Raw genomic sequence first — 112,969 nt, 5'->3', positions numbered from 1 at the left:
GCAGCCATCCCGATCCGCTTTCCCGCGCCAACAACGCGCTGCCCGAGGCCTTCACCGTCTCGGCCTCGCTGATCGAGCAGGAATTCGAGGCCGTCGCGACCATCCTGGCGCATTCGCTTGCCGCCGCCGAATGGGCCGCCGGCCATCACCGCGAGGCGGTGCGCATCGTCGCTTCCGAGCAGCGCGTCGCCGAGGAGACCGTCGAGGTCGCCTATGGCGACCAGCTCACCGGCCGGCTCGACATCGACCTGTCGCCGTTCCGCCGCACCGCCCTGGCGCGGCGCAAGGATTTCCTGCTGCGGCACGGCTTCATCAAGGCCGATTTCGATCTCGACGGCTGGATCGATCCGCGTCCGCTCGAGCGTGCGCACGAGATCGTCGCCGCCTGGCGGGCGGACGGGCTGGAGCCGGGCGAACTGCCCGAGCCGCCCTTCGTCGCCGCTTCTGAGACCCGCGAACGGGTGCATCTCGCATGAACCAGCATGTTTCTCCGCCGGCAGAGGCCGGTATCGACGCCTTCGACGCCGGCACGGTGCTGCCGCCCGCATCCGTCGATGCGGAGGCACCCGTCCGTTTCGCGCGCGCCTTCGGCGCCCATCTGGCCCGGCAGGCCACGTCGCGCGAGCGCGCCGGCGTGCGGCCAACCGAGGAAGTGGCGATCCTGAAGTCGAGCGGGCTCGTCAACCTGCTGATTCCGGAACGCTTCGGCGGCCTCGGCGCGACCCTGCCGACCGCGCTGCAGGTGCTGGTCGAGCTCTCCCGCGGCGATGCCTCGATCGGCGCGCTGCTCTGCTACCACTATACGAATTCGGGCGTCGGCCGCCTGTTCGACATCGATGGCGACGCCGAGGCGCTGGAGCGCCGCTCGGCCGCCGGGCGCTGGTTCTGGGGCAATGTCAGCCAGCCCGGCTCGCGCGGCCTGAAGGCGCGTCCGGATGGCGACGGATTCCGGCTGAACGGCGTCAAGCACTGGAGCACCGGTCCGTCGCTCGCCGATGTCACCACCGTGCTCTCGCATCGCGATGACGTCGCCGAGCTGCTCTATGCCTATATCCCGGCCGATCGGCAGGGCCTGCGCTACGAGCAGGACTGGGACCATCTGGGCCTTCGCCGCGCCGAGACCGTCACCATGGGTTTCGACGACGTCGAGGTTCGGCCGGAGGAGGTCTTCCGCTCGAGCTACGGCCCGGTGACCTCGTTCCCGCCGCTCTATGTGGCGATCGGCGAACTCTACTTCGCCAGCGTCTATCTCGGATCGACCTTTGGCGCGCTTGACGCGGCCTCGGCCTATGCACGCGAAAACGGCCGGCCCGCGCCGGGCTCGGGCGTCGAGCGGCTGACCAAGGATCCCTATGTCCTGCACCAGTTCGGCTCGTTCTGGACCGATGCCGAGGCGGGCGCCGCTTTCCTGCGCCAGGTCGCGCAGGAGGTCCAGGACGGCTTCGATCGTCGCCGCACCATCACCGCGCCGGAGCGGGCCGCGCTTGGTGTCCGCGCCAGTGCCGTTCGCGCCTTCCTGACCAAGATCGGCCTGGAAGTGACGCCGCGCGTCTACGAGCTGACGGGCGCCCGCGCCTCGCACAATGATTTCGGCTTCGACCGCTTCTGGCGCGACATCCGCATCCACACCCTGCACGACAGCCAGCACTACAAGCTGCGCGCGATCGGCGACTTCGCGCTGAACGGCGAAGCGCACGAGCCGCCGTCCTTCGCCTGATTGCCCGGATCCCCTGCGATGACCATCCAATCCCCCATCAAGATCGCGGCGCGCCCCCTGGTGCCGCCGCGCAATGACGATCACCTGCGGGCGCGCTCGCTGTTCGACCGGCCGCATTCGCCGCTGGAGGCGAAGTGGCTCGCCGTGGCGCGCGAGGTCTCGGCCGAATTCACCGCTGCCGCCGTCGAGGGCTACAAGACGCGCCGCCGCCCGACGGCGGAGATCGAGCGGCTGAAATCCTCCGGCCTCTCGACGCTGCTGATCCCGGAAGAGCAGGGCGGCGGCGGCGGCGACTGGCGCCTGGTCGTCGAGGTGATCCGCGAGATCGCCGCCGGCAACGGCTCGCTCGGCGTGCTGCTCACGCACCATTATTTCGGCATCGAGGGACTCGGTTCGCTGCCCGAGCCGGCGCGCAGCCGCGCCTATGCCGAGGCCGTCACGACCAAGCCGTTTCGCGGCGTGATCGCCAACCCGCGCGATCCCGAGATCGTGGCGACGCCGATCGGCGGCGGCAAGTTCGCGCTGAACGGCCGCAAGAGCTTCTGCACCGGCGCCGCCTTCGCCGACATCATCGGCGCGCAGGTGCGCCGGGCCGATACGCGGCAATATGTGCTGGCGGTGCTGCGTCCGCCGCTCGAAGGCCTCGTCCATCAGGGTGACTGGGACAGCATCGGCCTGCCGCAGGGCGACAGCGGCTCGTTCACGCTCGACAACGTCATCGTCGACGAGAGCGACCTGCTCGCCTTCGGCCCGGCGCCCGAGGGTGACGAGACGCCCGAACCGAGCCTCGGCCCGCTTGGCGTGCCTTCCGGCAATCTCGCCTTTTCGAACGTCTATCTCGGCACCGCCGTCGGGGCGCTCCGCGCCGCGCGCAGCTACATCCAGAACGAAACCCGGCCCTGGATCCTGTCGCCGGCCGACCGGGCCGCCGACGATCCGCTTGTTGTCAACGCCTTTGGCGATCTGTGGCTGCAGCTTGAATCCGCGCTTGCCGTGGCGAACCATGCCGCCGAGCGGGTGCAGGCCGCCAAGAACCTGCCGCCCGAAGCGCTGACCGAGGAATTGCTCGGCGAGCTCCGGGTCGTGGTGGCGGCGCTCAAGGTGGCGGCGACCCGCGCCAGCGTCGACATCAGCTCGAAGATTTTCGAGCTGATGGGCGCGCGCGCGGCCGCCAACAAGTATGGCTTCGACCGCTTCTGGCGCGATGCCCGCACCTACACGCTGCACAGCCCGGTCTTCTACAAGGTCCGTGAGCTCGGCGAATGGGGGCTCAACGGCGCCTATCCGCCCGCGACCTTCTACACCTGAGGGGAGGCGGGCCATGAACAGGCATCAGAGCTTCGACCGTCTGCCCGGCTCCTATGACGCGGCCGAGCGACGTGCGCTCGCCGCCGAATATCGCGGCAGCTTCCTGCCGACGCGGCGGTCGCCCGTCCTGGACGATCCGGCGGAGGCGGTGCAGGTCGCCCGCCAGTTCGCCGCCGAGATCACTGAGACCTCGGCCGATCGCGAGATCGAGCCGATCCCGCCTTTGGTCGAGCTGGAGCGCGCCTCGACGCTCGGCCTGACGAGCCTGTTCGTGCCGCGCTCGCATGGCGGGCCGGAGGCCGGCTACTGGACGCTCGCCCAGGTGATCCGCACCGTCGCCGAGGCCAATCCGAGCGTCGCGCAGATCCTGATCGCGCAGTATTCGCTCGGCGACGTCATCACCGACCAGGGCACGGTCGCGCAGAAGGACCACTTCCTGCCGCTGATCGTTGCGGGCGCCCGCATCGCCAACGCGCTGACCGAGGCGCGGACGAAATCGGCGGCCGATTTCACCACGCGGCTGTCGCGCCGACCCGAGGGCGGCTGGCGGCTCGATGGCGAGAAATTCTATACGACCGGCTCCTATGTCGCGCATTTCTTCCCGGTGCTCGCCACCGACGAGGATGGTGCCGTCGTGTTCGCCTTGGTGGCGCGCGACGCGGTTGGCCTCACCATTCTCGACGACTGGCGCGGCGTCGGCCAGCGCGCGACGGTGAGCGGCACCGCCCGCTTCGACGGCGTGCCGGTCGAGGACATCGCCGTCATCCGGCCGGACGGGCCGTCGCTGCCGCATAGCGGCAATACCTTCGCGCAGCTGCTGCACGCGGCCGTCGATGTCGGCATCGCCGAGGGCGCGCTCGCCGCCGCCGCCGATTTCCTGACGCAGAAGGCGCGCGCCTGGCCGGAGGCAGGCGTCGAGCGTGCCTCGCAGGAGCCGCACACCATCCGCACCTTCGGCGAGCTGAAGGTGCTCGCGCTCGCCGCCGACGCGCTGGTCGAGCGGGCGGCCGGAATTCTCGACCGGCTGCGCCGCACGCCGCGCGATGCGGGGCTGCAGACCGAGGCGGTGCTCGCCGTCGCCGCGGCGCGCGCGGCGGCCGACCATGCCGCGCTCACCGTCTCGAACGAGATCTTCGCGCTCGGCGGTGCCCGCGCCTCGCTCGAGGCCTGGAACCTCGACCGCTTCTGGCGCAACGCCCGCACCCACACCGTCCACGATCCGATCCGCTGGCGCCACCACGCTATCGGCGACTTCCACCTGAACGGCGCCGTGCCGCCGGACAATGCCCGTAGCGCGCGCCGCGGTTCGTGACCGGCGCGAGAGCAGGAGGTTTCATGGCTAAGGAAATCAGGCCGGGCAGAGCGGTCGACACGATCTGGTACACGCGCTGCCCCGTTCCGACCGCGTTCAGCCTGGCGATCCAGTCGGGCGCGCTCGAGCGAGAATTCGCCGCCGACGGCATCCGCATCGCCTCGCTGCAGCAGGTGGCCGATCGCAGCGTGCTGCAATCGCACTTCAATCACAGCCTGGAGGACTCGTTCCGCTATGGCGGCAACATCCCGCCGATCTGGGCGCGCTCGGAAGGCGCCGACACCAAGCTGATCGGGCTGGCGCTGATCGACGCGCCGCATGTGGTCCTGACGCTGCCGGAATCGGGCATCCGCACGGTCGCCGATCTCAAGGGCAAGCGGCTCTCGGTGCCGCGCCGCGTCAACGATCAGATCGATTTCTGGCGCGCCGGCGCGATCCGCACCTATGAGGTGGCGCTGGCGAGCGAGGGGCTGAGCCTCGACGATGTCGAGCTCGTCGACGTGCCGATCGCCCAGGGCTATATCGACCCGAATGGCGGCTCCGCGCTGACCGGCTCGATCTTCGCCTCGGCGCGGGGCAGGGGACCGCTCTCGGGCGACCTGTTCGCGCTGGTGGAAGGCCGCGTCGACGCGATCTTCACCGAAAGCTCGTTCGCGATCCACCTCCGCCGCTTCCTCGGCGCGCATGTCGTCTACGACGTCCACAGCCACCCCGATCCGCGCGTCCGGCACAACAATGCCATACCGCAGGCCTTCACCGTCAGCGCGGCGCTGGTGCGCGACCGGCCCGATCTGGTGGCGCGCGTCGTCGCGCAGGCGATCCTGGCGGCGGAACGGGCGCGACGCGAGCGCCAGCACGTCATCCACGTCACGGCGCTCGAGGCCAACGTGCCCGAGGAGGTCGCCGACGCCACCTATCCGCTGCTCGAACAGCAGCTGGCGACGTCGCTCTCGCCCGAGCTTCGCGACCTGATCCATCTGCGCAAGCAGTTCCTGCTGAGCCACGGCTTCATCCGCACGGATTTCGATCTCGACGACTGGATCGATCCGCAGCCGCTCCGCGATGCGCATGCCCTTCTGGCCGAGCGCGGCCTCCTGCGCTCCGCCGCCTGACCCCTCCCTCCAGCACCACGGATTTCCGCATCATGTCCGCGACCCTGCCTCGGTCTCCTTCCACCCGCGCCCGGCTGCTGCGGCTCGCCGCCGCGATCGTCGCGCCCGCGCTGCTGCTCGGCGCCGCTTCCGTGGCGCTCGCCGATGACGCCGCCACGGCCAGGGCGGCCGCTGAGGCGGCGAAGATCGTCGAGGCGCATCGCGGCACGCCCGAGTTCTGGGCGCCTCCGGCCTTCGATTCCACGCCGGCGCGCGGCAAGACGGTCTGGTGGATCTCCGACTACAAGACCAACATCCTGAAGCAATGGGCGCTGCAGGGCGAGACGGCCGCCGCCGAGGCGGGGCTGAAGTTCCACCTCTATGACGGCGGCGGCTCGGTGCCCGAGCAGGTGCGCGGCTTCGAGCTGGCGATCGCGGCCAAGGCCGATGCGATCGTCCTCGGCACCGGCTATCCGGCCGTCGCCTTCACCGCGCAGGTGGCGCAGGCGAAGGCCGCCGGCATCCCGGTCTTCTCGATCAACAGCCATCCGCTCGGCCCGGACGCACCGCCCCGCGTCGACGGCCACGTCGCCGACATCTCCTATGACTATCCGGCTGCCGGCCGGTTGCTTGCCGACTGGTTCGTCGCCGATTCCGGCGGCAAGGGCCACGTGCTCCTGGTCGACATCACCGGCCTGCCGAGCGCCGGCTGGACGCTGGACGGGTTTCGGGCGGAGACGAAGCGCCTCGGCGTTCCCGTCACCATCTCGGAGGCGGCGACCAGCCTCGGCCCGTCGGTGCAGACCGACCTCGCCAATCTGGCCGGCACGTCGCTGCTGCGCGATCCGTCGATTGGCTACATCATCCCGCCCTTCGACGATTTCGCGCTGTTCATCCAGACCGGCCTTTCGCAGGCCGGCGCTTCCGGCGCCAAGGTGAAGACGGCTGGCTTCAATGCCGTGCTGACCCAGGTCGGCAACCTGAAGCGCGGCGGCACGCAACTCGCCATCGATCTCGGCGGGCCGAACCAGTGGTTCTCCTACGCCGTCATCGACAATGTCCTGCGCGTGCTGTCCGGCCAGCCGGCGATCCACGACTACCGGATCGGCTACAAGGTCTTCGATCACGAGAACACGCAGTCGATCGATGCCACCAGGGAGGTCGCGACCGACTGGTATGGCGTCGATTATGGCGCGCGGTTCAAAGAGCTCTGGGGCGCGAAGTGACCGCCGCCGGGCTTGCCGTCGACCACGGCGCGGGCGGGACGCCGGCGCTGCGCCTCGCCGGGGCGACCATGGCCTTCGGCGGGGTGACGGTGCTGCGCGATGCGGCGATCGGCATCGGGCGCGGCGAGATCCGCGCCCTCGTCGGCAAGAACGGCTCCGGCAAGTCGACGCTGATCAAGATCCTGTCCGGCTATCACCGCCCGCAGCCGGGCGCCGTGCTGGAGATCGCCGGCCGGAGCTACGAGTTTCCGATCCGGCCGGAGCGGCTTCGCGCCGCCGGCCTTTCCTTCATCCACCAGGATCTCGGCCTCGTTCCCGAGGCGAGCGTGCTCGACAATGTGCTGGTCGGCCGCTTCGCCGGCGGACGGGTGGCGCCGATCGGCTGGCGCGGCGAGCGCGAGCGGGTGCGCCGGGTGCTGGCGCGCTTCGAGCTCGACGTGCCGCTCGACCGGCCGGTGCGGCTCCTGTCGCCGGTCGAGCGTGCCTTCGTCGCGATCGCGCGCGGCTTCATCGACGCCGAGGCGCAGGGCGGCGTGCTCGTGCTCGACGAGCCGACGGCGTTCCTGCCGCAGGAGGATGTCGGCCGCCTGTTCCAGGCGATCCGCGGCCTCGCCGCCTCCGGCCAGGCGATCCTCTATGTCAGCCACCGGCTCGACGAGATCCTCGACCTGACCCACACCGTCACCGTGCTGCGCGACGGCAACATCGTGCATGACGACGTCACGGCCAACCTCACCGAGGACCAACTCGTCCGCCACATCCTCGGCGAGGACGTACGCACCTTCTATCCGGCGCTCGCCGCAGCGAAGGCGGAACCGGCGCTCGCCGTCGACGGCCTTTCCGGCCGTGGCGTCGCGGACGTCTCGTTCGCGTTGAAGAAGGGCGAGATCCTCGGCGTCTCGGGCCTGGCCGGCGCGGGCTGGGAGACGCTGCCCTATCTGCTTTCCGGCGCCACGCCGGCCCGCGCCGGCACGATCCGCACCGAGGCGGGCCGCACGGACGCCGCCGCCCTGCGGCCGGATCGCGCCCGCCGGCTCGGCATCGCGCTCTTGCCGGCCGACCGCCAGAAGGCGAGCGGCGCGCAGGCGCTGTCGCTGCGCGAAAACGCCAGCCTGCCGGTGCTCGGCCGCTATTTCCGTCGTGGGCTGATGCGGCGGGGCGCCGAGCGCGCCGCGACCGCCGAACTGCTGCGCAACTTCCAGGTCCGCCCCGCCATTCCCGAGGCGCCGCTCCGGACGCTTTCCGGCGGCAACCAGCAGAAGCTGCTGCTCGGCAAATGGATCCAGACCAAGCCCGGCGTGCTCGTGCTGCACGAGCCGACGCAGGGCGTCGATGTCGGCTCCAAGCAGGACATCTTCCGGAAGATCGAGGAGATCGCCGCCTCCGGCGTCGCGGTAATCCTCGCCAGCGCGGAGAGCGAGGACCTGGCGCGGCTCTGCCATCGCGTGCTCGTGCTCCGACGCGGCGCGGTCGCCGGGATCCTGGAGGGCGACCAGCTCTCCGAAACCGCCATCAACGATCTGAGTTTCCGCGGCCACGGCGCAGGCGGGGCAGCTGGAGGTACGCAATGACCGACGATACCATCGCCATCGGCCGCCCCACCGGCGGCACCTTCGCCTTCGCGCGCGGCCTGCTCGATTTCGAGCGCTACGGCCTCGTCTATGTCTGGCTGCTGCTGATCCTCGCATTCAGCCTGTTCGTGCCCTCTTTCTTCCGCCTCTCGACCTTCCAGATCATCCTCGGCTCGCAGGCGACGCAGATCATCGTCACCCTCGCCGTGGTGGTGGCGCTGCTCGGCGGCGAGTTCGATCTCTCGGTCGCGAATGTCGTGGCGGTGGCCGGCACGGCGACCGTGACGCTCAACACCGATTTCGGCTGGCCGATCGGCATCACGCTCGTCGCCGTGCTGGCGGCCGCCATCGCCTTCGGCGCGCTGAACGCCTTCGTCTCGGTGGCGGTCGGGGTGCCGTCGATCATCACGACGCTCGGCTCCGGCACGCTGCTGATGGGCCTTTCGACCGGCTGGGCCGGCTCGGCGCCGCGCGGCGGCGTCGATGGCGGCTTCGTCGCGCTCGCCTCCGCGCCGATCTTCGGCCTGCCGCTGTCGATCTACACGACCTTCGCGATCGGCATCGCGCTCTACTATGTGCTCGAGCACACGCCGCTCGGCCGCGCCTTCGTCTTCGCCGGGCAGAACGCCGAGGTCGCGCGCCTCGCCGGCATTCGCGTCGACCGGCTTCGCGCCGCGTCGCTGGTCTGGTCGGCGGTGTTCTCGGCGCTGGCCGGCATCCTGCTGGTCGGCATCACGGGCGCCTCGGTGCCGGCCGTGGCCAGCGGCTACCTGCTGCCGGCCTTCGCCGGCGCCTTCCTCGGCAGCACCGTGATCCGGCCGGGCCGCTTCAACGTGCCGGGTGTCTTCGTCGCGATCTATTTCCTCGTCACCGGCGTCACCGGCCTGCAGCTGCTCGGCTATACTGGCTGGGTCAACGACGTCTTCTACGGCGCCTCGCTGGTGATCGCCGTGCTGCTGACCCAGATCGTGGCGCGCCGGCGGCGCAACCGGGCATTGGCCGGCGGCTGATCCGACGCCGAAACGGATCCTTGCCAGGGCGCTTCGTCGTTTCGCGCGAAACGGGAAGCGCCCTGCCGCGTTTCAGAACGGGGCGTTCCGGTCCGGCACGACGATTTTTCAGCAGTCGTCCGTAGTCGTTCGCGCCCGGTTCGCTGGAAAACTATGTCCCGGTCCCGCGATCATTTGGTAATTCTTCCGTTACATCGGCTGTTCTTGATAAATTCTCATAGGATCGTGTCAATTAACAAAATTGACCTCAATCCGGATCTCTCGTCTATTGGCGCGGCTCAACGATCGGGGCGAGATCCCGTCCTTGGGGCCGATCGTCCAGCCGGGGCCCGCCGGCGACCACGGCGCCGGGTAGTTCCTTTGGGAACGCTCGCCGCTTTTTCCGTTCGACAGGGATGACCCATGCGCCTGCCGCCCAATCTCGACATGGATGTGCTGCGCAGCTTCGTGCTCGGCATCCAGCTGAACAGCTTCGCCCAGGCGGCGCAGCGCATCGGCCGGTCGCAATCGGCGGTCAGCCTGCAGATGCGCAAGCTGGAACAGCAGGCGAATTGCGAGGTCTTCCGCAAGAATGGCCGCGGCCTGCAGCTGACCGAGGTCGGCGAGACGCTGTTCCGCTATGCCCAGCGCATCCTCGAGCTCAATGACGAGGCGATCAGCGCCGTCGATCGCTCCGACATGTCCGGCCGGATCTCGATCGGCATGCCGCCCGATTTCGCCGAGACCTGGCTGCCCGGCGTGCTCGGCCGCTTCGCCCGCGTGCATCCGAACGTGCTGGTCGAGGCGCGGGTCGATCGCGGCGCGACGCTGCTGGAGGATCTCGGCGCCGGCCAGATCGACCTCGTCCTGCTCTGGGGCGACACCCAGGCTGAACCCAACCGGCCGGGGCGCAGCCTCGCCGAATTTCCGATCGTCTGGGTGGGGCCGGAAGGTTTTGATCCCGACGCGGCCGATCCGCTGCCGCTGGTGATGATGGGCGCGCCCTGCATGTTCCGCTCGGCCGGCATGTCGGCGCTCGACGCCGCCGGCCGGCCATGGCGCCTGGCCTTCACCAGCACCAGCCTCTCCGGCCTCTGGGGCGCGGTGACCGCCGGTCTCGGCGTCACCATCCGCACGCCGGAGGGCATCCCGCCGCATCTGAAGATTCTGCGCCATCCGTCGCTGCCCGATCTCGGCCGCACCCGCCTCCGGATCCACACCACGGCGAGCCCGTCGCCGCCGGTCAAGCGCTTCACCTCGATCCTGGAGGAATACATGTCGATCCACTTCGCCAAGACCAATCTGCTGCCGCGCCTCGCCGCCGTCGGTTGAAAGGCTGCCGGGCTTCGCCGCGCCGGCCTTGCATTGGACCCGCTGCCGCGCTGCACTGCGCGCACCCGCCGCCGCCGAGACCCGGCACCGAACTTCAGGGAGACCCAAGCCATGTCCGAACCCTTCCGCCAGCCTCGCCCGGGATCCGGCGCATGACCGGGCAGGCGGTCTTGGATCCCGGCACGTTCTGGAAGGTGCTCGGCGAGCGCGCCATCGGCATGACGCTGGTGACGACGACAAGCAGCGAGGGGCCGATCGGCTTCATCGGCCTTTCGGCGGCGCATGTCTCGGCCTCGCCGCCGACCCTGCTCGTCTCGCTCGACCACAAGACCGCCGCGCGTGCGCCCATTTTGGAGCGCCGCCATTTCGCGGTTCACTACCTTGCCCGTGAGCATCAGCCGCTGGCCGAGCTTTTTGCCGACCGGCAGAGCGACCGGGCGGCCCGCTTCGCTTCGCCGGACTGGGCCACGCTCGGCACCGGCGCCCCCGTGCTGAAGACCGCGCTCGGCGTCTTCGATTGCGCCGTGACGGATGTGGTCGAGCGCGAGAACACGACGGTCGTCTTCGGCCGGGTCGTCGACTGGCTCACCCGTGGGAACGGCGATCCGCTGATCTATTTTCGCGGCAAGTACCTGGCGTGATCGGTTACCTGGCGTGATCGGCCACCGGCCGTCGGGCACGCCACGCGGCCGCCGCTATCCATTTCCCGCTTGCGGGACCCTGTTCGAAAGGACCCACCATGAGTCGCGACAGCCACGGTCACACGCATGACCACGACACCCATCCCGATCACGCCCATGGCTCCGGGCGCTGGAAGCATGACGGCGTGCGCGTGATCAAGGGCGACAAGCTCGACGCCAACACCGCCCAGACGCCCGGCATGCTGCGGCAGGCGGCGATCAACCAGGCCCGCGTCGGCGCGCAGAAGATCTGGGCCGGTACGGTGCGCATCGAGCCGAACGCCAAGACCGGCGTTCACCATCACGGCGAGCTCGAAAGCGTGATCTATGTCGTCAGCGGCCGGGCGCGCATGCGCTGGGGGGACCGGCTCGAATATGTCGCCGAAGCGGAGGCGGGCGATTTCATCTTCGTGCCGCCCTTCGTCCCGCACCAGGAAATCAACGCCGACCCGACCGAGCCATTGCAATGCGTGCTGGTGCGCTCGGACAATGAGGCGGTGGTGGTGAACATCGATACGGTCGACCCGGTCGAGAAGCCCGAGGCGGTCTACTGGGTCGACCCGATCCACAAGCACCCGTAGCCGGCGCGCCGATGCGGGCGGTGGAGGCTCTCGCGATAGAGCACGGACCCTAGCCAGCCACCGGGTCGCGCCTTAGGTTTCCCCTCAACGTCATCCGTCGAGAGGAACGACCCATGGAAATCAGACGATCCGGCTCCCAGCCCTCCGGCAAGGGGCCGGCGGATTGGTTCACGGGCAGCGTCAGGGTCGACCCGCTGTTCAACGGCTTCGATCCGGCGCGCGTGCAGGGGGCGCATGTCACCTTCGAGCCCGGGGCGCGGACCGTCTGGCACACGCATCCGCTGGGGCAGACCCTGATCGTCACCTCGGGGCGCGGCCTGGCCCAGCGCCTCGGCGGTCCGGTCGAGACCATCCTGCCGGGCGACGTCGTCTGGTTTCCGCCCGGCGAAAAGCACTGGCACGGCGCGGCGGCGACCACCGGAATGACGCATATCGCCATCCAGGAGGTGCTCGACGGCAAGGTCGTCGACTGGATGGAGCCGGTCACCGACACGCAATACGGCGGCTGAACGCTCTTTCGCCCAAGAGGAACGCCATGACCCAGAACATCGCCAACAAGGTCGTCGTGATCACCGGCGCCAGCAGCGGCCTCGGCGAGGCCGCTGCCCGCCAGCTTGCCAGCCATGGCGCCAAGCTCATGCTCGGCGCGCGCCGTGTCGACCGGATGCGGGCGCTCGCCGGCGAACTTGGCATCGGTGAGAAGGCCGCATTGGAAACCGACGTCACCGACCGCGATCAGGTCAAGCGCCTGGTCGATCATGCGGTGGCGGTGCATGGCCGGATCGACGTCATCATCAACAACGCCGGCCTGATGCCGAGCTCGCTGCTGGAGCGGCTGAAGATCGACGAATGGGACCGGATGATCGACGTCAACATCAAGGGCGTGCTCTACGGCATCGCGGCGGCGCTGCCCTACATGCAGGCGCAGAAGAGCGGCCACGTCATCAACGTGGCGTCGGTCGCCGGCCACAAGGTCGGGCCGGGCGGCGCCGTCTATTCCGCCACCAAGCATGCCGTGCGGGTGATTTCGGAGGGGCTACGCCAGGAAGTGAAGCCCTACAACATCCGCACGACGATCATCTCGCCCGGCGCGGTGGCGACCGAGCTGACCCATACCATCACTGATCCACAGGTGAAGGCGGGGATGGACAAGACCTACGAGCTGGCGATCCCCGCCGATTCTTTCGGTCGGGCGGTCCTGTTCGCGATGAGCCAGCCCGACGACGTCGACATCAACGAGATCCTGTTCCGCCCGACGGCGCAGGTCTACTAGCACCACCAGTGCAGGTTCGGGCGAGGTTCCGTCTCGCCCGAACCTGTCCGAACGACTCAGCCGACCAGCTTGCGCACCCAGGCGGAGACCTCGTCTCCGCTGCTCATGTCCGCCTGCACCAGCCCGTCGATCAGGAAGGTCGGCGAGACGTGAATGCCGTTCTGGCGGCCATATTTGCAGTGCCACTTCACCTCGCGGTCGAGGTCGGGAATGGCGAAGGCAGCCTTGAGGGGCACGCCGCTATAGGCTTCCATCCGCTCCAGGATCTGGTTCGGCGTTGTGTCGAGGTTCGGGCCGCCGCAATGATGGTCGAACTCGAACTCCTCGCGATGCGCGCCGACGGCGGCCATGACCTTCTTCGCCGTCTCCTTGCCGCCCGCAAGCGTCGACGCCGCGACGATGGCGCGGGTGATCACGCCGGAATAGAGGTGCCAGGGCTGCGACTGCAGGCGGATCTTGATGGTGATGCGGTCGGCGCCGGCCTGCTCCAGCAGCGCGTCGAGCTTGCCGAAGGCCCGCATCGAATAGGGACAGGTCGGCTCGAGGAAGACCTCCAGCACGCGCGGGCCCGTGCCCCAGGTCAGCGGATCCGCCTGCCAAGTATTGCCAGTCATGCGACGTCTTTCCCTGCTCGAGATAAAGTCATGCAGCCTTGGTTATCCGCCCGGGCAGGGTGCGGTCAATCGGCGGCGACGGAGGACGTTCGCCACCGGACGAAGGGGGGCGCGCCTCAATGGCCGCCGGAGAACACCAGCGTTTTGAAGGGCAGCACCAGGGCCTGGATCCGCAGCACGATGGCGTGGACCACGCCGACCGTGTCGACGACATGCAGCGCGATCGATTCGAACGTGCCGACGTCCTTCTCGGCCAGCCGGTCGTGATTGTCGGTATAGGCGTTGACGAGGCAGGTGCTGCCCGGCGGAATGCCCTCGAAGCCGCTCTCGTAAAGGGGTTCGAGATAGGCGGTGATCGTCCCCGGCTGCGCGACCTGCTGGACGTCGATCAACTGGTCGGATGCCCGGATCTGGCCCGAGGCGATCAGGCCCTGGACGTTCGACACCACCATCGGAATGATCTTCAGCGGATTGGTGACGCAGGAGGCTTCCGCCAGCATGCCGCGGCGGATGACCTGGGCCTCCAGCTGGTTGAAGCCGGCGATCAGCCCCCATTGGCCGGCCTCCGACGGGATGAGGACGCCGGCGGGGCGCATCAGCGGGTTGACGATGTCGCCCTTGCGAAGGGTGAACTGCTCCAGCCGGCCGTCGACGCCGGCCCGGACTGTCGTCTTGTCGAGATCGACCTGGGCTTCGGCGGCCTGGGCCCTGGCGCTCTCCTGCTGCGCCGGCAGGACCGAGGCGATCTGCGTCTCGGTCGTCTGCTTGCTGGCGACCGCCGCGGCCACCGCGGCCTGGCGACCATTGGCGATGTTCTGCAGCCGCTCCACTTCGCGGGGCGCCACCGAGGGAGAGCCGCGCGACAGCAGTGTCGTCTTCGTCTCCAGTTCGTCGAGGGCCTGCTGATAGGCGCTCTGCGCTTCCTGGATCTGCGCGTCCTGGACCACCAGCTGGGATTTGGCCAGCGTGATCGCCGCGTCGACCTCGGCGAGCCGGCGTTGCGCCGTCTCCAGCGCCGCCGTCTGCTTGGTGCTGTCGAGCAGGAAGATCGGCTCGCCTGCCTTGACGGTGTCCTGGACCGAGACCAGCACCTTTTCCACCCGGCCCGATCCTTCGGGCAGGATCGGGACCGTCCGATAGAACGAGATGGCGTTGGTCGCCGAGGGGTGGAAGTAGAGGATCATCGTGAACAGGGCGATGGTCAGGAAGACGCAGGCCGTGATGCCGTATCGAAGCTCGAACCAGATCGAATAGAGTGTGATCTCCCGGCCGAGCCGCTTGCCCTGGACGAAGCGGCGAAAGAGATAGTCGGGAAGGATCGTGACCAGCGAGCAGAGAAGCAGCTCGATCATGTTTCGCGTCCCTTGTCCGGACCTGCGTTCCCGTCCGTTTCGATCGCCGCTGCCGCGGGGGCTTCCGGTTCTCTGGCCGGGGGCGGCGGTTCCGGCGCCGGACTGGCCGCGACCGCGCCGGCGGCGGGAGGCGGCGGCGCGTCGGGCGGGGCATTCCTGCGGCGCCAGCCGGCGATGTGGGAGAGCGAATTCGCCATGCCGGCGAATGGCGTGTACAGGTCCGGGATCGGAATCAGCGCCAGCAGCAGGGCTGCCACCCAGAACGTCGTGTTGTGGGTAAACAGCCCGAGCAGGGCCAGCACCGCCACCACCTCGAACTGGAGCTTCCCGGCATTGCCATGCGCGATGTGCTCCGGCAGCGCGTGCAGCCGGAAATAGAGGGTGCCGAGGGCGAACAGCAGCACGACCAGGAAGATCGCGCAGCCGATCAGGAAATAGTCCGGCTGGCCGGGCTCGGTGATGAATATCGGCAGGATATGCGGTGCGGCCGGGTGAGTCGGGAACGAAGACATGCATGCCTCCCAGTCCGAATCTCGATCGGACGATGTGACCCTTGCGCAGCGCACCGAAATATGGCCGGCGGTTGCCGGGCCGCAGGTTCGGGGCCGTCCGAAAGCCAATCCTTATCCAATTTCGCGGCGCTCTCAAGAGAGACCGCTATCGAAACTTCCGTAACGTCGCCGGGAGGTCCCTTCGGGGCCGGGGGCGGGCGCGCTGCCTCGGGCGAGCGCAATTTCCGCTTGTGGGGCTGACAGCGGCGCGCGGCGCGGTTAAGGGTCGCTGCGACGGGTCCCGGCGCCGCGCTCGGCCGCGCCGCCGTATTTCATCATGAGGGTTTCGATGACGACTGATGCGCTGTTCGGCGGACGATCCTTTGCCGCGTTCCTGTTCGACATGGACGGGACGTTGCTGACCTCGATCGAGGCGGCCGAGCGCGTCTGGTCGGACTGGGCGCGCCGGCAGGGGCTCGACGTCGAGGCCTTCCTGCCAACGCTGCATGGCAAGCGCGCCATCGACACGGTGCGCCAGCTTGGTCTGCCCGGGATCGATGTCGAGGCGGAAGCCGAGGCGATCCTGCAGGCCGAGATCGACGACGTCGACGGCGTGCGCGAGATAGGCGGCGCGGCGGGCTTCCTCTCGGCGCTGCCGCCGGATCGCTGGGCCGTCGTCACCTCGGCGCCGCGCCTGCTCGCCCTCCGCCGGCTGGAGGCGGCCGGGCTGACGCCGCCGGCCGTGTTCGTGACGGCAGACGACGTGACGATCGGCAAGCCCGAACCGGATTGCTACCTGCTCGCCGCCAGCCGGCTCGGCGTCGCGGCGTCGGATTGCCTGGTGTTCGAGGACGCGCCGGCCGGCATCGAGGCGGGCGAGCGGGCCGGGGCCAGCGTGCTGGTCATCCAGGCGACGCATACGGCGCCGGCGGCGACGGTTCATCCGGGCGTTGGCAGCTATGACGGCCTGCGGGTCGCGACCGACACCGAAGGTCGGCTGATCCTGGAGCGCGAGGCCGGCTAGGGTCCGCGGGTGCGCGGCCGCTCCGGCGCGGCCCTCACATGTTCTGCATCTGCTCCATCATCTGGGCCGGCATCAGGTTGTGGTTGAGGTTCGCCATGATCCAGAGCGAACCGGCCAGCACCAGGAAGACGATCAGCACGCCGAAGGCCAGCGCCAGCACGTTGTTGGTGCTGTCCGGCGAGGTCGTGATGTGCAGGAAGAAGACGAGGTGGACGCCCATCTGGGCGATCGCCAGCACGACGAGGCCCATGGCGATGCCGGGTCCCCAGAGCAGGTCGGATTTGGCGACGTAGAAGGAGATGGCGGTCAGGAGCACGGCGAGGATAAAGCCGACGAGATAGCCGCGCACGCCGCTCGCGATCGTTTCCGAGATCTGTTCCTCGCCGGGGGCGACGTCGTGCTGGTCGGGATGTGCGGTCATGACGTCGTTCCGATCAGGTAGACCACTGTGAACAGCGCGACCCAGATGATGTCGAGGGCGTGCCAGAACAGGCTGAAGCACATCAGCCGGCGCAGGATGCGGGGATGGAAGCCCTTGACCGCCACCTGCGCCATCATCGTGCCGAGCCAGAGCAGGCCCGAGAAGACATGCAGGCCATGCAGCCCGACGAGGGCGAAGAAGGCGGAGAGGAAGGCGCTGCGCGCCGGACCGGCGCCCTCGGCGATCATCAGCGCGAATTCCTGCACCTCGAGGACGAGGAAGACGAAGCCGAGCAGGCCGGTGGCGAGCAGGCCGATCTGGGTCCAGAGATGGTTGCGGACCTGGCTGGCGATCATGGCGAGGCCGCAGGCGAAGCTCGAGGTCAGCAGCGCCGCCGTCTCGATCGCCACGCGCGTCAGCCCGAACAGCTCGCGTCCCGTCGGGCCGCCGGCCGTCGCGTCGACCAGTACCGCGTAGGTCGCGAAGAAGGCCGAGAACATGACGATGTCGCTGAGCAGGAAGATCCAGAAGCCATAGGCGACGACGACGCGTTTCGAGGCCGGGCCGCCCTCGCCATGCCCGGTGGCGTCGTCGCCAGGGTGGCCGTGACCATGGCCGTGACCATGGCCGTGGCCGGGAGCGTGGGGGTGATGTCCGACCCGGTAGGGGTCCGTGCCGGGGCTGACCGCGACGTCGCTCATGCCGGTTGCCTCAGGGTTGCGAGCGCTTCCTCGCGCTGGCGCCGCCGCTCGCGGTCGAGGCGTGCCACTTCCTCGGCCGGGATCTCGTATTCGTCGACATCGCGCCAGGCGAAGACGACGAAAGTGGCGAAGGCGCCGACCAGGCCGAGCAGCACCATCCACCAGATGTGCCAGATCAGCGCGAAGCCCATGATCGTCGTGAAGAAGGCGGTGACGACGCCGGTCGGCGAGTTGCGCGGCATCTCGATCGCCTCGTAATCCGGCTCCTGCACCAGGCGCTGTTCGGCCAGCGCCCGCTGCTTGATGCCCCAATAGGGCTCCTCGTCCTCGACATTCGGCAGCACGGCGAAATTGAAGGCTGGCGGCGGCGAGGTGGTGGCCCATTCCAGCGAGCGGCCGTCCCACGGATCGCCGAACACGTCGCGCAGCCGGTTGCGATCGCGGATGCTGACAAAGAGCTGCGCCGCCTGGGCGACGATGCCGGCGAGGATGAACAGCGCGCCGACGGCGGCGAGCAGCAGCCAGGGCCGCCATTCCGGCACGTCGTAATGCTGCATGCGCCGTGTCATGCCGAGCAGGCCGACGACATAGAGCGGCATGAAGGCGAGGTAGAAGCCGACGATCCAGAGCCAGAAGGCGAGCTTGCCGAGCTTCTCGTCGAGGGTGAAGCCGAAGGCCTTGGGGAACCAGTAGGTATAGCCGGCGAAGGCGCCGAACAGCACGCCGCCGATGATCACGTTGTGGAAGTGGGCGACGAGGAACAGGCTGTTGTGGACGAGGAAATCGGCCGGCGGCACCGCCATCAGCACACCGGTCATGCCGCCGATGACGAAGGTCACCATGAAGCCGACCGTCCACAGCACCGGCGAGGTGAAGCGGACGCGGCCGCCATACATGGTGAAGAGCCAGTTGAACACCTTCACCCCGGTCGGCACGGCGATGATCATCGTGGCGATGCCGAACACTGCGTTGACGTTGGCGCCGGCGCCCATGGTGAAGAAGTGATGCAGCCAGACGAGGAAGGAGAGGACGCAGATCGACATCGTCGCCAGCACCATCGAGCGGTAGCCGAACAAAGGCTTGCTGGAGAAGGTCGAGATCACTTCCGAGAAGATGCCGAAGACCGGCAGGACGAGGATGTAGACTTCCGGATGGCCCCAGATCCAGATCAGGTTTACATACATCATCATGTTGCCGCCGGCTTCATTGGTGAAGAAGTGGAAGCCGAGGTAGCGGTCGAGCGCCAGCATCGCGAGCGTGGCGGTCAGCACGGGAAAGGCGGCGACGATCAGCAGGTTGGAGGCGAGCGAGGTCCAGCAGAACATCGGCATGCGCAGATAGCTCATGCCGGGCGCGCGCATCTTCAGGATGGTCGTGACCAGGTTTATGCCGGTCATCAGCGTGCCGGCGCCGGATATCTGCAGCGCCCAGATGTAGTAGTCGACGCCGACGCCGGGCGAATAGTGCAGCTCCGACAGCGGCGGATAGGCGAGCCAGCCGGCTTGCGAGAATTCGCCGACGACGAGCGAGACGTTGATCAGCAGCATGCCCGAGGCGGCGAGCCAGAAGCTGACGGAGTTCAGCGTCGGGAAGGCGACGTCGCGCACGCCGAGCTGCAGCGGGATGACGACGTTCATCAGCCCGATGACGAACGGCATAGCCACGAAAAAGATCATGATCGTGCCGTGGGCGGAGAAGATTTGGTTGTAGTGCTCGGGCGGCAGGTAGCCCTGCGACTGGAACGCCACGGCCTGCTGCGTCCGCATCATCAGCGCGTCGACGAAGCCGCGCAGCAGCATCACCATCGCCATCAGCGTGTACATGACGCCGATCCGCTTGTGATCGACGGAGGTGATCCATTCGCGCCAGAGATAGGGCACATGGCCCTTGGCCACGACCCAGACGAGCACGGCGAACGCCACCACGATCACCAGGGCGGAGGCGAGCAGCGGGATCGGCTGGTCGAAGGGGATCGCGGCCCAGGTGAGCTTGCCGAGCATCCTATCCCTCCTGCTTCGACGATAGGGACGCCGGCATCATGGAGTGCGGCGCTTCGGCATCCGGCATTCCCGGCGTGGCGGGCATTTCGACTTTTGGCGCTTCGGCGCCGGCGGGCGCGGCGTGCATCGGACCGGTGGCGGGTCCGGGGCCCGGGGGGAGCTTCTGCGTCAGGATCGACCGGAAAAGCTCCGGCGAACCGAGCTTGTAGATCGTCGGCGGCACGTTCTGGGTCGGATGCGACAGCGCGATATAGGCCGCGTCGTCGAGCACCTCGGTCGATTGCTGCGCCGTCTGCGTCCAGCTCGCGAAATCCGCCGCCGGGATGGCGCGGACAGTGAAGTTCATGCCGGAAAAGCCGTTGCCGCTATAGTTGGACGACAGGCCGTGGAACTCGCCGGGCTCATTCGCCAGCAGGTTCAGGTTCGTCCGCATGCCGTTCATCGTGTAGATCATGCCGCCGAGCTGCGGCACGAAGAACGCGTTCATCACCGAGGACGAGGTCAGCTCGAAGTGCACCGGCGTCGCGGCCGGGATGACCAGCTGGTTGATCGTGGCGATGTTCTGCTCGGGGTAGATGAACAGCCATTTCCAGTCGAGCGAGACGACCTGCACCTCGAGCGGCTTGACGTCGGCGACCAGCGGCTTCGGCGGGTCGAGGTCATGCGAGCCGATCCAGGCGATGCCGCCGAGCAGCACGATGACGAGGATTGGAATGGCCCAGACGATCAGCTCGACCTGGCCGGAATAGACGAACTCCGGCTGGTATTTCGCCCGCGTGTTGGAGGCGCGGAACCACCAGGCTACGCCCAGCGTGACGAGGATGGTCGGGATGACGATCGTCAGCATGATCGCCACCGAATTGACCAGGATCAGCTTCTCGGCATGGCCGACCGGCCCCTTCGGGTTCAACACGCCGATGCAGCCGCTCAGGGTCAACGCGACACCCGCCAGGGCAACCCATCTGAGGCCGGCGTTTCGGCGTCGCATCCACTCCGTCATTCAAGCGCTCCCGTGCTGTTGCGTGCGTGGGATCGGTCCGGAAGGCAGACAAACGGCATCTGGCTCGGCGCTGACGGGGCGCTGGCATGAGGCCACATAGGGGGCGGCCTTCGACCGGCAAGGGAGATGCGCCGCGTGTCGCAGGGCGCATCGCTTGGGTCCGCCGCGTTTTCTTGGCGCGAGGCGCTTCCCACCCGGCTCGAAAACGCTCTACGCTTCGCAGCGTCGGGCGCGGCGGCGGGGGGAGACTGCCGGCGCGCCGGGCGAGGCGGCGACAATCGGGATCTCGGGCGGACGCTTCGGCGCAGGCCGGAGCGGAAGGCCGCCGGAACCGATCGGAGGAACGGAATGCCGGACTACATCATCGTCGGCGGCGGCTCCGCCGGCTGCGTCATGGCCGCCCGGTTGAGCGAGGATGCCGATGTCTCGGTGCTGCTCATCGAGGCCGGTCCGCGCGATACCGACCGCTACATCCATATGCCCGTCGGCTTCTTCAAGATTTCCGCCGGTCCGCTTTCCTGGGGCTACGAGACGGAACCCGGCCGCGCCATCGACGGCCGCACCATCCCCTATCCGCAGGGGCGTGTGCTCGGCGGCGGCAGCTCGATCAACGCGCAGGTCTTCACCCGGGGCTGTCCGGAGGATTATGACGCCTGGGCCGAGGAGGAGGGCTGCGACGGCTGGTCGTTCCGCGAGGTGCTGCCGCTGTTCCGCCGCTCCGAGGACAACGACACCTTCGCCGGTCCCTTCCATGGCCATGGCGGCCCGCTCGGCGCCAGCAGCGGCCATCCGCATCCGCTGACCCGCGTCTTCGTGCAGGCGGCACAGGAAGCGGGCCTGCCGTTCAATCCGGATTTCAACGGCGATCACCAGGCCGGCACCGGCTTCTACCAGACGACGACGCGAAACGGCCGGCGCTGCAGCACGGCGGTCGGCTATCTGAAGCCGGCGCTCGGCCGGCCCAACCTCGCCGTGCGCACCGACGTGCTGGTGCGGCGGATCGTGGTCGAGGCGGGCCGCGCCGTCGGCGTCGAGATCGCCACCGACGGCCGCAGCGAGATCCTGCGCGCCGAGCGCGAGGTGATCGTCGCCTCCGGCGCGATCGGCTCGCCCAAGCTCTTGATGCTCTCCGGCATCGGTCCGGCGGCGCATCTCGCCGGGCATGGCATCGCGGTCGTGCACGACCTGCCGGGCGTCGGGCAGAACCTGCAGGACCACACCAATATCGACATCGTCTACCAGCTGAACGGGCCGCACAGCTTCGACAAGTACAAGAAGCCGCACTGGAAGCTGATGGCGGGGCTCGAATATCTCGTGCTCGGCAAGGGACCGGTGGCGTCGAACATCGTCGAGGGCGGCGCGTTCTGGTGGGGCGACAAGGCGGAGAAGACGCCGGACCTGCAGTTCCATTTCCTGCCCGGCGCCGGCGTCGAGAAGGGCGTCGGCTCGGTGCCGGGCGGCAATGGCTGCACGCTGAATTCCTACCACCTGCGGCCGCGCTCGCGCGGTTCGGTGACGCTGCGCTCGGCCGACCCGGCCGCCGCGCCGCGCATCGACACCAACGCCTTCGCCGATCCCTACGACCTCGACCGCGCCGTCGACGGCGTGAAGATCAGCCAGGAGATCATGGCGCAGGAGGCGTTCCGGCCGTTCATCGCGGCCGAGCATATTCCCGGCAAGGGCGTGCGCAGCCTCGCCGAATACCAGGCCTTCGCCCGATCGGCGGCGCGCACCGCCTATCACCCGGTTGGCACCTGCCGGATGGGGCACGGCGAGGACGCCGTCGTCGATCCGCAACTGCGCGTGCGCGGCATCGAGGGGCTGCGCGTCTGCGACAGCTCGATCATGCCGCGCCTCGTCTCCTCCAACACCAACGCGCCGACGGTGATGATCGGCGAGAAGGCGTCCGACCTGATCCGGGGCAACCGCACCGGCGCAAGGCAGGCCGCGCCGGGCGAGGCGGTGGGGGCGTAGGGCGGGGGGCGGCGCAACGCCTGAGTTCGGGGCTACCCCCGCGTGCCTAGCTCGCCGTCATCCCGGCCCCCGAGCCGGGATCCATGCGGCCGGGTTGTCGGTCGCGCTAGGCTGCCGATGGCGCGGCTGCGAGGATCCCTGCTTCCGCAGGGATGACGACGGAGGACAGCGAGACAGGGCCGGGGAACACGCCGAGGAGGGCGCGCCTCCGTCAGCGCCGCGTCGTCGCCCGCTCGGCGAGGCGGACCGGCACCGTGGTGGTGACGCCGTCGGCGGGGTCGGTGCCGCTGTCGGTCATGCGATCATGCAGGATGGCGATCGCGGCGGCGACCATGGCCTGGTGGTCGTGCACCACGGTCGTCAGATCGAACGAGCCCCAAGTGGCGGCCGGCACGTCGTCATAGCCGGCGACCAGCACGTCGTCCGGCACGCGCCATCCCGCCCGCCGCAGCGCGTCGAGCGCGCCGAAGGCCATCATGTCGTTGGCGCAGAACAGCGCGTCCGGCACCAAGCGCTGCCCGGTCATCGCCTGGGTGGCGGCGAAGCCGCCCTCATAGGCATAGTCACCGCGCGCGGTCTGCACCTCGTCGAAGCCGTGCGTCGCGAGGCGCTCGCGAAAGCCGCGCAGGCGTTCGTCGCTCGCATAGTCGCCGCGCATGCCGCCGATGAATCCGAACGAACGGGCGCCGCGCAGGACGAAGAGATCGGCGACCAGCGCGCCGCCGCCGGCATTGTCGGAGCAGACCGAGGAGACCCACTGGTTCCGCGCCGGCGTGTTGAAGGAAACCGTCGGGATGCGGATGCGCGCGAAGGCCTCCGCCGCCTCCCGCGTGACGACGGGCAGCGCGCTGACGATGGCGTCGACGCGATAGCTGGCGAGGCGCGGCAGGACGCCGTCGAGCGCGTTGCCGCCGCCGACGCTGAACAGCAGCACCTGGTGGCCGGTCTCCTGCAGCGCCTTCGAGAAGGCGTCGACCGCGACCGCGTAGAAGGAGTTCGCGCTGTCGCTGATGACGATGGCGACGAGGTCGGAGCGATGCTTGCGCAGCATGCGCGGCAGGAAGTTCGGGCTGTAGCCGAGCTGCTTCGCCGCCTCGAACACCTTGCGGCTGGTCTCTTCCGAGACGCTGGTGCCCTTGTTGAAGGCACGCGAGACCGCCGATTGCGAGACGCCGGCAAGGCGCGCCACATCCGTCGACGACGGGTACTTTCTCGGCGATTTCATGGTTGCAACCACAGTCGGAAATGACGGGCACCTGCGTAGCGCCCGTCAGCGCGTCGTTCAACGGAAACCGGGTTTCCGTATCGATGAATTCAGATCGTCTTCAGCATGCCGCCATCGACGAAATAGGTGGAGCCGACCGAATAGCTCGCCCGGTCGGAGCAGAGGAAGACGAAGAAGTCGGCGACCTCCTCCGGCGAGGCGAAACGGCCGATCGGCGCGTTCTCGCGCGCCAGGCCGTCGAGATAGCCCTTCCAGTCGCCGCCCTTGTCGGCGGTCAGTTGCGTCGCCGTCTTGATCCAGTCCGGCGTCAGCACGAAGCCCGGATTGACGGCGTTGACGCGGACGTTGTCCTTGATGAACTCGGTCGACATCGTCTTCGAGGCCATGATCAGCGCCGCCTTGGTGACGTTGTAGATCGGCTCGTACCAGAGCGGCTGGGTGGCGCAGATCGAGGCGTTGTTCAGGATGACGCCGCCGCCGCGCCGCTTCATCGAGGGCACCAGCCCGCGCGCCAGGCGGATCGCCGCCATCACATGCAGGTCCCAGTAGAACTGCCACTTGTCGTCCGGCGCATCCATGATGGTCTCGTTGCTGCCGGTGCCGGCATTGTTGACCAGGATGTCGGCGCCGCCGAAGGCTTCCTCGGTAGCCGCCAGCAGGCGGTCGCAGCCGACCGCCGTGGCGACGTCGCAATCGACCGCGAGGACCTGGACCGGGTGCGCGCCGAGGATCTCGTCGCGCGCGGCGGCGAGGCGGCCCGCGTCCCGCGCCGCGATGACGACATGCGCGCCTTCCGCGGCAAACCCCTTGGCGACCGCCAGGCCGATGCCGATGCTGCCGCCGGTGATAACGGCGACCTTGTCGCGCAGTCCGAGATCCATGCTTTTGCTCCTTTTTGTTGGCCGATGGATGCGGGTGGAACCTATTTGACGATCGGGATCTTCGACCGGTCGATGGTGATGGCGACGGCCGCCACCAGCACGACGCCGAAGACGATGTTCTGGGCAAAGATGTTGACGCCGAGGAACGTCATGCCGATCCGCACGACCGAAATGATCAGAGCGCCGACGAGCGTGCGCCAGATGCTGCCGACGCCGCCGGTGATCGCCGTGCCGCCGACGACGACGGCGGCGATCGAAGGCAGCAGCAGTTCGCTCGCCAGCGTCGGTGAGCCGCTGGCGAGGCGGCCGACGAGGACGATGCCGGCCAGGGCCGCGCAGGCGCCCGACAGCACGAAGGCGATCACCTTCTGGCGGTCGACCTTGACGCCCGAGGCATAGGCGGCTGGTTCGCCGGCGCCGATCGCCGCGCTGTAGCGGCCGAAGCGGGTGCGGCTCTGCAGGACATGCGCGATGACGAGGACGACGAGGCCGATGACGACGACGTTCGGCACGCCGAACAGCGTGCCGGTGATCCAGCCGAGATAGCCGCGCTCGCTTTCGCCGAGCGTGATCGAACGCTCCTTCGAGATGACGAGCGCCGCGCTGTAGAGCACGCCGCCCATGGCGAGCGTGGCGATGAAGGAGGGAATGCGCAGCTTCACATGGGCGATGCCGGAGAGCAGCCCCGCCAGGATGCCGAGACCGAAGGCGAGGGCGAAGGCGCCATAGCCGAAGCGGGCGAGCGTCAGCGCCACGACGACGCTCGAAAGCGACGCCATCGACTGGATCGACAGGTCGATGCCGCCGAGCATGATGACGAAGGTGACGCCGGTCGCCAGGATGAACAGCACCGCCGTGTCGCTGGCGAGCTGCAGCAGCGTGCTCGGATCGAGGAAGGCTGGCTGGAAGGCGCCGACCAGGATGACGAGGATGACGAGCGTGGCGAGCGGCAGCCATTGCCTCAGCCCGTCGGAGCGGAAGGTGTCGAGGATGCTGTTCATCGTCAAACCATGTGTCCGATGAGATCGACCTGCTGCGGCTTGTGGCCGGGTTCGGCGCCGACACGGTGGGTGATGGCGCCGTCGCGCATCACCAGCACCGTGTGGCTCAATCCGATCGTCTCCTCCAAAGTGTCCGAGGTCAGGATGACGGCGACGCCTTCGGCGGTAACGGCCCGGATCAATTCGTAAACCTCCTCCTTGGCGCCGACGTCGAGGCCGCGCGTCGGGTGGTCGAGGATGAGGATGCGCGCTCTGGCGTTCAGCCACTTCGCCAGTACGACCTTCTGCTGGTTGCCGCCGGAGAGGTTGAGGCAGAGCGTGTGGATGCCGGGCGTGCGGATCCTCAGCTTCTGCACCCACTCCTGCGCCAGCCGCTTTTCCTCGCGCGTGTCGATCAGGCCGTTCTTCGTCAGCGTGCCGAGGTCGCCGAGCGTGATGTTGGCGGCGACGGGCAGGAACAGCACCAGCCCCTCGACCCGGCGCTCGCGCGGGATGTAGCCGATGCCGATATCGACGGCCTCGGCCGGCGTGCGCAGCTTCACCTCGCGGCCGGCGGCGAGCAGCCGGCCGGCGTCGTGCGGCGCGAAGCCGGCGAGGGTACGGGTCAGTTCCTCGCGGCCGGAGCCGATGACGCCGGCGATGCCGAGGATCTCGCCGGCATGCAGCTTGAAGCTGACATCGCGATAGGCGCCCTGGTGGCCGAGCCTGTCGAGCTCCAGCACGATTTCGTCGCGATAGGGCTTCTGCAGCGGCTCGCGATAATATTCGGCCTGCAGGCTGCGGCCCACCATCCAGTGGTGCAACTGCGTGACGTCGGCCTCCGCGGCCGCGAGTTCGGCGACGACGGCGCCGTCCTTCATCACATAGATGCGGTCGGAGAGCTCCAGCACCTCGTCGAGCCGGTGCGAGACGAAGATGAACGAAGCGCGGGCCCGCAGCGCGCGGACGCGGGCGAACAGGATGTCGATCTCGGCCCGCTCCAGCACCGAGGTCGGCTCGTCGAGCAGGATGACGAGATGGCCGGGCGCGTTCTCCTCCAGCGTCAGCGCCTTGGCGAGCTCGACCATCTGCCGCGCCGCGAAATCGAGATCCTCCGCCCGCGTGCGCGGGTCGGCGTCGATCTGCACCTTGGCGAGCTGGCGCGAAGCGGCGGCGTAGAGCGCGCGCCAGTCGACGATGCCGAAGCGGGTGAACTGCGCCTCGTTGCCGAGATAGATGTTCTCGCCGACGGTCAGGTTGGTGAGCAGGGACTGCTCCTGGAACACCATGCCGATGCCCTGGCGCATGGCGTCCGAGGCGCTGACGAAGCGGGTCTTCTGGCCATTCAGGCGGATCTCGCCCGAATCCGGCTGGTAGACGCCGCTGAGGATCTTCATCAGCGTCGACTTGCCGGCGCCGTTCTCGCCGACCAGGCCGACGACCTCGCCCGGACGGATCTCGATCGAGACGTCCTTCAGCGCATGGACGCCGGGAAAGCGCTTGTCGACATGGTGGAGGGCAAGCGCCGGCGGCGTGTCGGAGCCGGGCGGGGCGGGGCGGATGATCGGCGCGCTCATTTGACGATCCGCATGCGCTTGCGGTCGATCGAAAGCGCGACCGCCGCGATGATCATCAGGCCCTGCACGCCGATCTGCACGCTGGGCGGCACGCCCATGAGCACCATGCCGTTCGACAGCACGACAACGATCAGCACGCCGACCAGCGTCTGCAACACGCTGCCCTGGCCGCCGGAGAGGGCCGTACCGCCGACGACGACGGCGGTGACGGTGGTGAACAGGCGGCCATTGCCGATCTGGGCGTTGCCGAGGCCGAGCTGGGCCGCCGCCAGCACGCCGCCGACGGCGTAGAACACGCCGGCGAGCGTGAAGGTCAGGATGCGGACGCGGCCGACCGGGATGCCGGAAAGCGCCGCCAGGTCCTCGCCGCCGCCGAGCGCGTAGATGTAGCGGCCGAGGCGGGTGTGGTTCTGGATCACCAGCGCGACCAGCAGGCAGAACAGCGCCAGCCAGACGCCCCAGGGAAAGCCGAGGAAGCGCTCGATGGCGAGGCTGCGGATCATCGGGTCGTTGATGCGGATCGCCATGCCGCCGAGCAGCGCGTTGGCGGCGCCGACGCCGACGAACCACATTCCCAGCGTCACCATGAAGGAGGGGATCTTCAGGCGGACATGGATGACGCCGTTGGCGAAGCCGACGCCGGCGCCGACGAGAAGCACGATGAGGATGCCGAAAACGCCGAAGGCGTTCGCGTTGGCGCCGTTCAGCACCAGCATCGACAGGATGACGGCGGAGAGCGTCAGTCCGCCCTCGACCGACAGGTCGATCGAGCCCATCAGGATGATGAAGGTGGCGCCGAGGCCGAGCACCAGCGGGATCATCGCCGCCTGGCTGATGCGGACCATGTTGCCGAAGGTCATGAAATTGGGATTGATCGCGGTGATCAGGCCGCAGAGCAGCACCAGCACGATCAGCGGCGCCCAGGCGGCGATGCGCCAGCGGCGGCGCGGCGCGGGCTGGCTGGCGGAGATGGAAGCATCGATGGTCATCGGCAGCAACGCCTCATGCGAAATCAAGCGGGAGCGCGGGCGCCGCGAACGCCGGGGTTCGCGGAGGACGCCGCGCCAGGTCGCCGGCTCCGTTACGCAGGAGCCGGCGATGGGCGCGCGGAGGTCGTCAGGCGGCGCGCCCGCCCCGGGAGGTCAGTCGTAGGCGATCTGGCCCGTCACCCGGCCCCAGATATCGGACCAGTCCATCTTGGGCTCGGAGGCGATGTTCTCGTCGTAATAGGCCTTGGCGTTGTCGGCGGTGATGATGACGCCCTTGCCGTAGAACTCGCGATGGTCCTTCGGCTCCTTGGCCGGGTCGAAGACGCCGGTCTTGGCGGCGTAGCCGATGGCCAGGCCCATGCCGCCCTGCCAGTAGGGGTCCCAGGCGACGGTTCCGGCGAGTTCGCCCTTCTGGATCGCCTCGACGGCGAGCTGGATGCCGTCGATGCCGGTCACCGGCACCTTGCCGGCGCGGCCATCGGCGCGCAGCGCCTCGACGGCGGCGAGCGCCATGTCGTCATTCGCCGCCCAGATGCCGCCGATCTGGTCGCCGAACTGGGTGAGCCAGGCATTGGTCTTCTCGAGCGCCTCGGTCGCCGACCAGTTGGCGACCTGGTAGTCGAGCAGCTTGATGTCCGGATTGGCGGCGAGCGCCTCCATCAGGCCCTTCTTGCGCTCGATCGCAGGGATGTTCGATTCGATGCCGCCGAGAGCGACGATGCCGCCCTTGCCACCCATCTGCTTGATCAGCGTCTCGGCCATCGCCTTGCCGTAGGGCACGCCGCTGAACGAGATGTGGGCGACATAGTTGGGATCGAAATCCCAGGGATGCAGGTCGGCCGGCTTGTTCCACTGCGTCACGACATAGGCGCCGGCGGCCTTGGCCGCCTCGACGATCGGGCGGGCGTCCGGGCTGTCGTTCGGGTCGACATTGATCACGGCGTTGCCGCCCGTCTTGGCCAGGATCGCCTTGATGTCGGCGATGCCCTTCTCGCTGTTGCCCTCGGTAACGAGGGTGACGTAGTCGGCCCCGACCGACTTGGCGAAGGCGGCGCCGCCCTTGTTCCAGGTCGCATGATAGGGGTTCGAAAGCGACCGGATCGAGTTGACGACGGTCGGCTTGTCGGCAGCGAAGGCCGGCCGCGTGAGGATGGCCGGGAACACGCCCGCCATGCCGATCAGGCCTGCGCCCTTGAGGATGTCGCGCCGCTTGATGCCTGGCGCGCCGGAGATGAGCTTATGGACCATGAACCACTCCTCCCTTGATGGAGCGCCCTGGCCGCCGGGGCTCCGTTTTTGTCGTCTCCGGCTGTCCGTCTTCCCTCGTCTTGATGATTCCGCCCGCCGGCGAATAGGCGTTGGCGCGCCTGTCCTCCGGCTCCAAAACCCGGCGGCTGTCTCTCGGACTTTCCGCAACGACCCGTTATGTTTTGTGGCCTTGCATAGCTATGCACGCGATGCCGGGACTGTCAATCGGCCGGCGAGCGCCGCGCGCCCCCGGGAGGCGGCGGCGGTTGCGACGCGGCGCCTCCTTCAGGGATGGCAGCCCCGACATCGTGCCACGGCGATAGAGAACCGGCTTCCCGGCGTGTCTTCGTAGTAAAACTATAAATCTGGCTAGCGATTGGTTCCGAAGCGGCCCGAAACCGCCCGGGAACCGTTGGTGCAGGGGGCGGGACCTCCTCGCCGAACATGCTGAAAAACCGATGCAATGCAAAGATTTGGCTGATCAGACCCAGGGCGTCTCACCGCTTCCACAACTCGCTCGGCCAGTGGCCTTGTGCTTGCGTAGTAATGCTATATTCTGACCGAATGTTCGGCTCCGATGGAGCTTTGTCGCGACGGGTTTTGGCTTGGGCGGGCCGTTCGCCGGGCCGCAGGGACGGATGCAATGATCTCGGAATTGAGTGGAAAGCTGTTCATCGGCGGTCGCTGGAATGCAGGCGCCGGTGCGCGCATCGCCGTGACGAATCCGGCGACCGGCGAGGTCATCGGCGAGATCGCCGCGTCGACCGCGGACGAGATCAATAAGGCCGTCGCGGCGGCGCGGGCCGCGTTCCGCGGCTGGGCCGATTTGCCGGCCAAGGCGCGCTCCGCCGCGCTGCACCGGCTGGGTGATGTGATCGCCGCCGATGCCGACCGCATGGCGCGGATCATGACGATGGAGCAGGGCAAGCCGCTCAACGAGGCGCGCGGCGAAATCCTGAAGCTGGCCGAGGCCTGTCATTTCTATGCCGAGGAGGCGGTGCGCGTGCATGGCGAGATCGTGCCGGGAGACACCACCGATCACCACAGCCTCGTCCTCCGCGAGCCGATCGGCGTCGTCGGCGCGATCACGCCGTGGAACTATCCGGCAGAGCTGGTCGGCTGGAAGCTGTGCGCGTCGCTCGCCGCCGGCTGCACCATCGTCATCAAGCCGGCCGATCTGACGCCGTTCACGGCGCTGGCGATCGCAGAGAAGGTCGAGGAAGCCAAGATCCCGGCCGGCGTCGTCAATGTCGTCACCGGGCCGGGTTCGGTCGTCGGCCAGGCGCTGGTCGAACATCCCGGCGTCGACAAGATCGCCTTCACCGGATCGAGCGGCGTCGGCCTGCGGATCCAGCAGTCGGCCACAACCGTCAAGCGCATGTCGCTGGAACTCGGCGGCAATTGCCCGATGATCGTGACCGAATCCGCCGATCTCGACGCGGCGGTGAAGGGCGCGGTGCGGCGTTCGTTCCGCAACATGGGCCAGATCTGCATCGCGATTAACCGCGTCTATGTCGCCCGCCCGATCTACGAGGCGTTCCTCGCCAAGGTAAGGGTGGCGGCGGAGAAGCTGACCATCGGCAACGGCCTCGACAGGCCGGACGCCGATCTCGGCGCCATGGCCTCGGCCGAGCCACTCGCCAAGACGAAGGACCATCTCGCCGATGCGCTCGCCAGGGGCGCGCGGCTGGTGACCGGCGGCGCGGCGCCGGAAGGCGATGAATTCGCGCGCGGCCACTTCTTCCGCCCGACCGTGGTCGCCGACTGCACGCACGACATGAAGGTGATGAGCGAGGAGACGTTCGGGCCGCTGCTCGGCGTCGCCCCCTATGACGGCCTCGACGAGGCGATCGCCCGCGCCAACGACACGCCCTACGGGCTTGCCTCCTATGTCTACGCCAAGGGCATGGACGAGGTGCGCTACCTGACCACCCGGCTCGACTATGGCAATGTCGCCGTCAACAATGTCGATGCCGGCGTGATGAACGCGCCCTATGGCGGCCGCAAGCAGAGCGGCGTCGGCTATGAGCACGGCCGCGAGGGCATGCTCGAATATTTCAACTTCAAGCACGTCCGCATCCGCCATGACGAGCCCGAGGGGCGATAGGCGATGACGACGGCGCTTCTCGGCATCGATATCGGCACGTCCGGCTGCAAGGCGCTCCTGATCGACGCCGACGGCTCGGTGCTGGCCAGTTCGACGGCGACCTACGGCTTGTCGCAGCCGCGTCCCGGCTGGACCGAGCAGGATCCGGCGCTCTGGATCGAGGGCGCGCGGCAGTCGGTCGCCAGCGTGCTGGTGGAAAGGGGCGACGTCGAGATCGCCGCTATCGGCCTTTCCGGCCAGATGCACGGCCTGACACCACTCGACGAGGCGCATCGCGTGCTGCGGCCGGCGCTGCTCTGGAACGACCAGCGCAACGGCGCCGAATGCGACGAGATCACGGAGAAGGCGGGCGGCCTCGAGGCGCTGCTCGGTTTCACCAACAACCGCATGCTGGTCGGCTATACCGGCGGCAAGATCCTCTGGATGCGCCATCATGAGCCGGAGCTTTATGCGAAGCTCCGCCATGTCGTGAACCCGAAGGACTATCTGCGTTTCGTGCTGACCGGCGAGCTCGCCACCGAGGTATCGGATGCTTCCGGCACCGGCCTGTTCGACGTCCGCAGGCGGGCCTGGTCCGCGCCGCTGCTCGACCGGCTCGACATCGACCCGGCGCTGCTGCCGGCCTGCCATGAATCGCAGGTGGTCACCGGGCGGGTGAACCAGTCGGGCGCGGCGCTGTTCGGCCTGCCGGAAGGCATTCCCGTGGTCGGCGGTGGCGGCGACAGCGTCATCCAGACGCTCGGTTCCGGCGTGATGATGCCGGGCGAGCTGCAGACGACCATCGGCACGGCCGGCATCGTCGCCAGCGCGCTCGAAGCGCCGGAGGACAACCCCGACGGCCGGCTGCAGGTGTTCTGCAATGTCGCGCCGGATAGCTGGCACTGCATGGGCGTCTCGCTCAATGCCGGCGGCGCGATGTCGTGGTTCCGCGATGCGATGGGTTCGCTCGGGCAGGGGGCGGAAAAGCCCTCCTTCGACGAGATCGTTGCGCGGGCGGCGGCGAGCCCCGCCGGCGCGAAGGGCCTGTTCTTCCTGCCCTATCTCTATGGTGAGCGCTGCCCGCATCCGGACCCGATCGCGCGCGGTGCCTTTGTCGGCCTGACCGCCCGGCATGATGGCGGCGACATGGCGCGCAGTGTCATGGAGGGCGTCACCCATGCGCTCCGAGACATTCATGGCCTGATGCAGCGGATCGGCATGCAGCATAGCGTCATCAAGGCGTCGGGCGGCGGCGCCCGCTCGGCGCTGTGGCGGCAGATGCAGGCCGACCTGTTCGACTGCGAGGTGGTCACCACCGAGGGCGCGGCCGAGGGGGGCGCGTTCGGCGCGGCGCTGGTCGCCGGCGTCGGCACCGGCATCTGGCCCGACGCGAAGACGGCGACGGCGCTCTGCCGGCCGCTGACGCGCCAGCTTCCCGACCGCGAAACCGGCGACACGCTGCGCCGGGCCTTCGCCATCTTCGAAGGCCTCTATCCGGCATTGTCGCAGAGCTTCGCGGCGATCGCCGAGGCGAGGCTCGACGCGTGACTGAGAGACTGACATGACCAAGCCGCTCGCCACCTACGGGGCGCTTATCTTCGACCTCGACGGCACGCTGATCGACAGCGCGCCGGACATCGCCGCGGCGGTCAACGCCTATCTGCGCTCGCGCGGCTGGCCGGAGCAGGAGACGGAATTCGTCGAGCGCTTCATCGGCAATGGCCCGCGCCGGCTGCTGCTCGACATGCTCACCGAGCTCGGCCTGCCGAGCGACGACGCGACCATCCGCGCCGCGCACGCCGCCTATCTCGCCCATTACGGCGAGGCGCCGGCCCGGCTGACGAAGTTCTACAGCCATGTCCGCGAGGATCTGGCGGCGCTGAGGCAGGCCGGATTCCGGCTCGGCATCTGCACCAACAAGCCGCATGCGCTGACGCTTCGCGTGCTCGACCTGCTCGGCATCGCGCCGCTGTTCGACGCCGTACTCGGCGCCGATGCGGTGCCGGCCTGCAAGCCGGACCCGGGCCACCTGCTGGCGGTGGCGAAGCGGATGCAGCTTGCCGATGGCGGCTGGGCCTATGTCGGCGACACGGGGGTCGACCAGGCGACGGCCGTCGCCGCGAACGCTCCGTTCTTCGTCGTTCCCTGGGGCGGCGGCAAGCTGGTTTCGACGGAGCCCGGGCAGCGACTGGAACGGCTGCTCGATCTCATGGCCTATAGGCCGGTCCAACAGGCGATCTGAGGGAGCCCCGATGTCGACCAACAGCCTGCTGCAGCGCATCCTCCAGGAGCACGACCGGATGGGCCCGGCCGAGCAGCGGCTCGGCGATTTCGTCAAGGCGCATCCGGGCCAGGTCATCCACATGAGCATGGCGCGGCTGTCGCAGGAATGCGACGTCAGCGACCCGACCGTGATGCGCTTCTGCCGGCGCTTCGGCTTCGAAGGCTACCAGGATTTCAAGCTCAACCTGGCGCAGAGCCTCGTGCCGTCGGCGCCGTTCGCCTATGAGCAGATCGTGCCGGGCGACTCGATCGAGAACATCGTCCGCAAGACGGCGCGCAATTCGCTGAACGCGATCCAGCGCGCGCTGGAGGACCTGCTGCCGGCGCAGATCGAGGAAGGCGCCAAGCTGCTGCAGGCGGCGAGCTGGGTCGGCATCTATGCGACCGGCATTTCCGAGGTGACGGCGGTGGACGCCGAGCACAAGTTCCAGCGCCTCGGCATGCGCTGCGCCGCCGTCATGGGCCGCACCAAGCAGTGGCTGCACGCGGAAGCCTCGCGGCCCAACGAGGTGGCGCTGATCTTCTCGCAGTCCGGCCATACCAAGCAGATGATCGAGCTCGCCATCGCGGCCCGCACCGGCGGCGCCCGCGTCGTCTCGATCACGGCAGCGGAAAGCCCGCTCGCGCGCGTCTCCGACGTGCTGATCGCCGTGACGCCCTATGACCGCACCGAGCTGCTGACGCCGCTCGCCTCGCGGCTCAACCATCACCTGGTGATCAACATGCTGGTCACCTCCATCGCCGTGACCAGCGGCAGCGAATTCCCGGATCAGCTTCCGGCGCTCGATTCCTGGCAGACCGACAAGATCTGAGCCGGGCCGCCGGCGCGCCGCACCGATAGATTTCATACCGAGGACAGGACATGACCGCACAGGATGAGGCCAAGAAGGTTGCCGGCCGCAAGGTGATCGAGGAATTCGTGCGCGACGGCATGAAGCTCGGACTCGGCTCCGGCACGACGTCGCACTTCTTCGTGCGCGAGCTCGGCAAGCATGTCGCCGCCGGCCTCAAGGTGACCTGCACGACCACGTCGCGCGCCACCAACGACGTCGCCCGCGAAGTCGGCATCAAGATCACCGACCCGAACGACATCGGCGAGCTCGACCTGACCGTCGACGGTCCCGACGAGATCGACCGCCAGTTCCGCATGATCAAGGGCGGCGGCGCCTGCCTGCTCTGGGAGAAGATCGTCGCCCATGCCTCGAAGCGGATGATCACCATCTGCGACGAGACCAAGATCGTCGACCAGCTCGGCGGCTTCCCGCTGCCGGTCGAGGTGGTGCAGTTCGCCTGGAAGCAGACCGAGCGCATGGTGTCGCGGCTGCTCGCCGAGCACGGCATCGCCGACGTCGTGATCGTGCGGCGGATGCGCGACGGCCAGCCGGTCGTCACCGACAGCGGGAACTTCATCCTCGACTGCCGCTGCGCCGCGATTCCCGAGCCGGAGCGGCTGGAGATCGAGCTGAACCAGATTCCTGGCGTCGTCGAGAACGGCCTGTTCACGCGGGAATCGCAGGGCATGGTCGTCGGCTGCTTCGACGGCACTGCCTATGTGGCCATGCGGTGATGTAGTAAAACAAAAATCCTGCAGGGCCACGACATCGCTACGTCAACGGCGCCGCCTCGCTCCAGCGGGGCGGCAAGGGTTTCCGCTTGTCCGGAAGTTCTATAAATTTGGCATTCAAATCAAGTATTTGACTAGAAAAATCCCCTTGCGCGACGGTGTCTATCCGCCGCCGTGCCATTGACAGTTCATCGTCATGTAGTGAAACTAGATATAGACCGGTCGGCAGGGAACAGGGAGCCGACGGGACATGGGAGGATTGAGTGACAAATGTGAACAACCTCAGCCGCCGCGGCCTGCTCAAGGCGGGCGCGGCCCTCGGTGTCGGAGCCATGGTGGGCGGGAGCAACAGTGCTTTCGCGGCCGACCGCGTCTTCGTCCCCTACAGCAACAAGAGCCTCGACTACTACTTCTTCGTCATCCAGGAGGAGGCGGTGAAGCGGGCGGTGCAGGCGAATTCCTGGGAATTCCAGGCGACCAACGCCAATTTCGACAATACCCGCCAGCTGGAGCAGTGGCAGAGCCTGATGCTCTCCGACCCCTCCGCCATCATCAGCGACCCGATCGACAGCCAGGCGATCGTCTCCGCCATCCGCCGGTATAACCAGAAGGGCATCCCGGTCGGCATCATCGACACCCCCGCGGATGGCGGCGACGTGGCGATCACCGTTTCCTTCGACAACTACCTCGGCGGCCAGATGGCGGCCCAGGAGATCATCAAGCGCCTGACCGCCAAGTATGGCAGCCCGAAGGGCACGGTGCTGAACTGCTTCGGCGCGCTGCAGAGCGTGGCGTGGCGCCTGCGCAAGGAAGGCATGGACGCCGAGTTCGCCAAGTATCCGGAGATCAAGTATCTCGCCCGTCCGACCGAAGGCGCGCTCGACCAGATGCTGGCCGTGACGCTCTCGACGCTGTCGGAATTCCCGGATCTCGACGCCGTCCACGCCCCGTCCGACTCGCCCTCGCGCGGCATCGTCACGGCGCTGCAGCAGAAGGGCCGCTGGAAGAAGGTCGGCGAGGAAGGCCACGTCATCTTCGTCAACATCGACGGCGAGCCGGTGGCGCTGAAGTGGATCCAGGACGGCTTCATGGATGCCTGCGTCTCGCAGGATCCGATCGCCTACGGCCAGATCGCGGTCGAGATGCTCGGCAAGTATGCGATGAAGAAAGAGGCCGTTCCGATCGGCCCGTACGAGAACAAGAAGTACTTCTGGGAGAAGGGCGAGATCGTCGCCGGCAAGACCGGCCCGACGCTGATCATCCCGCCCTTCGTCATCGACCAGTCCAATTCGGCCGATCCGCGCCACTGGGGCGCGATTGCCGAAATCGAGTGGAAGATCCCCTATACATAGTCGGGCCATGGCGTCGCGCTCCTCGGGCGCGACGCCAGCTTCTGTTTCAGCCGCGCTCGCTGCGCGGCCGTTCCGTTTTTGACAGGAGATGCGCTTGACCGTGCCGATGACAGCGGGATCGCAGGCCGCGAACGACCATGTTCTGCGGGTCGAGAACATCAGCAAGGCCTATGGCGGCGCGGTGGCGCTGCGCGATGTCAGCCTCGCCATCCGGCGCGGCTCGATCCATGGCCTGCTGGGCGAGAATGGCGCCGGCAAGAGCACGCTGGTCGGCATCATCTCCGGCCAGCGACAGCCGACGACGGGCACGCTCTATCTCGACGGCGTCGCGCTCGCTCATGCCGACGTGCCGTCGATGGAGGAGGCCGGCGTCTTCCTGGTCACCCAGGAGCCGATGATCATCGATCACCTCTCCGCGGCCGAGAACCTGATGCTGGGGATCTGGCCGCGCCGCTTCGGCTTCGTGAACTGGCGCAAGCTGCGCCAGGACGCGGCGCGCATGCTGGCCGGCACCGGCATCGATCTCGACACGCCGGCCGGCAAGCTCGACGCCGTGGCGCGCCGAAAGCTCAACATCCTCCGCGCCATGTTCAGCGGCGGCAAGGTCATCATCCTCGACGAGCCGACGGCGGCGCTGACCGTCGAGGACCGCCAGCAATTGTTCGATTTCATGCGCCGGCTCAAGGCGGACGGCGTCACCTTCATCTTCATCTCGCACTACAATGACGAGATCCTCGACATCTGCGACGCCGTCTCGGTGCTGCGCGACGGCGTGCTGGCCGGCGGATCCGAGGATGTCGGCAGCCTGACCTCGGCGCAGCTCTCGGAACTGGTGCTCGGGCGCGGCCTGGTGCTGTTCCAGCGCGAGCGCCGCACCTTTGCAGAGGACGCGCCGGCGGTGCAGTTGCGCGACGTCGTCGGGCCGAGCGTGCGCGTGCCGGCGCTCGACATCCGCCCCGGCGAGGTGGTCGGCTTCACCGGCCTGCCCGGCGCCGGCGCCAAGGAACTGGCGCGCTGCATCTTCGGCCTGACGCCGGTGCAATCCGGCACGATCCGCTTCGCCGACGGCAGCGCGCCGCAGGGCCTGCCGACCCATCCGCGCGACGCCTTCGAGGCGGGCATCGCCTTCCTCTCGGACGACCGCCGCCGCGACGGCGCCATCGGCCAGATGTCGATCGGCGCCAACATCTCGCTGTCCTCGCTCGCCTCGGTCGCCCGCTCCGGCTTCCTGAGCAGGGACGCCGAGCTGCGGCTTTCCGACCGCTATTTCGCCGCCATGGGCATCAAGGCCGCTTCCGCCGCCGTCGCCGTCGACACGCTTTCCGGCGGCAACCAGCAGAAGGTCTGCCTCGGCCGCGTGCTCGCTACCGGCCCGCGCGTGCTGATCCTGGACGAACCGACGCGCGGCATCGATGTCGGCGTCAAGCAGGACGTGCTCCGGATTGTCGACGAACTGAGCCGGACCGGCGTCGCCGTGATCATCGTCTCGACCGACACCGACGAGATCACCCGCGCCGCCGATCGCGTCTGCATCTTCGAGAACGGCGCCATCGCCCGCGAGCTGACGGGCGCCGAGATAACCAATGACCGGCTCCGTGGCCTCGAGCCGGCCTAGGGTTCCGCTGGAACCCGGGCCGGGCGCCCCGGACGCCATGATGACAACGAGGACAAGATGAGCCGCACGATGACCGTTGCCGCCAAGACCGCGAGCCCCGCCGGCGCCGCCCCGACCGCCGGGAAGGGCGGCCGTTCCGTTCTCGGCTGGGTGCTGCACAACGTCGTCTGGATCTGGCTGATCGCGCTGGTCGTGATCTTCGGCCTGTTCAACCAGTTCTTCTTCACCGTCAACAACATGCAGAACATCATGGTGCAGGCCACCGTGCTCGGCATGCTGGGGCTGGCGGTGGCGCTGCCGCTGCTCGTCGCCGAGATCGACCTGTCGCTGCCGGCCAATCTCGGCTTCTCCTCGGCGATCGGCGCCATGGCCTATTCCGACTGGGGCCTGCCCTGGTTCCCGGGCATGCTGGTCGGCGTCGGCGTCGCCACCTTCATCGGCTTCTTCAACGGGCTCTGCATCACCAAGCTGAAGATGGTGTCGCTGATCCAGACGCTGGCGATGATGATCATCCTGCAGGGCGCGCTGCTGGCGCTCACCCAGGGCCGCACCATCACCAACCTTTCCGACGGCTATGTCTGGATCGGCCAGGCGACGATCGGTGGCTGGCCGATCATGCCGTTCATCTTCGTGGTCGCGCTGGTCGGCGTCGGCATCCTCCTGACCCGCACCGTGTTCGGCCGCCGCGTCTATGCCGTCGGCGGCAATCCGGTCGCCTCGAATTCCGCCGGCATCCGCGTCGACCGGGTCAAGATCCTGACCTACACGCTGGCGGGCTTCCTCGCCGGCTGCGCCGGTTTCCTGCTGGCGTCGTGGCAGATGGCGATCACTTCGAACCAGGGTTCTAGCTACCTGCTCTATGCCATCGCCGCGCCGATCATCGGCGGCGTCAGCGTGTTCGGCGGTCGCGGCAATGTCGTCGGCGTGCTGGGCGGCGTGCTGCTCCTGACCATCATCCAGGTCGGTCTCGCCATCATCTCGGTGCCGTCCTTCTATGTCGGCATGATCGGCGGCGTGATGATCTTCATCGCGGTTGCCATCGACGCCATCCGCGTCCGATACTTCAGCTGAGGAAGCATCGCGGGTTCGCCCCTCGCGGCAATTCGCAGTGCGACAGAATTCGGGAAGCAGTGCAGCATCGCTGGACCGCTTCTCGACTTGACCGGGCCCGGGATAGACCAGGAAGGCGCGATGGGCAGCGTGTCGTCGGGATGCCGGCTCGTATAATCGGTGTCGCGCGGCCAGGTCTCTGCCAGGAGGATTCGAGGGAGGGATAGATGTTTGTCACGCCGGAGGGTGAGCGCGTTCTTGTCGTCGATGGCCACACTCATCTCTGGGATGGGCGGCCGTCGAACTGGCGCAACGATTATGGCCGAACCTTCATCGATACGTTCTGGAGCGGCCATGTCGGCTTCACGCCGACCGACAAGCGCTGGTCGCAGGAGCAGTTTCGCTATTACGGCGCTGAAAAGGCGGCGCGCGATCTGTTCGTCGACGGCTATTGCGACGCCGCCATCATGCTCCCCGTCGATCTCCGCGATTTCTACAAGGACGGCTTCAACACCACAGACCAGTGCAGCGAGCTGAAGGCGCTTTGCCCGGAGCGCGTCGTGCTGAACGGCCGGATCGATCCGCGCGAGGGGGCTCGCGGGCTGGCGCGGCTTGAAAGCGACCACGATCGCTTCGGCTTCAAGGGCGTCAAGCTCTATACGGGCGAATGGAACGGCATCTCGCGCGGCTATCGCCTCTCCGATGATTTCGTGAGGCCCTATCTGGAGAAGTGCCGCGAGCTCGGCATCGACATCGTGCACGTCCACAAGGGGCCGACGACGCATCCCCTCGACTATGACGCCTTCGACGTGCGCGACGTCGACCAGGTCGCCACCTCGTTCCCGGACCTGAAATTCGTCGTCGATCATTGCGGTATGCCGCGCATCGACGATTTCTGCGCCGTCGCCGGGCAGGAGCCGAATGTCTATGGCGGGCTGGCGCTGGTCACCTCGTTCATCCGCGCCCGGCCGCGCCACTTCAAGGCGATGCTGATCGAGCTGCTCTGGGGCGTCGGCCCGGACCGGCTGATCTTCGGCTCCGACTACGCCATCACCAGCCCGGACTGGATCATCGAGGCGTTCATGGCGTTCGAGCTCGACGACGAGGACACGACAGAGGCCGGCCATGCGCTCGATCTCGAAGCCAAGCGCAAGATCCTCGGTCTCAACGCCGCCAGGCTCTACGGCCTCGACGTCGACGCGCTGATGAACCTGCCGCCGGTCGACCTGCCGGCCGCCGAGGCGTCGCGTCATGCGGCCGAGTGAGGGTGCGCCGCTTGCTCCTCTGCCGGACGCGCTGACCGCCGCGCGGATTGCCGAGGTGCATGGCGCCCTGGAGGCGATCCGCGATCCCGAGCTGGACGAAACCGTCACGGCGATGGGTTTCATCCGGTCGATCGAGATCGACGGCGGATCGGTCGCGGTGGCGTTCCAACTGCCGACGCAATGGTGCGCGGCGAATTTCGCCTTCCTGATGGCCGTCGACATCAAGGCGGCCGTCGCGGCCTTGCCCTGGGTAGGCTCGGCCAAGGTCGTGCTGCGCGAGCACTTCGCCGCGCGGCGGATCAACGAGGCGGTGGCGCAGGATCTCTCCTTCGTCGAGGCATTTCCGCAGAAGGCCGAGGGCGAGCTGGACGGCCTGCGCCATACCTTCCTCGACAAGGCATTTCTGGCGCGCCAGCATGCCGTTCTCGATATCCTGCCCAAGGGTGGGAACCTGCCGCCGCCGGCGATGTGGAGCATTGCCGAGCTGGAGCGGATGGCACGGGAAGAGCGCTCCCTGGCCGAGCCGGTGGCGCGCTATCTGGCGCTGCGCCGCAAACTGCCGGGCGAGGCCGCCTTCGTCGCCGCGCATGGCGAACCGGTCGACCCGGCGCAGTGGCCGGCGCACTTACGCGAACTCCGGGGAACGGCGGTCACCCTTGCCGCCAATGCCGAGCATTGCCGCGTGCTCGCCGCCGCCAATCCTGGTTGACGCGGACGCGCTGGGACGCGGGGGATGCGGCGCGGGCGGGACAGGGGCTCGACTACCGTTGCGTTGGTCAGGGCGGGAAACCGGAAAAACCACCCTGTTCCCCATGCCGCCACGTCCGGTTGACGCGCGCCGCATCCGCAAGGCCAACCCCGCAGCAACGCAATGGTTCCAGCTTTTCGCCTTAGGCGGGCAGGAGGCCCGCCGCCTTGTTCGGGCGGCGGGCGCCTTCGGCAGGATGCGGCTCTGCCGTCTTTTCCTGCCTCCCCTGGCCGTTGCTGGAGCCGGATTCGTCCGGCCGGTAGATTGCGCCGAAGCGGTTGGCGAGGAACGCCGCCATCGGGATTTCCTCCTGCCGGACCAGGCCGCGCTGCGGTGATTGTCCGGAGGCGAGCAGGTCGAGCACGGCGCAGGCCGCCGAGGCGGTCGTCAACTGGATGGCGCTGCATTCGGCGTGGCTGTAGATCTTCTTGGCGTAGATCTCCTCGACCAGCCGGCCTCCCTTCATGCCGCTGACCGTGACGAAGACGACGACGACGTCCTGACGGGTCGTGGGCAGCGCCTGCTCGAGGATGTCCTTCAGCAATTCGCGCCGGGCGCCGAGGCGGAGGTCGTCGAGCAGCACCTTCATGATCGCGGCATGGCCGGGATAGCGCACGGTCTTGTAGTTGAGGCGTCGCACCTTGCCTGCCAGCGTCTCGCAAAGCGTGCCGAGACCGCCCGATGTGTTGAACGCCTCGTAGAGCACACCGTCGAGCGAGAATTCCTCGCGTTCTTCCAGCGGCGGCACCGAGACGAGGCGGCCATTGGCGATCGCCTCGCAGGGCTCGCAATACTCGTTGATGACGCCGTCCGTGCTCCAGGTCAGGCTGTAGTTGAGTCCGTTGGAGGGAAACTGCGGCAGCGCGCCGACCCGCATGCGGATGCTGTCGAGGCTGTCGAAACGGCTGGCAATGTCGCTGGCGACGATCGAGATGAAGCCGGGCGCGAGGCCGCATTGCGGGATGAGCGCCGCTTTGGCATTCGCCGCCATGCTCTTCACGAACCGGGTGCTGGCGACGTCCTCGGTCAGGTCGAGATAGTGCACGCCCGCGTCGATCGCGGCCGAGGCAACGGCGGTCGTCAGATGGAAGGGCAGGGCACTGATGACGGCGAAGGAGCCCGCCAGCATGTCGGCGAGCGCACCCCTGGCGGTTACATCGACGACGTGATGGGTCACGCCCAGGCGCGCCGGCAACCCATCGAGGCTCGCTTCGCTGCGATCGACCAGTTCGACCCGATAGTCGCTCGTCTCCGCCAGCATGGCGGCGATCGTGCTGCCGATCTTTCCAGCTCCGACGACGGTGATTGTCTTCATGGCGGCGGCTCCCCTGATCCTCGGAGCCGATTGTTCCGTTCACGTCATGCGGCCGCCAGCGTCGAAACTGCGCTTTCCTAGGTCCCGATCCGACGAAATGACGGCCGCGGCGACGAAATGACGGGCGGGCTTGTCAGGCCTTGTCGAAATTGGTGGTCATGATGATCGAGCTTCGGCATCGCTCGACGCCGGGCAGGTTGATGATCTCGTCGAGCACAGCGTCGAGATCGTCCATCTGCGGCGCCTCGATCATCAGGGCGAGGTCGAAATCGCCGCTCACCGTGTGGCAGGTCAGCACCTCGGGCAGGCGCCGCAACCGCTCCATCACGGCCGACTGCATGCGCTGCACCAGGCTGAGCATGACGATCGCCCGGCTCGTCGGTGCGCCGGGATCGCGCGAGAGAATGGTCGAATAGCCGAGGATGACGCCGTTCGCTTCCAGCTTGGCGATCCGTTCGTGCACGGTGGTGCGGCCGAGCTTCAGCTGGCGCGCCAGGTCGGAGATGGAGGCGCGCGCATTCTCCTGCAGCAGCGCGATCAGCTTGCGATCGATGCCGTCGAGTGTCGCCTTCCTTTCCCGCGTGCGGGCTTCGGTGGCCGCAGGCTTGCCGCTGTCGGGCGTATCCATCGGCTCGTCACCCTCCCTGGTCGTCGCGCCCGCTGCGCCAATTGATAGCCCCGCGCCGGCCATCGTCAATCGGCGCGGGTGTCCCGCCTGCTAGCCGCCGGTGTCGCGGATCGGCAGCGGCCGCTGCTCCTCGATCGCCTCCATGGCGAAATAGGAGGTGACGGTGTCGAGCTCGACCTTCTCGATCAGGCGCTGGTAGGTGCGGTCATAGCTCGCGAGGTCACGCGTCACGATCTTCAGCATGTAGTCGTAGTCGCCGCCGATCCGGTAGAAGTCGATCACTTCAGGCATCGAGCGCACATGCTGGCGGAAGGTCTCCAGCCACGCCTTGGAGTGGTGGCGGGTGCGGATCATGACGAACACCACGACGTCGAGGTCGACCGCGGCGCGATTGAGCCGGACCGAATAGCCCTGGATCACGCCGGACTGGTGGATCGCCTGCAGGCGGCGCCAGCAGGCGTTCTGCGAGAGGTTGACCGTCTCCGCCAGCTCGCGCTGCGACAGCGATGAGTCGTTCTGCAGGGCGCGCAGGATGCGCAAGTCCATATGATCGAATTTTGGCTTCATCATTCGATCAAATGATAGACCTGCGTCGATAAAGTCAATCAGGACGATGGTAATTCCGCGATCCAGAGGTGGGAATGTAGCGATCGCTGACCGCCCGGCGCCTCGCCGTCGACGGCGCCCCAGTCGAGGAAGGCACGCGGACATGAGTGGCGATCGCAACATGATTGAAGTCGACGGCGCGACGCCGCTGTCGCGTTTCCGCGCCGGCCTCGCCGGGGACGATCCGGTGCGGGACCTCCGCGCCGGGCTGATCGGCGAGGGGCGACCTATCGAGGGCCCGTTCGGTCCGAAGCCGCTTGTCTATGCCGACTACGTCGCCTCGGGCCGGGCGCTGCGCCAGGTCGAGAACTTCGTCATGGAAGAGGTGCTGCCCTTCTACGCCAACAGCCACACCGAGGCCTCCTATTGCGGTTCGGCGATGACGCGGATGCGGCGCGAGGCGCGTGCTGTCATCGCGGGTCTCGTCGGCGCCGATGCGGGCTGCGCCGTGATCTTCACCGGCTCTGGCGCCACCGCTGGGATCAACCGGCTTGTGAGCCTGTTCGGCGTCGCCGAGGCGGCGCGGCGCGGCGAGGCGCCGCTGGTGCTGGTCGGACCGTATGAGCATCACTCCAACATCCTGCCCTGGCGCGAGAGCGGCGCCGAGGTGATCGAGATCGCCGAGGCGCCGGCGGGCGGCCCCGATCTCGCCGAGCTGGAGGCGGCGTTGGCGCGGACCGGCGACAGGCGGCTGCGCATCGGCGCCTTCTCGGCCGCCTCCAACGTGACCGGCATCCTGACCGACACCGACGCCGTCACCGCCATCCTGAAGCGCCATGGGGCGCTGGCGGTCTGGGACTATGCCGGCGGCGGTCCCTATCTCGCGATGCGGATGGCGCCGGCGGCCGGTCTGGAGAAGGACGCGATCGTGCTGTCGCCGCACAAGTTCGTCGGCGGACCCGGCGCGTCCGGCATTCTCGTCGTGCGGAAATCCGCCGTCGAACGGCAGGCGCCGAGCTGGCCCGGCGGCGGCACCGTCAGCTTCGTCTCGCCCTGGCGGCACGACTACGTGCAGGATCTCGCCGCGCGCGAGGAGGCGGGGACGCCGAACGTCATCGGCGACATCCGCGCCGCGCTCGCCTTCCTGGTCAAGGACGCGATCGGCCAGGATTTCATCGACCGCCGGCATCGCGAGCTGAACGCGCGGGCGCTGGCCGTCTGGGAGCGCAATCCGGGGCTGCAGCTGCTCGGCGTCGACAAGGCGCAGCGCCTGCCGATCTTCTCGATGCGGGTCGGCGACGGGAAGGGCGGCTTCGTCCATCACCAGCTCTTCACCCGCATGCTGAGCGATGGCTTCGGCATCCAGGCCCGCGGCGGCTGCGCCTGCGCCGGGCCCTATGCGCATCGCCTGCTCGGCATCGACGAGGACGCCTCTGACGCCATCCGCGCCGGGATCGCAGCCGGCCGCGAGATCGAGAAGCCGGGCTGGGTGCGGCTGAATTTCAGCTTCCTGCTCGACGACGCCAAGGCGGATTTCATCATCCGTTCCGTCGATGCGCTGGCGCGCGACCCGTCCGCCGCCTCGGCCTATCGGGAGGACGCGGCGACGGCCCGCTTCCGGCCGGCCGGATCGGTCCGCGCCGCCTAGCCGCGCCGCCCGCGAACCGAAAAAGTCCACCGCGCGTCGATCGGCGGGGACGGGCAACCAATTGTTAACCATAGTTTAAGTCGTCTCGCGTCACCTATCGTCGGGGGCCCGGATGCCGTTTCGAGACGGTTCGTGTCCCGGGAAGCGATGCGGGGCGACGACATGGTTGGGCGACGAGATCAGAGTTCAGGGCGGGATGCAGCGGATCGCCTTGCGGCCGCCCGCCGCGCGGCGCGCCTGCGCCGCCTGGCGCTCGGCTGCGCGCCGCTCTGGATCGGCCTCGCGCTGCCGGTCTCGGTGCAGGCGGCTTCCGTCCGCGAGTTCAACGGCTCGGAATCGGCCGGCTCGGAGCAGATCACCGCGAATGACGGCGATAGCGTCCGCTTCAACGACACCAGCACCGCCGACCAGGCCAATATCATCACCAATTCCGGCGGCTCGAGCTATTTCTACGACGACAGCACCGCCGCCGACGCGATCCTGACCAACAACGGCACCGGCAGCCTCTCCTTCGGCGACAACAGCACGGCCGGCAATTCGACCATCGTCAACAATGGCGGCGCCTCGCTGGGTTTCAGCGGCACGGCGACGGCCGGCACGGCCAAGGTGACCAACAACGGCACGACTTTGTTCAGCGGTTCCTCGACGGCCGGCGGTGCCACCTTCGTCACCAATGCCAGCGGTACGCTGACCTTCGCCGATGACAGCACGGCCGGCACCTCGAAGCTGACCGTCAACGGCAAGATGGAATTCACCGACGCTTCCAGCGCCGACGCGGCCGAGATCACCAACAACACCACCGGCGTGGTCGATTTCCTCGACGCTAGCACGCTTTCGAGCGCCTCGCTCAACAATAGCGGCATTGTCAATTTCTCCGGCCGCAGCCGGGCCGGCATCGCGACGCTGACCAACAACGCCACCGGCGCCATCATCTTCTCCGAGCAGGCCTCGCTCGACGCCGTGGCGCTGCTCTCGAACAGCGGCCAGGTGACGTTCAAGGGCTCCAGCACCGCGGGCACCGGCTTCGTCGCCAACAATGAAGGCGGCTCGATCGTATTCACCGAGACCAGCACGGCCGGCAGTTCGCGCATCGGCAATAGCGGCTCGGTATCGTTCTCCGGCTCGAGCTCGGCCGGCAGTTCCGACCTGATCAACAATCTCGGCTCGGCGATCGCCTTCTCCGGCGACAGCACGGCGGCGCAGTCGACGATCAACAATGCCGGCACGCTCGCCTTTTCCGGTTCAAGCTCTGCCGGCGAGGCCAAGATCACTACGGGCGGCGGCGGGCTTACCACCTTCGCCGGCAACGCTTCCGGCGGGACCGCCTATCTGATCGCCGACCAGGGCGCGACGGTCGACTTCTCGCAGGTCACCAGCGGCATCTCGGTCGGCACGATCGAGGGCGCCGGCACCTTCCGCCTCGGCGGCAAGGTGCTGACCGTCGGCAGCGGCAATCTCTCGACCACCGTCGACGGCGTCATCGAGGATGGCGGCATCGGCGGCGGCACGGGCGGTTCGCTGGTCAAGGTCGGCACCGGCACGCTCAGCCTCGGCGGCGTCAGCCTCTATACCGGCCGCACCGAGGTGCAGGAAGGCACGCTGCAGGCGGCGGCCGACGACGCGCTGGCGGAAAAATCGGCTTTCACTATCGCCGCCGGCGCTACGCTGGATCTCGCCGGCTTCAAGGCGACGATCGGCTCGCTGGCTGGTGCCGGCGCGGTGACGCTGAACGCGGCGACGAGCGAGCTCTCGGTTGGCGGTGACGGCACCTCGACGGTGTTTTCCGGCATGATCTCGGGCGAGGGCGGGCTGAACAAGTTTGGCTCCGGCACCCTGGCGCTCACCGCCGACAACACCTACCAGGGCACGACGACGATCACCGGCGGCACGCTGCAGGTCGATGGCAGTATCGCGGATTCCTCGGTTGTCGTCGGCGCCAATGGCACGCTGTCCGGCATCGGCACGGTCGGCGCCACCACGGTGGCCGGCATCCTCTCCGGCGGCAATGCCGCCAACCCCGCCGGCACCATCACCATCAAGGGCAACCTCGCGCTGCAAGCGACGGCGACGCTGACGACCACCGTCACGGCCAATGGCATGAGCCAGGTCGCCGTCGAGGGCGACGTCGATATCGACGGCAGCACGCTGAAGCTGGCGATCTCGTCGGTGCCCCTGCAGGTCGGCACCTCCTACACCATCCTCTCGGCGACCGGCACGATCACCGGCACCTTCGGCAATACGCTTTCCGACTACGCCTTCCTCGATCCGACGCTCGACCAGACGACGCAGATGATCAGCCTGACGCTCGATCGCAACGACACCACCTTCGCTTCGGTCGGCGCGACGCCGAACCAGAAGGCGACGGGCGGGGCGGTGGAACAGCTCGGCTCCGGCAATGCCGTCTATGACGCGGTGCTGCCGCTCGAGGTGGCGACGGCGCGCCAAGCCTTCGACAATCTCTCCGGCGAGATCCACGCCACCGCGCTCGGCACGCTGCAGGCGCAAAGCGAGCAGACGCGGACGACGCTGCTGAACCGGATGCGCAATTCCGGCTGGGTCGAGGGCTATACGCCGTGGCTGAGCGGCTATGGCCAGCGCTCGGATTTCGATGGCGACGGCAATGCCGCCGGCGGCTCGCGCAATTCGGCCGGCGTCATGGCCGGCATCGACCGCACCACGGAGAATGTTCGCGTCGGCATCGCCGCCGGCATGGACAAGGGCAAGATCTCGCTCGACGACCGCGACAGCTCGGCCGACCTGCAATCCTTCATCCTGGCCGGCTATGGCCAGTGGAACTACGACGCGCTGCGGGTTCGTGGCGGCGTCGCCATGGCGCTGCACCAGCTCGACGTCGAGCGGCACATCAACGTCTCCTCGCTCTCCGGCACGGCGAAGAGCAGCTATGACGGCTGGACGGCGCAGGCCTTCGCCGAGCTCGGCTATGTCGTGCGCTTCGGCGCCAGCGAAGTCGAGCCGATGGCAGGGCTCGGCTGCGCCCGCACCGATCTCGACGGCTTCACCGAGGATGGCGCCGGCGACGCCGATCTGAGTTCGTCGGGCGGCGACCTGTCCGGCTGTGTCACCACGCTCGGCCTGCGCGCCAGCCATCGCTTCGCGCTGGACAACGGCCTCTGGATCAAGCCGCGCGTCGCCGTCGCCTGGTCGCACTCGCTCTCCGATGCCACGCCGACGATCGGTATGGCCTTCGCCGGCAGCGACAAGTTCGAGATCGCCGGCGTCGGCCTCGCCAGGGATGCCGCGACCGTCGACGCCGGCTTCGATTTCGGCGTGACCTATGGCGCCAGCGGCTTCGTGAACTATGCCGGCCGCTTCTCCTCCGGCGAGGACAGCCACGCCGTGCAACTCGGCATGCAGGTTTCGTACTGACGAGAGCCGGTTGTAGAAACACGCTCCATGCGAACGAAAACGTGCATGGCGCGCTTGACGCGTATGATGTTCTGATCCAATCCTCACATGAGTTGCCATGCCATGCGGGGGTTGGGACGTGCGGTTCATTCGAGTTGCGGCGCTTGCGGCAGTGATACTTCTTCCAGCCGCTGCGGCTCAGGCCCATTTCCAGGAGATCCTGCCCTCGACCGACAATTTCGGCCCCGAGGACAAGGAGATCGCGCTCGACCTGGTCTTCACCCATCCGATGGATCGTGGCCCGACCATGGACATGGCCAAGCCGACCCGCTTCGGCGTCGTCACCGAAACCGGTGAGACCGACCTGCTCGGCACGCTGGTCGAGTCGCCGCGCGACGGCAAGTCGGCCTGGAGGGCGAGCTACAAGCCGGCCAAGCCGGGCGCCTACACCTTCTTCGTCGAGCCGAAGCCCTATTGGGAGCCGGCCGAGGGCAAGTCGATCATCCACTACGCCAAGGTCGTCGTCGATGCGTTTGGCTGGGGCTCGGACTGGGACCGGCCGGTCGGCTTTCCCGTCGAGATCGAGCCGCTGGTGCGCCCGAATGGCCTGTGGACCGGCAATCTCTTCAGCGGCGTCGTGCGCCGCAACGGCGAGCCGGTGCCGTTCGCTGAAATCGAGGTCGAGTGGGTCAATGATGGCTCCGTCACCGCGCCGGCGGATGCCTTCGTCACCCAGGTGGTCAAGGCCGACGGGCAGGGCGTCTTCCACTACGCCATGCCGCGCGCCGGCTGGTGGGGATTTGCCGCGCTGGTCGACGCCGACTACCAGTTGCCCGATCCGGACGGCAAGCCGATGCCGGTCGAGCTCGGCGGCCTGATCTGGGTCCAGGCCCGGGACATGAAATAGCGCCACGGAGCATCCAGCATGGCCCATATCCCGGATGGCGTGCTCTCGGTGCCGGTGCTGGTCGGCGGCGGCGTCGTGACGGCCGCGTCGCTTGGCTATGCGCTGAAATCGCTCGACGAGGACAGGCTGCCGCGCGTCGCCGTGCTGGCGGCGCTGTTCTTCGTCGCCAGCCTGATCAGCGTTGCCGTCGGGCCGACCAGCGTGCATCTGCTGCTGTCGGGGCTGATGGGGCTTGTCATCGGCTGGGCCGCCGTGCCGGCCGTGTTCGTCGGGCTGGTGATGCAGGCCGTCTTCTTCGGCTTCGGCGGCCTCACCACGCTCGGCGTCAACACGATGAACATCGCACTGCCTGGCGTGCTCTGGGCGGTGCTGTTCGGACCGCTGCTGGTTGACGCCACGCCGCGCCGCGCCGCCTGGGTGGGCGCCGTCGTGGCGGCGCTCTCGGTCGCGAGCACCGCCCTGATGGTGGCGCTGGCGCTGACCCTGAGCGATACCAGCTACATGCTGTCGGCCCGGATCGTGCTGCTCTCCTATGGGCCGCTCCTGGTCGGCGAGGCCATCATCACCGGCTTTGCCTGCGGCTTCCTCGCCCGCGTCAGTCCGGACATGCTGGCGGCGCGCGCCATGCGGCGGGGAGGACGGATTGCCGTTTCGTCCTGATCCGCTGCGGGCCGGCCGCTTGGCCCTGCTGGCGACGGCGGCGCTTGTCGCGACGGCCGGGCCTGCCTCGGCGCACCGGCTGAAGGTGTTCGCCTCCGCCATCGGCAGCAGCATCGAGGGCGAGGCCTATTTCGTCGGCAGCGGCCCCGCCGCCGGCATCGACGTCACCCTGCGCGACAAGGCCGACAAGCTGCTGCAGAGCGGCAAGACCGGCCCGGACGGCAAGTTTGCGCTGCCCGCTTCCGGCGGCGGCGACATCACAGTCACCGTCGACGCCGAGGACGGCCATGTCGCGCGCTTCACCGTCGCGGAATCCGAGCTCGATCCCGCCCCGCCATCGTCGCCCGTCGCCGCGCCGGCCGCCATGCCCGCTTCGGACAGTTCCGCCCCGGTCGTCGCCGCGGTCGCGCCGAGCGTGCCGATGGCCGATCTCGAAATCGCTGTCGCCCGCAAGGTCGCGCCGCTCGCCGCCCAGATCGATGCGCTGCAGTCCGCCCTGCGGATCCAGGACATCGTCGGCGGCATCGGCTACATCGTCGGCATCTTCGGGTTGGTCGCCTTCCTGAAATCGCGCCGCGCCGCCGGGGACCGCCGGTCATGAGCGGCAAGGCGAGCGCCGCCGCCATCTTCGCGGAAAACCGCGATGTTGGTCCGCTCGCCTCGATCGATCCGCGCGTCCGCCTCGCCGCCGCGATCACCTTCCTGGCGCTGCTGGCGCTCCTGCATTCGGCCGCGGCGCTGGTGGCGGCCGCGTTCGCGGCGCTCGCCGTCGCCGTCTTCGCCCGCCTGCCGCTCAAGCCGACGCTGCGCCGGCTGACGGCGGTCGAAGGCTTTCTGCTGTTCCTGCTTTTGACCCTGCCGCTGACCATGCCGGGCCATGCGGTGTTCAGCCTGTTCGGCCTGCCGGTGTCGGAGGAGGGGCTGCGCCGGGCGATCGTCATCATCGTCCGGGTCAATGCCGGCGTGCTGATGGCGGCGGCGCTGCTCTCAACCATGGGGACGATGCGGCTTGCCGGCGCCATGAGCGGCATCGGCATCCCGCTGCGCATCGCGCATCTGTTCCAGTTGACGGTGCGATACGTCGCCGTCTTCCACGAGGAATATGCGCGGCTTCGCCGCGCGATGCGGGCGCGCGGCTTTCGCGCCGGCAGCAATCGCCATAGCTGGCGCAGCCTCGGCCACCTGCTCGGCATGCTGGTGCTGCGCAGCGCCGAGCGATCGGAGCGGGTCGCCTGGGCCATGCGCGCGCGTGGTTTTTCCGGCCGCTTTCCGGCCTTTGTCCAGCGCCGGCTGGAGCGGGCGGACCATCTTTTCATCCTCTTCTGGCCGGTGCTCCTGATCGCGCTCGCCTGGCTGGAGTTCTCATGACCGCGCCCGCGCCGCTTCTCCGCCTTTCCGGCATCGTCGCCGGCTATGCCGCCGCCAAGCCGGTGCTCGACGGCGTCGACCTCGCGCTCTATCCCGGCGAGCGCATGGTGCTGCTGGGCGCGAATGGCGCCGGCAAGAGCACGCTGCTGCATGTCATCACCGGCTTTATCCCGGCGACATCCGGCACGGTCGAGGCGTTTGGCGCGCTGTGCCGAACGGAGGCGGATTTCCGTGCCGTGCGGGTGCGAGCGGGCCTCGTGTTCCAGGATGCCGACGACCAACTCTTCTGCCCGACGGTGATCGAGGACGTCGCCTTCGGCCCGCTCAATCTCGGCCAGTCGCGCGAGGAGGCCTACGAGACGGCGCGGGCGACCCTGCGTTCGCTCGAACTCGGCCACCTCGCCGATCGCGTCACCCATCGGCTGTCGGGTGGCGAGAAGCGGCTGGTGTCGATCGCCGCCGTGCTGGCGATGCAGCCGGAGGTGCTTCTTCTGGACGAGCCGACCGTCGGCCTCGATCCCAACGCCTATGCCCGGCTCAGCGAGATCTTCGACGCGCTGCCGCAGGCGATGATCATCGTCGCGCATGACGCGCATTTCATGGCCCGCTTCGCCACCTGCGCCCTGCTGCTCAAGGACGGCCGCAGCCATCGCGGCCAGGTGCACCAGCACGCCCACAGCCACAGCCACGCGCACGTACATTTCGAGCATGACGCCGGCGGCGAGATCGAGGTTGGCGTCGGCGGGCACTGAGGCTTTGCGCATCGCTGCCGGGGATGGCGGTGGCTTGACCGCGCGTCCCCCGACTGTTCACCCTGTCTCTCAAACGGCGCCCGCGCGCAGGTTTTCATTCTCGCGGCGGGTTCGCCATGCTATCGGCGGGCGCCTCGCCGGGCGCTTGCCGGCGCGGCAACGGGGAACGGGTCATGAGTGAGACGAATGTCGCGGCGCAGGGGGCGGTGCCGGAGCTGTCGGACGGAGCGCTGCTCGGTATCGTGGCCGCCGTGGCCGCCGTCTTCGTCATCTTCGGCTTTCTGGTCTCGCCGCCGGGCGAGGTCGTCTCCGGCGTCGTCAAGATCCTGCTCGTCCGCGACACGCTCATCACCGACTATATCGGCGTCGGCGGTATGGGCGGCGCCTTCGTCAATGCCGGCCTGCTGACACTGGTTTCCGCAGGCTTGTACCGCCTCGCCGGCGCGAAGATCGGCGGCGCCTCGATCGCGTGCCTGATGCTCGTGCTGGGCTTTGGTCTCTTCGGCAAGAACCTCGTCAACATCTGGCCGATCATCGGCGGCGTCTATCTCTACGCGCTCTACAAGCAGGAAGACTTCTCCGCCCATATCAACACGGCCTTCTTTGGCTGCGCGCTGGCGCCTGTTTTCTCCGAGATCCTGTTCTCGACCGCCATTCCGATCACAGTCGGCCTGCCGCTCGGCATCGCCACCGGCCTGCTGATGGGCTTCGTGCTGCCCGCCGCGGCGGCGCAGCTCTTCAAGGCCCATATGGGCTTCAGCCTCTACAATATGGGCTTCACGGCCGGCATCGTCGGCACGCTGGTCGTCGCCATCTACAAGTCCTACGGCTTCGTGCCGGACCCGGTGTTCATCTGGACCACCGGCAACAATCTCCTGCTCGGTTCGTTCCTGAGCGTGCTCTTCCTCGGCCTGATCGCTGGCGGGCTCTATCTCGACCGCGCCGCGCTCTGGAAGATGAAGGAGATCATCGCGCTGACCGGCCAGTCGCCGAGCGACTTCGTGGCGAAGGTCGGCATCGCTCCGACGCTGGTCAACATGGGCATCTCGGGCGCCATCGGCATGGTCTATGTGATCGCCATCGGCGGCGACCTGAACGGCCCCGTCATTGGCGCGATCTTCACGATTGTCGGCTTCGCCGCCTATGGCAAGCACCCGAAGAACGTGGTGCCGATCATGGCCGGCGTCTTCATCGGCTCGCTCGCCAAGCCCTGGGGCGTCTCCGATCCGTCGATCGTGCTGGCGGCCCTGTTCGGCACGACGCTGGCGCCGATCGCCGGCCGCTTCGGCTGGCACTGGGGCATCGTCGCCGGCTTCGTGCACTCCTCCGCCGCGCAGTCGGTCGGCGTGCTGCATGGCGGGCTCAATCTCTACAACAACGGCTTCGCCGCCGGCATCGTCGCCTCGGTGCTGGCGCCGGTGATCACGGCGATCCAGTGGCGCAAGGCCGATCACCCGGAAGAGAAGCTTTAGTCGTGGTTGTGGTTATGGTCCTGGTCGTGCCCATGACCATGATCGTGATGATGATGGCCATGTCCGTGCCCGTGATCTTGGTCGCCATGGTCATGGTAGCGGTGGGTGTGGCCCTCGGCCGGCTCGGCATGTTCGACCGGCATGATGTGCAGCGCGCCGTGGCGGACGCCGCGCTGGCTGATCACGCTGTCGGCGAAGGCCTGCAGCTTGTCGACCGTGCCGCGCAGGATCGAGACCTCGAGGCAATTGTCATGGTCGATATGGACATGGGTGGTCGAGATCGACATGTCGGAATGGTGGTGGTGGCTGGTGGTCAGCCGGCTCGCCAGCGCCCGTGTCTCGTGGTTGTAGACATAGGTCAGCGTCGCATGGCAGATCTCGTCCGAGCCGGCTGCCGAACGGGCCTCGGCGGCCTGGGCGCGCGAGAACTCCGAACGGATGATGTCGCGCAGCGCCTCGGACCGGCTCTGGTATCCCTTGCGCTCGCAAAGCGCATCGATCTCCTCCAGCAGGTCGTCGTCGATGGTCACCGTCACGCGCTGCATGGCCGCTCCTCCCTAAATATTTGTCACACTTAGCATAAAATGAATGGTGCCTCGTCTCCAGCATGGCGCGCGAATTGATTTGGACCTTGCCGCAATCTAGAGTCGGCCTTGTTGCCCGGGGGTGAGATCGTGGATCAGGATAGCCGGAAATCCTTTGCCCCGCAGGGACTGCTCAGCCTGTGGCTGGTGCTGTTCGCGGTCTGGATGATCGCCAATTCGACGCTGGCGATCGAGGTCGCCATCCTCGGCGCCATCATCACCTTCGGCCTCGCCTATGTCTTTACCTCGACGAGCGACGCCTGGCGCCGGATCCGCTGGACGCCGACCGGCTTCTATCATTTCCTCGCCTATAGCGGCACGTTCCTCGTCGAACTGGTCAAGGCCAACATCGCGATGATGCGGATCGTCTATGCGCCGCGCATCGACATCAGGCCCGGTATCGTCCGCATCCGCACCCGGCTGAAATCGCCGCTCGGCCGGCTGGCGCTCGCCAACACCATCGCGCTGACGCCGGGCTCGCTGGTGATGGATATCCAGGACGACACGCTGTTCATCCACTGGCTCGACGTCCAGACCACCGACATCGACAAGGCGACCGAGGCATTGGCCGGCCCGTTCGAGGCGCATCTGGAGAAGGTCTTTGGCTGACATCATCATCCAGATCGCGGCGGTCCTGATCTTCCTCGCCATCCTCTGCGGCGTGATCCGGCTCGTTCTCGGCAGGACGCTGGTCGACCGCATCGTCGCCGTCGACATGCTCACCGTCATCTCGATCTCGCTGATCGCCCTCTACGCGCATGTATCCGGCCGCTTCGTCTATATCGACGTCGCGCTGGTCTATGGCCTGCTCAGCTTCCTGGCGGTGCTGGCGATCGCGCGCTTCCTGGAAAAGGGGCTCTAGCGTGCTCGAGTTCCTGCTTCTGCTCGTCTGCGCCAGCATCCTCGTCAGCGGCGTGCTCGCCGTCTGCCTGAAGGACGTCCTGCCGGCCATGGTGGCGTCGAGCCTGGCCAGCCTGTTCGCCGCCGTATCGTTCCTTCTGCTCGCCGCGCCCGACGTGGCGATGGCGGAGGCGGCGATCGGCTGCGGCCTCGCCACCTTCATCTTCCTCTACGCCATCCGCAAGACCGGCAACGGGAAGGGCTGAGCGATGATCGAACTGATCGGCAGCCTGCTCATCCTGCTCGGCGCCGTCTTCCTGTTTTCGGCCGGCGTCGGCCTCCTGCGCATGCCGGACGCCTATACCCGCATCCAGGCCGGCACCAAGGCGACGACGCTCGGCAACATCCTCGTCCTCGCCGGCCTCGCCTTCTACCACCCCGGCTGGACCTTCAAGCTGATCCTCGCGATCTACTTCGTGCTGATGACCAACCCGATCTCGTCGCATGCGCTGTCGCGCGCGGCCTATCGCATCCGCACCCCCATGGCGGGGTCGACGATCACCGATGCGCTGGCCGAAGCAGAGGGCGGCGACGGCGCGGCGAAGCCCGCCGCCAAGGGCGCCGGGCGGAGGAAGCGGTCATGATGCGGCATGTATTCGTCGCCATCATCGTCGTGCTGTTCGGGCTGATCTTCGCCCGCATGACCGGCGTCTATGTCGAGCTCGAAGCGCTGCGGCCGCTCGCCGAACAATATGTGACGCGCGCGCCGGTCGAACTCGGCACGCCCAACATCATCACCGGCATCCTGATCACCTATCGCGGCTTCGACACGCTCGGCGAGGTTGCCGTGCTGTTCATGGTCGCCGCTAGCATCGGCCTGCTGCTGAAGAAGGACGACGCGCCGGCCAGGGCCGCGACCGCGAAGACGACCGCCGCCAAGCCGGCGCCGTCGAGCGCGAAATCGTTGCTGCCGAAGACGGAGGCGGCCAAGGCCGCGGCGGCGCGGAGCGCGGCGGCGAAGGCCAATGCCGGCAACCGGGCCGAAAGCGCCGGGACCGCGAGCACCGGCGCCAAGGCCGCCGGCGCCGGCAAGGCCGCCAAGTCCGTCGAGAGCCAGTCCGAGGATGACGATGCGCCGCGCCGCGAGCCGAGCGAGATCGTCCGCACCGGCACCGAGGTGCTGCTGCCGCTGATCTTCACCTTCGGCGCCTATGTCATCGTCAACGGCCATCTCTCGGCCGGCGGCGGCTTCCAGGGCGGCGCCATCGTCGCCTCCGGCGTCATGCTGATGCTTCTGGCGCGGCCCGGTGCGAGCCTCAACGTCGCGCTGCTCTCGATCATCGAATCCTTCGCCGGCGTCTTCTATGTCGGCCTCGGCATACTGGGCCTGATCCTGGCCGGCGGCTTCCTCGATCCGCGCTTCCTGCCCAAGGGCGAATTCGGCGCTTTCATCAGCGCCGGCGCCATCCCGCTCATCTCGGCGCTGCTCGGCATCAAGGTCGGCGCCGAGCTCAGCGTCATCATCGACCGCTTCAGAAGCTGAGCGGGGGAACGGGACATGACGACAGGCCTACCCATTTCCACCATCCTGCTGGTCACCGGCTTCGGCCTGGCGCTGATCGGCCTCTGGGGCATGCTGACCCATCGCAACATCATGCGGATCATCATCTGCTTCACCGTGTTCGATACAGGCCTGCGCCTCGTCATGGTCGCGACCGGCTACATCACCGCCGGCACCGCGCCGATCATCGACAGCGCGCTGAGCAAGGTCGAGGCGGTGAGCCGCGCCATCGACCCGATCCCGTCGGCGCTGGTGGTGACGGCGATCGTCATCGGCTTCGCCGTGACCGCCATCATGCTCGGCTTCGCCATCCGCCTCTACGCCGCCAAGAAGACGCTCTCCATCGACGCGTTCACGGAGTCGAAATGGTAGACGCGCTCTTCCACCCGCTGAACATCTTCCTGCTCGGCCTCGGCGGCGGCTTCGTCATTCCGCTGCTCTACCGGCTCGGCAAGCCGTGGCTGCATGCCGGCTTCTTCGTCGCGCTCGCCGGCATCGTCGCCGTCAGCGGCGTCTCGTTCCTCGGCCTGCTGCAGGGTGGCCCGACGATCGAGGTGCTGACCGCCGTCGGCGCGCCGCCGTTGTCGATCAACCTGCGCTTCGGCATCTGGGAAGGCTTCTTCACCTTCGGCGTCAATCTCGTCGGCCTGCTCGGCGCGCTGCATCTCTGGGATCGCCTCAAGGGCAATTACGGCGCGCTGCTGCTCTATCTCATCCTGGTGATGGGCATAGATGGCATGGTGATGACCCGCGACCTGTTCAATCTCTTCGTCTTCCTGGAGATTGTCTCGATCGCCACCTACGGCCTGCTCAGCCTGGAGCGCAGCGCCGCCGCCATGGCGGCGGCGTTCAAGTACATCATGGCGACGGTGATCGCCTCGACGCTGTTCCTGCTCGGCACGGTGCTGCTCTACTACGTCACCGGCACGCTCAACATCGACGCGCTGATCGAGGCGCGCGCCCAGATCACCGGGCCGATCGGCGCCGCGGCGCTCGTGATGGTGCTCGCCTGCCTGATCCTCGAGCTGAAGCCGTTCCCGGCCAATGGCTGGGGTCTCGACGTCTACGAGACGGCGCCTTCGGGCGTCGCCTCGATGGTCTCGGTCGGAGTCTCTGCCGGCGTGTTCTTCGCGCTGATGAAGCTCCTGCCGCTGTTCCAGGACCAGCTTGGCATCATCGCGGTTTCCGGCGGCGTCAGCTTCCTGTTCTCCAATTTGATCGGCTGCAAGCAGACCAAGGTCCAGCGCCTGCTCGGCTATTCGTCGATCAGCCAGATGGGCCTGATGATGCTGGCGCTGGCGCTTTTGACCGAGATCGGCGCCACGGCCTCGATCCCGCTCGTCGTCGGCGGCCTGTTCGTCAACCACCTGCTCGCCAAGGCGGGCCTGTTCTGGCTCGCCGGCGTGCTGAGGCAGGACGATGTCGACGCGCGCACCAGCCTTTCAGGCCGGCCGCTGCTGCTGGCGCTGCTCGCCATGTTTCTGGTCGCGATCGCCGGCCTGCCGCCATTCCCCGGCTTTTGGGCCAAGTGGGAACTGGTGCTGCAGCTGGCGAGCGCCGGCCGGTTGCCCTGGATCGCCGTGATCCTGACCGGCTCGCTGCTCGAAGCCGCCTACATGTTCCACTGGTTCGTCCGCGCCATGCGTCCTTCCGATGCGAAGGCCGAGGCCGGGCCGGATACGGTGGCGCTGCTGCCGGTCTATGGCATCGCGCTGCTCCTCGCCATTTCCGGCTATGTCGCCGCCCGGCTTTCGGGCGCGGCGTCGCCCTGGATCTTCGCGCCGCTCGCCACCGGCATCGTGCTCTATGCGCTCGACCGGCTGCCCGGCCGGGTCAAGGCCGTGCTGATGTTGCTGGCCGTGGCATTGGTCGGCTCGTGGCTCGCCGAAAGCGCGACGGGGATCGCCTGGCTCTTCGCCGTGCTGCTGCTCGCCGGCAGCCTCGTCATCGCGGCCGCCAGTCTCTATCGCGACGATGCGCGCCCCGGCTATTTCCCGATGCTGGCGGTGCTGCTCTTGTCGATCCCGGCCCTGCTGCGCTCGGTAACCAGCCTCGAATTCTTCTTCAGTTGGGAAATCATCACGCTCGCCTCCTGCTTCCTGATCGCCAAGGGCAGGGGGGCCGGGCCGCATGTGCTGAGCTTCCTGCTGTTTTCGCTCGTCTCCGCCTTCTGCCTGCTCGGCGGCTTCGCCGGCATCGCCTCGGTCAGCGGCACCACCAGCCTTTCGGCGCTGATGACCGCCGGGCCCGACGCCACCACGGCGCTTGTGCTGCTCGGCATCGGCTTCCTGATCAAGGCCGGCGCCATCGGCGTGCATGTCTGGCTGCCCGGCGCCTATTCGGAGGCAGACGACGACTTCACCGCCATGCTCTCGGCCGTCGTCAGCAAGGTGGCGATCTTCGGCCTTCTGACCGGCACCTATCTGGCGATCCGCTCGCAGGCGGCGCTGGAACTGGCGCATGGCATGGCCTGGGTCGGCATGCTGACGACCATCGCCGGCGCCGTGCTGGCGCTGCGGCAGACAGACTTCAAGCGCCTGCTCGCCTTCTCTAGCATGAGCCAGCTCGGCTACATCGTCACGGCGATCGCGCTGATGAGCCATCTCGGCTGGGTCACCGCGCTCTATCTCGTCGCCAACCACATGATGGTGAAGGGCATCCTGTTCCTCGCCATCGCCGGCATCATCTTGCGCACCGGCACGCGCCAGTTCGGCGAGACCGGCGGCCTGGCCCGCGCCATGCCCGTCACCTTCGTCCTGTTCCTCGTCGCCATTGTCTCGATGTCCGGCCTGCCGCCGCTGATGGGCTTTGGCGGCAAGTGGCTGCTGCTTTCGGCCATGACCGACAAGGGCTGGAACTTCCTCGCCGCCGCCGGCCTCCTCGCCACCTTCCTTGGCTTCCTCTACATGATCCGCCTCGTCGCCGGCCTGTTCCTCGGCAAGCGGGTCGCGGGCCAGGCCAATGTGCGCGAACTGCCCTTGGCGCTGCTGGTGCCGCAGGCGCTGCTCGTCGTCGGCATCCTCGTGCTGTCGCTCTATCCGAAGCTCCTCATGGACCCCGTCTCGGCGGCGATCGACCCGCAATTCGCCTCGACACTGGTCTGGCAGGGCATGTCGCTCTACACGATCTACGGCTATTGGAACCCGACTCCGGTGATGATCATCGCGGTCGCGGTCGCGGCCGTGCTCGGCGTCATCGCCTGGGCCGTCTATCGCAGCGGCCTCAGGGGCAGCGGCAATCTCGCCCGCTTCTACGCCTATTATCGCCGCGTGATCGAGCAGGCGATGCCACCGGTCGCCACCTTGTTCTGGCAGGGCGTCACCGACTTCACGCTCGCCACCGCGGCGACCTTCCGACAGGTCTATACCGGCAACGGCCAGACCTATGCGATGGTCGTGCTGTTCTATTTCCTCGCGCTCTATCTCGCGAGCACCGGCCCCGCCGGCTTCTGGATTGCAGGCTGAGATGAGCATGACAGGCACCCAAGACGAGACGATCCCGCTGCACCTGCTGCGGCTGGTGAGCCCCAGCCTGCCGGTCGGTGCGTTCTCCTATTCGCGCGGCCTCGAATATGCCGCCGAGGCCGGCTGGGTGAAGGACGAGGCTTCGGCCCGGGACTGGATCCACGGTACGCTCGAAAACTCGTTCGCCGTGCTCGACGGCGCGCTGTTCTGGCGGATGAGCGAGGCGCTTTCCCGCGACGATTCCCAAGCATTCGACGATGCCGACGCCTGGCTCGCCGCCGGGCGCGAGAGCCGCGAACTGCAGCTCGAGGACCGTCGCATGGGCGAGGCGCTGCTCACCCTGCTCGCCGATCTCGACGTGCCGAAGGCGCAAGCTTGTCTGGGCCGGCCGCTGACCTATCCGGCCGCCTTCGCCATCGCCGCGCATCACTGGAGCGTGGCGCCCGCCGCGGCGCTGAAGGGGCTGATGTGGACGATCGCCGAGGGCCAGGTCGCCGCCGCGATGCGTCTCGTCAGGCTCGGCCATACCGCCGGCCAGCGCATCCTGATCGACGCCGTGCCGGTGATCGAGCGCGCCGTCGCCACGGCCCGCACGCTCGGGGACGACGAGATCGGCAATGTCTCCGTCGCCATGGCGATGGCCAGCGCCTGGCACGAGACGCAGTATTCGCGGCTGTTCCGATCGTAGGGTCTCACCTCTCCCACGGGGAGAGGAGAAGGAAGCGCCTACCTCGTCGCCGCCTTGTAGCGGCGGAGATTGTCCTCCGGATTGGTCGCCTCGGCCGGCGGCACCGGCACCAGTGCCTTGAAGCCGTATTGCCCGATCAGGAGCAGCCAGGTGACGAGCACGAAGGTCGAGGTCAACACCGGCATGCCGATCGGCTTCAGGAAGATGGCGACCGAGGCCCAGAGCCAGGTCGTCACGACGATGCCGAACAGCGTGTAGAGGAAGCTGCGCCAGGTCAGCACCAGGAAGAAGCCGCCGACGGCGATGGCGGTCAGGGCCGCGTTGTAGCCGAAGAGGCCGTCGCGGATCGCGCCCTCGGGGCCGCCGAAGACGACGGCGACCAGCGCCGCGCCGGCCGCGCCGATCAGCGCCATGCCGGCCGAGATGCGCGAATTGACGGCGATGCCGATGACGATCAGGTAGCCGGCGATCCAGTTGTCCTGGAAGAAGATCTGCCCGATGGCGTTGCCGATGCCCATGTACCAGGTGGGCAGGGCATAGGCGATCGCGGCGTCGTACTGGTCGGGCGAGACGGGCTTCGCCAGCGGGCCGGCCTCGATCGCCGCGAACTTCAGCACCGCGAACAGGAACAGCCAGCCGACCAGCACGAAGGGCGAGGTCAGCGCCGCCACCTTGTGGGGGCCGAGCAGCGTGGCGATGGTCGAGAAGGCGACGGTGGTCATCGCCGCGGCGAAGACGATGTAGACGGTCATGGCGACCGAGGGCACGGCGCCGGTGCGAAAATCGGCGCTGGTGAAGGCGACGAGCGCCAGGCCGACCAGGGCGCCGTTGAAGCCGAACAGGCCGTCGCGGATCAGGCCCTTGTCCGCCTTGAGCACGATCGCCGTCGCCGTCGCCACGACGACGCCGAGGATGCAGATCGTGCCGTAGATCCACGAATTGAAGAACAGCGCCAGAAGGATGATCAGGCCCGAGAGCGGGTTGTTCTGGAACACCACCTGGCCGATGCCGCGCAGCGACCAGTCGACGAAGCCGAGCGTCGGATGATCGCGGAACCGGTCCTGGAACGGAAAATCTGCCTGGGCCACGTCTCTCTCCCCCGAGAACGAGTTTCGTTCAAGAAAAACCCCACCGGACAGCGCCGGTCCGGTGGGGTTGTTGTCCGCTGCTGCGTGCTTCCTCAGAACAGGAAGTAGCGCTGCGCCATCGGCAGGCTTTCCGCCGGCTCGCAGGTGATCAGCTCGCCGTCGATGCGCACCTGGTAGTTCTGCGGATCGACCTCGATCTTCGGCGTCAGCGTGTTGTGGATCATGTCCTTCTTGCGCACGCCGCGGGTGCCCTTGACCGCGACCAGCTGCTTCTGCAGCTGCAGCTTCTCGCCGATATTGTCGTCGAGCGCCGCCTGCGAAACGAAGGTGACGCCGGTCTTGCCGCGGGCGCGGCCGAGCACGCCGTACATCGGCCGGTAGTGCACCGGCTGCGGCGTCGAGATGGAGGCGTTCGGATCGCCCATCGGCGCGGTGGCGATCATGCCGCCGAGCAGCACCAGCGACGGCTTGACGCCGAAAAAGGCGGTCTTCCACAGCACCAGGTCGGCGCGCTTGCCAACTTCGATCGAGCCGATCTCATGGGCGAAGCCATGGGTGATCGCCGGGTTGATCGTGTACTTGGCGACGTAGCGCTTGCAGCGGAAATTGTCGTTCCGCTCGCTGTCTTCCGGCAGCGGTCCGCGCTGCACCTTCATCTTGTGGGCGGTCTGCCAGCAGCGAAGCGTCGTCTCGCCGATGCGGCCCATGGCCTGCGAGTCCGACGACATCATCGAGAAGGCGCCGAGGTCGTGCAGGATGTCCTCGGCCGCGATCGTCTCCTTGCGGATGCGGGATTCGGCGAAGGCGACGTCTTCCGGGATCTGCGGGCTCAAATGGTGGCACACCATCAGCATGTCGAGATGCTCGTCGATGGTGTTGACCGTGTAGGGCCGCGTCGGATTGGTGGAGGAGGGCAGGATGTTCTCCTGGCCCGCCGCCGTGATGATGTCCGGCGCGTGGCCGCCGCCGGCGCCTTCCGTGTGGAAGGAGTGGATGGCGCGGCCCTTCATCGCCGCGAAGGTGTCGGCGACGAATCCGCTCTCGTTCAGCGTGTCGGAGTGGAGCGCGACCTGCACGTCCATCTCGTCGGCGACCGAGAGGCAGTTGTCGATCGCGGCGGGGGTGGTGCCCCAGTCTTCGTGCAGCTTCAGCCCGATGACGCCGGCGCGGACCTGCTCGCGCAGCGGCTCGGGGAGGGAAGCGTTGCCCTTGCCGAGCAGGCCGACATTGATCGGCAGCGCCTCGGTAGCCTCCAGCATGCGGTGGATGTACCAGGGGCCGGGCGTCACGGTGGTGGCGAGCGTGCCGACCGAGGGGCCGGTGCCCCCGCCGACCAGCGTGGTCGTCCCGCTCGTCAGCGCTTCCTCGGCCTGCTGCGGCGCGATGAAGTGGATGTGGGTGTCGATGCCACCGGCCGTCAGGATCTTGCCTTCGCCGGCGATGACGTCGGTGCCCGGGCCGATGATGATGTCGACGCCCGGCTGGATGTCGGGATTGCCCGACTTGCCGATCGCCTGGATGCGGCCATCCTTGATGCCGACATCGGCTTTGATGATGCCCCAGTGATCGAGGATGATCACGTTGGTGATCACCAGGTCGGCTACCTCGGCGGCGTTCTTCTGGCTCTGGCCCATGCCGTCGCGGATGACCTTGCCGCCGCCGAAGGTGACCTCATCACCATAGATTGTGCGGTCTTCCTCGATCTCGATCACCAGCTCGGTATCGGCGAGGCGGACGCGGTCGCCCTTGGTCGGGCCATAGAGCGAGGCGTAGTTTTCGCGGGTGATGCGCGCCATCTCAGACCTCCAGCTTTCCCATGACCTTGGCGTTGAAGCCGTAGACGACGCGGTCGCCGGCAAGCGCGACCAGCTCGACCGTGCGCGCCTGACCCGGCTCGAAGCGGACGGCGGTGCCGGCCGGAATGTTGAGGCGGAAGCCCTTCGCCTTGTCGCGGTCGAACTTCAGCGCCGAATTGGTTTCGTAGAAATGGTAGTGCGAACCGACCTGGATCGGCCGGTCGCCCGAATTGGCGACGTCGAGGGTGACGGTGGCGCGGCCGACATTGTATTCGATGTCGCCGTCCTCGAGGATATATTCGCCTGGGATCATGACACGCCCCTACGGTATCGGATTGTGGACGGTGACCAGCTTGGTCCCGTCGGGGAAGGTCGCTTCGACCTGGATGTCGTGGATCATCTCGGGCACGCCCTCCATGACGTCGTCGCGCGTCAGTAGCGTCGCGCCGTAGGACATCAGCTCGGCCACCGTGCGGCCGTCGCGGGCGCCTTCCAGGATCGCCGCTGAGATGTAGGCGATCACTTCCGGGTAGTTGAGCTTGACGCCGCGCGCCTTGCGACGCTCGGCGAGCAGAGCCGCCGTGAACAGCAGGAGCTTGTCTTTCTCGCGTGGTAGCAGTTCCATCGCCGATCCCCGTTTTGGTCCGGTGTTTAGGTTGCCCAGATGCGCGGCGCGCTGGCGGCCTTGCCCTGGCATGAGGTCCTGAGCGCGTCCCAGGCCTGGATGAAGAGTGACTTGCCTTCCGAAACCCGCGGCCCGAGATAGCGGCAGACCACGACATGCTCGAGCTGGCTGACGGTGAAGACGCCGTCGCCGCGACTGCCGACCGCTTCCCGCACCCGCTCGACCGCGTTCTCCGTCGCCGGGCCGGCATAGACCATCGTCCCGAAGGTCGGCTGACCGGCCAGCGCGTAGGCCGCGCCCTGCAGCGCCGATCCGCCGGGAAGCCGCACCCGCTCGAACCAGATCTTGCGGCCGTCGCGCGTGATCTCGATGCGCTGGCGCAGCGTGCCGGTCTCGAAGCGCTCGCCGGCGGCCGGCCGGCCGAGGCAGATGAAATCCCAGCCGACATAGGTGGCGCCCGATTCCAGCGTCACGCGCGTGTCGATCGAGGCGTCGGCGCCATCGAAGACGATGGTTTCCTGCGGCAGGTATTCGCAGACCGCATTGGCGCCGATGTCGATGGTCGTCGCCTGGGTGCTGACGCCGTGTTCGCTGCGATAGAATTTCGTCGCGCCCGGCGTCGTCAGCACGGCGCGCGCGTTGGCCTCGACATGGAAGCGAAGGTCGAGCTGGTCGCCGCCGGCGACGCCGCCCGGCGGATGCAGCAGATAGACGTGGCAGGTGCCGTCCTTTTCCGGATGGAACGGCTTCTGCACGACGAGGGGGCCGAGATGTCGGCGGCGCATCAGCCGCGTCTTGCCGGCGTTCACGGCGAACCAGAGCTCGAGCTCCGCCAGCCAGCGGCTGGGCTGTGCCGCATAGTGCGCGCGCGCCATGGATACGGCGTCCGACGAAGCACCCTCAGCGAGCAAAAGCGGCCTCACCCTGTCACGATCTCCGATCCGGCCTGCCCGTTTGGCGGGCGCGGCGAGCGATTGTGCCGGGAGGCTATCACACGGAGTTGCCCCTCCGGCAATCACAAATATTCATTTGCGTGCTCAAAGACTTGGCAGTTGTGCGCGAGATCCCGGCACTGTGCCTGGCGTCCCGAAAAATGCGGCCCAGCATTTCATCGACGGCAGAAAGGGAGCAAACTGTCCGTCATCGCATTCGCCCTCACGACGCAGCCGATGTCGCTGCTATAAGGGGGCGCAATCCAGGGCCGTCCGGGCCCATGCCGGCGGGCCGGGCCCGCGCATCGGTCGAATTGGGGAAACGGTATGTTGAAGGCAGTCGCGGTTCGCCGCGCAGCGGAGACGGGCGCGGAAGAGCAGGCGACGCCAGCCGGCCGCGCTGTGCTGCAGCATGACGAGCGCCATCTGCGCCGCCGGCTGATCGAGCTTGTCGACGGCCGCAAGGTGATGGTCGACCTGCCCGAGACGGTGGTGCTCGACGCAGGCGACAGCCTGGTCCTGCAGGATGGCGGCCTGATCGCCGTCGCCGCCGCCTATGAGCCTCTTTACGAGATCTTCGCCCGCGACCCGGTGCATCTGCTCGAACTCGCCTGGCACATCGGCAACCGCCATCTTGCCGCGGCGATCGAGCCGACCCGCATCCTGATCCTGCGCGACCACGTCATCAAGGCGATGCTCGAAGGACTCGGCGCGCGGGTCAAGGAGATCGTCGCGCAATTCAATCCGGTACGCGGCGCCTATTCCGGCCATGGCGGCCACGGTCACGGTCACGGCGATCACGGGCATGGCCACGACCACGGTCATGATCATCACGGTCATGGCCATTCGCACGAGCATGGCGACCACCGTCACGATTGATTTCGACGTCGCGGCCGGGCGGCCGCGCGATCCAGCAGGACGAGGCTATCTCTCATGACATCGAAGAACGGACCCCTTCGCGTCGGCATCGGCGGCCCCGTCGGCTCGGGCAAGACGATGCTGACCGAGAAGCTTTGCAAGGCGATGCGCGAGGAATTCTCCATCGGCGTCATCACCAACGACATATACACCCAGGAAGACGCCATGATCCTGGCGCGCCGGCAGGCGCTGTCCGAGGATCGCATCATGGGAGTCGAGACCGGCGGCTGCCCGCACACGGCGATCCGCGAGGACGCCTCCATCAACCTGCAGGCGATCGCCGAGTTGCGGCGCCGGATCCCGGATCTCGACATCGTCTTCATCGAGTCGGGCGGCGACAATCTGGCCGCCACCTTCTCGCCCGATCTCGCCGATCTGACGATCTACGTCATCTCCGTCTGCCAGGGCGAAGAAATCCCGCGCAAGGGCGGCCCCGGCATCACCCGCTCCGACTTCCTCGTCATCAACAAGAGCGACCTCGCGCCCTATGTGAATGTCGATCTCGACGTGATGGAGACCGATGCGAAGCGCATGCGCGGCGCGCGTCCGTTCGGCTTCACCGATTTGATCCGCGGCAAGGGCCTCGACCGCGTCGTCGATTACATCGTCGAGCATGGCGGCCTGCGCATGGACGCCCGCAAGAGCGCGTGAGGGCGCCGGTCGGCCGTTCCCCCTGTGGTCGGAAAAGCAGGATTGGAACCTGCGGCCCCTCGTCCCGAACGAGGGGGGCTTATCAGGGAAATGGCAGGATCTTGCCATTTTCGGTTTCAAGAGTTCCGGTTATATTCACGCTCTGCAATGCTATTTCATTGCGAGGTCTCTGCCGGGTGCGAGTCCCTAGGGGCCGTTCAGAGGCGTAGCCCCCGGCACCGTTGCGCTCAGTCCAATATCGGACAGAGGTTTGAACTCCGCGTGCAAAGCCTCAGGCAACCTGCAGCGGCTCATGTTTTGATCTAGCCGCCTGAACTTCTTCCAGATTGACGATGGTCCAGTGATGCAGGGCCATCAGCGGCTTCTGCAGTGAACGCCCAAGACCCGTTAGCTCGTACTCAACCGCGACTGGGGAAACGGGCAAAACCCTGCGGATTAGAACGCCGTTGGCTTCGAGCCGACGAAGACATTGAGTAAGTGCCTTTTGGGTGACGCCATCCAACTGACGCTTAATAGCGTTGAAGCGCATGGGCCCACTATCCAAGACAGTGAGAACCATCATCGACCATTTATCAGTAATCTGATCGAACAGGGCCCTGCTGGGGCAATCTGCTGAAAAATATACGCATTCCGTCATGGCGGTATACTCCGACCTACTTAGGCGATTCAAGGTGCCTAATTGACACTAGGTCTACAGCATATACCTAGGGGCGCACAACAAGGCCGCGATTGCCGCTGCCATGAGCCTAGAAAATACGGAACAGAAAATTGCCAAGCGTTTTCATCATCAACGGCCACGGCCCTTCTTTCGGCTCCCCCGGAGCGCTCAATGCAGCTTTCGCAGACCGCGCTTCAGGCTTCTTCGTGGGCGAGGGCTATGAGGTCCAGACCACCACAATCGCGTCGGGGTACGATGTCCGTGAGGAAATCCTGAAGTTCCAGAAGGCTGACGTTGTTTTTCTGCAAATGCCAATCAACTGGATGGGGGCGCCATGGGCCTTCAAGAAGTACGTCGACGAGGTCTGGATGGCTGGCATGATGGGGCCGCTATCGAGTGGCGACGGTCGCACGTCTGCGGCGCCGAAGAAAAACTATGGACTCGGTGGCAAGCTGACGGGACGATACATGATCTCGCTCACAGGCAATGCACCTAAGGAATCATTTAACGACCCGGCCGAGAGCTTCTTCGCAGGGATGAGCGAGGATGATTTGCTTCGTCCAATGCACCTCAACTTCAAGTGGATTGGTCTACAGCAGCTTCCGTCGTTCATGGCCTACGACGTGATGAAGAACCCTGAAATCGAGAGTGACTTCCAACGTTTTGATGCTCACCTGAAAGAAATATTCAGAAGATATATTTCGTCTGAATAAGTCTTGAATGTGAGCCGACAGTCGCGGCACGAAACTGTTGCGAGCGGATGCGCCTTCCGAGTCGGGAAGGTTTCGGTGAAGTCACAACCAGCGGTAGGCGACTAGTCCAGCGCCAAAATACCGGCTTCTCGCGCCGCCTTGACGAACATGTGCCTCACGTCGCTATCCAGTGCCTCGCCTTTCAGCGCCCGCATGCACATCTGCATGGCTTCGACGTGGGCGCCACGAAAGCCTGGCGGCCAGTGGTCAGTTAGCCACTCGGCCGCTCGACGACGTCACCGATACCCCCGCGCGTTCCCAGACCTTCCCAGACGAACACCAACTCGAAAGTATGCTTCATCCGCGGCCAAGCAGGGCGGCCGATCAGCAATGCCGAACGCAATGGCTCGATGCAACGATATAGGAAACGGCAGGTGAGGGAGGCGCATTTCGTTGCGCATATCATTGCGGGCCTAACCCGTCCCCCACAGGGGAGAAATAATATTTCTAAACTATTTCAATTAGATAGACGGTCGTGGTGGCGGGATTGGAACCTGCTGCCCCTCGCCCGTGGACCGGATTTCGTTCGAGAGCCCAGGTCCCTCGGTCTCAAGCGGAGTGTAACATTCCACTCTCGGAAATCTTGCTTTATAGACCGCAGGGCGCGCCGACTCGGTCGGCGCCGTCTGGTGCGGCTTCGTGGGTGCTCTGATGGATGAAATCGAATGCGTCGTCGTCGGCGCCGGTGTGGTCGGCCTCGCCGTGGCGCGGGCGCTGGCGCTTTCCGGCCGCGAGGTGCTGCTGATCGAGGCCGAGGACGCCATCGGCACCCAGACCTCGTCGCGCAACAGCGAAGTCATCCATGCCGGCATCTACTACGCGCCGGGCAGCCTGATGGCGAAGTTCTGCGTCGCCGGCAAGCTGGCGCTCTATGATTATTGCGCCGAGCGCGGCGTGCCCCATTCCAACTGCGGCAAGCTGATTGTCGCCGCCGACGCGGCGGAGCGCGACCGGCTCGGCGCCATCGCGGCGAAGGCCGCCGCCAATGGCGTGCTCGACATGCGCGAGCTGTCGCAGGCCGAGGCCATCGCGCTCGAGCCCAATCTTGCCTGCGCCGGCGCGCTGCTGTCGCCCTCGACCGGCATCATCGACAGCCACGCCTACATGCTGGCGCTGCATGGCGACGTCGAGGCGGCGGGCGGCATGGTGGTGTTCTCCAGCCCGCTTCTTTCCGCCAGGCCGGACGGCGACGGCATCGTGCTGTCGATCGGCGGCGCCGAGCCGATGCAGCTGAAGACCCGGCTGCTCGTCAATTCGGCCGGCCTGTTCGCCTCCGCCGTGGCGCGCACGATCGAGGGGCTCGATCCCGCCCATATCCCGACCGAATATTACGCCAAGGGCAATTATTTCACCCTCTCGGGCCGCTCGCCCTTCTCGCGGCTGATCTATCCCGTGCCGGTGCCGGGCGGCCTCGGTACCCATCTCACCCTCGACATGGGCGGCCAGGCGCGCTTCGGTCCGGATGTCGAATGGATCGACGAGATCAACTACGACGTCGACGCCTCGCGCATCCCGCTCTTTGTCGAGGCGGTGAAACGCTACTGGCCGGACGTCTCCGCCGACCGGCTGCAGCCGGGCTATGCCGGCATCCGTCCGAAGATCGTGCCGAAGGGCGCGCCGGGCCAGGATTTCGTCGTCCAGGACGCCTCGGTCCATGGCGTCCCCGGCCTGATCAACCTGTTCGGCATCGAATCCCCCGGCCTGACGGCGTCGCTGGCGCTGGCCGACCACGTCGCGCAACGCGCGGCGGGGTAGGGGACAATCGCCGCGCGACTGGAACTCGGCTCGGCAATCTCCTAGGGTATGGCTCTTGTCGTCCGGGGGGGCGGCCTTTCCGGGCTGGGCATTGTGCGGCGTTGCTTTCTCTTCTTGCTGGTCATGGTGCTTCTGGCGCCGGCGTCCTCCCGAGCCGCTGACTATTTCGACGCCAAGATCGCGTTTGAGCGGCTGGACAGTAGTTCCAGGCTGACCATCCCGCTGATGCTGGTCACCATTGGTCACTACAACGGCATGGTGAGTGGAGAGCTGAACAGGCGGATCTATCGCGGCATTCTCGAATATCAGGCCAGTCTCGGTGCGCCTGCGACTGGCATCCTGACCCCGAGCCAGACGGAAAGCCTGCATCGGGTCGGCTTCCAGGTCTGGCGCAACTGGGGCCTGCAGAGCAGCGAAATGCCGATGGGGCGCGGCGTGCTCTATCTGCCCTTCAATCTCGTCGGCTATGCGCAACCAACCGCGCGCGGCCGCGCCTATGAAGCAGCCGACAGTTCGGTTGCAGTCGATCTTTCTGTCTACGCGCCGGGCGAAAGCTCCCTCGCGGCGCTTTATGCCAAGCTCGCCAAGACGGGCGGCCGGCGCGCGGTGAAGTACAAGGTCCTGCGCAGCGACTTCTTCGTCGTCTCCGGCACGCTCGGTTCGCGCGACTACTATACGAAATTCGCCTATGACCGGGGCTATCTGGTCGGTTTCACGCTGGCCTGGGATCCGACCCGCATGGGCGTCGGCGACCGGCTCGCCGTCCTGATGTCCAACACCTTCTTCCCGGGCGTGAAGCCGGAAGCCTCGCCGATCGCGGAAGATCGGAGCGAGCCGATGCCGGCCCAGGTCGCCGCTGTTCCGCCGCCCGCGCCTGCCCAGCCGGAGCCGTCGCGCGGCGGCGTCAGCACGGGCTCGGGCTTCTTCGTCAAGGATGATGGGCTGGTCGTTACCAACAACCATGTCGTCGAGAACTGCACGTCGATCGACGTGCTCAAGGTCGGTTCTGCCACCATTCTGGCGCGGGACGTCAGCAACGATCTGGCGCTGTTGCGCACGGCCGGGCAGGGGCGCTCGGTGCAGTTTCGCGCCAGCCCGATCCAGCTCGGCGAGGCGGTGTACGCGCTTGGCTATCCCTATGCCGGGACGCTCGACAATGGCTTGAACTTCACCAACGGCCTGGTGAGCTCGCTGGCCGGCATCCAGAACGACAGCCGCTACATTCAGGTGACCGCGGCCGTGCAGCCAGGCAATTCCGGCGGGCCCTTGATGGACGAGTTCGGCACCGTCGCCGGCGTCGTCACGGCGCGCCTCAACGACATCAACATGCTGAAGAACTCGGGAAGCCTTCCGCAGAACGTGAACTTTGCCATCCGTTCCGATTTCGTGATGAGCTTCCTGCGCGCCAATGGCATCGAGCCGAATTCCGCTGGCGGTAGCGGGGTGAAGATGCCGGCATCGGATATCGCCGCCAGGGGGCGGGAGTTCACCGTCCAGATCGTCTGCGCCGAGGCGGGATGACGGTCCCGGCCTTGGCCGGAACCGTCATTTGCGAGCGAAGCTCGATCAGCCGCGGCCGACGAGCGGCATCTTGGTGGCCATGATCGTCATCTGCAGGACGTTGGCGTCGAGCGGCAGGTTGGCCATGTGCACGACCGCGTCGGCGACATGCTGCACGTCGAAGGTCGGCTCGACCTTGATCGACAGGTCCGGCTGCAGCACGCCCTTCTTCATCTGGCTCGCCATCGGCGTCTCGGTGTTGCCGATGTCGATCTGGCCGCAGGCGATGTTGTACTTGCGGCCGTCGAGCGCGGTCGAGCGGGTCAGGCCGAGCACGGCGTGCTTCGAGGCGGTGTAGGGGGCCGAGTTCGGGCGCGGCATCACGGCCGAGATCGAGCCGTTGTTGATGATGCGGCCGCCCATCGGGTCCTGGTCCTTCATGATGCGGAAGGCGGCCTGGGTGCAGAGGAAGACGCCGGTGACGTTGGTGTCGATCACGGCCTTCCACTTGGCGACGTCGAGGTCCTCGATATTGACCGGCGGCGCGTTGACGCCGGCATTGTTGAACAGCACGTCGAGGCGGCCGAAGCGCTTCTTGATCTCGCCGAAGAGGGCGGCGACCGAGGCCTCGTCGGTGATGTCGGCCGGCAGCGCGACGGCCTTGCCGCCCGATTCCTGCACGACTTCCTCGAGCGGCTCGGGGCGGCGGCCGGTGATGACGGTGGTGTAGCCGGCGGCGACCAGCGCCAGCGCGACGGCCTTGCCGATGCCGGTGCCGGCGCCCGTGACCAGGGCGATCTTGCTGTCAGACATGCGTTTTCCTTCCGGGATATCGTTCGTTATTGGGCGAGGAAGCCGCCGTCGACCGGCAGCGTATGGCCCGTGATCATCGAGGCGCCGGGGCTCGCCAGGAACAGGATCGCGCTCGCGACCTCCTCCGGGTCGGCGAGGCGGCGGAGCGGCGTCATCGCCTCGATGCGGGCGACCAGTTCCGGGTCGGCGACCAGGCCGGCGATGAAGGGCGTGCGCACATAGGTCGGCGCCACGGCGTTGACGCGGATGCCGTTCGGCGCCCATTCGACGGCGAGCGCGCGGGTCATGTTGACGATCGCGCCCTTGGTCGTCTGGTAGGAGATGTTGGGGTAGAGCCCGCCGCCGGAGAAACCCATGATCGACGAGACGTTGACGATCGCGCCCTTGGTGCCGGCGGCGATCATGTGACGCGCGGCGATGCGCGAGGCGAGGAAGGTGCCCGTCATGTTGACGTTCACCACCGTGTCCCAGTCGGCGACCGAAACTTCCACCGCCGGGCGGCGGATCGCCGTGCCGGCGCTGTTGACGAGGATGTCGATGCCGCCGGCGCGGGCGATCACCGCATCGAAGGCCGCTTCGAGGCTCGCCTCGTCGGCGACGTCGGCGACGACGGTGAAATGCTCCGCCGCCGTGCCAAGGGTGGCGAGGACATCGTCCGCCACCGGATTGCGGTCGAGAAGGACGACCCGGGCGCCGGCCCTGGCGAGCGCCTGCGCCCCCGCCAGGCCAATGCCGGAGCCGCCGCCGGTGACCGCGGCGACGCGGCCGGTCAAGGAGAAGGGATCGCTCGCCATCGGTCGTTCTTCCGTTTGCAGGTCAGGAGTGGCTCAGCCGCCGATCTTGCCGCCGAGTTCATCCTCGACATGGGCGCGGATGATCTGGTCGAACGAGGTCTCGGCCTTGAAGCCGAGAGACAGGGCGCGGCTCGTGTCGAAATCGCGGGCCCAGCCGGCGACGATGCGGTCGATGGTCTCGTCTTTCTCGTGGCGGATCAGCTTGACGGCCTTGTCGCCGGCGACCTGGCGCAGCGCCTCGATCTCCTCGCCGACCGTCGCCGAGAGGCCCGGCATGTTCAGCGTGCGGCGCGGGCCGACCTTGTCGAGGTCGAGCGTGCCTGCATGGACGAGGAAGCCGACCGCCGAGCGCGGGCTTGCAAACCAGTGGCGCACGTCCGGCGAGACCGGCAGCACGGCTTCCTGGCCGACCAGCGGCTCGCGCAGGATGTTGGAGAAGAAGCCAGAGGCGGCCTTGTTCGGCTTGCCGGGACGAATGCAGATCGTCGGCAGGCGGATGCCGATGCCGTCGAAGAAGCCGCGGCGCGAATAGTCGGCGAGCAGCAGTTCGCCGATCGCCTTCTGGGTGCCGTAGCTGGTCAGCGGCGTCTCGAAGAACTCGTCGCCGATCTTGTCCGGGAACGGCGCGCCGAACACGGCGATCGACGAGGTGAAGACGACGCGCGGCTTGTAGCCGCTCTTCGCGTTTTCGAGGCGGATCGTGTCGAACAGGTAGCGGGTGCCGTCGAAATTGATGCGGTAGCCCTTGTCGAAATCAGCCTCGGCCTCGCCGGAAACGATGGCCGCGAGATGGAAGATCACGTCGGGCCGATTGGCGATCAGCGTCTGCGAGGCTTCCGGCGCCGAGAGGTCGATCGTCAGCGCATCGACCGGACCGGTGAAGCCCTTGGGCGCATCCGGGGCGACGACGTCGGCGAGCGTGAAGCGGCTGATCTCCTTGCCGCCCAGATGACCGTCCGCGACGAGCTTTTCCGTCAGCTTGCGGCCGACCATGCCAGCCGCGCCGATGATAAGGATATGCATAGTACAACCTCGAATAATAGAACGATATCAGGACAGTCGGAGACGAGCTACCGCGTATGGCGTCAGCACGAGCGTGCTGTTGTCGAAAGGTTTGGCAAGCGTGTCGATGGCATCCGGATCCCGCGTTGCAGCGACAAAACTGTCGGCGTCGAGCAGGAACAGGTCGCGCGGCGCGCCGGGCAGGGCGACAGACTGTTCCGTGCCCGTGCGGTTGGCAAGCCAGAGTTCGACGCCATCCCCCGTCTCGGCGGCGATCGCCTCGATCGTGTCCGGCGTCGTCACCGCCCTGAGCGGCAGACCCGTCAGCCGGGCCATGCCGCGCAGCACGTGGTAGGCGGGGAAGACGCCGCCGGCCTCGTCGAAATAGGGCTGCGGCCAGTCGTGCCGCACGGAGACAAGGCCGAAGGCGCCGGTGGTGCCGCCGAGCGTGATCGTCGAGGCGCCGCCGGCCGCGAAGCGGGCGAAGAAGCCGAGCGCCCAGGCGGCGCCGAGCAGGCCGCGCTGGCGCGGATCGTTGAAGTTGATCGCCTGGCGGATGTTCTTCGGGTTGGCGAAGGGGGCTTCGCCATAGGGGTTCATGCGCATGCCGATGGCGCTCGGGCCGACCGCATAGGGCTTGTCGCCGGCGATCGCCGAGGCGGAGAGCGCGACCGAGGGCAGCGTTTCCAGTGTCTCGGTGACCGAGATGTCGTCGCCGGCATGCAGCATCGCCGTCGTCGTGAACGAGACGAGGTCTATGAGGTCGACCGGCGGCCGCTTGCGGTTCATCTCGGTGAAGAGGCTGAACATGCCGCCGCCGATGCGGGCGTTCGGGAAGGCCCTGCGGGCGACCTCGAAGAAATCGCGCGGCGGCGGGGCGGGCGGCCAGACGCTGCCGGGCAGGGTGCATTTCAAATCCGGCAGCGGCGAGAGCAGCACGGTCTTGAACGGTGAGCCGAGGCCGGCAACGGTCTTGCCGAGCGCGGCGATTTCGGCCGCGAAGCCGTCGACCGATTGCACCACGGCCTCGAGCCAGGGTTCGGCGTCGAGCGCGCGCGCCGCCTCGACGATGCCGGCGAGAGTCGCCTCGTCATGGCCGAGCGACGGATCGTAGTAGCCGACAAGCACCCTGGCCCCGACGCGGCGCAGCCGGTCGCTCTGGGCGATCGTGTCGGCGGTCTCCGTGGGGTCGAGACCGAGGCCGAGCGGCGGCGCCGTTCCGATGCGCTCGCCGAGCGTTACCGTGCCGGCGGTCGCTCCGCTTGCGGCGGCGGCGAGTGTGCCGGTGACGGTCAGCCGCACGGCCTGCTCGATGCGCTCTTCCGGCGGCAGCGTGTAGGGCCAGGGCAGCGCCAGCGGGCGGACATAGGTCTTGTACGAGGCGTCGGTCCAGTTGCGCTGGTCCTCCATCTCGTAGGTGTCGCCCTCCATCCGGCAGGTGACCTTCAGCCCCGGCGCCGCCTCATGCGTCAGCGCGCGCAGCTCCATCATCGGCTGGATCGGGTTGATGATGTCGGGGAAGCGGCTTTCGACGATGGAGCCGTCGACATGCTCGATCGTCACCGGATGGCCGGAGACGCCGGCGATCGGATGCAGCACGACAAAGCCGGTGCGGTTAGTCAGGAAGGCATTTTCCGCGCTGCCCTCGGCGGTAAAGGCGAGCTTGCCGTCGGCAGATCCTTCGATGCGGGCGGAGTAGCGGAAGGCCTGGTTGTCGTCGAGCGCCAGCGCCTTGTAGGTGACGGTGAAGCCGTCGGCGCGTTCGTCGACGACGAGGTCCGAGATCACCGGATTGTAGGTGCCCCAGTTCCGGTCGCGCACGATGAAGGAGATGGCGCGGACGATCTCGACGCCGGCATAGCGGATGTGCCGCAGATTGCCGGTGTCGAGCTCGGCGGTGAGCGCCCCCGCCCTCAGGATGCGGAGCGGCGCGACGGGTTCGTCGGTGCCGAAGAGCCGGACGGCGAGAGAGGGGGCGTTGCTCATCGGCTGACCCTCGAGGAAACCAGACGCTCGACCAGAAGGGCGAGGATGATGATGGTGCCGATCGCGGTGCCCTGCCAGAAGGGCGAGACGCCCATCAGGTTCAACCCGTTGCGGATCATCACCATGATCAGGACGCCGATCAGCGTGCCGAACATCGAGCCGCGGCCGCCGAACAGGCTGGCGCCGCCGATGACGACCGCGGCGATCGCGTCCAGCTCCATCCCGTTGCCCATCAGCGGATCGGCGGAAAGCAGCTGGCTGATCGAAAAGGTGATGGCGACCGCCGCGAAGGCGCCGGAGAGCACATAGGGCAGGATCGAATAGAAGGTGGTGTTGAGACCGGCGGCGCGGGCGGCTTCCTTGTTGGAGCCGACGGCGTAGATGGTGCGGCCGCCCTTGGTGTAGGTCAGATAGGCCCAGGCGGCGAGATAGAGCACGATCAGGAACAGCACGTTGGACGGGATGCCCAGCACGTTGGTGTAGACGATGTCCTGCATGCCCATCGGGATGTTGGAGATCGCCGTCTGGCCGGAGAAGATGTAGGCGAGGCTGCGGCCGATCGCCATGACGCCGAGCGTCACGACGAAGGGCGCCAGCCCGAACACCGTGATCAGCGTGCCGGAGATCAGGCCGATGAAGCCGCCGGCGACGACGGCGATGGCGATCGCCGGCACGATCGGCACATGCTGCAGCGACAGGCCGAGGATGATGCCGGTGAGGCCGGCGACCGATCCGACCGAGAGATCGATGCCGCCGGTCAGGATGACGAAGGTCATGCCGACGGCGACGATGCCGATCACCACCGACTGGTCGAGCAGGTTGAAGATGTTCGACTTGGTCAGGAAGTAGGGCGAGAGCAGCGACAGGCAGACCGCGATCAGCAGCGCCAGCAGCAGCATGCGCACTTCGAGCCGCTGCGCGATCTTCTTGATGGGCGAGGCCGGGGCCCGGCGGGTAAGGGTCTCTTGGACCATGGGCGAAGTTTCCTTGCTCACAGCGTTGCCGCCATGGTGTCGATGCGGGTTTTGATCGTTTCCGGTGCGGGCAACGGGCGGTCTATCGGCAGCGACAGCCCGACCCAGCCGAGGTCGTGGCCGCGCGGGCTGGTCATCGGCACCACCAGCGTGGTGCGCGAGCCGTCGGGTTCGGGCACGAAGATCGGTTCGCGCAGGCGGAGCGCCTCGGGAATGCGGGTAGCGCCAAGCTCGCGCGCCTCGCCGGCCTTGAAGCCGGGGTCGAGGGCCGGATTGCTGGCGACCGCGTTGAGGCAGATCAGCCGGTCGCCTTCGATCAGCCCCCAGAAGCCGGCGCCGTTGTGGGCGCGGGCGAGCTCGTTCAGCATCTCGGTGTTGCGCACCATCGAGGTGCGCGGCGCGGCGAGCAGCGTCAGGCTCTCCTCGTCGAGCACCGTGCTCGGCAGGTCGGCGGTGGTGCGGCCGTCGCTCATCACCACGACGCGGTCGGACAGGCCGAGCAGTTCCTCGAAGTCGGAGGAGACGACGACCAGCGCCACGCCCTGGGCGGCGATGTCGCGCAGCATGGCGTAGATCGAGGCGCGGGTGCCGATGTCGACGCCCTTGGTCGGCTCGTCGAGGATCAGCACCTTCGGCTCCAGCAGCAGCCAGCGGGCGATGATGATCTTCTGCTGCATGCCGCCGGAGAAGTTCAGCATCGAACTGTCCATCAGCCGGTCCTCGGGCATGCCGAGGCCGGCGAGCAGCTCCTTCACCTTCTTCTCGCGCGAGGCGTAGCTGCAGAAGAAGCCGCGATGGGCGCCGAGATGGGCGAGCAGCAGGTTCTCCTTGACCGAGAGGTCGGGCACGATGTTCTGCGTGCGACGATCCTCGGCGACGAAGCCGAGGCCGGCGCGGATCGCCGTCTTCGGGCTGTCGGCGAGGAGCTTCTTGCCGTTCAGGATCACCTCGCCGCCGCTGCGCGGCCGGAGCCCGAAGATCGCCTCGACGGTTTCCGAGCGGCCGGCGCCGACGAGGCCGCCGAGACCGAGGATCTCGCCCTTCCTGACGCTGAAGGAGACGTCGCGGACGGCGGGCGTCGAGCTCAGGTTGCGGACTTCGAGCGCCACCGGCGCATGGTTCTCGCGGGTATGGCCTTCCTTGCGCTCGTAGATCGCGCCGAGTTCGGCGCCGACCATGGCGCGGATCAGCTCGGCCTGCGACAGCGAGGCGGTTTCGCGGGCGTTCATCACCGTGCGGCCCTCGCGCAGCACGGTGACGCGGTCGGTGATGGCGAAGACCTCTTCCAGCCGGTGCGAGACGAAGACGAGGCCGTGGCCAGTGTCGCGCAGGCGCGCCATGATGTCGAACAGGCGCTCGGCCTCGCCGGGGCTCAGCGAGGCGGTCGGCTCGTCGAAGATCAGCAGCTTGGCGCGCACGCCGAGCGCCTTGGCGATCTCGACCAGCTGCTTCTGCGCCGAGGAGAGGCGGCGCACTTCCCAGTCGAAGGGCAGGCTGTCGCCCTGGCCGAGATCGTTGAGGATCTCCTGGCCGCGCTGGCGCAACTGGCTGTAGTCGAGCCGGCCGGGGCGGCCGAGCTCGGGCAGGAAGATGTTTTCGAGCACCGTCAGGTCGGGGACGAGGCTCGTCTCCTGCATCACGATGCCGATGCCGATGCGGAGCGCGTCGCGCGTCGAACGCAGGCGGATCTCGTGGCCGCGATAGGTGAGCTCGCCTGAATCGAGCGTGTAGTGGCCGGATATGACCTTGGACAGCGTCGACTTGCCGGCGCCGTTCGCGCCGAGCAGGCCGTGCACCTCGCCCTCGCGCAGTTCGAAATTCGCACCCTGCAGAGCCCGCGTGCGGTCGAAGGTCTTGGTGATGTCCCGCGCTGTGAGAAGGGTGGTGTGGCCCGTCTCCGCGAGGGGGGCAGTGTTGGGCTGCAACGGATCATGCTCCTGGGGACGGCCTCGACGCGATGCTGCGGCGCGGCGGGAGGACAGGGAGCCCCGTCGCACGGCGCGTGCCGCGCGACGGGGTCGCGATCAGACTGGCCGATCAGACTTCGTTGGCGAAGACGGTCTTGCGGATGGTCGGCAGTTCCTGCTCGATGTTCGTGCTGGTGATGGCGACGATCGGAACCGTGATTTCCTTCTCCGGCGTGCCGCCGTCGAGCACCTTCAGCAGCGCCTCGCCCGAGGTGGCGCCCATCAGGAAGGGCTGCTGCATGCCGGAGACGACGAGGTCGCCCGACTTCAGCAGGTCGACGAATTCCGGAATGCCGTCGAAGGCCGCGACGAGCACTTCGCCGTTGCGGCGGGCGGCCTTGATGGCGCGCAGCGCGCCGATCGCCGGCTGGTCGGTCTGGATGAACAGGCCGCGCATGTCCGGGTTGGCGGTCAGCAGGTCCTGGGTGAACTTGAAGGTCTCGTCGGCGGTGTAGCTCTGCATCTGCTGCATGCCGGCTTCCTTGCCGGTGAAGCCGCCTTCCTTCAGGCCGTCGAGGAAGCCCTTGGTGCGGGCCTGGCCGTTCTTGCGGGCCTGCGAGATGGCGACGATGCCGACCGAGCCGCTTTCCCAGCCCTTCGCCTTCAGGGCGGTGGCGAGCGCGACGCCGACGTCGTGGGCGCCCTTGTAGTTGTCGGAAATGATGAAGGAGGCGTAGTCGCCGCTATTGGTGCCGATGTCGCCGATGACGACCGGGATATTGGCCTTCTGGGCCAGCGCCAGCACGCTCGGCGCGGTCGAGGAATCGGTCGGCGAGATGACGATGCCGGCGACGCCGCGGGCGATCGAGTCCTGCGCGTTGCGGAGCTGGGTCTCGGCGCTGTTGTGGCTGTCGAGGGCCTGGAAATTGTAGCCCTTGGCCTTCACCGTCTCCTCGATGCCCTTCGACAGGTAGCGCCAGAAGGGCAGGTCGAGGCCCGGCGTCAGGTAGACGATTTCCTTGCTCGCGGCGGAGGCCGCGTTGATGCCGGCCATGCCGGTGCCTGCGAGCAGCGTCGTGCCGGCCGCGAGCTTCAGAAAAGTCCTGCGTTCCATAGTAGTCCTCCCAATGGTCAGCCACGATCGGCTGCGTCGAAAAATCCGTCTGCGGGCGTCGCGTTTCCTCGGTCGCGCCACCCGGATTGTCTCTAGTCGCCCCCTTTGAGGTAGGGCTGCGTCGTCGCGTAGATGCGGCCGGTATGGGCGGCGAACGCCTCGGCCGCGGCGTCGGGATCGCGCGCTCGGACGGCGGCGACGATGGCGACGTGGTCGGCATAGCTGGTGGCGATGGCGCCGGGGGAGGCCATCGCCTCGCGCCGGTGCTGCATCATGTAGGCGTAGAGATCGGTGCTGATGTCGGCGAGCAGCGGGTTGCCGGACGCCTGATAGAGCGCGACGTGGAACTCGCGGTCGGAGATCAGGAAGCGGACGGGATCGTCGAGCGCCTCGGTCTGCGCCTCCAGCAGCGCCTCCAGCACGGCGACGCCGGCATCGTCGATGTTTCGCGCCGCGTCGGCCACCACCTGGCGGTCGACCAGCAGCCGCGCCGCATGCACGGATTCGATGTCGTAGGAATTGACGGCGCGGGCCATGGCGAAGCCGACCGCGACCGGCCCGACCTCGTTGCTGCGCACCCGTGTGCGAGCGCCGTGCGAAATCTCGAGAATGCCGCGCGCCGCCAGCATCTGGATGCCGCCGCGCACGGCGTCGCGGCTGACGTTCAGGGCCGCTGCCAGCTGCCGCTCGCTCGGCAGCGCATCGCCGACCTGCAGGATGCCGGAGGCGATCAGGGTCGCAATCTTGTCGCTGATGACGGTCGTGATCGGGCGCTTGACGATCGCCTCCCGAAAGCTCGGGAGCTCGGCGATGAGCCCTGGATCACTGACTTTCGTCGAAACCGACATGGCACCTACTAATGGACTGATCGGACCAGCAGACCAGTTTGCATTAATCGCGTGGCGGCACCCGAGTCAAGCGCCGATGATGGCGCTGTCATTTCCTCCACCTTTCCGAGCGATGGCCGCGGTCGCTCGGCCGGAGCGGGTGACGGCCGGACCCGCAAAGCGGGCGCGCAAACGGCCGTCTGCGACGCGTGCGACGACCGGCGAAAACCCTTGGCGACGCTTCGGTGACGGGCCGCCGGGGTGGATTTTTGGGTCGCCCGCCAAAGCGGAAGCGAAGATTTCCGCGAGATTTTTTCCGGGAACGGAGCCGCGCCGGTCGCGTTGGGTCCCTGTCTTCGGTGGATGGCGATGCTTGGCCGAGCCCGCATCCTTCTTCCCGTCGAATGTCTGAAAAGCACGATCAAGGAGCGATTCATGACAATCGAACACGCATCCATGCGAACCGTCCGTAAACCCTGGGGCAGGAACGACCTCCGACCCTGGAACGACCTCCACGACGACCCGGACGCCGTCGGCGAGATCTGGTTCCAGCGCAGGGATCAAAAGGCTGTCGTGCCCGAGCTTCTGCTGAAGCTTCTCTTCACCAGCCAGCCGCTTTCCATCCAGGTGCATCCCGACGATGCCTATGCGCACCAGATGGGCCAGCCGCACGGCAAGACCGAGGCCTGGTACATTCTCTCGGCCGATCCCGGCGCGGCCGTCGCGGTCGGGCTGAAGCGCGAGATGGGGCCGGAGGAACTCCGCGCCGCGATCGAGAACGGCTCGATCGCCGACCTGGTTCAATGGCATCCGGTGCGCGTCGGCGAGGTTGTCTTCATCCCGGCTGGCACCATCCACGCCATCGGCCCCGGCCTGGTACTGGCCGAGATCCAGCAGCGCAGCGACACCACCTTCCGGCTGTTCGACTATGGCCGCAAGCGCGAGCTGCATGTCGATGCCGGCGTGGCGGTCGCCCATGCCGGGCCGTCGAAGCCGCAGCCGAAACCGCACCGGATCGGCCCGCAGCGGACCGTTCTGGTCGCCAACCCCTATTTCGTGCTGGAGCGCGTGACCCTGCCGCCCGACACGACGCGGGTGCTGAACGCCGCCGGCGAGACCTGGATTCTCGGCCTCGACGGCGACGCGACCGTCGGCCCGACCAGCGTGTCGATCGGCGAGGCGGTCTATCTCGACCATGCGCGCTGCACGATCAGTTCTGGCGATGCCGGCATGACCGCTCTCTGCGCCTATCTCGGCCCCGACCTCCATCGCGACCTGCTGGAGACGCCGGACAAGACCGTGCTCGACCTGGCGACGCTCCGCTTCGGCGCGCCCGGCCCCCACCCCAACGGGCAGGCTGGCGCCTCGCCCCGCTTCACGGAGGTTCGTTCATGACGATGGCAGACCGGAATGCGGCCACGCGGGTGGCCTTGATCGGCAACTCGCTCCCACGGCGCTGCGGGATCGCCACCTTCACGACGGACCTCCACCAGGCGCTCGCCTCGTCCGGCGCGGCTGACGCCGTCATCCTCGCCATGACCGATTGCGGCCGGACCTACGACTATCCGCCTGCTGTCGCGCTCGAGATCCACGAGAACAGCCTCGAGGACTATGTCGCCGCGGCGGATTATCTCAATCGCGGCGGCTTCGACGTCGTCTCGCTGCAGCATGAATTCGGCATTTTCGGCGGCGAGGCGGGCGGCGACATCACCGCGCTGCTGGCGCGGCTGGAGATGCCGGTCGTCACCACGCTGCATACCGTGCTCGCCGAGCCCACCGGCGCGCAGCGTCGCGTCCTCGATCGCATCATCGACCTGTCGGCCCGACTCGTCGTGATGGCGGAGAAGGGCAGGGAGCTTCTGCGCACCGTCTACCGGGTGCCGGCCGACAAGATCGACGTGATCCCGCACGGCATTCCCGACTTCGATTTCGTCGATCCCGCGCCCGCCAAGGCGAAGCTCGGCTTCAGCGACCGAACCGTGATCCTGACCTTCGGGCTGCTGTCGCCGAACAAGGGCATCGAGGTGATGATCGACGCGATGCCGGCGATCCTCGAGAGCCGTCCCGACGCCGTCTATGTCGTGCTCGGCGCAACCCATCCCAATCTCGTGCGCGAACAGGGCGAGCGCTATCGCGAGAGCCTGATGCAGAGGGCGCGAGAGCTCGGCGTCGAGGATCATGTCGTCTTCCGCGACCAGTTCGTCGATCGCGACACGCTGCTCGACTTCATTGCCATGTGCGACGTCTACGTCACGCCCTATCTGAATGAGGCGCAGATGACCTCCGGGACGCTGGCCTACAGTTTCGGGCTCGGAAAGGCAGTCGTGTCGACACCCTATTGGCATGCGAGCGAACTTCTGGCTGATGGCCGCGGCATGCTTGTGCCGTTCGGCGACTCCGGCGCCACCGGCGATGCGATCGCGCAATTGCTGACCGACCACCCGCGCCGCGAGGCGATGCGCAAGCGCGCTTATTCGAGCAGCCGCTCGATGATGTGGGGCAATACCGCCAAGCGCTACCTGACCGTCTTCAACGCCGCGCGGCGCAGCAACAGCCTGAAGCGGCCTTCCTTCACCGACGCGGCCGGTCTCTCGTCGGCGAACCTGACGCTGCCGCCGATCCGGCTCGGCCATCTCCACACCATGTGCGACGACATCGGGCTGATCCAGCATGCGGTCCATTCGGTGCCGGACCGGCACCACGGCTATTGCGTCGACGACAATGCGCGCGCGCTGCTCGTCGCCTGCGCGCTGAACCGAGGCGAGGAGCGGCTTTCCGAAACGATGACCGCCCGCTTCGCCGCCTTCATCCAGCACGCCTGGAACCCGGACACGCGCCATTTCCGCAACTTCATGAGCTATGACCGGCGCTGGCTGGAAGATCGCGGCTCGGAGGACAGCCACGGCCGCACGCTCTGGGCGCTGGGCGAGGCGTCGGCCAGCGATCCGAGCCCGTCACGGCGGCGCTGGGCGGCGTCGCTGTTTATCGCCGCGCTGCCGACCGTCGAGTGTTTCGGCTCGCCGCGCGCCTGGGCCTTTACGCTGCTCGGCCTCGATCCCTATTGCGCCGCCCATCCGGGCGACCCGATCGCCGAACGACATCGCACCCTGCTCGCCGACCGGCTGATGGCGCTTCTCGCCGAGGCCGAGACCGGCGAGTGGGCCTGGTTCGAGGACGGCCTCGCCTATGACAATGCGCGCCTGCCGCAGGCGCTGATCGCGACGGGCGACGCCAGGGGATCGGCGGCGCAGCTCCAAGCGGGCCTGCGCTCGTTGCGCTGGCTGGTCGGCATCCAGACTTCGCCGCAGGGGCGCTTCCGCCCGGTCGGCAGCGCCACCTTCGGCGAGAAGCGGCGTCCGCCGCTCGCCTTCGACCAGCAGCCGCTGGAGGCGACGGCGACGATCTCGGCCTGCCTTGCCGCCTGGCGGGCGGAGGGCGACCGCGCCTGGACCCTCGAGGCGCAGCGCGCCTTCGCCTGGTTCCTGGGCGAGAACGATCTTTCGATCCCGCTCGTCGATCCCGAGACCGGCAGCTGTCGCGACGGGCTGCACCCCGATCGCGCCAACGAAAACCGCGGAGGTGAATCCGTCGTGTCCTATCTTCTGAGCCTGGCCGAGATGCGCCAGCTCGCCCGCGCGAGCGGCGAGCGGACGAAACCGGAGCTGCGAGCGCTGCGTGCTTGAGCTCGACTCCCTTTCCGCCAGTCATGCCGAGGGTGAATTGGCCCACGTTAGTTCCCTGAGCCGCCAGGCGCTGTTCCTCCGCCCCGATCCGACCCGGGTCGTGGTGCGGCGGTTCAAGCCGGCGACCGAGCCGCGCGATCTGAACTCCAAGGAAAAGACGCGGGCCAATCACATCGTCGATCGCGTTCTCGGACTCGATTCGGAAACCGCCGCCAGCCAGCTGATCGACGTGCTGGAGAATTTCGACGGCCGTCATCGCAACCTGTTGCGGACGTTCGAGCTGCGCTGCGACGAGATGGAGGAGGCGTTCGATCCGCACCCCGTCTTCACGCGGATCCAGCGCCAGCTGATCGGCGCCTATTTCCTGCATGAATACTCGTTCGAGGCGGCGGCTCTGTTCAATCCCAGCATCGTCCCGCATCCGGATCAGCTGGGCGTTGCGCCGGACGAGAAGCGCTTCATCCTCAGCCTGCGGGCGGTGGGCGAGGGGCATATCTCGTCGCTGACGTTCCGCACGGGCACGGTGAGAGCCAATGGCGCGATCCATGTCGATCCGGCCGTCCGGCTCGCCTCGGTGCCGAAGGTGCTGGCGCGCGAGCCGCTGCCCGATGGCGAGGCGGTCGAGCTGACGTTCTCGCCGGACGAGGACATCAGCGAGCGGCTGATCTTCCCGGTCACGCCGTCGCAGTCGAACGGCATCGAGGATGCGCGCTTCGTCGAGTTCCGCGACGGCCCGCACCGGACCTACTACGCCACGTTCACCGCCTATAGCGGCAGCGCGATCCGTTCAGAGCTGATCGAGACGACCGATTTCCAGACCTTCCGGATGGCGCCGATGCGCGGCAGCGCCGCCCGCAACAAGGGCATGGCGCTGTTCCCGCGCAAGATCAACGGCCGCTACGCCATGATCGGCCGGCAGGACAATGAGAACCTCTACCTGATCTATTCGGACGATCTGTTCGCCTGGGACGGCGGCGTCGCCATCCTGCGGCCGCGCTTTCCCTGGGAGTTCGTGCAGATCGGCAATTGCGGCTCGCCGATCGAGCTCGACGAGGGTTGGCTGCTGCTGACCCACGGCGTCGGCGCGGTCCGCAAATATTCGATCGGCGCCGTCCTCCTCGACAAGGACGATCCCTCCAAGGTGCTCGCCCGCTCCAGCGAGCCGTTGGTCCGGCCGGAGCCGTCCGAGCGCGAGGGCTATGTGCCGAACGTCGTCTATACCTGCGGCGCCATGCGCCATGGCGACGTGCTGGTCCTGCCCTATGCGGTGTCGGATACCTTCTCCGCCTTCGCCACCATCCGGATCGACGCTCTGCTGCGCGAAATGCGCGACTGACGCGGGATCGCGCGCCGCCCGTTCCTCCTGCTGGAACGGCGGCGCGCGATGTCCTTCTGCCGGTGGACGCGCGCCCTCGGGTCGCGTTATGGCTTGTCCCGTTGTTTCTCGAGCGGGTGGGGCGGAACGCATTTCATGGCGACGGCGCAATCGGAACAGGGCGTGGCAACCAGGCTGGCCATCATCGTGATGGGGGTGTCGGGCTCCGGCAAATCGAGCGTCGGCGAGGGGCTCGCCGCCGCCCTCGGCATCGACTTCGTCGACGGCGACGGCCTGCACAGCCCGGAGAACGTCGCCAAGATGGCGTCCGGCACGCCGCTGGCCGACGACGACCGCTGGCCCTGGCTCGACCGGATCGGCGCCACGCTCGCCGACCGCGCGGCGCACCCGGCCGGCATCGTCGTCGCCTGCTCGGCGCTCCGCAAGATCTACCGCGACCGTATCCGCAACGCCGCCGGCCAGCCGATCCGCTTCGTCTTCCTCGATGCGCCGCAATCGCTGGTCCAGGACCGGCTCGGCGCGCGCAAGGGCCATTTCATGCCGCCGAGCCTGCTCGCCAGCCAGTATGCGACGCTGGAGCGACCGACGGCCGGGGAGCCGGACGTGCTGCCCGTAGCGGTCGACGTGCCGGTCGCCGAGATCGTGCGCGGCGCGGCGGCGCGGCTTACGGCCGATGCCGCCAAGGCCTTGAATTGACGACCAAGGCCTTGAACTGACGACGTTTTGCCGGCTCGGCGGAAAGAGGAACAAGAAACTCAGGCGGGCCGAAACTTGGGAACAATCCAACTCGCTTCTTCGGGTTGGTCCCCGTACTAGTTTCCACGCGACGGTCGTCTGGCCGTTGCCCTTCCTTGCTGCCGGTCCGCATTCGCCATGACGCAAAGCCCCCAACCGATCGCAGTCGCGCTTCGCGGCGTCGCCAAGAGCTTTGGCGGCCAGGTGGTGCTCTCCGGCCTGTCGCTGGAGGTGCCGCGCGGCGAATTCCTGGCGATCGTCGGCCCGAGCGGCAGCGGCAAGACGACCGCGATGCGGATCATCGGCGGCTTCGAGGCGCCGGACGAAGGCACTGTCTGGATCTCGGGTCGGGATGTCACGGCGCTGCCGGCCGAGCGGCGCGACGTCAACACCGTGTTCCAGAGCTACGCGCTGTTCCCGCATATGAGCGTGCTGGAAAACGTCGCCTATGGCCCGCGGATGCGCGGCGTCGGCCGCAGCGCCCGGCGCCGGAAGGCCGGCGAGCTGCTCGAACTGGTCCGCCTCTCCGATGTCGGCGACCGCAAGCCGAACCAGCTTTCCGGCGGCATGCAGCAGCGCGTGGCGCTGGCGCGCGCGCTTGCCAACGAACCGGCCGTGCTCTTGCTCGACGAGCCGCTCGGCGCGCTCGATCGCAAGCTGCGTGAAGAAATGCAGCGCGAGCTGCGCCGCATCCAGACCGAACTCGGCGCCACCTTCATCTACATCACGCACGACCAGGAAGAAGCCTTCGGCATGGCCGACCGCCTGGCCGTCATGCGCCATGGCGGCTTCGAGCAGATCGGCGATCCCGCGACGATCTACGACCGGCCGGTCAATGCCTGGACGGCGCTGTTCGTCGGCAGCGCCAACCAGATCCGCGCCACGCTCGGCGAGGGCGGGGCGCTCCTGTCCGACCTCGGCCCGGTCGCGGCCTCCCATGTCGATCCCGCGCTTGCGCCCGGCGATCCGGCGCTGGTGATCGTGCGGCCGGAGGAGACCCGCTTTCTCCGCGCTGCGGCCGATGCGCCCGCCGGCCCCAACCATTTCCCGGCCCGCCTCGTCGATGCCGTCGCGCTCGGGCCTTCGCTGCGGCTGCGCGCGGTGACGGCCGGCGGCCTCGCCTTCGAATCCGTCGAGCGCCGTGCCGGCGCGGCGGATGCCGCCGCCGAACTCCGCCCCGGCGAGGCGATCACCGTCGATTTCTCCCCGGCCGCCGCGCGCGCCTATCGCGACGAGCCCGATTCTCCGTCCGTCCTCCTGACAAGGAACCCGTCATGACCAAGCAGCAGCTTCCCAAGGGCTTTTCCAGAGGCGCGGGCTTCAGCCGCCGCTCCGTTCTCGGCCTGCTCGGCGCGGCGCCGGCGGCGCTCGCGCTGCAGTCGGCCTTTCCGGGCCGCGCCCTTGCCGCGGGCGGCGCGCTCAACGTCTATTCCTGGCCGAACTATTTCTCCAACGACAGCCTCGCCAATTACGCCCGCAAGTCGGGCGTGACGCCCAACATCACCTCCTATGATTCCAACGAGACGATGTTCGCCAAGCTGAACAGCCCGGCCGGCGCCGATTTCGACATCGTCATCCCGAGCTCGAGCTGGATCAAGCAGATGGCCGATCGCGGCCTGCTGCAGGAGATCGACCACAACCGCCTGAACTTCGGCTCGCTCGATCCGGCGCTGCTCAATAGGGACTACGATCCCGGCAACAAGTATTCGATCCCGAAGGACTGGGGCGTGCTCGGCGTCGTCTATGATCCGGAAGCGGTCGGCGGCGAAATCAAGACCTGGCAGGACTTCCTTGATGCCGGCGCCAGGCCGGGCGTCAGCGGCAAGGTGCGTCTCTCCGATTCCGGCTGGGAAACCATCGGCATGTCGCTCTGGACGCATGGCAAGGACTGGAACAAGGCGACCGAGGCCGAGATCCGCGCCGCCGGCGAGGAGATCAAGGCCTTCGCCAAGCATGTGAAGACCTTTGCCGGCCTCGACCCGAACCAGCTCGCCAACGGCTCGATCGTGCTGGCGCAGACCAACCAGGGCACGGCACGCGCCGCCATCGGCCTCAATCCGAAGCTGAAGTTCGTCGTCCCCGGCCCGATGAGCGAGCTCTGGGTCGACAACTACGCCATCCCCGCCAAGGCGCCGAACCTCGACCAGGCCTATGACTTCCTGGCCTACCAGCTCGAGCCGGACGTCCAGCTTTCCGAGACGCAGTATATCGGCTTCCCGGCGGCGCTCGCCGGCCTGCGCGAGAAGCTGCCGGCCGACACCAAGAACGCCGACCTGATCTTCGGCGGCAAGGATCTCGACTTCTCGAAGCTGACCTCCTTCGTCGTCGATCCGGCGACGATCGGCGTCTATCTGGAAGTCCAGACCGAGATCCAGGCGGCCGCCGGCGGCTGATCATCGGGTTCTGGCTGCAAGCAAGACCCCCACCCAACCCTCTCCCGCAAGCGGGCGAGGGCTTTCGGCCGGCGTGGCGTCGATCGGACGAGGTTTTTCCGCCGGCATGGCGCCAATCGGGCGACGATGTTCCGTCCGCCCCCTCTACCGCTTGCGGGAGAGGGTTGGGGTGAGGGGCTTCTTCGTGACAAGGTTCCCCAAGGAGCCGAGACGAGACAGAGACGGATGACGTTCGGAAGCCAGCCAACCAGTGCGATCGCGGCCCCGTCGGGCGGCGGCCGGGCCTCTCCGAAACGCGCGCCCCCGGCGCGCGCTGCCGACCATTTGTTCGCGGCTATCCCTACCGTCTGGCTCGCCATCTTCTTCCTGGCGCCGCTCGCCTTTACGGTAGTCTATTCGTTCGGAAACTCGCTGTTCGGCGCGGTCGAGATCGGCTTCACGCTGAAGAACTACCAGACCGCGCTGTCCGGCTTCTATCTCTCGACCTTCCTGCGCACGGTGCAGTTCGCCGTCACCGCCTCGGCGCTCTGCCTCGTCGTCGCCTTTCCCGTCGCCTATTTCATCGCGCGGCGGGCCGGGCGCTTCCGCAACCTGGCGCTGGTGCTGATCCTCATCCCGTATTTCTCCTCCTTCCTGATCCGCGTGATGTCGTGGCAGATCCTGCTGGCGCGCGGCGGCGTGGTCGAAATGGTGCTGAATTTCCTGCATCTGCATGACGGCCCGCTCGACCTGCTCGATACCAAGACCGCCGTCTTCATCGGCATGGTCTATGCCTATTTGCCGATCGCCGTCGTACCGCTCTTCGTCGTGCTCGACCGGATCCCCGCGCCGCTGCTCGAAGCCAGCCGCGATCTCGGCGCCAGCCGGTTCCAGACCTTCTGGGCCGTGACCCTGCCGATGGCGCGACCGGGCATCGCCACCGCCGTGCTTCTGACCGCCGTGCCGATGCTGGGCGAGATGGTGATCCCGAGGCTGCTCGGCGGCAGCCGCGGCGTGCTGATGGGGCAGGCGATCTCGTCGCAATATCTGCAATCGCAGAACTATGCCCTGGGCTCGGCCATGGCGGTGCTGGTGCTGGTCGCCGTCGCCGTGGTGGTCGCCGGGCTGGCGCGCCTCACCAAGGGCTTTGCCGAGGTGTCGGCATGAGCGTCCGCACGCTGGATGGCGTCGGCCGGCGCGCCACCCATGCCGGGCTGGCGCTCTGGTTCGGGCTCGCCATCCTCTTCCTGTTCGCGCCGCTCGCCGCCTCGATCGTCTATTCGTTCAATCTCGGCGTCGTCGGCAAGCAGACCTCGCAATTCACCGGCTGGACGCTCGACTGGTATCCGGCGGCGTGGAACGACCTGGCGCTGCGCCGCTCGGTCCAGACCAGCCTCTATGTCGCCTTCTGGGCGGCGCTGATCGCGCTCGGCATGGGCGCGTCGCTCGGCTATGCGCTGGTGCGCCATCCGAGCCCGAACGTGCGCAAATGGCTGTCGGGCCTGACCTATATCCTGCTGATCGTGCCGGAAGTGGTCATCGGCGTGTCGCTGCTCCTGTTCTATGCCGTCACCGGCATCCCGCTCGGCGCCGCGACCCTGATCGCCGGCATCACGCCGGCGGCGATCGCCGTGACGGCGCTGATCGTGCGGGCGCGGGCGCTGACGCTCGATCCAAAGCTCGAGGAAGCCGCGGCCGATCTCGGCAGCACGCGGCTGAAGACGCTCTGGTTCATCGTGCTGCCGCAGCTTTTGCCGGCAATCCTCGCCGGCGGGCTGATGTCCTATGCCTTCTGCTTCGACAATCTCGTCGTCGCCGCCTTCCTGACGACGCCGAGCGTGAACACGCTGCCGGTCTATCTCTATGGCAGCCTGCAATATGGCCCGGCGCCCTCCGTCTATGCGGCGGCGACGGTCGTGTTCCTGTTCACGGTCAGCCTGCTCGGCCTGGCGGCGCTCTGCTTCCGGCTGTCGCGGAGTTCGGGGCGGGTGAGATCCGGAGGTGGGCGGTGAGCGTGACGAGCTTTCTTCACCTCTCCCTCAGAGAGAGGTGAAGGCCAGCTTCCTCCCCCCGGACGTGGCCACAACAAGAGACCGAAATCGATGACCCAATTCGCCGCCGAAGACCTGCTCGATCCGCCTGCTTACCCCAATGTCGGCTATGCCGTGCTGGCCGACCGGATCGGCGCGGTGATGCGAAGCTTCGACGATGTCGTCTTCGTGCAGGCCGAGGCCGTCGTGGCGCTGGAAGCGGTGGCCGCCAGCCTCGCCAAACCTGGCCTCGCCGTCCTCAACGTCGTCACCAGCCTGTATGGCGAGTATTTCGCGACCTGGCTGCGCCGGGGCGGCGCGGTCGTCGAGGACGTCGTGGCCGGGCTCGGCCGGCCGGTCGAATTCGCGGCGTTCCAGGCGGCGCTCGATGCCATGGAAAAGGTCGATGTCGTCGTGCTCGTGCATGGCGAGGCGGCGAACGGTGTCCTGAATCCGCTGCCGGAGATCGCGGCCAGCGCCAAGGCGCGGGGCGCGCTGCTGGTGGTCGACGCCGTCGCCTCGATCGGCGCGCACGAATTCGAGGTCCAGACGCTCGGCATCGATATCGCCGTCATCGGCCCGCAGAAGGGGCTGGGCGGGCCGGCCGGCCTTTCCGCCATCTCGGTCAGCGAGGCCGCCTGGGCGAAGATCGCCGAGGAGCCGGCGCTGCGGCTTTCGACGCTGTCGCTGCTCGACCTCAAGGAAAAATGGCTGGATGTCGGCGCCGATGCGCTGCCCGGCACGCCGGCGCCGCTGGAATTCTGGGCCCTCAACGCGGCGCTCGACCGGATCGACGCGGAAGAGGATGGCGTCGAGACGGTGGTCGAGCGGCATCAGCTCGCGGCGAAGGCGACGCGCGCCGGTATTCGCGCGCTCGGCATCACGCCCTGGATCGAGGATGACGCCGCCGCCTCGGCGCTGGTGACGGCAGCGCCGATCCCCGCCGGCATCGAGGCGCAGGCGCTGGTCGCCGCGGCTTCCGAATTCGAGGGTTCGGCCATCAGCCCCGGCGTCGGCGGCGTCGAGGCGCTGCTGGTCCGGCTCAACCACACGGCGCTTCGCGCCGCCTACCGGCCCGTGCTCGCCAATGTCGTCGCCTATGGCCAGGCGCTGGCTTCGCTCGGCCACGCGGTCGACCTCGATGCAGCAATCGAGGCCGTCGCCAAAGCCTACCAGGACGCCGAGCCGGCCGGGTCGGCGGAGTGATGCCCTTCTTCACCTCTCCCTCAGGGGGAGATGAAGCAACGAGACAGCATTGGGAACCGCCCATGACCGCCCGAACCATTCACCTGAACGCCTTCGAAAACTGCTCGCCGGTCAACATCTCGTCCGGCCTCTGGCGCCATCCGGAAGACCAGTCGCACCGCTACAAGGACCTAAACTACTGGACCGAGCTTGCCGTCATGCTGGAAGGGGCGGGCTTCGACTCGATCTTCCTGGCCGACGTTCTCGGCATGCTCGACGTCTACCAGGGCAAGCCGGACGGGGCGCTGCGCACCGCGACGCAGGTGCCGATCAACGACCCGCTCTCGATCCTCTCGGCCATGGCGGCGGTGACGAAAAACCTCGGCTTTGCCGCCACCGTCTCGCTCACCTACGAGCAGCCCTACAGCTTTGCCCGCAAGATGACGAGCCTCGATCATGCGAGCGGCGGCCGCGTTGGCTGGAACATCGTCACCTCCTATCTCGACAGCGCCGCCCGCAATCTCGGCCGCGGCGAGCAGCTCTCGCACGACGAGCGCTATGATCGCGGCGACGAGTTCATGGCCGTGCTCTACAAGCTCTGGGAAGGCTCCTGGGAGGACGACGCCGTCGTCATCGACAAGGCGAGGGGCGTCTATGTCGATCCGGCCAAGGTGCATCCGATCGGCCATCACGGCCGCTATTTCAACGTCCCCGACGCCTTCATCGCCGAACCGTCGCCGCAGCGCACGCCGGTCCTGTTCCAGGCGGGATCCTCGGCGCGCGGCCAGACCTTCGCCGCCAGCCATGCCGAGGGCGTCTTCGTGCATGGCACGCGGCCGGAGGTGATCGCGCCCGTCGTCGCCAACATCCGCGCCGCCGCGGCGGCTGAGGGCCGTGATCCGCGCAGCCTGAAGGTCTTCGCCGTGACGACGGTCGTCGCGGCCGAGACGGATGGCGAGGCGGAGGCGAAATATGCCGAATTGCTCTCCTATGCCGATTACGAGGGCGCCATGGTGCAGTTCGCCGGCCCGCTCGGGCTCGACGTCTCGAAATATGATCCCGACCTGCCGCTGACCGAGATCAATCCGAACGCGGCGCATTTCACCCGCCATCTCTTCGCCGATGCGGACCCGGACACCGTCTGGACGCTGCGCGACATCGCCCACTACATGGGCGTCGGCGGCATGGGGCCGAAATTCGTCGGCTCCGGCAAGACGATCGCCGACGAGATGCAGCACTGGGTCGAGATCGCCGACCTCGACGGCTTCAACATCACCTACGCCATCCGCCCCGGCACCTTCGTCGACACGGTAAAATACGTCGTCCCCGAACTGCGCCGCCGCGGCCTGATGCGGGCCGGCTATGAAGGCTCGACCTTCCGCGAGAGCCTCTACGGCGCCGGCCAGAAGCAGCTTCGCGACGACCATCCCGGCCGGAAATATCGTCGGGGGTAGGGGCCTAGCCCTCTCCCGCCCGGTGGGAGAGGGAGCCGCACCGAGCTTGAGGACCGCCCATGTTCAACCTCTCCGACGCCCAGCGCTTCATGCAGGCCGAAGGCATCGATGCCTGGCTGCTCGTCGATTATCGCGGCAGCAACCCGCTGCTCTGGCACATTCTCGGAATCGTCCGGAACCCGACCCGGCGCGCCTTCCTGGTCGTGCCGCGAACGGGCCAACCGGTTCTGCTGATCCATACCGTCGACCAGTTCTTCTTCCACGACGTCGACATCGAGAAGCGGATCTTCCGCGGCTGGGTCGAGATGCGGGCGATGCTCCGCGACCTGCTCGGGCCGGCGAAGACTTTGGCGATGGAATATTCGGAAGAGGGCGGGGTGCCGACCGTCGCCTGGGCCGATGCCGGCACGGTCGAGCTGCTGCGGAGCTGGGACTACCGGATCGTCACCTCGGCCGACCTGTTCCAGGTCTCGGCCGCCGCCTGGGACGATTTCGCGATCGAGAGCCACAAGCGCGCCTGCGTCGTTGTCGCCGGCATCAAGGACGCCGCCTTCGATCTGGCGAAAACCGCGATCCGGGTTAACAGGCCGCTAACAGAATATGGGCTGCAGCAGTTCATCGTTTCCGAGTTCGAGCGCCTCGGGCTGGAGACGGAGGGCCAGCCGGTGGTGCAGGTCAACGGCCATTCCGGCATCGTCTCCTACGAGCCGAAGCCGGAGGGCTCGGCTCTCATCGGTGCCGGCGACTGGCTGCTGATCGATTTCTGGGCGCGCTATCCCGGCGAGCGCAACGTCTATTCCGACATCGCCTGGGGCGCCTATGCCGGCGATGTCATCCCGGAGAGGCTCCAGACCGTCTTCGACATCGTCCGCCATGCCCGCGACGGCGCGCTGCAGGCGATTGAAAAGGCTTGGCAATCCGGCGAGGTGCTGGAGGGCTGGCAGGTCGACGACGTGGCGCGCGGCATCATCGCGGCGGCCGGTTTCGGGGACAATTTCCACCACCGCACCGGCCATAGCATGGGGCCGGGCAAGCGGCTGCACGGGCTCGGCGTCAATCTCGACAACCTCGAGACCCACGACACCCGCCGCATCCTGCCGCGCACCGGCTTTTCGATCGAGCCGGCGATCTATCTGCCGGAATTCGGCGTCCGGCTCGAGATCAACGTCTTCCTCGATCCCCGCGCCGGCCCCAGCGTGACGACGCCGACGCAGACCGAAATCGTCAAGCTTGTCTGAGGCTTAGGCGCTGCGGCGCAGCAGGCTGCCATAGATCTCGTCGTCGCCGCAAAGGCCGGCCAGCCGTCCGTCCGCGTCAACGAAGACGATCGGATGGTCGGATTTCCGCTTCAGCGCGATCGCGGTCGCAAGCTTCAGCCCGACCGGCGCAACGATCAGGTCGCAGGGGGTGTCGAAGGCCGCGGCATTGCCGTTGACGCGGCCGAGGCTGCCCTCGCGGCCGGCGAGTTCGACGCCGACCGGCCGGTCGGCCGCGTCGAGCCGCATGCGCACCTGGCCGGCGCGATCGAGCAGGATGACGCCGTCGTCGCGTCGCAACTCGCTCGCCGGCGTCATCACCGAACCGCCGCGCAGCACGTGCAAAGGGTTGGTGTGCTTGACGAAATCGGCGACGTAGGGATTGGCCGGCCGCAGCAGGATGTCCTCCGCCGTGCCGCACTGGACGATGCGGCCCGCCTCCATGATGGCGATCTTGTTGCCGAGCTTCATCGCCTCGTCGAGATCGTGGCTGACGAACAGGATCGTCTTCTGGATGCGCTTCTGCAGGCTCAGGAGCTCGTCCTGCATCTTGTCGCGGATCAGCGGGTCGAGCGCCGAGAACGGCTCGTCCATCAGCAGGATGTCGGCGTCGGTGGCGAAGGCACGCGCCAGTCCGACGCGCTGCTGCATGCCGCCGGACAGCTCGTGCACGTTCTTGTCGGCCCACTGCGTCAGGCCGACCATGGCGAGCTTGTCGTCGACGATGCGCTGGCGCTCGGCCTTCTTCATGCCGCGGATTTCCAGCCCGAAGCCGACATTGTCGCGCACGGAGCGCCAGGGCAGCAGGCCGAACTGCTGGAACACCATCGAGACGGTGCCCGTGCGGATCTCGCGCAGGGTCGCCTCGTCGCAGCGCGTCACGTCGACCGGCTTGCCTTCATGGGTCACCAGCACGGCGCCGCGCGTCACCGGGTTTAGGCCGTTGACCGCGCGAAGCGCGGTCGACTTGCCGGAGCCGGAGAGGCCCATCAGCACGCAGATCTCGCCGCGCTCGACGGTCAGGTCGACGCCGGCGGCGCCGATGACGGCGCCGCTCCGGGCGAGGATTTCGTCGCGCGTCGCGCCCTGGTCCAGCTGTTCCAGCGCCTTTCCGCGGCGGTCGCCGAAGACGATGTCGACATTCTTGAATTCGATGGCCGCCATGGTCAGGGCCTCCCGGTCTTGCGCGCGGGGCGCTTGCAGACGCGATCGAGCACGATGGCGAGCAGCACGATCGCCGCGCCCGCCTCGAAGCCCATGCCGATATTGACCGAGTTGAGCGCGCGCACGACCGGCTTGCCGAGGCCGTCCGCGCCGACAAGCGCCGCGATCACCACCATGGAAAGCGACAGCATGATGCATTGGGTGACGCCGGCCATGATGGTGGGCAGCGCATGCGGCAGCTCGACCTTGTAGAGCAGCTGCCGGCGCGTGGCGCCGAAGGCCTGACCCGCTTCGCGCAGCTGCGCCGGCACCGAGGTGATGCCGAGATGGGTGAGCCGGATCGGCGCGGGAATGGCGAAGATCACGGTCGAGATCAGGCCCGGCACCGTGCCGAGGCCGAACAGGACCAGCGTCGGGATCAGGTAGACGAAGGTCGGGATCGTCTGCATCAGGTCGAGGATCGGGCGGATGCCGGCATAGAGCCAGGGCCGGTGCGCGGCGGCGATGCCGACCGGCACGCCGATCACGACGCAGACCAGCGTCGCCCAGATCACCAGCGACAGCGTCTCCATCGTCGGCTGCCAGTAGCCGAGATTGATGACGAGGAGGAAGGCTACGCCCGTGAAGGCGGCAAGCTTGAACGAGCGGTGCAGCGCATAGGCGATCGCGGCGAAGACGGCGACGAGCGCCAGCGGTGGCACGGCCAGCAGACACGCGGTCAGGCCGTCGATCATCGTGCCGAGGACGAGCGAGATCCAGTCAAACAGCCATTGCGCGTGCTGGTTCAGGAAGTCGACGACGGTCTTGATCGTGGATCCGAGCGGAATCTTGTGCTCGGTCAGCCAGCTATACATGAAGGGGTCTCCGCCGGTCCTGCCGGCCATCCGGGCGATCGAGCGATCGCCCGGTCAGGGTCTGCCCCTGCCGACGCCGGGACGGCGCCGACAGGGAGCGATCTTGTCGTCAGAGGCCGAGGCTCTTCTTCACCGCGTCGGCGCCGGGCTGGCCGTCAATGGTGCTGACGCCGGCGAGCCAGGTGTCGATCTGGCCCGGATTGGCCTTCAGCCAGGCCTCGGCGGCGGCGAGCGGCTCCTTGCCGTCATCGAGGATGCTGGCCATGACCTGGCCTTCGATCGGCAGGGTGAACTTCATGTTCTTCAGCAGCGCGCCGACATTCGGGCATTCCTCGACATAGCCCTTGCGGACGCTGGTCGAGACGGTCGCGCCGCCGAAATTCGGACCGAAGACGTCGTCGCCGCCGTCGAGATATTCCATCTTGAACTTCTCGTTCATCGGATGCGGCGCCCAGCCGAGGAAGACGATCGCGTCCTTCTTGCGGCCGGCGCGGTCGACCTGGGCCAGCATGCCCTGTTCGCTGGATTCGACCAGCTCGAACGAGCCGAGGCCGAACTTGTCGGACTTGATCATGTCCAGGATCAGACGGTTGCCGTCATTGCCCGGCTCGATGCCGTAGAGCTTGCCGCCGAGCTTGTCCTTGAACTTGGCGATGTCGGCGAAGGTCTTCAGTCCCTCGTCGAACAGGTAGCTCGGCACGGCGAGCGTGTACTTGGCGCCTTCGAGATTGACGCCGACGACCTCGACCGAGCCATCGTCCTGGTAGGGCTTCAGGTCCGCCGCCATCGAGGGCAGCCAGTTGCCGAGGAAGACGTCGATGTCCTTGTTCTTGAGCGAGGCGTAGGTGACCGGCACCGACAGGACCTGCAGCTTCGGCTCGTAGCCGAGGCCGGTCAGGATGCGCGAGGTCAACCCGGTCGTCGCCGAGATGTCGGTCCAGCCGACGTCGGAGAAGCGCACCGTCTTGCACGAGGCCGGCTCGGCCGCGGAAGCGCCGCCTGCGAGCGCGAGGACGCAGGCGGCCGCTGCCAGCGATCGCGAGATAACCGAGTTGAGCATTCTAGACGTCTCCCAAGCTGCGGCTCCGCCAGGATGCCGCCCGATATTCCAAAGCATAGCGCAGCATAGTGCGCGATGGGATGTCCTAACGACAGTTTTGGCCGAAGTCTGCGCGGCGATGTGTCCATCCCTGTTTTGTGGTGTCGAATGGATTATTTTCCCAGTTTCATTCTGGTCTGATTGAATGGTCGTTCAATATGTCGAAATAACCGGTTTATGCCGATATTATGACATTTTGATCTTGAAATCGGCGTTTCCGGGGTGGGTTATCCCGCGGTCGGGGGAGGGCTTTGATTGCTCGTTCAATCGGGCTACACCACAGGCGCAGGGAAGGTGGCGCAGGGATCGTCATGCGGGAAGCGAGTTCCGTTCGATTCGAGGCCGAGGATGTCCGGCGGCGCCAGCTGATCGAGGCGACGATCGAGTCGCTCGCCGATGTCGGCTTCGCCGCCTGCACGCTGATGGACATCGCCCGGCGCGCCGGAGTTTCGCCGGGCCTGGTCGCGCATTATTTCGGCGACAAGGAAGGCCTGCTCGAAGCCACCCTGCGTCATCTGGCCGGGCGCCTCAGCCGGCTGGTCGCGCGGCGGCTCGCCCAGGCGCGCACCCCGCGTGAAAGGATCCAGGCCGTCATCGACGCCAATCTGGCGCCGGAGGAATTCGATCGCCGCACCGCCAGTGTCTGGCTCGCCTTCTGGGGCCAGGTGATCCACTCCGTCCGCTTCAAGCGGGTGCAGAACGTCTATCAGCGCCGCATGCTCTCCAATCTGCGGCATGGGCTGAGGCGGCTCGTCTCGGCGCGTGACGCGGAGCGGACTGCGGTCGCCATCGCCGCCGTGATCGACGGGCTGTGGCTGCGCGAGACGCTGGCGGCGGAAGGCGAGCCGGAGAGTGCCGAGGCGCGCGCCATCGCCACCGCCTTCGTCGACGCGCAGCTGGCGGCGATCCGCCAGCGCGTCGGCGCCAGCGCCGAGGCCGAGGCCGAGGGCGCGGCCGAGCCGATCCTCCGGAGCTATGTCGGTGGCCGCGCGCATCCTGCCGTCGAGCGCGGCAGTTTCCCCACCTTCGAGCCGGCGACAGGCGCGGTCCTGGCCGAGATCGAGATTGCCGGCGAGGCCGAGGTAGCGGCGGCCGTCGCGAGCGCGAAATCCGGCCAGGGGATCTGGGCCGCTATGACCGCCAGCGAGCGCGGCAAGGTGATGGCCCGCGCCGCCCACCTGCTACGCGGGCGTGGGGATGAACTGGCACGGCTGGAAACGCGCGATACCGGAAGGCCGATCCGGGACACCGGGGCCGACGTCGCGGCCGCTGCCGATTGCCTCGATCGCTTTGCCGGGCTCGCCGCGACGCTCGCCGGCGAGCATGTCGATCTCGGTTCGCAAGGTTTCGGCTATGCGCGGCCGGAGCCGCTCGGCGTTATCGTGGCGGCCGGACGATGCGGCGATCCGCTCTGGAGCGCCTGCAGCCGCGCCGCGCCGGCGCTCGCCGCCGGCAATGCCATCGTTTTCCGGCCATCCGAACTGGCATCGCTGGCGGCATTGAAGCTGGCCGAGATCCTGTCGGAGGCCGGCCTGCCGGATGGCGTCTTCAACGTCGTGCTCGGCCCGGCCAGGACGGGCGATCTGCTGATGCGGCAACCCGACATCGCGCTGGCGGCCGGGGCGGCCGAACCGAGCGGTAAGCCGGCGCTGATCGTCTTCGACGATGCACCCTTGGACGATGCTGTCGCGGCTGTGCTGCAATCCTGCATTCTCGGGGCTGGGCGGGCCTCGGGCGCGGCGCGCGTTTTCGTGCAGGAGGCCATTCGTCCCGCTTTCCTTGACAAGCTCGCCGCCCGCATCCGCGGCGCCGTCGTCGGCGACCCGCTGGACGTCGCCACCGAGGTCGGCGCGCTGGTTTCGGACGCAGGCCTGCAGGACGTGCTCTGCCGGATCGAAGAGGCCGGGGAACAAGGCGCGAGGCGGCTTGTCGGCGGTCACCGTCTTGCAGAGGGCGGCCTGGCGAAGGGAGCGTTCCTTGCGCCTGCCCTCCTCGATGGCTGCGCTGACGATATGGCGATCGTGCGCGATCAGGTCCTCGCTCCGGTCGTGGCGGTGCTCGCGTTTGCGGCTGAGGACGAGGCGGTCGCCCGCGCCAATGCCGGCCTTCATGGCTGCGCCGCCTGCCTCTTCACGCGTGACCTGGCGCGCGGCCACCGCGTCGTCGCGCAACTGCGGGCCGATACCGGCTGGATCAATCGCGGGCCTTTGTCGCCAGCCGAAAGATCCGCTCCTGGAGCCGAGGATGCCCGGGCGGCGCTGCAGGCCCATCTGCGACGGAAGCGCGTCTACGTCCATCTTGGCGCCGACTAGCGCCGGCAATCCCTGGGTCCCTCGCCATTGCCCGGGAACGGATGTCGCATCCGTGCGTTGCAGGGCGAGACGGTGTGGAGGACGACGAGATGAAACCTGTATCCTGGCTGCTGGCATCCTGCGTGGCGGCGGCGTCGGTCGCGCCCTTTGTTCTGGCCGGGCCGGCCCGGGCGCAGGAGAAGGACATGACGTTCTTCGTCACCAGCGCCGGCTCCGGTAAGGGCGCCGATCTCGGCGGGCTCGAAGGAGCCGACACGATCTGCCAGACTCTCGCCGAGAAGGTTGGCGCGGGCACGAAGACTTGGCGCGCCTATCTCTCGACCCAGGCCGTCGGCGGCAAGCCAGCCGTCAACGCGCGCGATCGTATCGGCAAGGGGCCGTGGCAGAATGCCAAGGGTGTCGTCATCGCCAAGGACGTCGCCGACCTGCACGGGCCTGACAACAATCTCAACAAGAAGACGGCGCTGACGGAGACCGGCGAAACCGTGAAAGGCCGCGGTGACATGCCGAACACGCATGACATGCTCACCGGCAGCCAGGCGGACGGCACGGCATTCCCGCCCGGCGACGACAAGACCTGCGGCAACTGGACGAAGAGCGGCGAGGAGGGAGCGGCGATGCTCGGACACCACGACCGCGTCGGACTCAACGACAGCGCGCCGATGAAGTCGTGGAACTCGTCTCATCTGACACGCGGCGGCTGCAGCCCGGCAGCGCTGCAGGGCACCGGCGGGGCCGGCCTGTTCTACTGCTTCGCCGCGGAATGATCGTGCGCGGAAAAATCGCATGCGTGCAGGACGACCTGCCGGTCAGGCCAGCGGTCAGCCAGTTCGGCGAAACCCGATTCCCGGCCCGTTAACATGCCGATAACCACGCCGCTCGAACGCGAAAATCGGCAGGTGGCGATCGTTCCGGAAGGTGCTATCGAACTAGGAGTGAGCGACGGCGTTGCCGAGGATCTGGACCCGTTCGATCTTGGGGATGAGTTCCCGGTCGTAGATCTGGCGCTGGTCTTCGTCGAGCACCGCGACGCCGTTGTCGATCACCAGCTTGATGATCCGGTGCGCGTTGGAGCGCCGGCCTATCTGGCCTTCGTCCACGAGACGATCCAAGGCTGCGGTAAGGAAAATTCGTCGCGACATAATCCGACCACCCTGTCGAGAAGAACCACGACGAAGAATCTGCCTCCTTCGAGATTCGGTCAAGCGATGGTATGGAACCGCCCGGGGCGGCTCTTCCTCATCCACAACAAGTTGGGCGATTGCGTCGCATCGACGGTTGCCGGATTTTCGTGTCGAAGCCTCATGCGAACCTGTCATACGTAGGTCGGAACGAAGGATAATATCGATGAACAAGAAGCTGACGGCGCTCAGGGCGCGCCTGGTCGAAGCGCAGCAGAAGCTGATCACCCAGGCGGTCGAGGCCGGCGGTCTTCCGACCGATGGGGCGCTGCGCAAGATCTCCGATCTCGAGAACGCCATCATGGCCGTTGAGCACATGATGGAAGACATGGGTCACGCCAAGGGCTGACGCGGCGGGGGCGCCTGCCCCCGCGTCTCACGCCACACGGTCGGCGAGGCGTTTCGGCGCGACCAGGCGGTAGCTGCGGCGGAGGAGGGCCGACACCTCTTCCCAGTCGGGATTGTCGTCGAGCCGGATGCCGACCCAGCCCTTCGGGCCGACATAGGGCGGCGCGAAGAAGCGCGCGGGATCGGCGCCGACGAGGATCGCCTGACTTCCTTCCGGCGCCTTGATCCAGACCGACAGCCGTCCGTCGCCGCGCTTCGGCATGGCGAAGATCTTGCCGCGCACGCGGAAGGTCGGGTCGCCCCAGCTTTCCTGCTCGGTCGCTTCGGGCAGGTTCATGCAGAGAGCCCGCAGGCGGTCGATCGGTCCCTCGTTCGGCATGATGGACCCTCCGGTTCTGCGCGGCGTCAGCGTTCGCCGAGATAGCGGAACAGCGTCTGCTTCCACCAGTCGCTGCGCGTGCTGTCGAGCACGGCGACGTCGATGTCCTTGCGCAGCGGGCTGCCGAGCGGCAGGGCGATGCCGTAGTTCTGCGGATCGAAGACGATGTCGAGCACGTCCATCGTCGACGAATACTCCTGCAGCACATGCCAGGCGAGCAGCGGCTTGTCATAGACGAAGGCGTCGATCTGGCCGTCCTTCAACGCCTTCAGCCCCGCTTCGGCCGACGGATAGCCGCGAAACTTGATGCGCTGGCCGGTGAGGTAGTCGACGCTCGAGGAATCGGAGATCGCGCCGACGCGGACGCTCGCCAGATCGCTCGCATTGTTGACGAGCCCCTGAAGGGTTCGCGTGGTGAGCGCCGAGGTGACGCCGGCGGTGAACACCGCGATGGCGATGATCGAGACCGCCATCCAGAGGATGGCGAGGGTGCGGCCGGCGAGCGTGATCGGCGCGCGGACGCCGGTGCTGGCCTGGGTCATCGCCTCGGCCGACCACCAGATCGAGGTGCCGATGCCGCGGGCGCCGCCGAAATGCTCGTTGCGCCGCCGCTCGAACAGCCAGATCAGGATGCCGACGAGCAGGGCGAGGCCGACGAGGGCGCCGACCGCCTGCAGAAAGCCGAAGGAGAGGATGGTGTTGAGGATCACCATCCAGCGCGCGCCGCCGGTCAGCGAAACGGCGATGCCGAGGCCGGTATGGTAGAAGGGCTGGCTGAAATCGATGATTTCGGCGCGCGGGCCGGTGATGGTGAGCGCGGCCACGGCCGCGTCGTACTTGCCGGCGGCTGTGCCGTCGATCAGCGCGTCGACGGTCGGTTCCTCGACCAGCCGGTAGCGCAGATGCAGCGTTTCGGCGACGCGCTGCCAGAGATCGATGCTGATGCCGGTCCAGGTCCCATCCGGGCCCTTCATGGCGAAAGGCGGCGCCACCTTGGTGGCGACGACGAGCTCGCGGCTGGTGTCGATGGCGGGGGAGGGGTCGGCGAGAGCCGCCAGGCCGGACAGCGCCAGCATGAGGCCTGCCATCAGGACCAGAAGAGCCGCTCGCATCGCCTTGCCCACCATTCGTCGATGCCGGCGCGCCGCGCCGGCTTTTCGTCCTGGTCGCCTCCCGCGGAAACGACCAGGACCATCAACGCGTTGCGCTGCGCGAAAGCTTGCCCGGACGTCGGTGACGATCCGGGATCAAGCTCTAGCCGGCAAAGGTGTGCGCGGCAATCGACTCGGGCTTCATTTCGATGGAGAAGCCCGGCAGCTTCGGCGGCATGTAGGCCGCGTTCTGGATGTCGCAAGGCTCGATGAAGTGCTCGTGCAGGTGGTCGACATACTCGATCACGCGGCCTTCCTTCGTGCCGGAGACGACGAGATAGTCGATCATGGAGAGGTGCTGCACATATTCGCAGAGGCCGACGCCGCCGGCATGCGGCCAGACCGGCTTGCCGTACTTCGCCGCCATCAGCAGCACCGCCAGCACCTCGTTCAGGCCGCCGATGCGGCAGGCGTCGATCTGCACGACGTCGATGGCGTTGCGCATGATGAACTGCTTGAACATGATGCGGTTCTGGCACATCTCGCCGGTCGCGACCTTGATCGGCGCCACGCCCTCGCGGATCTTGCGGTGGCCCTCGACGTCATCCGGGCTGGTCGGCTCCTCGATGAAGTAGGGCTTGGCGAAGGCGAGCTGCTTGACCCAGTCGATCGCCGCGTCGACTTCCCAGACCTGGTTGGCGTCGATCATCAGGAAGCGGTCGGGGCCCATCACCTCGCGGGCGGCCTTCAGGCGACGGATGTCGTCCTCGAGATCGCGTCCGACCTTCATCTTGATGTGGTTGAAGCCCTGGTCGACGGCCTCCTGGCAGAGGCGGCGCAGCTTCTCGTCGCTATAGCCGAGCCAGCCGGCCGAGGTGGTGTAGCAGGGATAGCCTTCCGCCTTCAGCTTGGCGATGCGCTCGGCCTTGCCGATTTCCGCCTGCTTCAGGAGGGCGAGCGCCTCGCCGGGCGTCAGGCCGTCGGTCAGGTAGCGGAAGTCGATGATCTTGACGAGCTCTTCCGGGGTCATCTCGGCGACGAGCTGCCAGACCGGCTTCTTGGCTTCCTTGGCCCAGAGGTCCCAGGCGGCGTTGACGACCGCGCCGGTGGCGAGGTGGATGGCGCCCTTGTCCGGGCCGATCCAGCGCAGCTGGCTGTCGCCGGTGATGTGGCGCCAGAAGCGGCCGGGATCTTCCTTGATCCAGTCGAGCTCCAGCCCGATGACCAGGTGATCGAGCGCACGGATGGCGGCGCAGCAGATCTCGTTGCCGCGCCCGATGGTGAAGGTCAGGCCATGGCCGGCGAGCTCCGGATTGTCCGTGTCGAGGATGACATAGGCGGCGGAGTAGTCCGGATCGGGATTCATCGCGTCCGAACCGTCGAGCGATTGCGAGGTCGGGAAGCGCAGGTCGAAGACGCGAAGGCCTGTAATGCGTGTCATGGATCAAACTCTCGGCTGTCGGCACGGGCCGGAACGGCCCATCCGGACGTCACGGTGGGGGGCGCCGTGGTGAACGCGTCCGGCCCCGGAATAACGCAGCCTTGGCGGCGCGGCAACGGCGACGCAAAGGCAACGGATCCGACCGGATGGTCGTTTCCTGCTCGCCCATCAGAAAGCGATGCGGCATTATTGTGGCAGACGATTCGAGGCTAGGTTGCAACCTCGAGCCCTACCGGAGAATTTGCGTGCTGTTCCCTCGATTTCGCTCCAAGGAACGCGATGTTCGCAGCGATGTCGAACGCCTCACGACGATTCAGAATTCGATCTCCAAGGTGATCGGCGAGATCGAGCAGGAACTGATCGGACTGACGGCCCGGATCGAGGATGCGCGTTCGCGCGCCGCGTTTCTCTATGGCGACATGATCGAAGGCGAGACGGACGACAGCGCCCGCGACGCGGCGATCCTGGCCGACGCCGAGCGGATCCTCGTCCGCGGCGATCGCCGGGTCGAGGAAATCCACCACAATCTCTCTTTCCTGACCGATATGCGGCGGCGCCTCACGACCGAAGCCGACAGGCTGCGCGCCTACGTCGCCGAAGGCGAGTGACCACACGCCGATTCGCGCCGTGAACGGCGAGGGCGGCCTCCCGCTGCTTCCGTGAAGCGGCGAGAGGCGCCTGGATCAGTCGACGCGGCCGCGCGCCGCGACCTCGATCGTCTCGACGACATGGTCGCCCGAGACCAGATTCACATGGTCGAACAGGTTCGAGACCGGGCATGCGTGGTTCGGCAGGATGCGCAGACGCTCACCGACCTTCGGCTTCGTCGCCGAGGCGGTGAAGTCGATGTTGCCGTGCTCCTCGCTCAATCCGTAGATCACCGCGTCCGGATAGCCGAGCACCTGACCGTAGCCGGTCATGCCGAGCAGGTCGCTGGTCAGCGCCTTCGAGCCGGCGTCGATGATGGCGCGGGTCTCGGTCGGGCGGCTGACGACCGTGACGAGCACGTTGAGCGCGCAGTCCTCGACAGTCGCGACGCCGCGGGCCACCAGCGAGCGGTCGTAGTAGATGTAGGTGCCGGGGCGATACTCGGTGGCGATCGTCGTTTCATGGGCGCGCCAGATGTCCGGCGTGCCGCCGGTCGAGATCGTCTTGGCCGGCAGGCCGGCCTCGGCCAGCTTCTCGGCCGCCTCTTCCAGCCACTTGCGCGCGCCGGGGGCGTCGCCGGCCGGCGGATAGGTCATAAGGCCGCCGAAAACGAGGCCGCGCTTGCCGGCGATCAGTCGGGCGAGGGCGACGGCGGCATCCGGCGTCTGCACGCCGCAGCGGCCCGCGCCGCTATCGCATTCGACCAGCACGTTGAGCGGCGCATGGGCGCTGTCGGCGAAGGTCTCGGCGTAGCCATCGACGACGAAGGCGCTGTCGGCGGTGACGGAGAGCGTCACGCGCTTCGCCAGTTCCTTCAGCCGATAGAGCTTCTCCGGCGCGATGATGTTGTAGGGCAGGAAGATGTCCTCGATGCCCGCATCGGCCATCACCTCGGCTTCGCCCAGCTTCTGGCAGGTGATGCCGATCGCTCCCAGCTCCAGCTGCCGCTTGGCGAAGAAGGGCAGCTTGTGGGTCTTGATATGCGGCCTGAGGCGGACGCCATGGGCGTCGGCATAGTCCTGCGCGCGCTGGAGATTGGCCTCGGCCCGGTCGAGATCGACCAGGACGCAGGGGGTCTGGAGCGTATCGATATGTCTCGGCATGATGTCCTCGCCATGTCGCCGGGCGGCGAATGGAAGTTGAAGATGGGCCCCGGTTCCTCAGAACACGTCGCGGATGAAGCGCAGATTGCCGGCGGTCAGCCCGGCGTCGACGGGGAGGGCGACGCCGGTGATCGCGCCGGCGAGCGGCGAGGCCAGGAAGACGGCGGCATTGGCGACATCGGCCGGCATGGTCAGCCTGCCGAGCGGATAATGCGCCACGACCTTGGTCAGCAGGCCCGGATCCTTCTCGACGCGGTGATCCCAGGCCGGCGTGCGCACCGAGCCCGGGCAGATGCAGTTGGCGCGGATGTTGTGGCGGCCATTCTCGACGGCGATCGCCCGCATATAGGCGACGAGGCCGGCCTTGGCAGCCGCATAGGCGGGGTTTCCGTAGTGCGAGAGGGCGTTGACGGTCGACGTCATGACGATCGCGCCGCCGCCATTGGCGATCATCGCCTTCATGGTCGGGTCGATCAGGTTGAAGCTGCCGGTCAGGTTGATGTCGACTTCCTGGTCCCAGCTCTGGCGGTTGACCTGCTCCATCGTCTCGGCGCGGCTGAAGCCGGCATTGCTGACGAGCACGTCCGGCGTGCCTTCCTTGGCGACGATCTCGGCCACGGCGCGCTCGGTCGCCTCCGGTTCGGTCAGCTCGAACACGTATTTCGCCACACCCTCGAGCGGCTCGAGCAGTCCCGCATCGCGGTCGCAGGCGGTCACGCGCGCCCCGGCCGCCTGAAACGCGGCGACCAGCGATCGGCCGATGCCGCCGCCCGCGCCGCTTATCACAACATGCTTGTCGTTCAGTCCAAACATCGCCGTCCCTTCGTTCCAATCGAATACGGACCCTGGGCAAGGCTCGGCCGGATCGGCGGACAAAGCAACCGGCGGGATGGCGGATTTTGCCGCTTTCCTGTCGATAATCGGAACGATTTCCTCTAGCTTCGCCGCCGCTACACAGCGCTGGTCCATCGCCCGCCCGGCGGGCGTTCCACAATGCAGAAGGGGCTTGTTTCATGAGCAAATTGAAGACCGTCTACGGCGCCTCGCATGTGCCGCTCTCGCCGGCCGTGCGCGCGGGCGATTTCGTCTATGTCTCCGGCCAGGTGCCGACGGATTCGACCGGCACCGTCGTCGCCGGCGGTATCGAGGCGCAGACCCGGCAGACGCTCGAGAACGTCAAGGCCGCGCTGGCGCTCGCCGGCTGCACCATGGACCAGGTGGTGAAGACCTTCGTCATCATCACTGACGCGCGCGACTTCGGCGGCTTCAACAAGACCTACGCCACCTTCTTCCCGACCGAGCCGCCGGCCCGCACCACCGTCGAGGCGCGGCTGATGATCGACATCAAGGTCGAGATCGAAGCCATCGCCTACGCTCCCCAGAGCTGACATCGAACCAGGCTCCGGCTCCGCCGGGGCCTTTTTTCTTTCCCGATCGCGCCGGGATCGCCGATCCCGCGCCCATGAGCCCGGATCTCTCCAGTCATGCGCATCTTCGCCGCTTCGCTCGCGACCGAAACCAACACGTTCTCGCCCGTTCCGACTGACCGGGCCAGTTTCGAGATGGCGTTCTATGCGGGACCCGGGCAGCACCCCGAGACGCCGACGCTCTGCTCGTCGCCGATCGTGGCGCTGCGCCGCCGGGCGAAGGCGGACGGCATCGACCTCGTCGAGGGCACCGCGACCTGGGCCGAGCCGGGCGGCCTGCTGCAGCGCGCCACCTTCGAGGGACTGCGCGACGAGATCCTCGACCAGCTGCGCGCCGCGATGCCGGTCGACGCCGTCGTGCTCGGCCTGCACGGCGCAATGGTGGCGCAGGGTTATGACGACCCCGAGGGCGACCTGCTCGCCCGCATCCGCGAGATCGTCGGGCCGGACGTGCTGATCGCCGCCGAGCTCGACCCGCACAGCCACCTGACGCCGAAGCGGGTGGCGAACTCGAACATCCTCGCCGCCTTCCTCGAATTCCCCCACACGGACTTCTACGAGCGCGGCGAGCACGTCGTCGATCTCGCCATCCGCGCGCTGCGCGGCGAGATCAAGCCGGTGATCTCGACCTTCGACTGCCGCATGATCGACGTGTTTCCGACCAGCCGCGAGCCGATGCGCTCCTTCGTCGACCGGATGAAGGCGATGCACGGTAGGGACGGCATCCTGTCGGTGTCGCTGATCCACGGCTTCATGGCCGGCGACGTGCCGGAGCTCGGCACCCGCATGCTGGTGGTGACCGACGACCGCAAGTCCGAGGGTGACGCGCTGGCCGAAAAGCTCGGCATGGAGATCTTCTCGCTGCGCGGCAAGACGATGATGCCGCAGCTCGGCATCGATGCTGGCCTCGACAAGGCGCTGGAGCTGGTGGCGGCGAAGCCCGGCAAGCCGGTGGTGATCGCCGATACCTGGGACAATCCGGGCGGCGGCGTCGCCGGCGACGGCACGCTGATCCTGCATCGCATCCTCGAGCGCGGCATCGACAACATCGCCGTCGCGACGATCTGGGATCCGCTCGCCGTCACCTTCTGCCTGGCGGCAGGCGAGGGCGCGCAGATCCAGCTTCGCTTCGGCGGCAAGGCGGGCCCGGACGGCGGCGCGCCGGTCGATGCCATGGTCGAGGTGATCCGCGCGGTTCCGGAAAGCTGGCAGAGCTTCGGCGCCAGCCGCGTGACGCTCGGGCCGACAGCCTGGGTGCGCCTTCTCGGCACGGAGATCGACGTGATTCTCAACACCAACCGCACGCAGACCTTCGAGCCGGACGTTTATTCCAATCTAGGCCTCGACCCGCTGAAGAAGGACATGCTGCTGGTCAAGTCGACCAACCATTTCCACGCCGGCTTCCTGCCGATCGCGGCGGAAATCCTCTATATCGACGCCGGCGCGCCCTATCCTTCGAACCCGCGCGTCACCGACTATCGCAAGCTGAACCGGCCGATCTGGCCGCGTGTGGAGAACCCGCACGGCTGATGCGCGAACGGGGAGCGGCGCGATTGTCGCGCCGCATTCCGCTTGTGCTCGCCGGCCGAAAGCGCGATGACTCAGGGGTTCGATGTGTCGCCGGCTGGCATCACGTCGCCTTTCGTCCTCTCCTGCGCCGTCGGCCGGCATGACCTCCGCCCCATCCCAGACCTCGACCCATAGATCGACATGGATCGCCCTGCTCGTCGCGGGAGCGTTCTTCATGGAGAACCTCGACGGCACGGTCATCGCGACCTCGCTGCCGCAGATGGCGCATTCCTTCGGCGTCGCGCCGGTCGATCTCAACATCGGCATGTCGGTCTATATGCTGACGCTGGCGATCTTCATCCCGGCGAGCGGCTGGATGGCGGACCGGTTCGGCGCCCGCACGGTGTTCGCCTCGGCAGTCGCCGTGTTCACGCTCGCCTCGGTCTTCTGCGCCTTGAGCGACTCCGTCCTCACCTTCGTGCTGGCGCGCACGCTGCAGGGCGTCGGCGGCGCGATGATGGTGCCGGTCGGTCGCCTGGTCGTGCTGCGCAACACCTCGAAGAGCGAGCTGATGCGGGCGATCGCGGTCCTGACCTGGCCGGCGCTGTCGGCGCCGATCCTCGGTCCGCCGCTCGGCGGCTTCATCACCACCTACGCGTCCGGGCACTGGATCTTCATCCTGAACGTGCCGATCGGCATCGTCGCGCTGGCGCTCTCCTTCTGGCTCATTCCGAACGAGCGCGGCGACGCCCGCCAGGGCTTCGACTGGATCGGCTTCCTTTTGACCAGCGTCGCCTGCGCCGGGCTGATGTACGGGCTCGACCTGGTCGGCCAGAGCCATGTCGACTGGGTCGTCGGCGCCGGCATTCTCGTCGCGAGCGCGCTGTTCTTCTGGATCGCGCTGCGCCATTCCGGCCGCCACCCGCATCCCCTGCCGGACCTCTACGGCCTGACGATCCAGACCTTCGCCGTCACCATGAAGGGCGGGTCGCTGTTCCGAACCGCGGTTAGCGCCGTGCCGTTCCTGCTGCCGCTTATGTTCCAGCTCGGCTTCGGCCTCGATCCGTTCCAGGCCGGCCTCTATGTGCTGGCGCTGTTCGCCGGCAACCTCGCCATGAAGCCCTTCACGGGCCTGGTGCTGCGGACCTTCGGCTTCCGCAACACGCTGATCGGCAACGGCCTGTTCTTCGTCGCGACCCTGCTCGGCTGCGCGCTGCTGACGCCGGCAACGCCGTGGCCGGTGATCATGGTGGTGCTGTTCTTCAGCGGCGCGGCGCGTTCGATGCAGTTCACCGCCATCGGCACCATGGCCTTCGTCGACGTGCCGCAGGATCGGATGAGCGGCGCCAACATGCTGTTCAGCCTGGTGCAGCAGATCACCTTCGGCCTCGGCATCGCGCTCGGCGCCATCGCCCTGCGCCTGTCCGATGCCTGGCTGACGCCCGACATGGAGGGGCTGACGCTGCGGGATTTCCACGTGGCCTTCCTGATCGTTGGCCTTGTCGGCTTGGTCGGCCTCTATGACAGCCTGGCGCTGCCGCATGACGCCGGCGCGCCGGTCAGCAAGCACCGTGCGCGGGCGCGCGCCTGAGCCCGCCCGTCGGAGCCATCGACTTCCCCTTCGGTCCGCCCGGGCGGACCGTTCGAACGAAAACGAAGAGCGGAGTTTCTGCCATGACCAAGTTGAACAAGGACCCGTCGCTCACCCACGAGCAGAAGCTCGACCGGCTGGGCGAAGTGGCCGTGCGCGTCGGTCTCGGTCTGCAGCCGGGCCAGGAACTGGTGATGACCGCGTCGCTTGACGCCTTGCCGCTGGTGCGGCGGATCACCGAGCACGCCTACAAGGCCGGCGCCTCGCTGGTGACGACGCTGTTCTCGGACGAGGAGGCGACGCTGATGCGCTATCGCCACGCGCCGGACGGCAGTTTCGACGTCGCCTCGGGCTGGCTGTTCGACGGCATGGCGTCCGCCTTCCGCAACGGCGCGGCGCGGCTCGCCATCGCCGGCGAAAACCCGTCGCTGCTCGCCGGTCAGGATCCCGACAAAGTGTCGCGCGCCAACCGCGCCCGCTCCAAGGCCTACATGCCGGCGCTGGAACTGATCGCCGGCTTCGACATCAACTGGACGATTGCCTCCTTTGCGTCGCCTGCATGGGCACGCGCCGTCTTCCCGAACGAGACCGAAGAAGTCGCGGTGGCGAAACTCTGGGATGCGATCTTCGCCGCCTCGCGCGTCGACCTCGTCGATCCGATCTCCGCCTGGGGCGAGCACAACAAGGCGCTGCATGCCCGCACCAAGCTCCTGAACGACAAGCGCTATTCGGCGCTTCGCTTCGTCGGGCCCGGCACCGACCTGACCGTCGGCCTCGCCGACGACCATGAGTGGGAAGGCGGCGCCTCGACGGCCAAGAACGGCATCGTCTGCAATCCGAACATCCCGTCGGAAGAGGTGTTCACCACGCCGCACAAGAACCGCGTCTCCGGCCATGTCACCAGCACCAAGCCGCTCTCCTACCAGGGCACGCTGATCGAGGACATTTCGGTGCGTTTCGAGGAGGGCCGCATCGTCGACGCGACCGCCCGCAAGGGCAGCGACGTGCTGTCGAAGGTGCTGGACACGGACGAGGGCGCGCGCCGTCTCGGCGAGGTGGCGCTGGTGCCGGATTCCTCGCCGATCTCGGCCAGCGGGCTGCTGTTCTACAACACGCTGTTCGACGAGAACGCCGCCTGCCACATCGCGCTCGGCCAGGCCTATGCCAAGTGCATTCGCGGCGGCGACACGATGAGCCCGGAAGACCTGGCGGCGCGCGGCGCCAACAAGAGCCTGATCCATATCGACTGGATGATCGGCTCGCGCCACATCGACATCGACGGCATCGGCGCCAATGGCAGCGTCGAGCCGATCATGCGTCAGGGCGAGTGGGCCTGACGCCCGAGGTTCTGCGCGTTCCG

The 112,969-nt window shown here is 67.4% G+C and carries 104 protein-coding genes and 2 pseudogenes (1 of these 106 cut by a window edge); 65 read left to right on the top strand and 41 right to left on the bottom strand.

Translation table 11 applies throughout. The annotated features are described in order from the left end of the window. The 13 genes from OSH07_RS23180 to OSH07_RS23120 form a co-directional block, all read left to right on the top strand. Positions 1–476, top strand: partial view of an ABC transporter substrate-binding protein gene (locus OSH07_RS23180; protein WP_266341085.1) — the 3' portion only. 580 nt of this gene lie to the left of the window's left edge; the window shows 476 of its 1,056 coding nt (coding positions 581–1,056); its start codon lies off the left edge, out of view; the stop codon is at positions 474–476. Then, a complete protein-coding gene (locus OSH07_RS23175; RefSeq protein WP_266341084.1) occupies positions 473–1,717 on the top strand; it encodes an acyl-CoA dehydrogenase family protein in 1,245 nt (414 codons plus the stop codon). Before OSH07_RS23180 ends, OSH07_RS23175 begins: the two co-directional genes overlap by 4 nt. An 18-nt stretch (positions 1,718–1,735) precedes the next feature. Then, on the top strand, positions 1,736–3,025 hold the full coding sequence (locus tag OSH07_RS23170) for an acyl-CoA dehydrogenase family protein (protein WP_266341083.1): 1,290 nt from the start codon (positions 1,736–1,738) through the stop codon (positions 3,023–3,025). A 13-nt stretch (positions 3,026–3,038) separates the two neighbouring features. After that, a complete protein-coding gene (locus tag OSH07_RS23165; protein ID WP_266341082.1) occupies positions 3,039–4,337 on the top strand; it encodes an acyl-CoA dehydrogenase family protein in 1,299 nt (432 codons plus the stop codon). Positions 4,338–4,360: 23 nt separating this feature from the next. Continuing rightward, complete coding sequence (locus OSH07_RS23160; RefSeq protein ID WP_266341081.1) at positions 4,361–5,449, top strand: ABC transporter substrate-binding protein; 1,089 nt, start codon at positions 4,361–4,363, stop codon at positions 5,447–5,449. Between the two features lie 32 nt (positions 5,450–5,481). After that, the gene (locus OSH07_RS23155; RefSeq protein WP_266341080.1) at positions 5,482–6,654 is read left to right on the top strand and encodes a sugar ABC transporter substrate-binding protein; all 1,173 of its coding nucleotides are present in this window, start codon (positions 5,482–5,484) and stop codon (positions 6,652–6,654) included. Continuing rightward, positions 6,651–8,225: a sugar ABC transporter ATP-binding protein gene (locus OSH07_RS23150; protein WP_266341079.1), complete on the top strand. Its 1,575-nt coding sequence runs from the start codon at positions 6,651–6,653 to the stop codon at positions 8,223–8,225. The genes OSH07_RS23155 and OSH07_RS23150 overlap by 4 nt, the downstream gene beginning before the upstream one ends. Next, entirely contained in the window at positions 8,222–9,235 is a 1,014-nt protein-coding gene (locus OSH07_RS23145; protein WP_266341078.1) for an ABC transporter permease, read from the top strand. Before OSH07_RS23150 ends, OSH07_RS23145 begins: the two co-directional genes overlap by 4 nt. Before the next feature lie 402 nt (positions 9,236–9,637). After that, on the top strand, positions 9,638–10,546 hold the full coding sequence (locus OSH07_RS23140; protein WP_266341077.1) for a LysR substrate-binding domain-containing protein: 909 nt from the start codon (positions 9,638–9,640) through the stop codon (positions 10,544–10,546). A gap of 152 nt (positions 10,547–10,698) precedes the next feature. Beyond that, the gene (locus OSH07_RS23135) at positions 10,699–11,187 is read left to right on the top strand and encodes a flavin reductase family protein (RefSeq protein ID WP_266341076.1); all 489 of its coding nucleotides are present in this window, start codon (positions 10,699–10,701) and stop codon (positions 11,185–11,187) included. Between the two features lie 98 nt (positions 11,188–11,285). Then, entirely contained in the window at positions 11,286–11,807 is a 522-nt protein-coding gene (locus tag OSH07_RS23130) for a cupin domain-containing protein (RefSeq protein WP_266341075.1), read from the top strand. 113 nt (positions 11,808–11,920) lie between these two features. Then, positions 11,921–12,316, top strand: coding sequence for a (R)-mandelonitrile lyase (locus OSH07_RS23125; protein WP_266341074.1), 396 nt, complete (start codon positions 11,921–11,923; stop codon positions 12,314–12,316). A gap of 26 nt (positions 12,317–12,342) precedes the next feature. Continuing rightward, positions 12,343–13,080, top strand: coding sequence for an SDR family oxidoreductase (locus OSH07_RS23120; RefSeq protein ID WP_266341073.1), 738 nt, complete (start codon positions 12,343–12,345; stop codon positions 13,078–13,080). A 56-nt stretch (positions 13,081–13,136) separates the two neighbouring features. On the opposite strand, the gene OSH07_RS23115 is transcribed toward OSH07_RS23120, so the two are convergent. The 3 genes from OSH07_RS23115 to OSH07_RS23105 form a co-directional block, all read right to left on the bottom strand. Beyond that, on the bottom strand, positions 13,137–13,694 hold the full coding sequence (locus OSH07_RS23115; protein ID WP_266341072.1) for a DsbA family protein: 558 nt from the start codon (positions 13,692–13,694) through the stop codon (positions 13,137–13,139). A 116-nt stretch (positions 13,695–13,810) separates the two neighbouring features. Continuing rightward, entirely contained in the window at positions 13,811–15,046 is a 1,236-nt protein-coding gene (locus tag OSH07_RS23110) for an HlyD family secretion protein (RefSeq protein ID WP_266341071.1), read from the bottom strand. Further along, positions 15,043–15,558 (bottom strand): hypothetical protein, encoded by a 516-nt coding sequence (locus tag OSH07_RS23105; protein WP_266341070.1) that lies wholly within the window; start codon positions 15,556–15,558, stop codon positions 15,043–15,045. Before OSH07_RS23105 ends, OSH07_RS23110 begins: the two co-directional genes overlap by 4 nt. 328 nt (positions 15,559–15,886) lie before the next feature. Here OSH07_RS23105 and OSH07_RS23100 point away from each other — a divergent pair, with 328 nt between their 5' ends. Next, a complete protein-coding gene (locus tag OSH07_RS23100) occupies positions 15,887–16,561 on the top strand; it encodes an HAD-IA family hydrolase (protein ID WP_266341069.1) in 675 nt (224 codons plus the stop codon). Positions 16,562–16,595: 34 nt separating this feature from the next. Here the strand turns inward: OSH07_RS23100 and cyoD are convergent, their stop codons facing one another. Genes cyoD through cyoA form a run of 4 tightly spaced genes read right to left on the bottom strand, consistent with a single transcriptional unit; the run spans position 16,596 to position 20,671 of the window. Then, positions 16,596–16,982, bottom strand: a complete 387-nt coding sequence (gene cyoD, locus OSH07_RS23095; protein WP_266341068.1) for a cytochrome o ubiquinol oxidase subunit IV — start codon at positions 16,980–16,982, stop codon at positions 16,596–16,598. Continuing rightward, entirely contained in the window at positions 16,979–17,683 is a 705-nt protein-coding gene (locus OSH07_RS23090; RefSeq protein ID WP_266341067.1) for a cytochrome (ubi)quinol oxidase subunit III, read from the bottom strand. Before OSH07_RS23090 ends, cyoD begins: the two co-directional genes overlap by 4 nt. Then, positions 17,680–19,683, bottom strand: coding sequence for a cytochrome o ubiquinol oxidase subunit I (cyoB, locus tag OSH07_RS23085; protein WP_266341066.1), 2,004 nt, complete (start codon positions 19,681–19,683; stop codon positions 17,680–17,682). Before cyoB ends, OSH07_RS23090 begins: the two co-directional genes overlap by 4 nt. A 1-nt stretch (position 19,684) precedes the next feature. Continuing rightward, positions 19,685–20,671 carry a ubiquinol oxidase subunit II gene (cyoA, locus tag OSH07_RS23080; RefSeq protein WP_266341065.1) on the bottom strand — a complete coding sequence of 329 codons (987 nt, stop codon included), beginning with the start codon at positions 20,669–20,671 and terminating at the stop codon, positions 19,685–19,687. A 360-nt stretch (positions 20,672–21,031) separates the two neighbouring features. On the opposite strand from cyoA, the gene OSH07_RS23075 reads away from it, so the two are divergent. Beyond that, positions 21,032–22,657 carry a GMC family oxidoreductase gene (locus OSH07_RS23075; RefSeq protein ID WP_266341064.1) on the top strand — a complete coding sequence of 542 codons (1,626 nt, stop codon included), beginning with the start codon at positions 21,032–21,034 and terminating at the stop codon, positions 22,655–22,657. Between the two features lie 211 nt (positions 22,658–22,868). Here the strand turns inward: OSH07_RS23075 and OSH07_RS23070 are convergent, their stop codons facing one another. The 6 genes from OSH07_RS23070 to OSH07_RS23045 all read right to left on the bottom strand — a co-directional run bounded on the left by OSH07_RS23070 (position 22,869) and on the right by OSH07_RS23045 (position 29,557). After that, on the bottom strand, positions 22,869–23,882 hold the full coding sequence (locus tag OSH07_RS23070; protein WP_266341063.1) for a LacI family DNA-binding transcriptional regulator: 1,014 nt from the start codon (positions 23,880–23,882) through the stop codon (positions 22,869–22,871). An 89-nt stretch (positions 23,883–23,971) separates the two neighbouring features. Beyond that, positions 23,972–24,763, bottom strand: coding sequence for an SDR family NAD(P)-dependent oxidoreductase (locus OSH07_RS23065; RefSeq protein ID WP_266341062.1), 792 nt, complete (start codon positions 24,761–24,763; stop codon positions 23,972–23,974). Between the two features lie 41 nt (positions 24,764–24,804). Continuing rightward, positions 24,805–25,764, bottom strand: a complete 960-nt coding sequence (locus tag OSH07_RS23060; RefSeq protein WP_266341107.1) for an ABC transporter permease — start codon at positions 25,762–25,764, stop codon at positions 24,805–24,807. A gap of 2 nt (positions 25,765–25,766) precedes the next feature. Beyond that, positions 25,767–27,320 (bottom strand): sugar ABC transporter ATP-binding protein, encoded by a 1,554-nt coding sequence (locus tag OSH07_RS23055; protein WP_266341061.1) that lies wholly within the window; start codon positions 27,318–27,320, stop codon positions 25,767–25,769. Continuing rightward, positions 27,317–28,309, bottom strand: coding sequence for an ABC transporter permease (locus OSH07_RS23050; protein ID WP_266341060.1), 993 nt, complete (start codon positions 28,307–28,309; stop codon positions 27,317–27,319). Before OSH07_RS23050 ends, OSH07_RS23055 begins: the two co-directional genes overlap by 4 nt. A gap of 153 nt (positions 28,310–28,462) precedes the next feature. Next, positions 28,463–29,557: a sugar ABC transporter substrate-binding protein gene (locus tag OSH07_RS23045; RefSeq protein ID WP_266341059.1), complete on the bottom strand. Its 1,095-nt coding sequence runs from the start codon at positions 29,555–29,557 to the stop codon at positions 28,463–28,465. A 643-nt stretch (positions 29,558–30,200) separates the two neighbouring features. Here OSH07_RS23045 and OSH07_RS23040 point away from each other — a divergent pair. From OSH07_RS23040 to OSH07_RS22995, 10 genes are all read left to right on the top strand, one after another. Continuing rightward, positions 30,201–31,664, top strand: a complete 1,464-nt coding sequence (locus tag OSH07_RS23040; protein WP_266341058.1) for an aldehyde dehydrogenase family protein — start codon at positions 30,201–30,203, stop codon at positions 31,662–31,664. Positions 31,665–31,667: 3 nt separating this feature from the next. Next, entirely contained in the window at positions 31,668–33,191 is a 1,524-nt protein-coding gene (gene xylB, locus OSH07_RS23035) for a xylulokinase (RefSeq protein ID WP_266341057.1), read from the top strand. A gap of 13 nt (positions 33,192–33,204) precedes the next feature. Continuing rightward, positions 33,205–33,885, top strand: coding sequence for an HAD-IA family hydrolase (locus OSH07_RS23030; protein ID WP_266341056.1), 681 nt, complete (start codon positions 33,205–33,207; stop codon positions 33,883–33,885). 10 nt (positions 33,886–33,895) lie between these two features. Continuing rightward, a complete protein-coding gene (locus OSH07_RS23025) occupies positions 33,896–34,738 on the top strand; it encodes a MurR/RpiR family transcriptional regulator (protein ID WP_266341055.1) in 843 nt (280 codons plus the stop codon). 50 nt (positions 34,739–34,788) lie between these two features. After that, positions 34,789–35,493 carry a ribose 5-phosphate isomerase A gene (rpiA, locus tag OSH07_RS23020; RefSeq protein ID WP_266341054.1) on the top strand — a complete coding sequence of 235 codons (705 nt, stop codon included), beginning with the start codon at positions 34,789–34,791 and terminating at the stop codon, positions 35,491–35,493. A 260-nt stretch (positions 35,494–35,753) separates the two neighbouring features. Continuing rightward, complete coding sequence (locus tag OSH07_RS23015; protein ID WP_266341053.1) at positions 35,754–36,842, top strand: substrate-binding domain-containing protein; 1,089 nt, start codon at positions 35,754–35,756, stop codon at positions 36,840–36,842. An 88-nt stretch (positions 36,843–36,930) separates the two neighbouring features. Then, positions 36,931–38,457 (top strand): sugar ABC transporter ATP-binding protein, encoded by a 1,527-nt coding sequence (locus OSH07_RS23010; RefSeq protein ID WP_266341052.1) that lies wholly within the window; start codon positions 36,931–36,933, stop codon positions 38,455–38,457. A gap of 57 nt (positions 38,458–38,514) precedes the next feature. Then, positions 38,515–39,528, top strand: coding sequence for an ABC transporter permease (locus OSH07_RS23005; protein ID WP_266341051.1), 1,014 nt, complete (start codon positions 38,515–38,517; stop codon positions 39,526–39,528). Positions 39,529–39,734: 206 nt separating this feature from the next. After that, complete coding sequence (locus tag OSH07_RS23000; protein WP_266341050.1) at positions 39,735–40,772, top strand: amidohydrolase family protein; 1,038 nt, start codon at positions 39,735–39,737, stop codon at positions 40,770–40,772. Next, complete coding sequence (locus OSH07_RS22995) at positions 40,759–41,481, top strand: iron-sulfur cluster assembly protein (protein WP_266341049.1); 723 nt, start codon at positions 40,759–40,761, stop codon at positions 41,479–41,481. Before OSH07_RS23000 ends, OSH07_RS22995 begins: the two co-directional genes overlap by 14 nt. Before the next feature lie 286 nt (positions 41,482–41,767). On the opposite strand, the pseudogene OSH07_RS22990 reads toward OSH07_RS22995, so the two are convergent. The 3 genes and pseudogenes from OSH07_RS22990 to OSH07_RS22980 all read right to left on the bottom strand — a co-directional run. Continuing rightward, a pseudogene (locus OSH07_RS22990) lies at positions 41,768–42,835 on the bottom strand (saccharopine dehydrogenase family protein); the annotation flags it as partial. A 133-nt stretch (positions 42,836–42,968) separates the two neighbouring features. Next, positions 42,969–43,463: an Lrp/AsnC family transcriptional regulator gene (locus OSH07_RS22985; RefSeq protein WP_266341048.1), complete on the bottom strand. Its 495-nt coding sequence runs from the start codon at positions 43,461–43,463 to the stop codon at positions 42,969–42,971. A gap of 90 nt (positions 43,464–43,553) precedes the next feature. Next, complete coding sequence (locus OSH07_RS22980; RefSeq protein WP_420909674.1) at positions 43,554–44,030, bottom strand: Lrp/AsnC family transcriptional regulator; 477 nt, start codon at positions 44,028–44,030, stop codon at positions 43,554–43,556. 160 nt (positions 44,031–44,190) lie between these two features. Between OSH07_RS22980 and OSH07_RS22975 the strand changes: the two genes are divergently transcribed. The 8 genes from OSH07_RS22975 (at position 44,191) to OSH07_RS22940 (ending at position 54,182) form a co-directional block, all read left to right on the top strand. Continuing rightward, complete coding sequence (locus OSH07_RS22975) at positions 44,191–45,657, top strand: aminotransferase class V-fold PLP-dependent enzyme (RefSeq protein WP_266341046.1); 1,467 nt, start codon at positions 44,191–44,193, stop codon at positions 45,655–45,657. Positions 45,658–45,819: 162 nt separating this feature from the next. Then, positions 45,820–49,044 (top strand): autotransporter outer membrane beta-barrel domain-containing protein, encoded by a 3,225-nt coding sequence (locus tag OSH07_RS22970; protein WP_266341045.1) that lies wholly within the window; start codon positions 45,820–45,822, stop codon positions 49,042–49,044. 97 nt (positions 49,045–49,141) lie between these two features. Beyond that, positions 49,142–49,930: a DUF4198 domain-containing protein gene (locus tag OSH07_RS22965; RefSeq protein WP_266341044.1), complete on the top strand. Its 789-nt coding sequence runs from the start codon at positions 49,142–49,144 to the stop codon at positions 49,928–49,930. A gap of 18 nt (positions 49,931–49,948) precedes the next feature. Then, positions 49,949–50,590, top strand: a complete 642-nt coding sequence (gene cbiM / locus OSH07_RS22960; protein WP_266341043.1) for a cobalt transporter CbiM — start codon at positions 49,949–49,951, stop codon at positions 50,588–50,590. Then, positions 50,574–51,191, top strand: a complete 618-nt coding sequence (locus OSH07_RS22955; RefSeq protein WP_266341042.1) for a hypothetical protein — start codon at positions 50,574–50,576, stop codon at positions 51,189–51,191. Before cbiM ends, OSH07_RS22955 begins: the two co-directional genes overlap by 17 nt. Further along, the gene (gene cbiQ, locus OSH07_RS22950; protein WP_266341041.1) at positions 51,188–51,958 is read left to right on the top strand and encodes a cobalt ECF transporter T component CbiQ; all 771 of its coding nucleotides are present in this window, start codon (positions 51,188–51,190) and stop codon (positions 51,956–51,958) included. The genes OSH07_RS22955 and cbiQ overlap by 4 nt, the downstream gene beginning before the upstream one ends. Continuing rightward, positions 51,955–52,710: an energy-coupling factor ABC transporter ATP-binding protein gene (locus tag OSH07_RS22945; protein WP_266341040.1), complete on the top strand. Its 756-nt coding sequence runs from the start codon at positions 51,955–51,957 to the stop codon at positions 52,708–52,710. Before cbiQ ends, OSH07_RS22945 begins: the two co-directional genes overlap by 4 nt. Positions 52,711–52,883: 173 nt before the next feature. After that, a complete protein-coding gene (locus tag OSH07_RS22940; protein ID WP_266341039.1) occupies positions 52,884–54,182 on the top strand; it encodes a DUF1576 domain-containing protein in 1,299 nt (432 codons plus the stop codon). Here OSH07_RS22940 and nikR read toward each other — a convergent pair. Next, the gene (nikR, locus tag OSH07_RS22935; RefSeq protein WP_266341038.1) at positions 54,179–54,727 is read right to left on the bottom strand and encodes a nickel-responsive transcriptional regulator NikR; all 549 of its coding nucleotides are present in this window, start codon (positions 54,725–54,727) and stop codon (positions 54,179–54,181) included. The genes OSH07_RS22940 and nikR overlap by 4 nt on opposite strands. 129 nt (positions 54,728–54,856) lie before the next feature. Between nikR and OSH07_RS22930 the strand changes: the two genes are divergently transcribed. Genes OSH07_RS22930 through OSH07_RS22895 form a run of 8 tightly spaced genes read left to right on the top strand, consistent with a single transcriptional unit; the run spans position 54,857 to position 61,319 of the window. Beyond that, positions 54,857–55,375 (top strand): Na+/H+ antiporter subunit E, encoded by a 519-nt coding sequence (locus tag OSH07_RS22930; RefSeq protein WP_266341037.1) that lies wholly within the window; start codon positions 54,857–54,859, stop codon positions 55,373–55,375. Then, positions 55,368–55,628 (top strand): MrpF/PhaF family protein, encoded by a 261-nt coding sequence (locus OSH07_RS22925; protein ID WP_266341036.1) that lies wholly within the window; start codon positions 55,368–55,370, stop codon positions 55,626–55,628. The genes OSH07_RS22930 and OSH07_RS22925 overlap by 8 nt, the downstream gene beginning before the upstream one ends. A gap of 1 nt (position 55,629) precedes the next feature. Further along, entirely contained in the window at positions 55,630–55,872 is a 243-nt protein-coding gene (locus OSH07_RS22920; protein WP_266341035.1) for a hydrogenase subunit MbhD domain-containing protein, read from the top strand. A gap of 3 nt (positions 55,873–55,875) precedes the next feature. Continuing rightward, positions 55,876–56,250 (top strand): monovalent cation/H(+) antiporter subunit G, encoded by a 375-nt coding sequence (mnhG, locus tag OSH07_RS22915; RefSeq protein WP_266341034.1) that lies wholly within the window; start codon positions 55,876–55,878, stop codon positions 56,248–56,250. Further along, the gene (gene mbhE / locus OSH07_RS22910) at positions 56,247–57,149 is read left to right on the top strand and encodes a hydrogen gas-evolving membrane-bound hydrogenase subunit E (RefSeq protein WP_266341033.1); all 903 of its coding nucleotides are present in this window, start codon (positions 56,247–56,249) and stop codon (positions 57,147–57,149) included. Before mnhG ends, mbhE begins: the two co-directional genes overlap by 4 nt. Positions 57,150–57,164: 15 nt before the next feature. Then, positions 57,165–57,539 (top strand): sodium:proton antiporter, encoded by a 375-nt coding sequence (locus tag OSH07_RS22905; RefSeq protein ID WP_266341032.1) that lies wholly within the window; start codon positions 57,165–57,167, stop codon positions 57,537–57,539. Next, positions 57,533–60,631: a complex I subunit 5 family protein gene (locus OSH07_RS22900; protein WP_266341031.1), complete on the top strand. Its 3,099-nt coding sequence runs from the start codon at positions 57,533–57,535 to the stop codon at positions 60,629–60,631. The genes OSH07_RS22905 and OSH07_RS22900 overlap by 7 nt, the downstream gene beginning before the upstream one ends. Before the next feature lies 1 nt (position 60,632). Next, positions 60,633–61,319, top strand: a complete 687-nt coding sequence (locus OSH07_RS22895; RefSeq protein ID WP_420909673.1) for an urease accessory protein UreF — start codon at positions 60,633–60,635, stop codon at positions 61,317–61,319. Positions 61,320–61,357: 38 nt separating this feature from the next. On the opposite strand, the gene OSH07_RS22890 is transcribed toward OSH07_RS22895, so the two are convergent. From OSH07_RS22890 to OSH07_RS22870, 5 genes are all read right to left on the bottom strand, one after another. Then, complete coding sequence (locus OSH07_RS22890) at positions 61,358–62,407, bottom strand: urea transporter (protein ID WP_266341029.1); 1,050 nt, start codon at positions 62,405–62,407, stop codon at positions 61,358–61,360. Between the two features lie 92 nt (positions 62,408–62,499). After that, positions 62,500–64,203: an urease subunit alpha gene (gene ureC / locus OSH07_RS22885; protein WP_266341028.1), complete on the bottom strand. Its 1,704-nt coding sequence runs from the start codon at positions 64,201–64,203 to the stop codon at positions 62,500–62,502. 1 nt (position 64,204) lies between these two features. Continuing rightward, positions 64,205–64,516 (bottom strand): urease subunit beta, encoded by a 312-nt coding sequence (locus OSH07_RS22880; protein WP_266341027.1) that lies wholly within the window; start codon positions 64,514–64,516, stop codon positions 64,205–64,207. A gap of 9 nt (positions 64,517–64,525) precedes the next feature. Then, positions 64,526–64,828 (bottom strand): urease subunit gamma, encoded by a 303-nt coding sequence (gene ureA / locus OSH07_RS22875; RefSeq protein WP_266341026.1) that lies wholly within the window; start codon positions 64,826–64,828, stop codon positions 64,526–64,528. 26 nt (positions 64,829–64,854) lie between these two features. Continuing rightward, positions 64,855–65,703, bottom strand: coding sequence for an urease accessory protein UreD (locus OSH07_RS22870; RefSeq protein ID WP_266341025.1), 849 nt, complete (start codon positions 65,701–65,703; stop codon positions 64,855–64,857). 384 nt (positions 65,704–66,087) lie between these two features. On the opposite strand from OSH07_RS22870, the gene OSH07_RS22865 reads away from it, so the two are divergent. Then, a complete protein-coding gene (locus tag OSH07_RS22865; RefSeq protein ID WP_266341024.1) occupies positions 66,088–66,639 on the top strand; it encodes an urease accessory protein UreE in 552 nt (183 codons plus the stop codon). A 54-nt stretch (positions 66,640–66,693) separates the two neighbouring features. Beyond that, on the top strand, positions 66,694–67,329 hold the full coding sequence (gene ureG / locus OSH07_RS22860; protein WP_266341023.1) for an urease accessory protein UreG: 636 nt from the start codon (positions 66,694–66,696) through the stop codon (positions 67,327–67,329). Between the two features lie 271 nt (positions 67,330–67,600). On the opposite strand, the gene OSH07_RS22855 is transcribed toward ureG, so the two are convergent. Continuing rightward, positions 67,601–67,966: a winged helix-turn-helix transcriptional regulator gene (locus tag OSH07_RS22855; protein ID WP_266341022.1), complete on the bottom strand. Its 366-nt coding sequence runs from the start codon at positions 67,964–67,966 to the stop codon at positions 67,601–67,603. A gap of 131 nt (positions 67,967–68,097) precedes the next feature. On the opposite strand from OSH07_RS22855, the gene OSH07_RS22850 reads away from it, so the two are divergent. Next, complete coding sequence (locus OSH07_RS22850; protein ID WP_266341021.1) at positions 68,098–68,700, top strand: NAD(P)H-dependent oxidoreductase; 603 nt, start codon at positions 68,098–68,100, stop codon at positions 68,698–68,700. Positions 68,701–68,801: 101 nt separating this feature from the next. On the opposite strand, the pseudogene OSH07_RS24535 reads toward OSH07_RS22850, so the two are convergent. Further along, positions 68,802–68,960: pseudogene (locus OSH07_RS24535) on the bottom strand (DUF982 domain-containing protein); the annotation flags it as partial. 430 nt (positions 68,961–69,390) lie between these two features. Between OSH07_RS24535 and OSH07_RS22845 the strand changes: the two are divergent. Then, positions 69,391–70,494: an NAD(P)/FAD-dependent oxidoreductase gene (locus OSH07_RS22845; protein ID WP_266341020.1), complete on the top strand. Its 1,104-nt coding sequence runs from the start codon at positions 69,391–69,393 to the stop codon at positions 70,492–70,494. 123 nt (positions 70,495–70,617) lie between these two features. After that, positions 70,618–72,015, top strand: coding sequence for a S1C family serine protease (locus tag OSH07_RS22840; protein ID WP_266341106.1), 1,398 nt, complete (start codon positions 70,618–70,620; stop codon positions 72,013–72,015). 45 nt (positions 72,016–72,060) lie between these two features. On the opposite strand, the gene OSH07_RS22835 is transcribed toward OSH07_RS22840, so the two are convergent. The 8 genes from OSH07_RS22835 to OSH07_RS22800 form a co-directional block, all read right to left on the bottom strand. Further along, positions 72,061–72,807: an SDR family oxidoreductase gene (locus OSH07_RS22835; RefSeq protein WP_266341019.1), complete on the bottom strand. Its 747-nt coding sequence runs from the start codon at positions 72,805–72,807 to the stop codon at positions 72,061–72,063. Positions 72,808–72,833: 26 nt separating this feature from the next. Beyond that, positions 72,834–73,601, bottom strand: a complete 768-nt coding sequence (locus OSH07_RS22830; protein ID WP_266341018.1) for an SDR family NAD(P)-dependent oxidoreductase — start codon at positions 73,599–73,601, stop codon at positions 72,834–72,836. Between the two features lie 33 nt (positions 73,602–73,634). Then, positions 73,635–74,624: a D-erythronate dehydrogenase gene (gene denD / locus OSH07_RS22825; protein WP_266341017.1), complete on the bottom strand. Its 990-nt coding sequence runs from the start codon at positions 74,622–74,624 to the stop codon at positions 73,635–73,637. Between the two features lie 27 nt (positions 74,625–74,651). Further along, positions 74,652–76,589, bottom strand: a complete 1,938-nt coding sequence (locus OSH07_RS22820; RefSeq protein WP_266341016.1) for a D-apionate lactonase family protein — start codon at positions 76,587–76,589, stop codon at positions 74,652–74,654. Next, complete coding sequence (locus OSH07_RS22815) at positions 76,586–77,563, bottom strand: ABC transporter permease (protein WP_266341015.1); 978 nt, start codon at positions 77,561–77,563, stop codon at positions 76,586–76,588. Before OSH07_RS22815 ends, OSH07_RS22820 begins: the two co-directional genes overlap by 4 nt. Before the next feature lie 17 nt (positions 77,564–77,580). Beyond that, positions 77,581–79,488, bottom strand: a complete 1,908-nt coding sequence (locus OSH07_RS22810) for a sugar ABC transporter ATP-binding protein (protein ID WP_266341014.1) — start codon at positions 79,486–79,488, stop codon at positions 77,581–77,583. A gap of 112 nt (positions 79,489–79,600) precedes the next feature. Further along, positions 79,601–80,584, bottom strand: a complete 984-nt coding sequence (locus OSH07_RS22805; RefSeq protein ID WP_266341013.1) for a substrate-binding domain-containing protein — start codon at positions 80,582–80,584, stop codon at positions 79,601–79,603. 92 nt (positions 80,585–80,676) lie between these two features. Beyond that, positions 80,677–81,432, bottom strand: coding sequence for a FadR/GntR family transcriptional regulator (locus OSH07_RS22800; RefSeq protein ID WP_266341012.1), 756 nt, complete (start codon positions 81,430–81,432; stop codon positions 80,677–80,679). 414 nt (positions 81,433–81,846) lie between these two features. Between OSH07_RS22800 and OSH07_RS22795 the strand changes: the two genes are divergently transcribed. The 11 genes from OSH07_RS22795 (at position 81,847) to OSH07_RS22745 (ending at position 95,444) form a co-directional block, all read left to right on the top strand. Further along, a complete protein-coding gene (locus OSH07_RS22795) occupies positions 81,847–82,806 on the top strand; it encodes a class I mannose-6-phosphate isomerase (protein ID WP_266341011.1) in 960 nt (319 codons plus the stop codon). Continuing rightward, positions 82,803–85,094 carry a glycosyltransferase family 4 protein gene (locus OSH07_RS22790; RefSeq protein ID WP_266341010.1) on the top strand — a complete coding sequence of 764 codons (2,292 nt, stop codon included), beginning with the start codon at positions 82,803–82,805 and terminating at the stop codon, positions 85,092–85,094. The genes OSH07_RS22795 and OSH07_RS22790 overlap by 4 nt, the downstream gene beginning before the upstream one ends. A gap of 37 nt (positions 85,095–85,131) precedes the next feature. After that, the gene (locus OSH07_RS22785; RefSeq protein ID WP_266341009.1) at positions 85,132–86,430 is read left to right on the top strand and encodes a glycoside hydrolase family 130 protein; all 1,299 of its coding nucleotides are present in this window, start codon (positions 85,132–85,134) and stop codon (positions 86,428–86,430) included. Between the two features lie 135 nt (positions 86,431–86,565). Further along, complete coding sequence (locus tag OSH07_RS22780; protein ID WP_266341008.1) at positions 86,566–87,126, top strand: gluconokinase; 561 nt, start codon at positions 86,566–86,568, stop codon at positions 87,124–87,126. Between the two features lie 177 nt (positions 87,127–87,303). After that, on the top strand, positions 87,304–88,443 hold the full coding sequence (locus OSH07_RS22775; RefSeq protein ID WP_266341007.1) for an ABC transporter ATP-binding protein: 1,140 nt from the start codon (positions 87,304–87,306) through the stop codon (positions 88,441–88,443). Continuing rightward, the gene (locus OSH07_RS22770) at positions 88,440–89,558 is read left to right on the top strand and encodes a polyamine ABC transporter substrate-binding protein (protein ID WP_266341006.1); all 1,119 of its coding nucleotides are present in this window, start codon (positions 88,440–88,442) and stop codon (positions 89,556–89,558) included. Before OSH07_RS22775 ends, OSH07_RS22770 begins: the two co-directional genes overlap by 4 nt. Before the next feature lie 324 nt (positions 89,559–89,882). Beyond that, a complete protein-coding gene (locus OSH07_RS22765; RefSeq protein WP_266341005.1) occupies positions 89,883–90,704 on the top strand; it encodes an ABC transporter permease in 822 nt (273 codons plus the stop codon). Next, on the top strand, positions 90,701–91,549 hold the full coding sequence (locus OSH07_RS22760; protein WP_266341004.1) for an ABC transporter permease: 849 nt from the start codon (positions 90,701–90,703) through the stop codon (positions 91,547–91,549). The genes OSH07_RS22765 and OSH07_RS22760 overlap by 4 nt, the downstream gene beginning before the upstream one ends. 90 nt (positions 91,550–91,639) lie before the next feature. Further along, complete coding sequence (locus OSH07_RS22755) at positions 91,640–92,773, top strand: pyridoxal-phosphate-dependent aminotransferase family protein (RefSeq protein ID WP_266341003.1); 1,134 nt, start codon at positions 91,640–91,642, stop codon at positions 92,771–92,773. A gap of 62 nt (positions 92,774–92,835) precedes the next feature. Continuing rightward, positions 92,836–94,206 carry an LLM class flavin-dependent oxidoreductase gene (locus OSH07_RS22750; RefSeq protein WP_266341002.1) on the top strand — a complete coding sequence of 457 codons (1,371 nt, stop codon included), beginning with the start codon at positions 92,836–92,838 and terminating at the stop codon, positions 94,204–94,206. A 59-nt stretch (positions 94,207–94,265) separates the two neighbouring features. After that, the gene (locus tag OSH07_RS22745; RefSeq protein WP_266341001.1) at positions 94,266–95,444 is read left to right on the top strand and encodes a M24 family metallopeptidase; all 1,179 of its coding nucleotides are present in this window, start codon (positions 94,266–94,268) and stop codon (positions 95,442–95,444) included. 3 nt (positions 95,445–95,447) lie between these two features. On the opposite strand, the gene choV is transcribed toward OSH07_RS22745, so the two are convergent. The 3 genes from choV to OSH07_RS22730 all read right to left on the bottom strand — a co-directional run bounded on the left by choV (position 95,448) and on the right by OSH07_RS22730 (position 98,540). Continuing rightward, positions 95,448–96,626: a choline ABC transporter ATP-binding protein gene (choV, locus tag OSH07_RS22740; protein WP_266341000.1), complete on the bottom strand. Its 1,179-nt coding sequence runs from the start codon at positions 96,624–96,626 to the stop codon at positions 95,448–95,450. 2 nt (positions 96,627–96,628) lie between these two features. Beyond that, entirely contained in the window at positions 96,629–97,480 is an 852-nt protein-coding gene (gene choW, locus OSH07_RS22735; RefSeq protein ID WP_266340999.1) for a choline ABC transporter permease subunit, read from the bottom strand. 109 nt (positions 97,481–97,589) lie between these two features. Then, complete coding sequence (locus tag OSH07_RS22730) at positions 97,590–98,540, bottom strand: choline ABC transporter substrate-binding protein (protein WP_266340998.1); 951 nt, start codon at positions 98,538–98,540, stop codon at positions 97,590–97,592. A gap of 350 nt (positions 98,541–98,890) precedes the next feature. Here OSH07_RS22730 and betI point away from each other — a divergent pair, with 350 nt between their 5' ends. Both betI and OSH07_RS22720 read left to right on the top strand, forming a co-directional pair. Further along, the gene (gene betI, locus OSH07_RS22725; RefSeq protein WP_266340997.1) at positions 98,891–100,891 is read left to right on the top strand and encodes a choline-binding transcriptional repressor BetI; all 2,001 of its coding nucleotides are present in this window, start codon (positions 98,891–98,893) and stop codon (positions 100,889–100,891) included. An 89-nt stretch (positions 100,892–100,980) separates the two neighbouring features. Then, positions 100,981–101,658 (top strand): hypothetical protein, encoded by a 678-nt coding sequence (locus OSH07_RS22720; RefSeq protein ID WP_266340996.1) that lies wholly within the window; start codon positions 100,981–100,983, stop codon positions 101,656–101,658. A gap of 162 nt (positions 101,659–101,820) precedes the next feature. On the opposite strand, the gene OSH07_RS22715 is transcribed toward OSH07_RS22720, so the two are convergent. After that, positions 101,821–101,991: a hypothetical protein gene (locus OSH07_RS22715; protein WP_266340995.1), complete on the bottom strand. Its 171-nt coding sequence runs from the start codon at positions 101,989–101,991 to the stop codon at positions 101,821–101,823. A 247-nt stretch (positions 101,992–102,238) separates the two neighbouring features. Between OSH07_RS22715 and OSH07_RS22710 the strand changes: the two genes are divergently transcribed. Beyond that, positions 102,239–102,421 (top strand): hypothetical protein, encoded by a 183-nt coding sequence (locus tag OSH07_RS22710; RefSeq protein ID WP_266340994.1) that lies wholly within the window; start codon positions 102,239–102,241, stop codon positions 102,419–102,421. A 27-nt stretch (positions 102,422–102,448) separates the two neighbouring features. Here the strand turns inward: OSH07_RS22710 and OSH07_RS22705 are convergent, their stop codons facing one another. From OSH07_RS22705 to OSH07_RS22695, 3 genes are all read right to left on the bottom strand, one after another. Further along, positions 102,449–102,799 carry an MmcQ/YjbR family DNA-binding protein gene (locus OSH07_RS22705; protein WP_266340993.1) on the bottom strand — a complete coding sequence of 117 codons (351 nt, stop codon included), beginning with the start codon at positions 102,797–102,799 and terminating at the stop codon, positions 102,449–102,451. A gap of 26 nt (positions 102,800–102,825) precedes the next feature. Beyond that, positions 102,826–103,911 carry a transporter substrate-binding domain-containing protein gene (locus OSH07_RS22700; protein WP_266340992.1) on the bottom strand — a complete coding sequence of 362 codons (1,086 nt, stop codon included), beginning with the start codon at positions 103,909–103,911 and terminating at the stop codon, positions 102,826–102,828. A 142-nt stretch (positions 103,912–104,053) separates the two neighbouring features. Continuing rightward, positions 104,054–105,331 carry an L-fuconate dehydratase gene (locus OSH07_RS22695; protein WP_266340991.1) on the bottom strand — a complete coding sequence of 426 codons (1,278 nt, stop codon included), beginning with the start codon at positions 105,329–105,331 and terminating at the stop codon, positions 104,054–104,056. A 101-nt stretch (positions 105,332–105,432) separates the two neighbouring features. On the opposite strand from OSH07_RS22695, the gene OSH07_RS22690 reads away from it, so the two are divergent. Beyond that, positions 105,433–105,939 (top strand): hypothetical protein, encoded by a 507-nt coding sequence (locus tag OSH07_RS22690; protein ID WP_266340990.1) that lies wholly within the window; start codon positions 105,433–105,435, stop codon positions 105,937–105,939. A gap of 75 nt (positions 105,940–106,014) precedes the next feature. On the opposite strand, the gene OSH07_RS22685 is transcribed toward OSH07_RS22690, so the two are convergent. Both OSH07_RS22685 and OSH07_RS22680 read right to left on the bottom strand, forming a co-directional pair. Next, the gene (locus OSH07_RS22685) at positions 106,015–107,082 is read right to left on the bottom strand and encodes a D-TA family PLP-dependent enzyme (protein ID WP_266340989.1); all 1,068 of its coding nucleotides are present in this window, start codon (positions 107,080–107,082) and stop codon (positions 106,015–106,017) included. Positions 107,083–107,139: 57 nt separating this feature from the next. Next, the gene (locus OSH07_RS22680; protein ID WP_266340988.1) at positions 107,140–107,895 is read right to left on the bottom strand and encodes an SDR family oxidoreductase; all 756 of its coding nucleotides are present in this window, start codon (positions 107,893–107,895) and stop codon (positions 107,140–107,142) included. 200 nt (positions 107,896–108,095) lie between these two features. Here OSH07_RS22680 and OSH07_RS22675 point away from each other — a divergent pair, with 200 nt between their 5' ends. The 4 genes from OSH07_RS22675 (at position 108,096) to OSH07_RS22660 (ending at position 112,946) form a co-directional block, all read left to right on the top strand. Continuing rightward, positions 108,096–108,470 (top strand): RidA family protein, encoded by a 375-nt coding sequence (locus OSH07_RS22675; RefSeq protein WP_266340987.1) that lies wholly within the window; start codon positions 108,096–108,098, stop codon positions 108,468–108,470. Between the two features lie 96 nt (positions 108,471–108,566). Further along, complete coding sequence (locus OSH07_RS22670; protein WP_266340986.1) at positions 108,567–110,039, top strand: M81 family metallopeptidase; 1,473 nt, start codon at positions 108,567–108,569, stop codon at positions 110,037–110,039. A 139-nt stretch (positions 110,040–110,178) separates the two neighbouring features. Next, positions 110,179–111,609: an MFS transporter gene (locus OSH07_RS22665; protein ID WP_338149898.1), complete on the top strand. Its 1,431-nt coding sequence runs from the start codon at positions 110,179–110,181 to the stop codon at positions 111,607–111,609. 83 nt (positions 111,610–111,692) lie between these two features. Further along, a complete protein-coding gene (locus tag OSH07_RS22660; RefSeq protein WP_266340984.1) occupies positions 111,693–112,946 on the top strand; it encodes an aminopeptidase in 1,254 nt (417 codons plus the stop codon). Positions 112,947–112,969 lie beyond the last annotated feature (23 nt).

Source organism: Kaistia nematophila, assembly GCF_026343855.1.
Taxonomy (GTDB): domain Bacteria; phylum Pseudomonadota; class Alphaproteobacteria; order Rhizobiales; family Kaistiaceae; genus Kaistia; species Kaistia nematophila.
This window is presented reverse-complemented; position numbering and strand designations above follow the sequence as displayed.

What these genes read in the sequence shown, in the direction of transcription:
- OSH07_RS23175 (WP_266341084.1), top strand. Translation starts at nt 473, where the DNA reads ATGAACCAGCATGTTTCTCCGCCGGCAGAGGCCGGTATCGACGCCTTC.
- OSH07_RS23170 (WP_266341083.1), top strand. Translation starts at nt 1,736, where the DNA reads ATGACCATCCAATCCCCCATCAAGATCGCGGCGCGCCCCCTGGTGCCG.
- OSH07_RS23165 (WP_266341082.1), top strand. Translation starts at nt 3,039, where the DNA reads ATGAACAGGCATCAGAGCTTCGACCGTCTGCCCGGCTCCTATGACGCG.
- OSH07_RS23160 (WP_266341081.1), top strand. Translation starts at nt 4,361, where the DNA reads ATGGCTAAGGAAATCAGGCCGGGCAGAGCGGTCGACACGATCTGGTAC.
- OSH07_RS23155 (WP_266341080.1), top strand. Translation starts at nt 5,482, where the DNA reads ATGTCCGCGACCCTGCCTCGGTCTCCTTCCACCCGCGCCCGGCTGCTG.
- OSH07_RS23145 (WP_266341078.1), top strand. Translation starts at nt 8,222, where the DNA reads ATGACCGACGATACCATCGCCATCGGCCGCCCCACCGGCGGCACCTTC.
- OSH07_RS23140 (WP_266341077.1), top strand. Translation starts at nt 9,638, where the DNA reads ATGCGCCTGCCGCCCAATCTCGACATGGATGTGCTGCGCAGCTTCGTG.
- OSH07_RS23135 (WP_266341076.1), top strand. Translation starts at nt 10,699, where the DNA reads ATGACCGGGCAGGCGGTCTTGGATCCCGGCACGTTCTGGAAGGTGCTC.
- OSH07_RS23130 (WP_266341075.1), top strand. Translation starts at nt 11,286, where the DNA reads ATGAGTCGCGACAGCCACGGTCACACGCATGACCACGACACCCATCCC.
- OSH07_RS23125 (WP_266341074.1), top strand. Translation starts at nt 11,921, where the DNA reads ATGGAAATCAGACGATCCGGCTCCCAGCCCTCCGGCAAGGGGCCGGCG.
- OSH07_RS23120 (WP_266341073.1), top strand. Translation starts at nt 12,343, where the DNA reads ATGACCCAGAACATCGCCAACAAGGTCGTCGTGATCACCGGCGCCAGC.
- OSH07_RS23115 (WP_266341072.1), bottom strand. Translation starts at nt 13,694, where the DNA reads ATGACTGGCAATACTTGGCAGGCGGATCCGCTGACCTGGGGCACGGGC.
- OSH07_RS23110 (WP_266341071.1), bottom strand. Translation starts at nt 15,046, where the DNA reads ATGATCGAGCTGCTTCTCTGCTCGCTGGTCACGATCCTTCCCGACTAT.
- OSH07_RS23105 (WP_266341070.1), bottom strand. Translation starts at nt 15,558, where the DNA reads ATGTCTTCGTTCCCGACTCACCCGGCCGCACCGCATATCCTGCCGATA.
- OSH07_RS23100 (WP_266341069.1), top strand. Translation starts at nt 15,887, where the DNA reads ATGACGACTGATGCGCTGTTCGGCGGACGATCCTTTGCCGCGTTCCTG.
- cyoD (WP_266341068.1), bottom strand. Translation starts at nt 16,982, where the DNA reads ATGACCGCACATCCCGACCAGCACGACGTCGCCCCCGGCGAGGAACAG.
- OSH07_RS23090 (WP_266341067.1), bottom strand. Translation starts at nt 17,683, where the DNA reads ATGAGCGACGTCGCGGTCAGCCCCGGCACGGACCCCTACCGGGTCGGA.
- cyoB (WP_266341066.1), bottom strand. Translation starts at nt 19,683, where the DNA reads ATGCTCGGCAAGCTCACCTGGGCCGCGATCCCCTTCGACCAGCCGATC.
- cyoA (WP_266341065.1), bottom strand. Translation starts at nt 20,671, where the DNA reads ATGCGACGCCGAAACGCCGGCCTCAGATGGGTTGCCCTGGCGGGTGTC.
- OSH07_RS23075 (WP_266341064.1), top strand. Translation starts at nt 21,032, where the DNA reads ATGCCGGACTACATCATCGTCGGCGGCGGCTCCGCCGGCTGCGTCATG.
- OSH07_RS23070 (WP_266341063.1), bottom strand. Translation starts at nt 23,882, where the DNA reads ATGAAATCGCCGAGAAAGTACCCGTCGTCGACGGATGTGGCGCGCCTT.
- OSH07_RS23065 (WP_266341062.1), bottom strand. Translation starts at nt 24,763, where the DNA reads ATGGATCTCGGACTGCGCGACAAGGTCGCCGTTATCACCGGCGGCAGC.
- OSH07_RS23060 (WP_266341107.1), bottom strand. Translation starts at nt 25,764, where the DNA reads ATGAACAGCATCCTCGACACCTTCCGCTCCGACGGGCTGAGGCAATGG.
- OSH07_RS23055 (WP_266341061.1), bottom strand. Translation starts at nt 27,320, where the DNA reads ATGAGCGCGCCGATCATCCGCCCCGCCCCGCCCGGCTCCGACACGCCG.
- OSH07_RS23050 (WP_266341060.1), bottom strand. Translation starts at nt 28,309, where the DNA reads ATGACCATCGATGCTTCCATCTCCGCCAGCCAGCCCGCGCCGCGCCGC.
- OSH07_RS23045 (WP_266341059.1), bottom strand. Translation starts at nt 29,557, where the DNA reads ATGGTCCATAAGCTCATCTCCGGCGCGCCAGGCATCAAGCGGCGCGAC.
- OSH07_RS23040 (WP_266341058.1), top strand. Translation starts at nt 30,201, where the DNA reads ATGATCTCGGAATTGAGTGGAAAGCTGTTCATCGGCGGTCGCTGGAAT.
- xylB (WP_266341057.1), top strand. Translation starts at nt 31,668, where the DNA reads ATGACGACGGCGCTTCTCGGCATCGATATCGGCACGTCCGGCTGCAAG.
- OSH07_RS23030 (WP_266341056.1), top strand. Translation starts at nt 33,205, where the DNA reads ATGACCAAGCCGCTCGCCACCTACGGGGCGCTTATCTTCGACCTCGAC.
- OSH07_RS23025 (WP_266341055.1), top strand. Translation starts at nt 33,896, where the DNA reads ATGTCGACCAACAGCCTGCTGCAGCGCATCCTCCAGGAGCACGACCGG.
- rpiA (WP_266341054.1), top strand. Translation starts at nt 34,789, where the DNA reads ATGACCGCACAGGATGAGGCCAAGAAGGTTGCCGGCCGCAAGGTGATC.
- OSH07_RS23010 (WP_266341052.1), top strand. Translation starts at nt 36,931, where the DNA reads ATGCGCTTGACCGTGCCGATGACAGCGGGATCGCAGGCCGCGAACGAC.
- OSH07_RS23005 (WP_266341051.1), top strand. Translation starts at nt 38,515, where the DNA reads ATGAGCCGCACGATGACCGTTGCCGCCAAGACCGCGAGCCCCGCCGGC.
- OSH07_RS23000 (WP_266341050.1), top strand. Translation starts at nt 39,735, where the DNA reads ATGTTTGTCACGCCGGAGGGTGAGCGCGTTCTTGTCGTCGATGGCCAC.
- OSH07_RS22995 (WP_266341049.1), top strand. Translation starts at nt 40,759, where the DNA reads ATGCGGCCGAGTGAGGGTGCGCCGCTTGCTCCTCTGCCGGACGCGCTG.
- OSH07_RS22985 (WP_266341048.1), bottom strand. Translation starts at nt 43,463, where the DNA reads ATGGATACGCCCGACAGCGGCAAGCCTGCGGCCACCGAAGCCCGCACG.
- OSH07_RS22980 (WP_420909674.1), bottom strand. Translation starts at nt 44,030, where the DNA reads ATGAAGCCAAAATTCGATCATATGGACTTGCGCATCCTGCGCGCCCTG.
- OSH07_RS22975 (WP_266341046.1), top strand. Translation starts at nt 44,191, where the DNA reads ATGATTGAAGTCGACGGCGCGACGCCGCTGTCGCGTTTCCGCGCCGGC.
- OSH07_RS22970 (WP_266341045.1), top strand. Translation starts at nt 45,820, where the DNA reads ATGGTTGGGCGACGAGATCAGAGTTCAGGGCGGGATGCAGCGGATCGC.
- OSH07_RS22965 (WP_266341044.1), top strand. Translation starts at nt 49,142, where the DNA reads ATGCCATGCGGGGGTTGGGACGTGCGGTTCATTCGAGTTGCGGCGCTT.
- cbiM (WP_266341043.1), top strand. Translation starts at nt 49,949, where the DNA reads ATGGCCCATATCCCGGATGGCGTGCTCTCGGTGCCGGTGCTGGTCGGC.
- cbiQ (WP_266341041.1), top strand. Translation starts at nt 51,188, where the DNA reads ATGAGCGGCAAGGCGAGCGCCGCCGCCATCTTCGCGGAAAACCGCGAT.
- OSH07_RS22945 (WP_266341040.1), top strand. Translation starts at nt 51,955, where the DNA reads ATGACCGCGCCCGCGCCGCTTCTCCGCCTTTCCGGCATCGTCGCCGGC.
- OSH07_RS22940 (WP_266341039.1), top strand. Translation starts at nt 52,884, where the DNA reads ATGAGTGAGACGAATGTCGCGGCGCAGGGGGCGGTGCCGGAGCTGTCG.
- nikR (WP_266341038.1), bottom strand. Translation starts at nt 54,727, where the DNA reads ATGCAGCGCGTGACGGTGACCATCGACGACGACCTGCTGGAGGAGATC.
- mnhG (WP_266341034.1), top strand. Translation starts at nt 55,876, where the DNA reads ATGATCGAACTGATCGGCAGCCTGCTCATCCTGCTCGGCGCCGTCTTC.
- mbhE (WP_266341033.1), top strand. Translation starts at nt 56,247, where the DNA reads ATGATGCGGCATGTATTCGTCGCCATCATCGTCGTGCTGTTCGGGCTG.
- OSH07_RS22905 (WP_266341032.1), top strand. Translation starts at nt 57,165, where the DNA reads ATGACGACAGGCCTACCCATTTCCACCATCCTGCTGGTCACCGGCTTC.
- OSH07_RS22900 (WP_266341031.1), top strand. Translation starts at nt 57,533, where the DNA reads ATGGTAGACGCGCTCTTCCACCCGCTGAACATCTTCCTGCTCGGCCTC.
- OSH07_RS22895 (WP_420909673.1), top strand. Translation starts at nt 60,633, where the DNA reads ATGAGCATGACAGGCACCCAAGACGAGACGATCCCGCTGCACCTGCTG.
- ureC (WP_266341028.1), bottom strand. Translation starts at nt 64,203, where the DNA reads ATGGCGCGCATCACCCGCGAAAACTACGCCTCGCTCTATGGCCCGACC.
- OSH07_RS22880 (WP_266341027.1), bottom strand. Translation starts at nt 64,516, where the DNA reads ATGATCCCAGGCGAATATATCCTCGAGGACGGCGACATCGAATACAAT.
- ureA (WP_266341026.1), bottom strand. Translation starts at nt 64,828, where the DNA reads ATGGAACTGCTACCACGCGAGAAAGACAAGCTCCTGCTGTTCACGGCG.
- OSH07_RS22870 (WP_266341025.1), bottom strand. Translation starts at nt 65,703, where the DNA reads ATGGCGCGCGCGCACTATGCGGCACAGCCCAGCCGCTGGCTGGCGGAG.
- OSH07_RS22865 (WP_266341024.1), top strand. Translation starts at nt 66,088, where the DNA reads ATGTTGAAGGCAGTCGCGGTTCGCCGCGCAGCGGAGACGGGCGCGGAA.
- ureG (WP_266341023.1), top strand. Translation starts at nt 66,694, where the DNA reads ATGACATCGAAGAACGGACCCCTTCGCGTCGGCATCGGCGGCCCCGTC.
- OSH07_RS22855 (WP_266341022.1), bottom strand. Translation starts at nt 67,966, where the DNA reads ATGACGGAATGCGTATATTTTTCAGCAGATTGCCCCAGCAGGGCCCTG.
- OSH07_RS22845 (WP_266341020.1), top strand. Translation starts at nt 69,391, where the DNA reads ATGGATGAAATCGAATGCGTCGTCGTCGGCGCCGGTGTGGTCGGCCTC.
- OSH07_RS22840 (WP_266341106.1), top strand. Translation starts at nt 70,618, where the DNA reads ATGGTGCTTCTGGCGCCGGCGTCCTCCCGAGCCGCTGACTATTTCGAC.
- OSH07_RS22835 (WP_266341019.1), bottom strand. Translation starts at nt 72,807, where the DNA reads ATGTCTGACAGCAAGATCGCCCTGGTCACGGGCGCCGGCACCGGCATC.
- OSH07_RS22830 (WP_266341018.1), bottom strand. Translation starts at nt 73,601, where the DNA reads ATGGCGAGCGATCCCTTCTCCTTGACCGGCCGCGTCGCCGCGGTCACC.
- denD (WP_266341017.1), bottom strand. Translation starts at nt 74,624, where the DNA reads ATGCATATCCTTATCATCGGCGCGGCTGGCATGGTCGGCCGCAAGCTG.
- OSH07_RS22820 (WP_266341016.1), bottom strand. Translation starts at nt 76,589, where the DNA reads ATGAGCAACGCCCCCTCTCTCGCCGTCCGGCTCTTCGGCACCGACGAA.
- OSH07_RS22815 (WP_266341015.1), bottom strand. Translation starts at nt 77,563, where the DNA reads ATGGTCCAAGAGACCCTTACCCGCCGGGCCCCGGCCTCGCCCATCAAG.
- OSH07_RS22805 (WP_266341013.1), bottom strand. Translation starts at nt 80,584, where the DNA reads ATGGAACGCAGGACTTTTCTGAAGCTCGCGGCCGGCACGACGCTGCTC.
- OSH07_RS22800 (WP_266341012.1), bottom strand. Translation starts at nt 81,432, where the DNA reads ATGTCGGTTTCGACGAAAGTCAGTGATCCAGGGCTCATCGCCGAGCTC.
- OSH07_RS22795 (WP_266341011.1), top strand. Translation starts at nt 81,847, where the DNA reads ATGACAATCGAACACGCATCCATGCGAACCGTCCGTAAACCCTGGGGC.
- OSH07_RS22790 (WP_266341010.1), top strand. Translation starts at nt 82,803, where the DNA reads ATGACGATGGCAGACCGGAATGCGGCCACGCGGGTGGCCTTGATCGGC.
- OSH07_RS22780 (WP_266341008.1), top strand. Translation starts at nt 86,566, where the DNA reads ATGGCGACGGCGCAATCGGAACAGGGCGTGGCAACCAGGCTGGCCATC.
- OSH07_RS22775 (WP_266341007.1), top strand. Translation starts at nt 87,304, where the DNA reads ATGACGCAAAGCCCCCAACCGATCGCAGTCGCGCTTCGCGGCGTCGCC.
- OSH07_RS22770 (WP_266341006.1), top strand. Translation starts at nt 88,440, where the DNA reads ATGACCAAGCAGCAGCTTCCCAAGGGCTTTTCCAGAGGCGCGGGCTTC.
- OSH07_RS22760 (WP_266341004.1), top strand. Translation starts at nt 90,701, where the DNA reads ATGAGCGTCCGCACGCTGGATGGCGTCGGCCGGCGCGCCACCCATGCC.
- OSH07_RS22755 (WP_266341003.1), top strand. Translation starts at nt 91,640, where the DNA reads ATGACCCAATTCGCCGCCGAAGACCTGCTCGATCCGCCTGCTTACCCC.
- OSH07_RS22750 (WP_266341002.1), top strand. Translation starts at nt 92,836, where the DNA reads ATGACCGCCCGAACCATTCACCTGAACGCCTTCGAAAACTGCTCGCCG.
- OSH07_RS22745 (WP_266341001.1), top strand. Translation starts at nt 94,266, where the DNA reads ATGTTCAACCTCTCCGACGCCCAGCGCTTCATGCAGGCCGAAGGCATC.
- choV (WP_266341000.1), bottom strand. Translation starts at nt 96,626, where the DNA reads ATGGCGGCCATCGAATTCAAGAATGTCGACATCGTCTTCGGCGACCGC.
- choW (WP_266340999.1), bottom strand. Translation starts at nt 97,480, where the DNA reads ATGTATAGCTGGCTGACCGAGCACAAGATTCCGCTCGGATCCACGATC.
- OSH07_RS22730 (WP_266340998.1), bottom strand. Translation starts at nt 98,540, where the DNA reads ATGCTCAACTCGGTTATCTCGCGATCGCTGGCAGCGGCCGCCTGCGTC.
- betI (WP_266340997.1), top strand. Translation starts at nt 98,891, where the DNA reads ATGCGGGAAGCGAGTTCCGTTCGATTCGAGGCCGAGGATGTCCGGCGG.
- OSH07_RS22720 (WP_266340996.1), top strand. Translation starts at nt 100,981, where the DNA reads ATGAAACCTGTATCCTGGCTGCTGGCATCCTGCGTGGCGGCGGCGTCG.
- OSH07_RS22710 (WP_266340994.1), top strand. Translation starts at nt 102,239, where the DNA reads ATGAACAAGAAGCTGACGGCGCTCAGGGCGCGCCTGGTCGAAGCGCAG.
- OSH07_RS22705 (WP_266340993.1), bottom strand. Translation starts at nt 102,799, where the DNA reads ATGCCGAACGAGGGACCGATCGACCGCCTGCGGGCTCTCTGCATGAAC.
- OSH07_RS22700 (WP_266340992.1), bottom strand. Translation starts at nt 103,911, where the DNA reads ATGCGAGCGGCTCTTCTGGTCCTGATGGCAGGCCTCATGCTGGCGCTG.
- OSH07_RS22695 (WP_266340991.1), bottom strand. Translation starts at nt 105,331, where the DNA reads ATGACACGCATTACAGGCCTTCGCGTCTTCGACCTGCGCTTCCCGACC.
- OSH07_RS22685 (WP_266340989.1), bottom strand. Translation starts at nt 107,082, where the DNA reads ATGCCGAGACATATCGATACGCTCCAGACCCCCTGCGTCCTGGTCGAT.
- OSH07_RS22680 (WP_266340988.1), bottom strand. Translation starts at nt 107,895, where the DNA reads ATGTTTGGACTGAACGACAAGCATGTTGTGATAAGCGGCGCGGGCGGC.
- OSH07_RS22675 (WP_266340987.1), top strand. Translation starts at nt 108,096, where the DNA reads ATGAGCAAATTGAAGACCGTCTACGGCGCCTCGCATGTGCCGCTCTCG.
- OSH07_RS22670 (WP_266340986.1), top strand. Translation starts at nt 108,567, where the DNA reads ATGCGCATCTTCGCCGCTTCGCTCGCGACCGAAACCAACACGTTCTCG.
- OSH07_RS22665 (WP_338149898.1), top strand. Translation starts at nt 110,179, where the DNA reads ATGACCTCCGCCCCATCCCAGACCTCGACCCATAGATCGACATGGATC.
- OSH07_RS22660 (WP_266340984.1), top strand. Translation starts at nt 111,693, where the DNA reads ATGACCAAGTTGAACAAGGACCCGTCGCTCACCCACGAGCAGAAGCTC.